The sequence below is a fragment of the Type-E symbiont of Plautia stali genome, from assembly GCF_059731115.1.
Genome location: NZ_AP035906.1, coordinates 57,368 through 172,710, shown reverse-complemented (window position 1 = coordinate 172,710; position 115,343 = coordinate 57,368). Strand labels below are relative to the sequence as shown.

The following is a 115,343-nucleotide window of genomic DNA, read 5'->3' as shown; positions in this document are numbered from 1 at the left end:
TGACCGAGCTGCACCAGTGAGCCCACGCCGTATTTACCAATGGTAAACGCCATGGCACCGAAGGCACCGATCGGCGCAAGGCGCATAATCATATTGATAACGCCGAAGATCACTTTGGAGAAGCTCTCAATGACGTTAAACATCACAGTACCGGCGTTACCCAGACGATGCAGGGCAAAACCAAACAGAATGGCGAACAGCAGCACTTGCAGGATATTACCGCTGGCAAAGGCACCGATTACACTACCCGGAATAATATCAAGCAAGAAGGCAACAACACCCTGTTCTTGCGCCTGTTGGGCGTATACCGCCACGGCTTTGGCATCCAAAGTCGCGGGATCAACGTTCATCCCCGCGCCCGGCTGCACCACATTAACCACGACCAGGCCAATAATCAGCGCTATGGTACTGACAATTTCAAAGTAGAGCAGCGCAACTGCGCCAGTCCGTCCAACTGCTTTCATGCTCTCCATGCCGGCAATACCGGTCACCACCGTACAGAAAATCACGGGGGCGATGATCATCTTGATCAGCTTAACGAAACCATCGCCAAGCGGCTTCATTTGCGCGCCTAACTCAGGATAGTAGTGGCCTAACAGGACGCCGATGCCGATGGCAACCAGCACCTGGAAGTAGAGGCTTTTGAACAGTTTCATAACAGGTGTCCAGGTATAGACGGAATTCACCGCCGTTATTATGGAGAACGCATGCGGCAAGCCGCCTGGAAGCGAAAAACCTTACCGATTGCGGGAAAATAACACTCCGATAACAGGATTAATATACCCTTACATTCCTTACAAAAGTTACAAAACTCTAACTATGAACTGAAACGCTTCAGCAAACTATCTGACTGCAATTTCGTTAGGAAAATCAATAAACAATGTGATTATTCAGGATGTGACGAGCTGTCAAGCCAGCGTTGGTTGAAGACGTTAAGAGGGAGCGCTTCAGCGTATAAGTAGCCTTGCCCTATAGTAATTCCGCGTGCCAGCAGCCAGTCTCGCTGCTCATCGGTTTCCACGCCTTCAGCAATAACATCAAGATGAATGATGTCCGCAATCGCCGCGACAATACGCACCATGGTGTCATCATCCGGTAGCGCCGCGACAAAACTACGGTCCATCTTCAGCTTGTTCACCGGCAGCGCTTTAAACTGATGCAGGTAATTGAGATTGGAGTAACCCATGCCAAAATCATCCAGCGCCACGGCCACGCCGGTTTGCTGCAGTGAACGCAGCAGCGAAATCGCTTGCTCGGCATCGCCAATCTGCGCGGTTTCGGTAATTTCCAGCACGAAATTGCCGGGTGCAATACGATGGCGCTCCAGCAAGCCTTGCAAATGGCTCACCATGCTGGGGTCACGCAACTGAACTGCCGATATATTGACGCTCAGCGGAATATTGATGCCCAGCTTCTGCCACGCGGCAAGGATGCGGCAGGCTTCTTCAAACACCCAGCGCCCAATCGCGGAAATCACCCCAATCTCTTCCGCGCTGGCGATAAACTCTTCTGACAAACCATAGCTGCCATCCGGCATACGCATACGCAATAGCGCTTCCGCGCCCGCCAGCTCACCGGTTTGCATATTGATTTGCGGCTGCAGATAAAGTGCAAATTGACCATCCTGCAACCCCTGCAGGATATCGTGCTCCTGCGTCAGGCGTTTTTGCGCCCGCTCAGTCAGCGCCGGATCAAAGAACAGAATCTGGTTTTTGCCTTGATGACGCGCCGACATCATTGCCGAGGTCGCGCGGTCGAGTTGCTCGCTGGCACTGACGACGCTGTCATCATGCAGCGCCAGGCCAATACTGGCGTTTGGACGCAGCTGAAGCTGATGCAGGTTCACCGGCTGGTTAATGCGAATCATCAGGTTGCGCGCCAGACGCATGGCGCGGAACGGGTTGTGCGCGCGCTTCATCAGTAGCGCGAAATCACTGGGTCCGGTTTGCGCCAGCAGGGTGTGGTCGTCAACGGTGCTTCGAATCTTCTCCACCAGCGTCAGCATCAGGGTGTCGCGCTGTTCATCACTGAGAACGCCATTGGCTTCCTGCAGTGTTTCGATACGAATCACCATCAATCCCCACGGCTGACGGCTATGGCGATGACTGGCGTGCTGATCCAGTAACGCCAGGAACAGGGCACGGTTGGGCAGGTCGGTCACGGCAAAATGGGTGGTCATGCGACTCATCTCATCATGAATCGACTCCAGCACCTGTTGATTGCGGTTGTAGCTGCGGATCAGCATGCCGATTTCATCGTCGCGATGATTATGCGGCAGGTCGAGCTTGTGCGTGAGAATGGCCTGCGGTGGCAACTCCTGCAAATCACGCGACAAACTTCTCAAAGGATGGACGATCAGGCGATTGATACACCAGCTAATCGACACCGAAAGTATCAGCGCCAGCAGCAAATAGGTGGTAATCATGGTGGAGAGCGTGCTGAGCAGGAACTGGTATACCCGTGAGGAGTCGGCCTGCAGCACCAGATAGGCGATAGGCTTCGGCAGTCCAGTACGCTCTACCGAATAAAGCGGCAGCGTGATTTGCACCGGCAGTTCAAACAGACGTGCCACGAAGCGCGGCACCGGTTTTTCCGGCACAAAATCGGCATGCAGCGCCTGAAACGCATTCGGCAATACCACATCGGCACGCGACAGGATGCCCGCCGGTTTCAACGTATTCAGGATGCGTTCAGCTTGCGGAATATCGCCTTTCAGAACGGCTTCCGACAGCGGCTGGCGCACCGTGTGCGCGATATTTTCCATCTGCTGGGCGTAGTCAATCCTGCGCTGCTGCACAAAGTGGAATAACTGGATGACGATAAAAATGCTGATGGTCACCATTGCCACGGCGGACACCGTTGCCATCTGTTTTATCGTTAACGAGCGACTGACGCGCAACAAAACCCTCTCCCGACCACTTAAATCGACTATGTATACCCTAAATTATTCAAGGTGCAGGCAGGCGGCAAGGGAATGAATCCCCAGGAGCTTACTCAGGTAAGTGACTGGGGTAAATGAGCACAGCCAACGCACCTGCAACTTGAAGAATGACGGGTATAGATGAAATGCGCAGCGAGTATATCGCAGGTCAGCATTTTTATGCGCCGGGATAAAGTCGAAAAAAGGCAGGAAGGGCAAGATAAAGTGGTGATTAGGAATTGTGCACGTTAAAGTCGCGGCGCAAAGTTTGCGCCGCGCCCCCTGCTATTGCGGATAAGGCACCCAATCGCCGCCGTTCAGACGAATCCAGGGTTTACCCTGATACATCATCACCACCGCATTATCATTCTCGGACACCACCGGTGATTGCGGCAAATTATCCGCTAACACCGACATATTGACGTTCGGCGCGTTAAACACCTGACCATCCACCACACGGGAAATGATTTCGGAAATCGCCAGCAGACTGGTCGGCGTATCAATGCTCAACGGCTGTCCCTGGTGTGGCGCTTTCATCCCGACAAACTTAATGCCCACCGGCACATGCGTAATGCTCGGACTGGGAATATCACGCAGACCAGACATCTGCATTTTATCGCCCTGCAGCGCAGCACCGTGCTCCGGTACCACCAGCACCATCACGCGGCGTCCTGATTTCTCCAGATTGGTCAGGAATGTATCCAGCTGATCAAACAGCATTTTAGCGCGCGGCTGCCAGTCAGCGGTGCGCGTGCTGCCGAGTTCGCGCGTGCCGTCATGCAACGGAATCAGGTTATAGAAGGTGGCACTGCGCGCATCGCTGCTTTTAGTCCGATCGTCGAGCCAGCGCTGCATCAATTGCCCGTCATTGAACACTGGCGAACCATCAAAGGAGGTCAATTCTGGCGCAATTCCCGCTTGTGACATCAGCGGTGCCTGCAAATTGCCCTCTTCACGCAGCTCTTTGAGATAGTTACCAAACACGCCGGTATGATCCATCATCAGTTCCTGCTTAAAGCCCAGTTTCGCCAGGTTATCAAACAGGTAGCAGCGCTGGTCGGTGGCCTTATACAGATTGGAGTGTGAGGTCTGGCCGCAGCTGGCACGCAGCAAACGAATCCCCGCCGGACCGCTGTAACCGGTGGCAGAATTGTAATTGTTCAGCAGGATATCGAAATGCTTCCACAATGGATGGTCGCGCAACTGTGCTACATCCATGTCCGACCATGACAGCGAACAGATGTTGATCACTAAAATATCAAACGGCTGCGAATCCGCGGGCAGCGCATCCGGGAAATGGGTGGCGCGCTGGCGCTCACTGTCGTAGAAACGATTGAGCCAGGAGGTCAGATTGGCACTGGTCGGGGGTGCAGATTGATCCAGTCCCTCCGGTGCTTTGGTCGCGGCTGGAGGGTTATTCAATGCCACTTCCGGTGTCGCCGCTTTGGTTGGCAGCAGATTCATCGCCGGTCCGGCAATGGTCAGCACGTTAAGCCAGATCAGCATCAGTGAAACCAGCACCGTGATGCGGATCCACTGCGCCACGAACATATAGATCACCAGCAGCACAAAGCCTGCGCCAATCATTTGCCAGTTGATAAAGCGCTCCAGCAGATCGAGCAGATAAGCTGAGGAGAAGCCCGCGACCTGGCTACCCTGGCTCATGATCGATTCCAGCCCCGGCAGCCAGGTGTCATGCCAGAACAGCGCAAAGCCAATCGGCAAGGATACCCAGTGACGCACACGATGCACACGAAGTGACGGCAGCGGGAACAGCAGCCACGCCAGGAACACCAGATTGCTCAGCGCATGAAAATTAAGGTAGCCGTACCACAACAGACCAAATTTGATCAGGAAGTAGAAATTCCAGCCGCCGAGACCGCGCCACCACGAACCGTGCAGCGTCGAAGGTTTGTTATCACTCATTACGGTTTAGTATCCGTTTTATTCGGTTTGCGTTGCCACTGCCCTTCCGACTTCAGCGCACGCGGTGGCAGCAGACGCATCAGCAGGCTGGTGCTACTGCGCGGTAACCAGCGCACAAACAACGATTTCAGGAACAGTAAAATTAATAACAGCAGGATCGCCACCTGCACCCAATCCATCAGTGTCATCAGCGGCGATCTCCATCAAGGTTGAGAACAATAGGTTGCGGGGTTTGCGCCCCACGCAGGTCAGAAGCGGACACCTTGTTTGCCCGCGGGGCCTCAATCGGTGCCATCGGCACTTCACGCTGCGCCACCGGCGTCAGCTGGCGAATCTTGTGCACTTCCGACAAAATCTGGTTGTCCTCGAACCACACCACGCGGTTACTAAACAACTCATCGTGCGGCAGCGAGAAAATCGATTTCAACGCAATATCCAAATCGTTGAAGCGGCAGGATGACAGAAACAGATAGATGCGATCGTTAATCAGCGTCACCAAATCACCAAAACGACGCGGTTTACACAGCGTCAGAATCTGCTCGGGTTTCAGCTGCGGCACCGGGCGCAATGCCACCATCAGCCCCTTGTCGTTTTCCGGCAGCAGCGTATTACTCATCAGCTGCTGTACCGCCGAGCAGAACGGCTCCAGCTGCAAATAGCCTTTTTGCTGCAGCGGCTGTAATGCCTGCATCAGCGCGGGCAAGTTGGCCGGAACATGACGCGTAAACTGCTGGCCCTGAATCCCTTCCAGCGTGGTGAGAAAGCGTGACAGCGTTTGTGCACCGGGCACGATGGCATTGACACCACACGCCAGCAATAACCGCTCATCGCTATACCTAAGACTGGTACTGATTTCGCGTACCACAATCTTTAATGCGTTACCGCGTGAGCGGCGCAAACTGTGGACCATTTTTGCCAGGGCATTGATATCCTGGTTATGGGCCAGACTAAAAATGACCGTGGCGGCGTTGGCCTGTTGCGCACGCGAAAATACGCTTTCATTATCACTAAACAGCTGCCACTGGCTGGAAAGCGGCGGTGCGCCTTCCAGCACCCCTTCTTGTGCCAGAAACTGATTTTCATCATTAAGGCTAAGGGGGATGGTTTGCTCAACGTCATTAATGGCAATGAATTGATTATTATTACAACTCAGGCGAATCGCACGGTCAGCCAGTAATTTGTCTGCGGAGTACCACCAGTTAATTCGATATTGCCAGCTATCCTGTTGAAATTCTAAATGTGCGACACCATCAAGTTGGCGAAAATAACGCTGTAGATGGTTACGCAGATGAATAATCGACGCCCCCGAGGTGATCAGTAACAGCGTGATTTGTTTTTTGATCAACAACCGCCGCATGCGTTTCACCCAAAGCGTGAGTTCATCCTCGGATAATTTACTCCACTGCGCAGCGTTGCTGTAAAACAGCACTAAACCACTGCGGCTATTCAGTACACGCGCGAAATCATTCTCCAGATGCTGCAGGCCGGTTTTATTGGCCGGCAGCGAAAATAAGGGAATGCGCGCTGGGCCCGTCAGCGGGTCCGGCGTAAGTAAAGACTGAGGCTTCTCATCAGAACTGACCAGGGTTGCCGCCTGTTGATGGCTCACTACCTGACGCAGCAGTACCCGCGCATCTTCCTGACGCTGACTGGTAATCCAATAAAACCCCGGATTTTGCAGGGTGACTAATTCCTGCTGAACTTGTTGTAGGCCAAGCGCATAGCGATTTTTCATATTTGTTTCGCGATCAGAACAATCCAGGCTAGTTTAATATAGACGGCGACGATTGGAACTGCTGAAATAAATAAAACCTGCGCTATCTCAAATGATATTGATTTTTACATAGTCTGCGCATTTTTCCGGGTTTAAACTTTACAAAAAATAGAACCACAATTCATCCATTGCTGTTTTTTGGTGGCAAAAAGTAATGAAAACAGAGAATGCCTTTTCGCTGATCGCGTCTACCACTGAAGATCAGGATGACATTAATACCCTGAGCGAAGCCTTTTCCCTTAAGGCATTTCGTTACATTGATATTGCCCGCGAAGAGCGACTGAATAGTCTGCTGACGCGCTGGCCGCTGCTGCGTGAATTATCCGCCGACCAGGAGCCTGAACGCTAATGCCGGTCATTGCCTTACAAGGTTTGCGCGGCGGTTGTGGCGCAACATCACTCAGTGCGGCACTTGGCTGGGCGCTCAATGCTTTACAGGAGTCGGTGCTGGTCATCGACTTTTCTGATTCGAATCAACTGGCTGCCCATTTTAACTTGCCGCTCAATCACACCCAGGGCTGGGTTCCTGCGCTGCTGGAACAGCAGCCGTGGCAGCAGTGCGCGCAGCGCTATCAAACCGGTTTGGATTTCCTGCCGTTTGGCGCATTAACCTCTCAGCAGTGCTTAAGTCTGCAAAACGCCGACACCTCGTTCGCCACGCCGTTACTGAAGGCGTTGCCGGCCCTGAAATCACACTATCGCTGGGTGATCCTCGACCTTCCAGCGGATCTGCTGCCGTGGCAACGATCCTTCGCCCTCCACGCCGATCGCCTGCTGCAGGTGCTATCGCTGGATGCTAACTGCCAGTTGCGGTTGCACCATCCGCGTTTTTTGCCGCACACGCTGTTTCTGATCAATCAATTCAATGCCAACAGCCAGCTGCAACAGGATCTGCATCAGCTGTGGCTGCGCACGCTGAAGAATCTGATTCCGCAGGTGATTCACCGCGATGAAGCACTGGCAGAAGCCTTAATGATGAAACAACCGGTGGGTGAATATCGTCCTCATGCGCTGGCGAGCGAAGAAATCAATACGCTGGCGAACTGGCTATTGCTGAACGTTGCGGGCGGTGCGGCGTGAATCCGTTGCGCTGGCTGCTGGTACCTCAGGCCTGGCAGGCGCTGCAAAGCCGTGCCCGCGTGGCGCGCCAGCACGGCGCGGGCCGCTTAACCGTGATGTTGCATCTGCTATGGTGCGTGCTCGCCTGGTCGCTGCTGCGGCTGGAAATGCCCGGCTGGCAGCGCTTGCTGCAACAGCGTCAGCGATACTATCCGCAAATCTCGCCGCTACGTCCACGCCCGTTAGACGTTGTGCGTTACGCCATGCAGAGCTTGTGGCTGATGCTGGTGTTACCGCTCGACAACAGCGCGCGCAGCGAGCGTAAACGGTTTAACGCGTTTGGCCCCCTGTTCCGCTGGCGTCAGCAGTTTTATCAGTGGCTGGGAGCGCTTCCCGCGCACATAGCGAAAACGGGCATTCATCTGCGTACCGAACAGCAGTTGCAGAAACTACCACCGCGTGTACGCCAGCTGCTGTTTATTGTCGCGGCGATTGTCGCCAGCCTGCTGGCGCTGTTGTGTATTTCACAGCCATTTGGCATCACCACGCAATTTGTCTTTGTACTGCTGCTGTGGGGCCTGGCGATGATGGTGCGCCGGGTGCCGGGCCGCCTCTCTACTATCATGCTGATTGTGCTGTCACTCACCATTTCCTGTCGTTATTTGTGGTGGCGCTACACTGAAACCCTGAACTGGGACGATCCGCTGAGTCTGACATTCGGTCTGCTGCTGATTGGCGCTGAAACCTACTCATGGACGGTGCTGGTACTGGGCTATTTCCAGACGCTGTGGCCACTCAATCGCCAGCCGGTCTCCATGCCACCCGAGATCACTTCCTGGCCCAGCGTCGATATCCTGGTGCCCACCTACAACGAACCGCTGAGCGTGGTGAAACCAACCATTTATGCCGCGATGGGCATCGACTGGCCGCAGGACAAGCTCAACATCTATATCCTTGATGACGGTACGCGCGAGGAGTTTCGCGAGTTTGCCGCCAGCGTTGGGGTGAATTACGTGGTGCGCCCCAGCCACGAGCACGCCAAAGCGGGCAACATCAACCATGCCTTGAAAGTGGCCTGCCGCAGCGATTACGTGGCGATTTTTGACTGTGACCACGTACCGACGCGCTCATTCCTGCAGATGACCATGGGCTGGTTCCTGAAGGATCACCGCCTTGCGATGCTGCAAACGCCGCACCACTTCTTCTCGCCCGATCCGTTCGAGCGTAACCTTGGTCGCTTCCGCCAGACACCCAATGAAGGCTCGCTGTTTTACGGCCTGGTGCAGGACGGTAACGATACCTGGGATGCGGCGTTCTTCTGCGGCTCTTGCGCCGTATTGCGCCGCGCCGCGCTGGATGAGATTGGCGGCATAGCGGTGGAAACCGTAACCGAAGATGCGCACACCTCGCTGCGTCTGCATCGTCAGGGTTACACTTCCGCCTATATCCGTATTCCACAGGCGGCGGGCCTCGCCACCGAGAGTTTGTCCGCACACATCGGCCAGCGTATTCGCTGGGCGCGCGGCATGGTGCAGATTTTCCGCCTCGACAATCCGCTGATGGGCAAGGGCCTAAAGCTGGTACAGCGGCTGTGCTACGCCAACGCCATGTTGCACTTCCTCGCCGGGATTCCACGTCTGATCTTCCTGCTGGCACCGCTGGCGTTTCTGCTATGCCACGCCTACATCATCTACGCGCCGGCGCTGGCGATTGCAATCTATGTACTGCCACACATGGTGCACACCAGCCTGACCAACTCCCGTATTCAGGGACGCTGGCGTCACTCGTTCTGGAGTGAAGTGTATGAAACCGTGCTGGCGTGGTACATCGCGCGTCCCACCACCGTCGCGCTGTTCAACCCGCACAAAGGCAAGTTCAACGTCACCGCAAAAGGTGGCCTGGTCGAAGAGCGCCACCTCGATTGGGTGATCACCAAGCCCTACATGATGCTGGTGCTGCTGAATATCGCGGGCATCGGCATGGCGTTCTGGCGCATGGCGTATGGCCCGGCTAACGAGTTACTCACCATCTGGGTCAGCCTGGTGTGGGTGGTGTACAACATGATTATTCTCGGCGGTGCCGTAGCCGTTTCGGTGGAAGCGCGCCAGATTCGTGAAGCACATCGCGTGGAGATCGCCATGCCCGCCGCCATTGCACGTGAAGATGGCCATATGGTGCCGTGCACCCTGCGCGACTATTCAGATGGTGGTGTCGGTGTTGAACTGCGTGAGGCGGATGCACTGAAAGAGGATGAGCCGGTGTGGCTGCTGCTACGCCGTGGCCAGCAGGAGTTCAGCTTCCCGTGCCAGGTTCAGCGTGTATTTGGCCGTCGCGCGGGGATTCGCCTGCATCAGCTCACCACCCGCCAGCATATTGAATTTATCCAGTGTACCTTCGCCCGCGCCGACACCTGGGCGCTGTGGCAGGACGGCTTCCCGGAAGATAAACCGGTGCAGAGTCTGGCCGATATTATGGTGCTGGGTTTCAAAGGTTACCTGCGTCTGGCGGAGTATGGCCCTGCCCCGCTGCGCCGTCTTTTCCGTGCACTGACTTCCCTGGTGAGCTGGCTGGCAACACTGCTGCCGCAGGGCATTAGCCGCGCACCTGCGGCAATCAAAACCGATTTTTCATAAGTTGATGATATGACCATGACGAGAAAACTGAGCTGGTTTACTGCCCTGCTGCTGGGCACTGCAACGCTGGCACAGGCCGCACCGCAGCCTTCTGCCCCTGAAGCACCGCGCGCCAGCGCACAGATACCGCTGCCGGTCGTCAGCCAGCCGCTGGATGCCAATGCCCCGCTGCGCGACAGCCAACTGCTGTTTAATCAGGTCGCGCCGCCGCCGGGCAGCATGACGCTGCGCGGCACCGAGCCTACCAGCCAGATCGAGTTCGGCGTGCGCAGTGATGAAGTGGTGACACGCGCCATGCTGACGCTCAGCTATCGCCCTTCACCGGCGCTGATTCCGACGCTGTCGCAGCTCAAGGTCTATCTCAACGATGAGCTGGTGGGACTGGTCACCGTGACCGCCGATCAGCTGGGCAAAGAAAATCAAACTCAGTTGCCGATCGATCCGCGCTTTATCGGTGACTTTAACCGCGTGCGCCTCGAACTGGTGGGCCATTACGCCAACGTGTGTGAAAACCCGGCCAACAGCACCATCTGGATGGATATCGGTAAAGAGAGCAAACTCGACCTGACGCTGCAAAAGCTGCCGTTGAAGAACGACCTGTCGCACTTCCCGGAACCGTTCTTTGATGCCCGCGACAGCCGCCCACTGCAATTGCCGATGGTGTTCAGCAATCAGCCTAACCTGCTGCAGCAGCGTGCCGCAGGGATTCTGGCTTCGTGGTTCGGCAGCAAAGCACAGTGGCGTGGTCAATCCTTCCCGGTCCTGTATAACCAGTTACCAAAAGAACAGCATGCGGTGGTGTTCGCCACCAACGACCATCGCCCGGACTTCCTGAAAGATCTGCCACCGGTGGAGAAACCGACCGTTGAAATGGTCAGCCAGCCGGACAATCCGTACGAGAAAATGCTACTGATTTTGGGTCGTGATGACAAAGACCTGCTCACCGCCGTCGAAGGTATTGCGCAAGGCGAACTGCTGCTGCGCGGGGATACCTCAACCATCGACAGCGTGAAAATGCTGGCACCGCGTCAGGCCTATGATGCGCCAAACTGGGTGCGCACCGATCGCCGCACCACGTTTGCTGAGCTAACGCAGTATCAGAACCAGCTGCAGGCCGATGGCTTGCAGCCGAACCCGATCAGTCTGACGCTGAACCTGCCGCCGGACCTGTTCCTGGTGCGCGCGCGCGGCATCGACATGGATCTGATTTACCGCTATACCTCGCCGATCCAGCAAGATGGCTCGCGCCTGGCGGTGCATCTGAACAATCAGTTCATGCAGGATTACCCGCTGACGCCGAAAGACACGGCAGGTCAGCAGATCATGCGCATTCCGCTGATGCAAGGTCTGCAGGACAGCAACCGCCAGTTGACCATCCCGGCGCTGCGCCTCGGCGTGGTCAACCAACTGCGCTTCAGCTTTGATTACGCCAACACCTTTATCGGTGGCACCGCCGACGGCCGTTGCGAAACCGTCACCGCCGTCGGTCATCACGTGGTGATCGATGACAACTCCAGCATCGACTTCTCCGGCTATCGCCACTACATCGAGATGCCGTCGCTGGGTGCGTACGCCAACGCCGGTTTCCCTTACAGCCGCCACGCCGATCTGGCGCAGACGCTGGTATTAGTGCAGCCAAAACCTGCTAACGGTGAAGTCAGCACCATGCTGAACGCGCTGGGCGCCATCGGTGCCCAGACCGGCTATCCGGCGCTGCGCGTGCAGATGAGCGATGACTGGAACCAGGCGAAAGATAAAGACGCTGACCTGCTGATGATCGGCGGTATTCCGCAGGATCTGCAGGATGACAAGAAGATCAACCTGCTGGCCGATGCGGCGCGTAGCTGGATCAACATGCCATCACGCCCGATCACCGCGCAGAACGTACCGGTGTCCGCCAGCGACCGTGCGGTAGAGAGCCAGACCGGTATCAGTTCACGCGGCCCGATGGGCGCCATCGTCGGCTTCCAGTCACCGTTTAACGATCAGCGCAGCGTGGTTGCGCTGCTGGCCGACAGCCCGCGCGGTTGGGATCTGCTGAATAACGCCCTGCTCGATAGCGGCAAGCGCGCTGCCGTGTTCGGTTCTGCCACCGTTGTGCGAGAATCGGGCGTCACCAGCGTGCGCGTCGGCGATACCTACTTCGTCGGCCATCTTCCATGGTGGGAGCGCCTGTGGAATCTGCTGGCAACGCATCCGGTGTGGCTGGCGATTTGTGCCGTGGTGGTGGTGATACTGTTTGCTCTGATGGCATGGCGCTTGATGCGCATGGTGAGCCGTCGCCGCCTGGCCGAGCTGGAAGACGATGAATAAACTGCCACTCGGGCTGCTGATTGCCACTATCCTGGCGGGCTCCGGCATCGCTGCCGAGGGCCCGCAGGTGTCACCGGTGGCCTGGCTGCTGATGCAGATTCGCACCGGTGAATCCACCAACAAGTATGATCTGGTGCAGCAGTCGCTTTATCGCCTGGAAAAAATCGACCCTGATAATCCGCAGGTGCTGGCAGCGCAAATTCGCATGGCACTGCGTCAGGGCGATCAGGCAAAAGCGCAGACGCTGCTGGATGAACTGAAGAAAGTCGCGCCCAATGACGTGGCGACGCGTGAATCCGAAACCGGCCTGCGTCTGATGAGCGCTGAAGGGCGCCAGCAACTGCAGCAGGCACGTTTGCTGGCCACCGCAGGTCGCGTTGAAGAAGCGAAAACGGCCTGGGATGCCTTGTTCCACAGCGTGTTCCCGGATGTGAATACTGAACTGGAATACTGGCGACTGGTGGCACGTTTACCCGGTCAGCAGCCCAGCGCTTATCGCCAGTTGCAGGCGCTGGAAGCGCGTTATCCCGGCAATATCGGGGTTGAACTGCAGCTGGCGCGCATGGCATTTGATAACAATCAACCGGGCGAGGCGCTGGTGCAGCTGCGTCGTCTGGCCAATCGTGACGGCGGGCGTGATGCCGCCTCCGAACTCTGGCTGCAACAGATTCAAAATCAGCCGGTGTCAGACAGCACGGTTGCCAGTCTGAAGCAGTATCTGCAGGTATTCACTTCCGGTGATGCGCAACAGCGCGGCGAGGAAGAACTGGCCCGACAGCAGAAGCTGCTGGCCGATCCCGCTTATCGTCAACGCATGCGCGGGCTGGCGCTGGTCGATGCTGGTGGAGGCGCAGGTGCCATCGCGTCACTCAGCGCCGCGCTGAAAGCCAACCCGAATGATGCCGAACTGATGGGCGCGATGGGCCAGGCGCAGGCGCGTGCCAACAACCGCGCAGCAGCAATAAGCTGGCTGCAGAAAGCGATTCAGGCCGGACAGGCCAGCACCCAGATTGGCAAGTGGCAATCACTGTTGCAAACCAACCGCTACTGGCTGGCAATTAACAACGGTGACGACGCGCTAAAAAAAGGCGATGTGGCCGGTGCGGAACGCCAGTATCGCAGTGCGCAGGCCATTGATAACCGTGACAGCTGGGCATTGATTGGCCTCGGTGATGTCGCGCAGGCACGAAAAAACGACGCGCAGGCAGAACAGTATTGGCAACAGGCGCTGCGTCTCGATCGCAGCAATACCACCGCCGTGCGCCGACTGGCCGCGCTGTATCAGCAGCAGTCACCTGCTCGCGCGATGGCGTTTATCAATGCCCTGCCCGCCGCGCAACAGCGGTCGCTGGCGGAGACGTTGCGTTCACTGCGCAGTGACAGCCTGCGGGCAGAAGCCGATGCGCTGGCGCAGCAAGGTCAATGGCATCAGGCGGTGGTGAAATATCGCCAGGCCGCGCAGGACAATCCCAACGATATCTGGCTCTCATACCGTTTAGCCGGTGCGCTACGTAGCAGCGGCGAAGAAGCACAAGGCGCTCAGGTGATGGACGCCATGGTGCGCCAGCACGCGCAGGAACCCGCCGCGCTCTACGCCTGGGCGCTGTGGCTCTCGTCCGGCGATCAGGATGATGCGGCGCTGGCGGCACTGCATCGCCTGCCGGAAACCCGCTGGGACAGCAATATGCACGAGCTGGCGGATCGCTTAACGCAGGATAAAGTGTACGCCCGTGCCAGTGAGCTGCGCGCCAACGGCAATGAATCTGCCGCACTGGCGCTGTTGCAACAGCAGCCGGCCTCGACGCGACGCGATATCACCCTGGCGGACTGGGCACTGGAACGTGGCGACGCGAAATCCGCGTTGGCGAGTTACCAACGTGTCCTGCAGCAGGATGCCACCAATAATGACGCTGCCTTGGGCCGCATCGAAGCCCTTATCGCCCTGAAACGCAAAGACGAAGCACGCATAGCGCTGCAGGCTTTACCTGCCAGCGTGGCGCAGCAAAATATCAACAGCGGTCGCCGCGTGGCGCTGGCATGGCAAAACAGCGGCGATACGGCGCATGCGCAGCAGCTGTTCAATGATTTAAAAATGCGCGCCGCCAAAGAAGCCCCGTCGCAAAGCAAAGCATTGGTCTATCGCGATGCGGCACGTCTGGAAACTCTGCAGCAACAGCCGGATGCGGCGCAGCAGGACTATCGTCTGGCAATGACGGCCAGCGGCATCAGCGCCGACGCACCGCAGGATAATGACAGCTACACCCGTTTGACGCGTAACGATGCCAGTGATGACTGGCTGAAGCGCGGTATTCGCAGCGATGCCGCCGATCTCTATCGTCAGCAGGACACCACCTTCACGCTTGAACAGGATTATTCGCGCGATAAAGGCACCGGCGGCATCTCTGATTTCACCGCGCACACCACCATGATGCAGGCGGAGACCCCGCTGGCCGACGGTCGTAGCTTTGTGCGCGTCGATCATGTGCTGGTATCGGCGGGCACCTTCGCCACCAGCAATGGCAGCCACAGCGAACGTTTCGGCAGCTGTAATGATGACATCTCCGGTGGCTGTAGCCGCGACTTTACCCAACGTGATGAAGGCACGGCGATAGGCGTTGGCTGGCATAACGATCGCTGGTCTGGCGATATCGGCACCACGCCGCTCGGCTTTGAAGTCACTAACTGGGTGGGCGGACTGAGCTGGAAAACCGATGTGGATGATATCGGCGTGACGTTCACCGCTTCACGCCGCCCGATCTCCAGTTCGCTGCTGGCCTATGCCGGTGCGCGCGATCCAGCGGCTAATGGCGGCAAAACCTGGGGCGGCGTAGTGGCGACCGGTGGTTCGGTGGGGCTGAGTTACGATCAGGGCGGTGCGAATGGCGTATGGGCCGATATCAGCGCCCACCAAATTACCGGGGAAAATGTCGCAGACAACAGCCGTGAACGCCTGATGGCAGGCTATTACTACAAGTTGATCAACGAAGATAATCGCCGTGCCACCGTCGGACTGAACAGCATGCTGTGGCATTACCAAAAAGACCTTAGCGACTACACCTTCGGCCAGGGGGGCTATTACAGTCCGCAGCAGTATTTCTCGCTGGCGGTGCCGGTCACTTATCGCCAGCGCACCGAGAACTGGTCGTTTGATCTGGGCGGCTCGGTCTCCTGGTCACAATCGCAAACCGACGGTCAGCAGCGTTATCCGGTCAATCCTGGCTTTACGCTGGCTTCCAACCCGACCTCCGACAGCAGCTCCGGCAACGGTTTTGGTTACACCCTGCAAGCAGTGGTAGAACGACGCATCACGCCGCACTGGTCAGTCGGTCTCGCGATGGATATTCAGCAAGCCAAGGATTACACCCCGAGTCACGGCTTGATCTACATGCGTTATTCAATGGGCGGCTGGAATGGCGATATGGATATGCCACCACAACCGCTTGAGCCGTATGCGGACTTCAAATAAAAAAGCCGCACTTCGCTGATGAAGTGCGGCCCTTTCAATTGCGTAGTACGTAGCACTGCTACAAAAATCGCGCTATGAGCTGACAACGCGATGTATCGCGAAATATTTAACGCTTTTCCTGATACGCCAGCCAGGTCAGTAACTGCAAGCTGGCGGAGAAGTAGTTCTGATCCGGCGCTAAACGATCGCTGAGATAACCGGTTTGATTCAGGGTCAGATCGCGAATCGCCAGCAAGCCGCCGTCCAGATTGTATGGAGCAGGGGTGTTGGCGAGCACATCAAACCAGGCCGGTGTCGTCTGGCGACCATAGCCCTGCCAGACGCGCTGGAACGGCACCAGACGCAGGCTTTGCGGGTCATACCACCAGATATTGAGCGGAATACGAATCGCATCGTAGCTGAAGCGATTGGAGTAACCCACTGCCGGTGCCACTGAACCATCGGCATTCAGCGCCACCCAATCGAGCGGCAGACCGGTTTTGCCAAAGTGCATATCACCCAGCAGCTCCATGCCGTCATCGATCAGGTTATTCCACACGCGCAGGTGACTGCGGTCGGCAAACTCCTGCCAGGCGGCAAACAGGAAATACGAGGGATTCAGCACCACATAGCTGTTTTTGTTGAAGCCCTGCGCGCCCGGCAACATCACCGTGTGACCGCCAAAAGTGATCACGTTCTGTTTGACGATGGCGCGCTGAATACGATCAGAGGTTGACTGATAATCACCGCCCCACTTTTGGCCTGCGCGTTGCAAGGCCCACGCAATCAGCACATCGCCATCGGAAGCGTTGTTTTTATCCGCAATCGGATTAGCCGCGCCCGGCGTATAGCGCCAGTAGAACAGATCGTTTTGCGGATTACGCAGATGGGTGCGCGTCCATTTCCACAGCAGATCAAACGTGGTGCGGTCGTCATTCGCGACGGCCAGCAGCATGCCATAGCCCTGACCTTCGGTATGACTCACATTATTGTTGGCCGTATCACTGATACGTCCATCGCCGCTCATAAAGCGGCCTTTGAAGGTGCTCCAGCCATCTGCAGCAGCCTGGGCGCTGAAAAACATCACCATGAAACACAGCATCCATTGACGCCAGAAGCGCATGACTCTCATCAAACAATCCTATTGATATCGGTAATGCAGCGTGTTGCCGTCATTCTTTTCGAAGGTAACCGGCACCGCAGCGCTGCCGCCCTGTGCCTGCAGCCACTGTGAATAAACACCGGCCAGCACGGCGCTCATCGCCAGCTGCCAGCGCTCTGCACCCACCTTGCTGTCGCCCTGCGGCAGCGCATGATGCTGAATCAGAATGGCATTTTCCAGCGGCTGAAGCTGGGTGAAACCCCAACTAAAGCGCGCCAGTTGCAGATTCATCTCGCGTTCCAGATCCTGCACGGTGCGCGCTTCCGCTAAAGGATAGCGCGCTGCCAGCGATGCGCCCACATTGTTGAGGAAGCCTTCGGCTTCCTCGCCCGCGTTGTCCAGCATCCCTTCAATCATCACGCTGACCAGATCAAACCAACCCGGCTGATGCGGATGGCTGACGCGCGCGGTTGCCTGCTCACTCATTTAGTTGTCTCCGAACAGATAACGGAAGTACAGATTCGCTGTGCTCTCGTTGTAATCGCCAAAGGTGTCGTAGCCTAATTGCCCACCCACAGTGACATCTTTGTTGATCTTGTAATCCGCACCGGCGTGCAAGTTGTAGCCAATACCGTTCTTGCTCTCGCCGCTGTAGTAAGCGCTTTTCACGTAACCCTGATCGGCCAGACTCTGCATTTGTGCCTGGTAAGTCGGATCGTTCGGGAAGTAAGCGCTCTTATCCTGGCTGTAGGATTGATAACCCACCGAACCGCCCACGTTCACTTTCAGATCGTCGAACTTGCGGGAGAACTCAATCGGGAACGAGACCGATGCATAGTTCTGCGGGCTGAAGTAACCGCCCTGACCGTAGCTGAAGTAACTCAGGTTTTTCGAGTAATCCATCCACGACAGGCTCATGCCCACCTTCAGCTCGCGATCGTCGTAGTGGAACGGACGCACATACGCACCGGCAGTCGCCTGCACACTGTTGTTACTCGCCACGTTTTCACCGATGTAGCTGTAAGCGCCGCCGCCGAGATAGAAACCGGCATCGCCGTTATCGTAGCTCAGCAACGCATTACCGCCGTTTTTGGTCACGCGACCCCAGCGCTTACCGCTGGTTTTATCTTCCACGCCCACATAGGAGAGCAGGCTGTCGGTCATCGCACGACGTTCACCGGTGAGGATCAGCGTCAGGAAGTCAGTGAGTTTCGGTGACCACTGCACGCCCCCCACCAGGGTACTCAAATCCTGTCCCAGTGGCGTACTGCCGAGGTCGATCTTGTAGCTATCGCCTTTCAATGCCAGGTTCAGCTCAACACCGGTGGCTTTCTGCGAATCAGTGGATGAAGACGGGACATCGTCAATTTTGGCATCGCCAGACGCCACCACATTACCCTGCACCAGGGCATTGGTGCCGAAACGACGCCACGCGTCGCCCGCCGCACTGCCCGCCGTGAGCGAGACAGGTGTCATAGTAAAGTCAAAGCGCGATTCGCCAAACGGGACGGTGGAGAAAGTCAGTGGCGCTTTGGCTTCGGTCAGTTTGCTCAGACCCGATTCGCCGTCACGACCACGTACCTGCATGCCACCCTGAATCCAGGTGCCGGTTTTCTCTTGCAGATCGTCCATCATACTGTCGATCTGGCGCAGCGTCTGGCTCTGCTGGATTGCCGGTGTATTGCTGGCCAGCGTGGTCCCCGTTGCGCTGCTGGTGACATCCGGTGCCGATTGCCATGGCATCACCGCGCCATAAGCAGACGGAGAACGCCCCACCGGCGAAGTACCACGGTTGATGAACGGGTTATCCGCCAATGCCAGACCACCCACGCTTGGCGTATCACCGTTGGTGGCACCCTGCAGACCAATCAACTGCCCGCGCGCGCTGCGCAGATAGCTCATGGCCTGGCTGTGATTGCCGTTGGCTTCAGCCACGCGCGCCAGTAACAGCTGGCGATCCGGTGACTGCTCATTGTTCAGGCCGCGTGTCAGGGTATTGGCTTTATTGACGTCATTATTCGCCAGTGCCACGTTGATGGCACCGGTACGCGCATCTTGCGTTGGCGTATCCTGGGTCATCAGGTAGTCATACACCACACCCGCTTCTTTGTTCATCTTGCCGGACTGATACAGTCGCGCCATGGCGAACATCAGATCGCGGTTCTGTGGATCGTGCTGCAGTGCGCCCACCAGCTTGTCGTAAGCCGCGGCGTACTGCTTCTGCTCACGCAGACGATCCACTTCGTTGATCACGTAACCGTTGCGAATACCCGCCAGCTGCGTTGGTGTACTGCGCGCCTGCAACTCCGGGCTGCTGAGGAAGCTCTGCGCTTCGGTATTCAGACCCGCCTGGTTGAGCACCGCAACCTGTGCAGCGTAATCACCGGCATTCCCCTGAATGCCGCGCTGCATATTGCTGCGCACCACAGAGACAGCGGTGGTGAGATCGCCCGCTTTCGCCAGCTTCTGTGCCAGGTTACCGGCATCCACCGGGTTGGACGGAGGTGACGAGGCCAGCGCACGCAGGGTATTCGCCGCTGCAGCATTCGAGCCCTGCGCCAGATACTGATCGGCGGTGGTCATCTGCAGGTTGAAGTTCACACGCTGCGCCAGCTCGCGCATATCGCTGCTCTTGCTGCCGTTCGGTATGCGTGACAGCAGTAAACTCGCCTGCTGCCAGGCACCGCTCTCGCTGGCGTTCAATGCGCCAGCATACAGCTCTGCCGTGCTGGCGCCGCTGCGCATCGACGGCTGCATGATATTGGCGGCCATCATATTATCGCCCTGTGCGCGATAAATACGCGCCAGGTCGAGGCGTAACCAGCCATCATTCGGGAAGCGCTGAATACCGCTGTTCAAGGTGGCTATCGCGGCGCTGTTGTTGCCCGCCGCCAGCTCACGCTTAGCCTGCGCACGAATCGGATCGGTGCTGCTGCCGCGCGGGGCCACGCTCTGGCGCACGCTATCCGGCAGAGAAGCCAGCAGCGTGTTGGCTTCGGCACTGCGGTTCTGCTGACGCAGCACGTAGAACAAGCCTTCTTTGGCGTTACGGTTGTTCGGGTCGCCTTGCAGGATAGAACGATAGGTTTGTTCTGCCTGGTCGAGTTGATTGCTGCGACGCTGCACGTCCGCGCGGAACAGCTTAGCTGAAACGCCTTTCTCGCCATCGGCCTGCGCCAGGGGTTCACTCAAGGCTAATGCCTGCGCGCTGTCACCGTTTTTCAGCGCCTGCTGCGCGGTCGCCAGTTGAGCATAGAAGCGCGCATCGGCTGCCTGCTTTTGGCGCGTCTCGCTCTGATCGCCGCCCATCTGCGCGGCGCGCGTCAGATAATCAGCCGCTTCGGCATAGCGCCCGGCACGCTGAGCCACATAGCCCATACCCGCCAGTGCATCGGCATCCTGCGGGTTCGCCTGCAGCACTTTCTCAAAGTTGTTCTGCGCGTTGCTGACGTCACCACTGTTCAGTGCGGTAAAGCCAGCACCCTTCTCAGCGCCGCCAACATTTTTACGGTAGTAATCCATCACCGCATTGTCTTGCGGATGACGCTGCTGCCAGGTTTGGTACAGCGAGGCATCGGACGCCTGCGGGCCGAGCCACAGCAGCGCCTGACGCAGTGAACGGTCGGCGTCTTTATTGCCATCCGCCAGCGTGCCCAGCAGATCAATACCCTGACGACGGGTCGATTCCTGATAGGTCAGTGCCTTGCCCAGCGCCAGCTTCGCGCCGGTATCCTGTGGATGATCGGCCGCGAATTGACGCAGCGCTTCGACTGCCTGCGGCAGCAGGGCGCGGTCACCGGCCATGGTCAGGTAATATTCGGCCGCCACGCTCGGTGGTGGCTCATTACCGTTAAAAGTATTGCGCCAGGTCTGCAACGAAGCCGCGATATTGCCGCTGCGCGCTTGCTGGCGCGCTAACGACAGCTGCGCCTGTGGGATGGTTTGCAGCTGACGCGCATTATCCAGCTCGGTGAGGTGCGGATCGTTTGGCGATGCGGCACTCAGTCGCGCGCGCCACTGCGCCGCTTCCGCGCTGCTGCCGCTTTGCTGGGAATAGAGCGCCAGCAAATAAAGCGCCTGAGTGTTGTTGGGTTCCACCATCAACACTTTTTGCAGCGAAGATTTGGCCAAATCGTCATGCGCTTTCTGATGCCAGTAAGCCGCCTGATCAAACAACGCTTGTAACGCAGGATTGGTGCTCTCCGCCGCCAGCAGCGGCTGAGAGAACGCCAGTGCCCCACCCAGAATCAGGGCATGACGAATACCGGCACTCAACAGATTTTTTTTCATTGTTTTTATCCTTACTTCTTGCCGGACTTGCTATCAGCTTTCGGGTTGAGGCGTCGCCATGCATGACGCTTCAGCATCGCCCATGCGCTACCGCCGACCAGCGTTGCCAGCAACAGAGCGGCCAGCGCCATCAGCACCGAGTGCTGGTTGGCATACCACACCACCATCATGTACCACGGCATTTCGCCACTCGGGAACTGTGGGCCGACGCGGAAACTGCGAATACCGTTTTCATCAGTGATGATGGCGGTATCGCCACGAATGCCCGCGTTAATGCGCGCCGAGTTGAGATCTTCATGCAAACGCAGCAGCTGTTGATCGCTGGTTGCCACCGTCATCACCACCAGGCGATCGGCATTCCACGGCGAGCGGTAGCTGACAAAGCCACGCCACGCTTCGTTGGAGGAGAAGTAACGATCGGCATCCAGCTGCTGAAGGTTCCAGTCGCCGGTCAGCCAGCCACGCAGCTTGTCCCAGGTCGTCGGATCTTTCACGCCCAACGTATTACCGCTGGTCTGATAAGGCGTGTTAGCCAGCATCTGCTGATTGAATTCACTGTTCTGTGTGGTGCTCACCGCCAGCAGATCACTGTCCTGCAGGCGTGTCAGGTTAGTGCCACCATTTGGCAAACCAAACAGCACCTGGTTCTGCACCAGCGGTACACCGGTCGCGTTACCCGCACGTGAAGACATATCCAGCAGCGTGGAGATCTCTGCATCGGTCGGTTTTTCTGGCAGCAGCAAGGTGGTCTGCGAGAAGTCCGCCAGACGCGAGAACGGGAATGATGCGCCAACGAAGTACGACAGGTTCGGCAGCATGGTGAAGTGACGCGTGTGGCTCAGATCGATCCACGAATCATCTTCGATGCGGCTCTTGATGTTGTTGTTGAGCAACACACCACATGGCGCGTCCGCTTTCGGTTTGATGTTGAAGTACAACGCCAGCTGGTTATCACCGTAAATCAGATACGGCTCCAGCTTCAGGGTGTAGTGCTCCTGACGGGCGTCGCCGCCCAGACGATGCCAGGCGCTCTCCAGCAAGCCGACTTTGTTTACGGTCAGGTTGCGCAGGAAGGTGCCGTTAAGCATCACGTTGAGAAACGATTTGTTCTCATCAATCCAGCTTTCCGACGGGAAGCGGTAGTGCAGCTCGACCGGAATAGTGTCGCCATCCCACATGAACAAATCAGGTGCCGCGCGGAAGTTCACGCTCAGCGCATCATGCCAGATGCCGGTGGTGGTCAGACTCTGATCTTTACGCAGCAGCTCGCTCAACCGCACCGGACGAGTGGTATTGATCCAGCGCGGCGCGTCATACGGCTTACGCAGGCCAATCGGCTGCGGCTGCACGTTCAGGCTGCTGGCATCGGTCGCCAGCGGTTGCGTGGTCAAACGGTTTGCCGCCTGACGCAGCTGAGCATCATCCGCACCGACAACTAACAGCAGTTTGTAAACCGGGTTGTTCGGGTTATCAATCACCTGCAACAGCGGACCGTTGGTGGCGGGTAAAGTCACAGAACCGATCTTCTCACCGGGATGGCCAATCAAAATGCCGTTGTGCTCAGGCAGATCGCCACGCACCACCGGGAAACGAATGCCGCGATAGTCCGATTGAATACCCATCCATGATGCCACTAACGCCGCCGCGCTGATGCTGTCCGGCGTGGCGTTGGCGGCAAAGCCAAAGGTCACGCTGGCTGGCGTCATACGCTGCGCATCCATAAACGGACGCGGGAAGTTGCGCAGGCTGGTGCCGATATTCAACTGCTGGCCTTCGAGGCTCAGCGTGGTTTTAGGCAGAATCGACACCTGATACTGCTGTGCACTCTCTTTTTCGCACAGCAGTTTGTCGGCATCGTTAATTTTGAAGCTGAGGTTGTTGCTTGAGACCACCATTGCCGCTGGGATATCCAGCTGATAGTCGCTGACATCGCTGTCACTCGAACCCAATGGCAAGGTACCCAGCGGCTGACCATTCAGCATCAGCTGCAATGAGGTGTTGCGCGCCGCCAGTGCCGCTGAAACGCGCAGCGACAGATTCAGACGCGCGTTGGTGATCACTTCATCGCTCGGCAGAGTAAACACGATACCGGATTGCAGCTGACCACCGGTCAGGGTGATACCCTGCGGCTGACCCATCTGCGCCACGGAAATGGTGCTGCTGACGGGCTGGTTGAGCATTGCAGAAGCGGAAGCCACGGGCGCGGCCATTGGGGCCGCAGGTGCGGCATCCGGCAGCACCATCTCTGGTGCAGGCGTGGTAGCAGGCAACTGCGTATCGGGTGCTGACGTATACGGGGAGTTGGCTGCAGGCATATCAGCCGCAGCCGGGGCAGTATTTTCAGTTGCTGGTGCATTTTCAGTGGGCGCATAAGGTGTTGCACCCGCCGCCTGCTGCAACTGGGCATCCGCTTCACTCTGGATGCCTTGCGGTGGCGGCACGTTGGACAAGGCCGAACTATCCTGCGTTACCGCAGGGGTTTCTGCCCAGGCCGGGGCGAGCATCAGCGCTGTCGCCAGCGAGCTTGCCAGCAACGTTTGCGTCAAATTCTTCATACTGCGCTGTCCTCTTTCACTGCCGACTGGTTGTCACGCTTATGCTTCTCACGGCGATCTTTCCAGGTCAGCCAGAACAGCTCAAATACGGTACGAATAATGGTGCCCAGCGATACCAGCGGGTTGTCCTGCTTATACTCGGGCTGGATCCACGCATCGGCGCGCGCCAGTACCACACGCACCAGCTCACGACGACGCGATAGCGGCATATCACCAAAGCGCAGACGAATGGTCTCTTCATCGCCGGAGATTTTGCTCACCGGAATAGTGATGGCACCGGATTTCAGCAGCAGATCAATCTCTTCAATTTCATCATGCTCATGACGGTTGTCCGGTGCATCCAGTTGCGCGCCGCCCATCGACAGGTCGCTGGTTTGGGTGCGTGATGAGATACCGCTGGCGTAGTGAATCACCGCCGGAATCTGCACTTCGATACGAATGGTTTTACGCACCTGTTTGGTTTCGCGCGCCACGGCAATCGCCGCCATCAGGATGATCAGGCTGAACACCGCCCAGCCGACGTTGAGGGCGATAACATAGGGATCAACACCGAAGTAATCATGTGCCGTTGCACGCACCACACCCGCGACGATACCAATGGTCAGCAGTACCGCGACAATCACATGGGGGCGGACGATGTGGAAATCGAAGAAGCCCTGGTCCAGCAGGCCCCCCTTATCCGTTACGTTAAATTTACCGCGCTTTGGTGCCAGCATGGTCAGCAACGTCGGGATCACGAGGTGGAAGCACATCACGGTTTCGTAGATTTCACCCCAGAAGGTGTAACGGAACTTGCCGTTCATGCGGGAGTTGACGTACAGCGACATCACCAGATGCGGCAATACGTAGGCGAAGATCAGCGACGCCGACGAGTGAATAATGTTCAGGTTAAACAGCAGGTACGCCAGCGGCGCGGTCAGGAATGCCACGCGCGGCAGACCGAACTGGAAGTGCAGCATGGCGTTGAGGTAGCAGAGACGCTGCTGCCATTTCAGACCGCGGCCAAACAGCGGATTATCCACACGGAAGATCTGCGTCATGCCACGCGCCCAGCGGTTACGCTGAACCACGTGCAGACCGAGACGCTCGGTGGCCAGACCCGCAGCCAGCGGAATCGCCAGGAAGGCAGACCCCCAACCCAGGCGCTGCATTTTTAATGCGGTGTGCGCATCTTCGGTCACGGTTTCCACCGCAAATCCACCAATCTCTTCCAGCGCGCTACGGCGAATCACCGCACAGGAACCGCAGAAGAAGGTGGCGTTCCAGTTGTCGTTACCCTGCTGAACCGGGCCGTAGAACAGCGCGCCTTCGTTCGGAATGGTACGCGCTGCACGCAGATTACGTTCAAACGGGTCCGGCGAGTAGAAGTAGTGTGGCGTCTGTAACAGCGCCAGCTTGGGATCGTTCAGGAACGGACCCACAGTCGCCTGCAGGAAAGTACGGGTGGCCACGTGGTCACAGTCAAAGATGCAGATCAGCTCACCCTTGGTGATTTTCATCGCATGGTTGAGGTTACCGGCTTTCGCATGACTGTTGTCGTCACGGGTGATATAGCCCACCCCTACATCGGCGGCAAAAACCGCAAACTCGCTGCGCTTGCCGTCATCCAGCAGATAGACCTTGAGCTTGTCACGCGGATAATCAATGCACTGCGCCGCCAGCACGGTATCACGCACTACGTCGAGGCTTTCGTTATAGGTCGGGACATAGACGTCAACGGTAGGCCACAGGCTGGTATCGTCCGGCAACGGTTCAATGGTGCGTTTTAATGGCCAGGTGGTCTGCAGGAAGCCGAGAATCAGAATCAGCCAGACATACAGTTCGGCCAGATATAAGCCGATGCCGAGAATCGCTTCAATTTCGGAATTAAACTGCAGCGTCTCCGTGGTGCGCCACCAGATATATCGGGTCGACATCAGCGCAGAAAGGATAACCATGATGACGGTTATTTTGCGGCTTTTGCTGAAGCCCAGTAAAAACATCATCCCGATGCTGATTAAGCCAAAAATATATTGTTTTTGGCTGTCCATAGGCGTGATGACGATTACCGCAGCCACAGGTGCAAGCACCAGCAGCAGCAGGTAAAACCCGAGTTTACTCATGATTCACCCTAAAGAAGCTGTGTTGTTATTATTGCTAATACCGCCAGGCAAATGCCTGGCGATTAATAATGGCTGCGGATAGGTGCCTGAACTTCACCGTTACCCACGGTAATATTCAGGATATTGGCTACGCGCTTCGCCACCAGTTCGACATCAAAGGCTGCGGCTGATGCCGGGCTGAAATCATAAACTGATTGTTGTGAAGCATTGGCTTCCGCGACGCTTTCATCACGGTGCACAACGCCTAATAAATTTTCGCCCAAACGCTGCTGCATAAAGCCGGTGACTTCGCGGCTAATATTGCGGCGATTGTCACTTTGGTTAAGTACGAAATAATGACCACGCTTATTGTTAAGTGGCTGACCAATCATGCGGTCATTTTCAATTTGTGGCAGTAAAGAGACCGAGGCGGTATCTGCCAGCATCACCACTAAATGCATATCGGCTAAAGCCTGCATTGCTTTAAGCGCGGGACCCGGGCCTGGCGGGAAATCGGCAATAATCACCAGCCCCGGATAATTCAGCACCGTATCCAGTCCACGACGCAGGAAATGCGGGTCTTTGATCAGATTCTCTTCAAAACGCTCACGCTGCTGTTCGGTGACATCGCCATAAGGCATGACGAAAATATTACCGCCGGTGGTGAGGATGGATTGGCTCCAGTCCGCCTGCTCTTCTGAGCGCGCGACAAAACCGCGGCCATTGTGCAGTGGCACACCAAAATGCAGGCGCAGTGCGTTCTGGACATCGAAATCGATTGCCAACACCTTGCTGCCAGCGCGAGCCAGACTCCATGCAAGGTTGGCCGCCATAGTGGTTTTCCCTACTCCCCCTTTTGGCGAGCACACACAAACTAACGGCATAGCGCAATCTTCTCCAGTAACGGTTTCAATGGTGTTTCTTTAGAAATATTAGCAGGTTCCGCAGGTCGTGAGCGGAACAGTGAACCAAAGCGGGACGGTGCAGCAGCTGGGCGCGCCGGTTCTGCCGGTGCGGCGAACGTTGGCGCAGGTGCAGGACGCGCTGGCTCAGCCGGTACGGCAAACGTTGGAACCGGTGCAGGACGTGCAGGCTCAGCCTGGTGCGCTGCTTCAACGGGTGCAGCAAAGGCAGCTGCCGCCGCCGGAGCGGGTGCGACTGCGGCCGCCGGTTTAGCGGGTGCCGGTGGGAACAGTGAGGTGGTCGCCTGACGCTCAACATGGGTGACTTTCGGCGCCTGGGTCAATACAGAAGGTGCCGGCTTAGCCGCCGGAGCAGGCGGGAACAGCGATGAAACACTGGTCGGCGACGTCGCTGGCGCAGATTCAACCGGCGCAGTGGCTGCCAGGCTATCAAGAATCGAACCGCGTGGGGTGCTCGCCACAGGCGCAACCACTTCAAGGGCAGCCTGAACTGGCGCGGTAAACTCATCGCCACGAATCGGTTGTGGCTGTGGCAGGTCAATACGCTGACCACTGCCTAATTCAGGCCCATTATCTGTCGCCAATTGGCGAATAATCGCCCACTGACTGTGATCCGCTTCCTGCGATTGCCCAGACATATCCTTAAAAGCGATATCAAGCGTTTTGGTTTTTTCTTTAAAACGCTGCAGATCGTCGTAATTCTTCATGATCAGAGCCTGTAAAAGCGGGAGGGAAATTTTCGCGAATATATCACACACATTAAAATAGAGTGAGAGAATTCTGATTATAAAAGCGCCGCAATCGACAAAACACTTTTATCAATATGATTGAAAATTTGGCAATGCAAAAAGCGTGCAGATATTTAAGACCGGAGACTTATTAATATCGATTAACTGAAATAATAACGGCAAAAACATTCACCTAAGCTACTGATATGATGCGGAAGTGGTTCAAGTTACGGATTTAATAGACGTGTGATTATGCTCACATAATCCTGACGCTATTCAGAATTTGCCTTAACGATTTAAGTCTTTATCAGGACCAATCCATTACTGATGCGCTGCGGTAATACATTTCAAATCTCTTTCTGCAGAAACATTTTTCGCGTTAACAATTCTGAAGTATAACGCAGTAAAAAATAAAGGCTCCCACAGGAGCCTTTACTCATTTCTGGCGTTATTAATTACACGCCCACCGGCTGATTCTCATCTTGATCCACCGCGAAACAGGCAATTTGCTGGTCGCCATATTGCTTCAGTTTGGGCTGCAACTGGACGCAGGTGCCAAAACGACGGCGACAGCGCGCGTTAAATGCACAGCCCGGCGGCGGATTGAGTGGACTTGGCAGCTCGCCGGTCAATTTAATCCGTTCGCGACGCTCATCTGGATTCAGACGCGGCGTGGCTGACAACAAAGCCTGCGTATAAGGATGACGCGGATTGCTGAAAATGGCCTCTTTACTGCCGCGCTCAACGCAACGACCTAAATACATCACCATCACTTCGTCTGCGATATGCTCCACTACCGACAAATCATGAGAAATGAACACATAGGACAAACCCAAATCCTGCTGCAAATCCATCATCAGGTTGAGCACCTGCGCACGCACGGAAACATCGAGCGCAGAAACCGGTTCATCGGCGATCAGTACATCGGGATCGAGCATCAGCCCACGCGCAATGGCGATACGCTGACGCTGGCCACCGGAAAACATATGCGGATAGCGATCGTAATGCTCGGTTTTCAGGCCCACCTTCGCCATCATCTCCAGCGTTTTCTCGCGACGTTCCGCTTTAGTCAGAGAGGTGTTAATCACCAGCGGTTCTTCGAGAATCTGGCTGATTTTTTTGCGCGGATTAAGCGAGCCGTACGGGTTCTGGAACACGATCTGGATTTTCTGACGACGCAGTTTTTGCGCCTGTGGATCGTGTTTCAGCAAATCCTGACCATGCCAGTAAAGCTGGCCTTCGGTCGGTGTTTCAATCATGGTCAGCAAGCGTCCAAGTGTGGATTTTCCACAGCCCGACTCACCGACCACTGCCAGCGTTTTGCCGCGTTCAAGGTTGAACGAGACGCCATCCAGTGCTTTCACCAGGCGCTCCTGGCCAAACAGCCCTTTCTTCACCGGGTAGTGTTTTTTCAGGTCGATCGCCTGCAGCAGGTAATCCTGCTGAGTATTATCAAGACTCATAAGTCGGTCTCCCGGCATCATCCAGTGGGAAATGGCATTTAGACTGGCGACCCGGAATGTCACGCAGTTCAGGTTCTTCACGACGGCAGCGTTCGGTCACATACGGACAGCGCGGATTGAGCAGACAGCCGGTTGGACGATCATATTTGCCCGGCACCACACCCGGCAGCGAAGCCAGACGCGCTTTATCTGCGGCAAACTCCGGCAACGCGCGCAGCAATGCCTGGGTGTAGGGATGACGCGGGGCTTTAAAGATGTCTACCGCTTTACCGCTCTCCACGACCTGGCCGGCGTACATCACGATGATGTGCTGCGCGGCTTCTGCCACCAGCGCCAAATCGTGGGTAATCAGGATCAGCGCCATGTTCTCCTGCTTTTGCAACTCCAGCAGCAGTTCGATGATTTGCGCCTGAATGGTCACATCCAGCGCGGTGGTCGGTTCATCAGCAATCAGCAGCTTAGGTTTGCAGGCGATCGCCATGGCGATCATCACGCGCTGGCTCATGCCGCCTGACAGCTGATGCGGATAAACATCCAGACGAGAGGCCGGATCGGGGATCCCCACCTGTTCCAGTAAATCAATGGCGCGCTGACGACGGGTGCTTTTACTGCCGCCCTGATGCACCTTCAGCGCTTCCATGATCTGGAAGCCTACGGTGTAGCACGGGTTGAGGCTGGTCATTGGGTCCTGGAAGATCATCGCCACTTCGGCGCCCACCAACTGGCGGCGCTCTTTTTCAGAGATCTTCTGCAAGTCGCGCTGGTTGAACTCCAGCTTTTCCGCCATCACACGACCGGGATAATCAATCAGGCCCATAATCGCCAGCGAGCTTACCGACTTACCGGAGCCGGATTCACCCACAATCCCCACCACCTGGCCTTGTTCAACCTGGTAGCTGATACGGTCTACTGCACGGAACGGTGTTTTTTCGTCGCCGAAGTGCACCGACAGTTTTTCTACATTTAATAGTGCCATCTCGGTGCCTCTTTACTGCTTGAGTTTCGGGTCGAGTGCATCACGCAAACCATCGCCCATGAGGTTGAATGCCAGCACGGTGAGCAGAATGACGACACCAGGGAACGTCACCACCCACCAGGCACTTTGCGCATACTGCAATACGTCGGAGAGCATGGTGCCCCACTCCGGCGTTGGCGGTTGCGCCCCCATTCCGAGAAAGCCCAACGCCGCCATATCGAGGATGGCGTTGGAGAAGCCTAATGATGCTTGCACGATTAGCGGTGCCAGGCAGTTAGGCAGAATATTGACAAACATCTGGCGCAGCGTGCCGGCACCCGCCACGCTGGAGGCAGTGACGTAATCGCGGTTTACTTCCACCAGCACCGCTGCGCGCGTCAGACGGATATAGTGCGGCAGCGCGACGAAGGTGATCGCCAGCGAGGCGTTGACAATCGACGGACCAAAAATCGCCACCAGCACCAATGCCAGCAGCAGACTCGGCAGCGCCAGCATGATATCCACCAGACGCATGATCACCGCGTCGACGACGCCGCCGAGGTAACCTGCCATCAGACCAAACACCACGCCAAGGATCAGCGACAGCACCACCACCAGACAGCCGACCAGCAGCGATAAACGTGCGCCGAACATCAGGCGTGACAGCACATCACGGCCCACGTCATCGGTGCCAAAGATAAATTTCCAGCTGCCGCCTTCCTGCCACACCGGCGGATGCAGCAGCGCATCACGGAACTGCTCTGACGGCGCGTGTGGCGCCAGCACATCAGCGAAGATGGCGATCAGCAGCATCAGAATGATGTAAACCAGGCCAATTACTGCGCCTTTATTGCGTTTGAAGTAGTGCCAGAATTCCTGAATCGGGGTCATCGGCTTGGGTGCAGCGCTTACGCTTGCGGGATCAACAGTTGTCATGATGCCCCCCTTATTTCTTATGTCGAATGCGCGGATTCACCACGCCGTACAGCAGATCAACCAGCAGGTTGACCACGATGATCAGAATTGCCACCAGCAATACGCCGCCCTGCACCACCGGATAGTCACGGCGCTGCAATGCTTCGATTAGCCAGCGACCCAGTCCCGGCCACGAGAAGATGGTTTCTGTCAGAATCGCACCGGCCAGCAAGGTGCCGACCTGCAAACCGATAACCGTTACCACCGGCAGCATCGCGTTGCGCAGTGCATGCACCACGATCACGCGCATACGCGTCAGGCCTTTAGCGCGCGCAGTGCGGATATAATCTTCACCCAGCACTTCCAGCATTGAAGAACGCGTCATACGCACGATCACCGCCAGCGGGATAGTGCCGAGCACAATGGCCGGCAAAATCATGTGCATCACCGCATCTTTGAAATCGCCCTCTTCACCCCACAGCAGCGTATCAATCAGCATAAAACCGGTGAGTGGGTGGCTGTCATCAAGGAAAATCGTGTCACTGACACGCCCGGATACCGGTGTCAGGTTGAGCTGCACCGATACCAGCATGATCAGCATGATGCCCCACCAGAAAATCGGCATGGAGTAACCGGTCAGGGAGATACCCACAGCGGTGTGATCAAACACCGAACCGCGTTTTACCGCCGCCAGCACGCCAACCGGAATGCCCACCGCAATCGCGAAGAGCATCGCGCAGATGCCGAGTTCCAGCGTGGCTTTGAAACGAGGGACGAACTCATCCCATACCGGGATGCGGCTTTTTAGCGAGATGCCGAGATCGCCGTGCAGCACACCATTAATGTAGGTGATGTACTGTTTCCACATCGGCTGGTCGAGGCCAAATTGGGCCATCAGCTGGGCGTGACGCTCGGGAGAGATACCGCGTTCACCCGCCATGATCAGCACCGGGTCACCGGGGATCAGATGGACAAACGCAAAGGTCAGTAAGGTAATACCGATGAACGTTGGGATGACAAGGCCCAGACGTCGGAGTATGAATTGCAGCATAAGCCGGATTCTCAGTCATTTCCCGTGGCGTTGCCGCCAGGGACTACATTGCTCACAACACGCAATCGACAAAGCCGATCGCGACGCAAGAAGCGCTTCAATATAAGAAATTAGCCGGAAAAAAAGTGCGGAGACCGGGCGGCAAAGGTGCCGCCCGAGGGCCAGCAGCGCTGGCCCAGACCGCGATAATCCGAAAGGTTATTCCTGGATATCGACGTTTTCGAAGTGATGTTTACCTAATGGATCAACCACATAGCCAGTCACTTTCTTGCTCACCGGCTCATACACGGTAGAGTGAGCAATAATCAGCGCCGGAGCCTGGTCATGCATCACTACCTGAGCCTGTTTGTAGAGCTCAATACGTTTGTTGTGATCGGCTTCAGCACGTGCAGGCTGAATCAGATCTTCAAACGGCTTGTAGCACCAGCGTGAGTAGTTAGAGCCGTCTTTGGCGGCGGCACAGCTAAACAGGGTGGCGAAGAAGTTGTCCGGATCCCCATTGTCACCGGTCCAGCCCATCATGACAGTCTGGTGTTCACCGGCTTTGGCGCGTTTCAGGTACTCGCCCCACTCGAAGGTGACGATCTTGGCTTTCACACCAATTTTCGCCCAGTCAGCCTGAACCATTTCCGCCATACGACGGGCGTTCGGGTTGTAAGGACGCTGTACCGGCATCGCCCACAGGTCGATTGAGAAACCATCCGGCATGCCGGCTTCTTTCAGCAGCTCTTTCGCTTTGGCAGGATCGTAAGCGTAATCTTTCACATCGTCGTTGTAGCCCCACATGGTTGGTGGGATCAGGTTTTTCGCGGCCTGGCCAGCGCCCTGATACACAGCGTCGATGATGGCTTGTTTGTTCACCGCCATGGTCAGTGCCTGACGCACTTTCACGTTATCCAGCGGTTTTTTCTCGGTGTTGAATGACAGGTAACCGACGTTCAGACCAGGCTGCTCCATCAGGTTAATTTTGTCATCTTTCTTCATGCTGGCGATGTCAGCCGGGTTCGGGTACGGCATCACCTGGCACTCACCCTTCTGCAGTTTGGCGTAACGCACAGACGCATCAGGCGTGATAGAGAACACCAGACGATCAATCTTCGGCTTGGTGCCCCAGAAGTCCGGGTTGGCTTTATACAGAATGCGTGAATCTTTCTGATACTGCTGCAACACGAATGGACCGGTGCCCACTGGATTGAGGTCCAGCTTCTCTGGCGTGCCGGCTTTCAGCATGTTGTCCGCATACTCTTTTGACAGGATTGAAGCGAAGTCCATGCCGAGGTCGGCAATGAACGGCGCTTCAGGACGGCTCAGGGTGAAGCGTACGGTGTAGTCGTCAACTTTCTCGATTTTCTCGATCAGCTTCGGCATATCCATACCTTCGAAGTATTCGTAGCTGCCGCCCGATACACCGTGGTACTTGTTGTTTTTGTCGAGCTGGCGCTCGAAGGAGAACACGACGTCGTCAGCGTTGAAGGTACGCGTTGGCTTAAAGTCTTTGGTGGTTTGCCACTTCACGCCTTTACGCAGATGGAAGGTATAGGTTTTACCATCTTCGCTAACGTCCCATTTTTCAGCCAGGCCAGGCTGCAGCTCGGTAGTACCGGTTTTGAACTCAACCAGACGGTTGTAGATAGGCACGGAGCTGGCATCGTAAGTGGTACCCGATGTGAAGAGCTGTGGGTTGAAGCCTTCCGGCGAACCTTCTGAACAATATACGAGGGTTTTCGCCTGGACACCCGCGGCAACAGTCATAGCAATCAGGCTAAGACCGACCTTCAGCATCCTGGATTTAGCCAGGGAGTTGATCATGTTTTGCTCCATTGTGATGTGATGTTGTGTGCGTCGCCCGACCTCTGAATTTTTTTATGCGGTTCGGGCAGCATGCGAGTGGTTTATTTTGTCATCCGATAGCCAATGGCTCCTCAGAATCGCCCTACTCTGCATGTTATTGACGCATCAATTTGTCAACAGTTGCAAAGAACGTCAATACAAGGTGGGGTTATTTACACAGAGTGTGAGTAAGTGCAAGCAACGATAAAAAACAGGGTTATTGCGCTGAGCCAAAATTTAAAAAGGTGATAAAGCGCGCAATGCCGCGTGATTGTCTGGCTACACAGTCAAATGACAGTGATTATCACCGCTAAAAAACACACAAAAGTTATTGGTAAACGTCGAATAACTGAACGATTCGTCGTGCGTTATGACGTTCAGGCAGCGAAATATGCTGGGGTAATGGCATAAGAAATCAGCAAAAAGCAATAATCGGTCATAAGAAGAATGTGTCGCGAATTAAGCGTGCAGGGTTGATTGCGTGAGGGGTCGAGTCGGTAAAGTGGGAATAATGGCGGGTAAATGTGATTTGTCGGATGGGATGGGTGAATTCTAAGGTTAGGTGCAAACAGCATCGCTTTTAAATGGTGCGCTGCTCAGGGAAGGCGGCTCGATCGCAAAGACGGCGTAAATACATCCCTGTAGCCTCGGTCGCCGCATCCCTGCGGCGAACGCTTTGCTGCCCGAGCCGCCTTCCCATCGCTCATCAGCAATGATGCCGCTGTTTTGAAAAACAGCACGCATCTAAGCAACAGCATGTTTTCTTTATGACAGCACGCACAAAGCCGAATGTTCGCTTCCTAAAGCACGCACAGAATCAAACGAAGGAGGGAATGCGGGGCCGCGGAGTAAAGCGTTACACGCCAGGGATGGCGTGTGTCGAGCGATCAGGGACGAGACAGCGACTTTACGCAGCGGCCCCGTATTCACTCCTGGCTGCACCAGCTCCGCTTTTAAAACCCCGCACAAACTTAACAACTCCGCCCCTGGCAACAAACACAAAGCCAAATGTTCACTTCCAAAAGCGCGCACAGAATCAGATGAAGGAGGGAATGCGGGGCCGCGGAGTAAAGCGTTACACGCCAGGGATGGCGTGTGTCGAGCGATCAGGGACGAGACAGCGACTTTACGCAGCGGCCCCGTATTTGCTCCTGACTGCACCGGTTCCGCTTTTAAAAGCGCGTACAAACTTCACAACTCCGCCCCTGGCAACAAACACAAAGCCAAATGTTCACTTCCAAAAGCGCGCACAGAATCAAATGAAGGAGGGAATGCGGGGCCGCGGAGTAAAGCGTTACACGCCATGGATGGCGTGTGTCGAGCGATCAGGGACGAGACAGCGACTTTACGCAGCGGCCCCGTATTCACTCCTGGCTGCACCGACTCCGCGATCGACAGACGAAAAAAAACCTGCTTTTTCAAGCAGGTTTCTTCAAATATGGTCGGCGAGAGAGGATTCGAACCTCCGACCCACTGGTCCCAAACCAGTTGCGCTACCAAGCTGCGCTACTCGCCGATGGGGGCGAATATTACTGCTCCCCCTTGGGAGCGTCAATCCCTTTTCCGTAAAATCCGCCCGATCGCCTGGAAAGCAAACAGCACCGCAAAAAGCCCTGCCGCTCAACACCTTCCATAAAACCCTTACAACGCTTTAGCAGGCGTCGTCGCCGGTGCCTGACACCAGTTATTCGCCGCTTTAATCCCGCCATCCGGCGAACTGTAGCCCAGGCAGCCTAAAATGGTATCGAACAACTCAACATGACGATGGGTTTTCCCCACGCGCTGCTGCGCCTGTAAACGCTCGAAGTTACTGCGGTTGGTGGGATCTTCAAGATATTTATCAGAGGCCCAAACCATCATCGGCACGCGGAACTGCTCCGGCGGCGCCATCTCACGCGGCGTGCCGTGTAAGTGCATATTATCGCTGATCGACTCACCATGATCGGCGGCATAAAACACAATCGCCTTCTTATCACGCAACTGATCGAGCACGCTATCCAGCATGGTATCGACGTAAAGAATCGAGTTGTCATAAGCATTGATCAACTGCGCTTTACTACAGGTCTCATCCACGCCCATACATTCCGGCTGATAACGGGCGAAGCTGCGCGGATAGCGCTGTGAATACAGATAATGCGAACCCTTAGTGTGCAACACCACCAGATGCTTACCTTTCGGGAAACGTTGCAGCGAGGCCTGCAGTTCTGGCACCAGCAGCATGTCATCCACCGCTTTACCCTGATTACGCTTCTCAGAACCAATCTGCTCACGGAACGAGAAATTATTCACATCGGCGTTATCGTAGAACCACACTTCACTCTGCATGGCGAACAGCTCAGAGGTAAAGCCCAGCTCCTTCATCACCGCAAAAACGTTCTGCTCTTTCAGCGTGCGGCCAGGATTATCCATGGTGCCGCCCTCGCGCACGAACATGCAGCGCAGCGACAGCTTAGTGGCGGTATCGCAAGACTCACCGCGGAACGCCACCAGGTTTTTCTCTTTAGAAAGCTTCGGCGTGGTATCGCGGTCATAGCCCAGCAAACCCATGTGGTCCCAGCGCGTGGTCTCGCCAATCACAAACACCACATAGGTATCATCAATGCCCGGCGGTGCCACGTAAGTAAACTTCTTCGCTGGATCGAGCAGTTCCGCCCCATCCATCTCTTCATCGACTTTGGTCCAGGCAAACAGCCCTAGCGCCGCAATCCAGTTAGAAGGCAAATACGAGTGCGCCACCACCCCGCCGTAACTTGGCAGGTCGATATTGGTGATCTCTTCATTCACTTTTTGCAGTTTGTCGAAGTAGCGAATCGGCAACCACACCAGCGCTACGCTCAACAGCATGATCAGCGCAGGCTTCAGACGCTGGCCCGGCGTTTTCAATTGCTCAATCAAGGTCTGGCTAAGGTTATTACGCCAAATCAGCAGCAGCGGCAGCGCGCTGACCAGCACCATCCACAGCACAAAGCGCATGCCGACCACTTCTTTAGAGAGATCGACATCAGTGGTCATCACTGAGGCCACGATGCCGTAGCCGATCACCACATTAAAGAAAGCCATGTAATAGGCGGCAGCCACGGAAATCACCACGGTTAACGTGGCAAGGATGCGATAAACCCACTTACCGCCCAGCGATAGCAGACGCATCAGGAAAAACGTCAGCAGCACCGCAGCGGTCACTTCTGCGACCGCAGAAAGCCAGTTAGAGAGGGTGGATTTCGTTAGGAAGCCGTCAAATCGGCGATAAAAAATTGGCAAATTCAACAAGATGCCGAGATAGAGCGCAAGCAACAGCGACAGCTTTTGCTGCGTTAACGTTTTGATATAATTCATTTACTTATTCATTCCTGACCCGGTGTCAATAAACCAACCTTAAATGTGACTATTTAAAGTCAATAGAGTTCGTCCATGAGCGAGAAAAGCGCAAGCAACGAGCAGGAACGGGACGAATCTGAACCGGAACGGCAATGAAGGCGCATGCAGCGCAGCAGTAGAACATTTAACCAATGGTAAGACCAGACAATAATTGATCTGACCCCATAAAATGATAAAAGGCCCCTGATGGAGCCTCTCTTTGGACTGGCAGCGACCTTAGTTGATGATATTCAGAGTCACATCAATGTTGCCGCGCGTGGCGTTAGAGTACGGGCAAACAATGTGTGCCGCATCCACCAGTTTCTGCGCTTCGGCTGCATCCATCTCTGGCAGGTGGATGTTCAGTTTAGCTTCGATGCCAAAACCGGTTGGAATTGGGCCGATACCGACTTCGCCTTCAATCCACGCATCTTTTGGCATGGTGATTTTGTCGCGACCGGCCACAAATTTCATCGCACCGAGGAAGCACGCTGAGTAACCCGCAGCGAACAGCTGCTCTGGGTTAGTGACTTCGCCGCCTGCGCCGCCCATCTCTTTTGGCACGCCCAGTTTCACATCCAGCACGTTGTCAGACGAAGTCGCACGACCATCACGGCCGCCGGTGGCTTTGGCTTTTGCGGTATAAACAACTTTATCTAAAGACATGATAACCTCACTATTCTCTATATAATCGCGCACTATATATCTATGCGCAGTTTTGACGTTGATATCCAGGATGCCGCGTTGGCGACATCCAAAATGCTTTATTTGGCGCGGTTAAGATTGGTGCGCAAATCGTCCAGCTGATTTTTCAAAGCAATCAAGGTGTCATCGTCACAGGCGGTGGCACAGCGTACCGCCTCGGGAATGCTTTGTGCTCGTTCACGCAGCGCACGACCTTCATCGGTCAGGGTCACCACCACCTGGCGCTCATCGCGACGCGAACGCTGACGGCGTAACAAACCAGCGGCTTCTAAGCGTTTCAGCAGCGGCGTCAGCGTGGCTGAATCAAGGAAAAGCTGCTCGCCAATCTCCGATACGGTCACATCATCCTGATTCCACAGCACCAGCATCACCAGGTATTGCGGATAGGTAATCTCCAGCTCAGCCAGCAGCTGGCGATAGACTTTGTGCATCGCGAGATTCGCCGAATAGAGCGCGAAGCAGAGGTGTTGATCAACCTGGAGTGGCGTCTGCTGCACTTTTTTGTCATCTTGATTACTGTTCATGCGATTCAATATAGATAGCGCGCTAGATAATTGCAAGCAACTTTATTCCGGAGTGTTAAAGATGCGTGATTCACTGGAAGAGCAAGCGCGCCGTTATGCCACGCAGGCACATGCTGCTGCGGGTCAGCGTCGCAAATACACCGATGAGCCTTACATCGTGCACCCGGCTGCGGTGGCCGAACTGGTGCGCAGCGTCACCGATGATGAACAGATGATTGCCGCCGCCTGGCTGCATGACACCGTAGAAGATACCCCGAGCACGTTACAGGACATTGAAAGTCATTTTGGCCCGCGCGTCGCGCAGTTGGTCGACATGCTGACTGACAGCGCGCAACCCGAGGCGAAAAACCGCGCCGCCCGCAAACTGGCGCACTTCCGCCATACCGCCGAAGCCTGTCCCGATGCGCAAACCATCAAGCTGGCCGATATCATCGACAACACCCGCGCCATTGTGCATTTCGATCCCGACTTTGCACGTATCTACCTGATTGAAAAACAGATCCAGATTCAGTTGTTGAATCAGGGCAATCCGCAATTGTGGCAGCAGGCAGAGCAGATCATTCAGCAAGGCATTGATCAGCTGGCGCAGCCACCACACAGCGTGCCAGAGAGTTGGTTTGTGAAACAGGCGGCAAAATACGGCGGATTAAGCTGAAAAAAAACCCGCCGTGCAGGCGGGTCAGAGAACCGATAGTCTTCTTACTCGAGTAACTGCCGTCCCAGGTAGGGATTCGCTTGCAGCAGTTTCATCAGTTTACGTGCCGTAGCGGATGGGCGCGTGCGTTGCGCCTCCCAACTTTTTACAGATGAAACGCTCACCCCCATCACGCGGGCGAATTCATCCACCTGCATGCCGGTCATTTCGCGTAAACGCTGTGGCTCGGGAACGGATACTGCGTTGAGTGTAATTTCTGATACGGAAGGCTGTGCATCACGTGTCAAAACAATCTGCTCAAGGCTACTCAATAACTCGACCATTGGATCTTTTATTTCCATAGAGAACTCCTTAAAAACTCACTATGAAGCACGTGAAAGTAGAGAGGTAAGCGCCACCAGGCGCTGAAACTCGGCCATGTCAGGCTGTATCCCGCAGCGGTCTTTTCAATTTTTTATTAAACCGTTACGGGACACAGCCTGTTGCACACTGCGAAAAGATGTCATAGCAATGCAACAATCAGCCGGGTTACTAATTATGGGTCAGATCCCCGGCTTTGCTGCCTGATTACTGATTATTTTTTATTCTTACTTATGCCGCTGAAGGATCGATCACCATAAGTAACTGACCCGCCTGCACTTGCTGCCCGGCCTGGCGATAGAAGCAATGGATTTTTCCACTGACTGGCGCCACGATCGGGATTTCCATCTTCATAGATTCGAGAATGCCTACCGTGGCACCCGCTTCAATCTCACTGCCTTCGTCAACCAACCATTGCCACACGCTGCCCGCCACCTGGCTCTCTACCGGGCTACACCCTGCAGGCACCGTAATCTCTTCACTACTCTGTGCCTGCAGCTGACTGTCGAAGGTGAATTGCCCTTCTGCTCGCCAGCGCGCCAGTTCACAGTCAAAAGCCTGCTGACGTTGCTGCTGGAAGGCGTCGATTTCCTCCGCCTGCTCCACCAGCATCGCCTGATAGTCTGCGAGGCGGAATTCGCCCTCTTCGCTCCGCAGCGGATAGTCACCCCACGGGAAGCGCTCGCGAATGCTGAGCAATTCCTCGGCGCTGACCGGATAAAAACGGATTTGATCAAAGAAGCGCAGCAGCCACGGCTGTGTGAAGGCCGAGGTTTGTCGATCGCGGTTCCACATCTGCATGGTGCGCCCGACAAACTGATAACCGCCCGGCCCTTCCATGCCATAGACGCACATGTAAGCGCCGCCAATACCTACCGAGTTTTCTGCTGTCCAGGTGCGCGCCGGATTGTACTTCGTGGTCACCAGGCGATGACGCGGGTCGAGCGGCGTCGCCACGGGCGCACCGAGATAGACATCGCCCAGCCCCATCACCAGATAGGCGGCGCTGAACACGATCTCCTTCACCTCATCAATGCTGGCCAGACCATTGATGCGGCGGATAAATTCTATATTGCTAGGGCACCACGGCGCATTGGGGCGTACCGACTGACTGTAGCGGGTTATCGCCTCACGGCAGGCCGCATCGTCCCAGCTGAGCGGTAACCACACAGTACGCGAGGGCACAGCGGCCTCGCTGAGGTCGCCCAGCGCATGATCAATGTGCAAAATTTGCGCCAACAGCTCACTTCTCACACAGTGTTGTGCGTCGTAATGCACCTGTAGCGAACGGATGCCCGGCGTTAATTCCAGCTGACCCGGCAGAGAATGGGCTTCCAGCTGTTGCATCAGCGCGTGCACGCGGAAACGCAGGGCGATATCCAGCATCAAATCGCCATACTCTACCAGCAGAAAACGGTCACCTGCTGCACGCACACTGAGCGATGGGCGGCCATTTTCTGCCGCCTGATGGTGCAATAGTGGATCAATAAGGGGCAGCGCAGCGTTCACTGTAAGCGGTACTGATTGCAGTTTGATGATCGCTTCACGCTCTGCCTGCGCCAGTTGATCCGCACTGCTGAGATCGATCGGCAGGAAGCGCAAGCGATCCCCTGCTTTGAGCTGTCCGAGCTTCCACAGATCGGCTTCGATCACCGTGGCCGGGCAGACAAAGCCACCGAGCGAAGGACCGTCCGGGCCGAGGATCACCGGCATATCACCGGTAAAATCCACCGTGCCAAAGGCATAGGCGTTGTCGTGAATATTGGAAGGATGCATGCCCGCTTCACCGCCGTCGCTGCGCGCCCAGGTCGGTTTCGGTCCGATCAGGCGAATGCCGGTACGGCTGGAGTTATAATGCACCTGCCACTCAGCGGCAAAGAACGCCTCGATGTCATCATCGGTAAAGAAGGTCGGTGCGCCGTGCGGGCCGTAAATCACCCGCAGCTGCCATTCGCCGTTGAGTTCCGGCACCAACTCGCGAGGCAAGTCTGCCGTTGTCAGCACCTGCGGTTCGGCAAGATGCAATACATCGCCCGCCCGCAAAGCCCGCCCGGCGTGACCGCCAAACTTGCCGAGCGTAAAGGTGCTGCGGCTGCCAAGATAGCGCGGCGTATTCAAGCCGCCCGCCAGCAGCAGATAGCTGCGGCACCCTTCTCTCACATCGCCCAGCGTCAGGGTTTGCCCGGCCTGCGCGGTGACAATCTGATGCATCGTTAACGGCTGCAGATCCAGCTGCGCGGCAATCGGTGCGCCGGTCAGAACAAAACTGCACGCCTGATTAAAACGCAGCGTGGGACCGCGTAAGGTAATCTCCAGCCCCGCCGCCTGCGCGTCGTTATTCAATAAGCGATTACCCAACTGGAACGCGCGGCTGTCAAACGGGCCAGACGGCGGCACACCGACATGCCAGTAACCGACACGGCCAGGCGCATCCTGCACCGTGGTCAAGGTGCCGCCGCTGAGGATATCCAGCGTGGGCGGTTGCCACTGCACGCCGCCCAACGTGGCGGTGATGATGCGGCCCTGCTGCACTTCCGGCAGGGAACAGAGATGGCGCAACCACAGCAGATTGGTTTCGATACCGTACAGCTCGGTGGCGTCCAGCACCTGTGCCAGACTGCGCAATGCCACCTCACGGCTGGCCGCATGCACAATCACTTTCGCCAGCATCGGATCGTAGAACGGCGATACTTCCATGCCGGTTTCCACGCTGCTGTCGATGCGCAGCGTGGCGTCTTCACTTTCCGTCGGGAACTGGACGTGACTGAGCAAACCGGCACTGGGCTGGAACTGTTTGGCCGGATCTTCAGCGTACAGGCGCACCTGAATCGCATGGCCTTGCGCTTCGGTCGATAAGGTGTGCAGCGGCGGCAACGTTTGTTGCGCCAGCTCCACCATCCAGCGAACCAAATCCACGCCATACACCATTTCAGTGACGCCGTGCTCCACCTGCAAACGGGTGTTCACTTCAAGAAACCAGAACTGCTGGCTGGCATCATCGTAGACATACTCCACGGTGCCCGCGCTGCGGTAGTTGACCGCACGCGCCAGTCGCACCGCAGTTGCTTGTAGCTCAGCGCGAACCGCCGCACTCAATCCCGGTGCGGGCGTCTCTTCCAGCACTTTTTGATTGCGGCGCTGAGCAGAACAGTCACGCTCGCCAAGGGCAATCACATTGCCAGCACCATCGCCAAAGATCTGCACCTCAATATGGCGCGCGCGGGCGATAAACTTCTCTAAAAATACGCCATCGTCGGCGAAATTATTGCCTGCCAGTCGTTTAACACGCGTAAACGCCGCATTGAGCTGTTCGGCATCATCACAACGCTGCATGCCAATACCGCCGCCACCGGCGGTGCTTTTCAGCATCACCGGGTAGCCAATCTTCTCCGCCATCACTCGCGCTTCGTCCAGCGAAGTCAGCAAACCACTGCCTGGCAGCAGCGGCACCTGATTCTCCTGTGCTAGCGCACGCGCACGATGTTTTAAACCGAACGCGGCCATCTGCCCGGCACTCGGCCCGAGGAACTGCACGCCGGCCGCTTCACAGCGCGTCACAAACTCGGGATTTTCGCTGAGGAAACCGTAACCGGGATGCACTGCCTGCGCCCCGCTCTGTGCGGCAATTTCCAGTATTTTTTGCTGATTGAGATAAGTGTCTCGCACCTGCCCCTCGCCCAGCGACCAGGCTTCATCGGCCAGTCGCACATGGCGCGCGTGGCGGTCGGCTTCGGCATACACCGCAATCGCGCGGATGTTCATCGCTTGCAAGGTACGGATGATGCGCACAGCAATCGCGCCACGGTTGGCAATCAATACGCGATCAATCATGAGTGAAATCTCATATTACGGCAGGTCGTCCTGCAGGGACAATGACGGCTTAAAAACGGGTCGTCCCGTTGCGTCAAAGATTCACCACACGCTGACTAAGATCGGCGTCGGGTTGTAACCGTTACAGGGGTTGTTGAGCTGCGGGCAGTTGGAGATCAGCACCAGGATATTCATCTCCGCCACCATCTCGACATATTTACCCGGTGCAGAAATGCCATCGGCAAAGGTCAAACCACCGTCGTGCGTCACCGGCACGTTCATAAAGAAGTTGATGTTGTGGGTGATATCGCGACGCGTCAGGCCAAATTCTGGCTTCTCAGCCACCGCCAGCATCCAGCTGTCACGGCAGGAATGCATGTGGCGCTTCTCCAGGTCGTAGCGCACGGTGTTGCTTTCACAGGAGCAGGCGCCGCCCAACGTATCGTGGCGACCACAGGTATCGGCAGTTATCGTCAGCATCGGGCGATCCAAGTTGGAACGCAGCACGCTGCCCGCACTGAGGAACACATTCTTTTGCCCGCGCAGCGTATCGCTCATGCTGTAGCGCTCGGCGGTGTCGTCGGCGTTGAAGAACAGGGTATCGGCAGCCTGATTCCCTTCCAGATCGGTGATGCGCAACGTCTGGCCCGCTTCGATGCGCTGCAACCAGTAATCACCGGCGTTCACCTGCTGCTGGAATTGCGCTTCGGCGGAATTGAGTAAGCTTTCAGTGATCATCAGATTTCTCCTTGCAGCTGATAGAGCGCGTTGTTGCGCAGTCCGCGCTGGTTTTCGGCACGCGCCAGGCAAATGTCCGGCAGCGGCGCGCGCTGGGCGTCCAGTGCGATCTGCACCGGCTGGCGCGGATATTCGCTGCTTACATTCAGCGGATGCGGGCAGGTGTGTAGGATCACCAGCGTGTCCATGGCGAAGCGCAGCCGCACCTGTGCGCCAGGTGCACCCTGCTGCTCCAGTTGCAGCGTGCCGTTATCATCGGCGCGCACCCTGGCAAACAGGTTGAGGCAAGAGGCCATATCACGCTGGCCGAGGCCGTATTTCGCCAGCTCGACGAGGAAACTGTCGTAGCCGTTTTGATGGCGCAGATTGCGCGCCTGCTGATAGTCGCTGGCGCCGAAGCGTGCGGCAGTGTGCTCAGCATTCAAGGTGCCGCAAACGCTCTCATGCCAGCCGAAACTGTCTTCTTCGATGCCGCAAAAAATGCGCCCCATATCGGAATAAAGGCAGTGCCCGGCTGTCAGACGGAAAGTGTGCTGGCACTTCAACGTATCGGGCGCGTTGTAGCGCTCCAGCAGATTTTCCGGGTTGTAGAACAGCATGCCGACGTTGGCACCGCCTTCAATATCGGTCAGTGTCAGCGCGGTGCCGCCGCGCATCACCAGCGACCAGTGCGATCCCGCTGGTAACAGGGTTTGATAAGCCTTCATGTAGTGCTCCTTTAAGCCACCTGCGGCTCAGACGGCAGGTCAGCAGCGGGCTGGTCGCGATCGAGTGGCAGGTCGTAAGTGATAGTCGCGCCCCAGGCTTGCGGCGCGTGCGGGTCATGACGCAGTTTGTCGAACACCAGCAGGCGCGAAGCCAGGCTGAAGCCCTCTTTCAGGTCATGCGTGATCATAAATATGGTCAGGTTGTGTTGCTGCCACAGGCGGGTAATCAGCTGGTGCATTTCACTGCGGATACCGGGATCGAGCGCACCAAACGGCTCATCAAGCAGCAGGATACGCGGCTGTTTCATCAGCGCCTGTGCCAGCGCCAGGCGTTGCTGCATGCCGCCCGAGAGCTGGTGCGGGTATTTGTTTTGCGCATGCTCCAGGCCAACCTGCGCCAGCATTGCCTGCGCACGCTGACGAATCGCCTGGCGCTTTTTGCCCCACACACGTCCCAGCCAGCGGGCGCTGCTGAACTCTTCCGCCAGCATCACGTTGCCGAGCACCGTCAGATGGGGAAATACCGAATAGCGCTGGAATACCACGCCGCGATAGGCATCGGGTTCGTCGGGGATGGGTTCGCCGTCCAGCAGCAGTTGGCCTTTGGTCGGCGATTCGGTGCCAAGTAGCATGTTGAGGAAAGTGGTTTTGCCACAGCCGGACGCCCCGACAATCGCCACAAACTCGCCCTGCTCGACGTTGATGTTGAGACGTTCCAGCACCACCTGATCGCCGTAATGCTTTTCGAGGTTTTTCAGTTGCAGTAATGGCATGGTTCGCTCCTGAATCATTTCGCGTGATACCACGGCCAGCAACGACGGCTGATCAGCCGCAGCAGCAGGTCGAGCACAAAGGCCAGCAGCGCGATCCACGCCACGTACGGCAAAATCACATCCATCGCCAGATAACGGCGCATCAGGAAGATGCGATACCCCAGCCCTTCGGTGGCGGCGATCGCTTCAGCAGCAATCAGGAACAACCACGCTGACGCCAGCGACAGACGCACCGCATCCAGCAGACGCGGCATCATCTGCGGCAGGATCACGCGCCACAAAATCTGCGCGCTGTGCCCACCGAGCGTCTGCGCTTTCACCAGCTGCTCGCGTGGGATTTTCTCCACCTGCAGCTGCAAATCGCGCGCAATCAGCGGAGTAATGCCGATCACGATCAGCACTACTTTCGACACTTCACCGAGGCCAAAGCAGATAAACAGAATCGGCAGAATCGCCAGCGGTGGCACCAGCGCCACCACCGTCACCAGCGGAGCCAGCACCGCACGCACCACCGGTAACGCACCGGTGAACAGGCCAATCGCCAGCGCCAGCAGCGCGCTGATCGCCACCCCGCTCAGTAGGCGCATCAGGCTGGCGGCGGTGTCGGTCCACAGCAGGTATTCCCCGGTGCGCGGGCTGGGCTGAAACGCCATGCGACTGATGGCGTCCCCCATCGCGTTAAACCCTGGCAACAGTTTGTCTGCGGCGTTCAGGCTGAGACGCGCATCCGACGCGAACAGATAGACCAGCAGCAGCGCCAGCAGCGGCAGGATGCCAAGCAGCAGGCGACCGAGCGGCAGCGGTTGGTAGTTGATCAATTTACGCATCGGCATCGTCTCGCTTAAAGCTGACCCGCAGCGGCCAGTTTGGTGAACTCATCGGTGAAGCGCAGTTTCAGGTTGTTGGTATCGCCCCAATTGCCTGCTGGCGTTTCCACGCCCACCACATCAGCACTCGGTGCGCCTTCACCCAGTAAACCGTGCTTGAAGGAGAACTCTGCGACCAGCTGCATGGTGGCTTTCAACTGCGGGCTGTCGACAAAATCGAGGGTGGTTTTGGCATCGCTGAACAAGTGAGTGGCGGCCAGCTGCTGATCGAAGCCCGCCAGATCGGTGCCGGAAGCCTGCGCCATTTGCGTGCGCGCAGCTTTGGCGCTGTCACTCGCGCCGGACATGGTTTTCAGCGTTTCATACCAGGCACCGGTCAGCGCCTTGCCCAACTGCGGATACTTTTTCAGCGTGGCGGTATTCACCACCAGCAGATCAAGGATTTCGCCGGGGATTTGTGCTGAAGAGAAGATTAAATGACTGTCTGGCTGCTTTTCCGCTTCGGCCAGCAGCGGGTTCCACGTGACGATGGAATGCACGTCAGACGTGCCAAACGCCGCCACCAGATCGGCATCGGCGGTGTTGACCACTTTGACATCTTTCTCGCTCATGCCCGATTTCTCCAGCGCACGCGCCAGCAGATAGTGAGAGACCGAGAGTTCGACCAGATTGATCGGCTTGCCTTTGAGCGAGGCAATGTTGCCTTTGCCCTTCAGCAAAATACCGTCATTGCCGTTGGAGTAGTCGCCGACGATCAGCGCCGTGCTGTCCACGCCGCCGGTGGCAGGAATGGTCAGGGCATCCATGTTGGTCATGGTGCAGCCGTCAAAGCCGCCGGCGGTGTATTGGTTCACCGATTCGATGTAGTCGTTGACCTGCACAAACTGAATGTCGATGCCGTATTTATCGGCCCATTTTTTCACGATGCCGCTCTGCTGGGCGAAATCCCATGGCATCCAGCCCGCGTAAATGGACCAACAGATCTTGAAGGAGGGTTTGTCGGCGGCCAGCGTATTGACGCTGAACAGTGCGACGGTGCAAAGCAACAGCAAGCGAAGGCAGGCTTTGATCATGATGGTTCCTCTGGCGTTAACGGGCGAAATAAAAGCAGGAGGCGGCGAGCAACGATCTCGCTTTCCTCCCGGGCTTTTGTCCCGCCGTGTAACCGTCAGAGGACGGTCGGTCACTCTCGGACCAGCATCTTTCGACCGGAACCCTAGTGACCCATTGCAAATTGTTTGGCGACATCGGTTGCCCGCTATCGCTCCTGCATCTGCATAAACACATTCAAAAAAAGTGCCAATATTTCAATTCATTGAAAAACAACATCATTCACGTTATTTCCAGTTCGAACGGTTCGCCTCGTGCACAGCAATGCAGCGTGAGCGCACCAACATGAAGCGCAACTTCCACCATGAATATTGATGCACCTCGCAGTTTTAAACGAAGCCCGAAAAAACTTTTACTTACTGTTCAAAGGGTTATTCCTGTCACGTACCTGTCATCTTTGAACCAATCCAATATTGGTTCGCTTCTTGCCTAAGCTGATAAAGCCGATTGCTCAGCCTTTCATCAGTAAAAGTGCTGGTTAATCCGGGATTACCGATCTTTTTCTGATGTTTAAACAGGCGAACCAATCATGAGTCACACGTCAGATAGCGCCCGCAACTCCAGTTCTGCTCTGGAGCAACTGCGTCAACTGATCCAGCAACAGGAACAGCAGCCCGATCGCGCGCTGCCCACGGAACGTGAACTGGCAGAGCGTTTTGGCGTCGGACGCCGTGAGATCCGCCGTGCTCTAGATGTGCTGGAAGAGGAGGGACGCATCTGGCGCAAACAGGGTAAAGGCACCTTTGTTGGTCCTGCTGCACCGGTGCAGCCGCTGGCGCTGCACGACCTGCCGCAGCAGTCGAATCTGCTGGAAGTGATGGAAGCGCGCTTGCAACTGGAGCCAGGGTTAGTGCGACTGGCCGCCCTGCGCGCCAGTAAAGAGCAGATTGCACTGATGAAGCGCCTGCTGGAACGCATGAATGGCATCACGGCACCGGAGGATGGCGACCAGCACGAACTGTGGGACAGCGCCTTTCATCGCGCTATCGCGGAAGCCGCCGGTAATCGCTTGATGCTGGGCCTGTTCGACGCCGTGGATGCCGTGCGCCGCGATCCAGGTTGGCAGCATCTGCGCGTACAGGCACGCACCCCCGCCCGCCTCAACAACTATGACGACCATCATCAGCGCCTGGTGAATCACATCGCGCAACGCCAGCCGCATGAAGCCGCTGCCGCGATGCGCGAACACTTACTGGCGCTGCAACAGGCGCTGCTTGAAGCGCTTTACAACCATCAGGAGGAGACGCCATGAACGAGCATCCGGTGCTTGCCGTTCGCAATCTGCGTGTGCAGTTTCGCGGTTCGCCCGTTACGGTATTGGACGACATCTCTCTGACGCTGCACGCGGGTGAAACGCTGGCGCTGGTTGGGGAATCGGGCTGCGGCAAAAGTATCACCTCGCTCACCCTGATGGGCCTGCAGCCCGCCAGTGCTGAGATTTTGCAAGGCGAGATGCAGTTCGACGGGCGCAGCCTGCGTGATCTTAGTGCCAGCGATTACGCCAGCCTGCGCGGCAATCAGCTGGCGATGATTTTCCAGGAGCCGATGACCTCGCTCAATCCGGCCTTCACCCTCGGCGACCAGCTCAGTGAAGCGGTGATGCGCCATCGCCACGTCAATCGCCGCACGGCGATGGAAGCCGCGCTGACCATCCTGCAAAAAGTGCAGATTCCCGCCCCGGAGATGCGCCTCAAAGCCTACCCGCATCAGTTGTCTGGTGGTATGCGCCAACGCGTGATGATCGCTATGGCATTGATTAACAATCCAAAGCTGCTGATTGCCGATGAGCCAACCACCGCACTCGATGTCACCATTCAGGCACAGATTCTTGCGCTGCTGAATACCCTGAAGCAGGAAACCGGCACCGCCGTATTGATGATTACTCATGACCTGGGCGTGGTGGCGGAAGTCGCGCAGCGTGTGGCGGTGATGTACGCCGGTCAGGTGGTAGAAACCGGCAGCGTGGAAGCGATTTTTAACGATCCCCAGCATCCGTACACCATTGGCCTGATGGGATCGATTCCCAGCCTGAGCGCACGCAGCGGCACACTGGCCACCATTCCTGGCCAGGTTCCATTACCGGAAAACATGCCCTCAGGGTGTCGTTTTGCCAACCGTTGCCCCTTTGCCGAACTCCGCTGCCAGCATAACCGCCCGACGCTGCGTGCGCTGGCTACCGATCATCAGGTCGCCTGTTTCCGCGCGCCGCTGGAACAGTACGTCTCGTTGGGAGAGATCGCATGAAGCCGATTTTAGAGTGCCGCGATTTAAGCAAAACCTTTGCCGGACCCAACCGCCTGTTCAAACGCAATCGCGGCGTCACCGCGGTTGATCGCGTGTCGTTACAGGTGATGCCGGGTGAGACGCTGGCGATTGTCGGCGAATCGGGGTCGGGTAAATCGACCCTCGGTCGTTTGCTGCTACGTCTGCTGGCGGCCAGTACCGGAGACGTGTTTTATCAGGGCGAAAGTATTACCGATGCCAGCGGCGCACGCCTGAATCAACTGCGCCGCGAACTGCAAATCATCTTTCAGGACCCCTTTGCCTCACTAAATCCGCGTATGACGGTGCAACAGATTGTCGGCGAGCCGCTGTGGCTGCATGAAAAACTGAGCCGAGAGGCGCGCCATGCGCGCGTCGCTGAGTTACTGCGCACCGTGGGTTTACCGGCTGCCTGGGCAGAGCGTTATCCGCACGAATTTTCCGGCGGTCAGCGTCAGCGTATCGGCATCGCCCGTGCCCTCGCCTCCCAACCCAAATTGCTGCTGGGCGATGAGCCGGTTTCCGCCTTAGACGTTTCCGTGCAGGCGCAGGTGGTGAATCTGCTGGAAAGCCTGAAACAGCAGTTTGGCCTGACGATGATCATCGTGGCGCACGGTCTGGCGGTGATTCGCCATATGAGCGATCGCGTGGCGGTGATGTATCTCGGCCAGATTGTTGAAGTCGCCACCGTGGACGAGATTTTTGACGCGCCGCTGCACCCCTATACCCAAGCGCTGATCGCCTCCGCGCCGCAGATGCAACCGGGTGTCAGCCGCCAGATTCCGATGTTGCAGGGCGATCTGCCCAATCCAGCCAATCCGCCCAGTGGCTGTCGTTTTCACACACGCTGCCCATGGGCGACATCGGATTGCCGTCAGTTTGAACCGATTAACCAGGTGCTGAGCGGTGGCCGCCAGATTGCCTGTCATCGCTGGCAGGAGATTAACCGCGATCGCAGCGTCATCGTGATTGCCCCCCCTTCTGCCGCCTTTTTACGTCGCCGCGCGCTGTTTGAGCAGGCGGCCAAGCAACAAGCCTAACCCTCTGGAGATTCGCCTGTGAAGAAAGCTCGTATAACGTTACTCACGGCCTTAAGCGGCCTGCTCTTGCTCGGTGCCAGTGCACACAGCCAGGCGGAAAGTGTGATTCGCATTGGTCTGGGTGCCGACCCAGACATGCTCGATCCGCATCTGGCGCGCACCTATTACGGACGTTTCGTGTTTGCGGCTATGTGCGACCGCTTGGTGGATGTGGATGAGAACCTGAAAGTGGTGCCCGGCCTGGCAACCGATTGGGCGTGGAGTGATGACGGTAAAACCCTGACTATGAACCTGCGCGAGGGCGTGACCTTCCAGGATGGCGAGAAGTTTGATGCCAACGCGGTGAAGTTTAATATTGAGCGTGCGCTGACGCTGCCGGGTTCGCTGCGTAAAAGCGAAATCTCTTCCATCGACAGCGTGGAAGTCAGCGGGCCGATGCAGGTGAAATTCCACCTGAAAACACCGGATGCGGCGCTGCTCAGCCAGCTCACCGACCGCGCTGGCGCGATGCTGGCACCGGAAGCCGCTAAAAAACCGGACTTCGCGACCCATCCAGTCTGCTCCGGCCCGTATCAGTTTGCCAGCCGCGTGCAGCAGGACCGTATCGTGTTGACGCGCTTTGAAAACTACTGGAACAAAAGCGCATACCACTTCGATAAAGTGATTTTCCTGCCGATCCCGGATGCCTCAGTGCGTCTCGCCAACCTGCGCGCAGGCGATCTCGACCTGACAGAAGGCGTGGCGGCCAGCGATGTGAAAACGGTTGAAGGCGACAGCAAGCTGGCGCTGGCTAAAGTCATCGGCCTCGGTTATCAGGGCATTACCTTCAACATCAATAACGGCAAGGTTGACGCCAACAGCCCGCTAAAAGATCCGCGCGTACGTGAGGCCTTCTCGCTGGCGATCGATCGCGATGCGCTGAATCAGGTGGCGTTTGAAGGCTTATATACCCCATCCAACCAAGCCTTCTCGCCGGTCAGTGCCTATCACGTCAACACCCCAATCAGTACACGCGATGTGGAGAAAGCCAAAGCGTTGCTGAAGGCGGCGGGTGTCACCACGCCGCTCAATCTGACGCTGCTGGTCACCAACAATCCAACCGCACAGCAGGTCGGCCAGGTGATTCAGGCGATGGTCGGTGAAGCGGGCATTAACCTCAACTTGCAGATGAGTGAGTTCGCCAGCTTGTTGGATCGTCAGCAGCGCGGCGATTACCAGCTCAGCTTATCTGGCTGGTCCGGCCGTCCCGATCCCGATGGCAGCATCTACTCGTTTATCAACAGCAAAGGCACGCTCAACGACGGCCGCTACAGCAATCCCCAGGTTGATGAGTGGCTGAACGCCGCACGTCTTACCAACGATCAGGCGCAGCGCCAGGCGTTGTACACCAAGGTGGTGAATCAGCTGCAAACCGATATGCCAATCGCCTATCTCTATTTCGAGCCGCGCATCTTCGGCATGACGAAAAAACTGCAGGGCTTTAAAGCCTGGCCTGATGGCTTAGTACGCCTCGCGGGTGTGAGCATGGCGCAGTAAACCGCTGAGGAGCGATGATGCTGGAACTGATAGTTAAACGCTTACTGCTGGCGATCCCCACGCTGCTGCTGGTGAGCATCATGGTGTTTGCGCTGCAAAAGCTGCTGCCGGGCGATCCGGTGCTGGCGATGGCGGGTGAGGAGCGCGATCCTGCGGTCATCGCACAGCTGCGGGCGGAATATCACCTGGATGATCCGATTCCCACGCAGTATTTCTCGTGGATCGGCAATGCGCTGAAGGGTGATCTGGGCATGTCACTGCGCACCAAAGAGCCGGTGACCTCGCTGATCGCCAGTAAGTTGCCGGTAACGCTGGAGCTGTCCCTGCTGGCGATGGTGATTGCGCTGGGGATTGGCATCAGCATGGGCATTATCGCGGCGGTGCGCAAAGACACCTGGGTCGATCACACCACCAATTTTGTCGCGCTCTCCGGCATATCGGTGCCGCATTTCTGGCTGGGGATTCTGCTGATCCTGCTGTTTTCCGTGCATCTGCAATGGCTGCCAGCCTCAGGCTTTGTCCCCATCAGTGAAGATGTGGCGCAGAACCTGAAAACGCTGCTGCTGCCCGCTTTAGTGCTGGGGACTGGCCTCGCCGCCACACTGATGCGCCATACACGAGCATCGATGATCAGCGTGCTAAAGGCCGATTACATCCGCACCGCGCACGCCAAAGGTCTGCTGGCCCCCAAAGTGGTGCTGAAACATGCCTTCCGTAACGCGCTGATGCCGATCGTCACGCTCACCACCTTGCTGTTTGGTGAGCTGTTGGGCGGTGCGGTGTTAACCGAGCAGGTTTTCACCCTACCCGGTTTCGGCAAGATGATTGTCGATGCGGTGTTTAACCGTGATTACGCGGTGGTACAAGGTGTGGTGCTGGTGGTGGCGATCGGCTTTCTGCTGCTGAATCTGCTGGCCGATGTGCTCTATCTGTTAATCAACCCGAAAATGCGAGGCTAACCATGAGCGAGGTGTTAACAGCAGGCGCAGTGCCTGCGGTCACAAAGCCTAACCGCCGGGTGCTGAAGAAATTTCTGCGTAATAAGAGTGCGCTGATCGGCGCAGTGATCGTGCTGCTGTTTGTAGCCGTGGCGTTGCTGGCCCCCTGGCTGGCACCGGCCGATCCGATCAAGGCAAACTTCCTTGCCGTGCGCAAAGCGCCCTCCGCGCTGTTCTGGTTGGGGACCGATGAGCTGGGCCGCGATATTCTGTCGCGTCTGATTTGGGGGGCGCGCACCTCTCTGCTGGCGGGCTGCATCTCCGTGATGATCGCCATTTTGATTGGCGTGCCGCTGGGCTTAATTGCCGGTTACTGGCGGGGGTGGTGCGATGGCATTATCTCGCGCTTTATCGAAGCGCTGCTCGCCTGCCCGTTTCTGATTCTGGCGATTGCGTTGGGCGCTTTCCTCGGACCAAGCTTATCCAATGCAATGATCGCCATTGGGCTTTCCGCCATGCCCATCTTTGCTCGTCTGACGCGCGGCCAGGTGATTGCCATCCGCCATGAAGAGTATATCGACGGCGCGCGCGCCATCGGTTTGCCGGACCGCTGGATCATCCTGCGCTATGTGCTGCCCAACGTGCTGTCGCCGATTCTGGTACAGGCCACGCTGGCGATTGCCTCGGCGATCATCACGGAAGCCAGCTTGTCATTTCTCGGCCTTGGCCAGCAGCCGCCGTCACCTTCCTGGGGTGCGATGCTGAACACCGCAAAAGGCTATCTGGAGCAGGCACCCTGGATGTCGATTTTCCCTGGATTGGCCATTTTTCTCACTGTGCAGGGCTTCAATCTGCTGGGTGACGGACTGCGCGACGCACTTGATCCGCGCAATGACTCACATTAAGGAACCGTTATGAGCGATTTGGATTTCAACGTTAGTTATGTCTCGCACCGCGCCCCAATGATGGGCCGCAATGCGGTTGCCACGTCTCAACCGCTGGCCGCACAGGCGGGGATGCGCATGTTGCAACAGGGTGGTAATGCGGTAGATGCGGCGATTGCTACGGCGATGGCGCTCACCGTGCTGGAACCCACCGGCAACGGCATCGGCAGTGATGCGTTTGCCATTATCTGGGATGGGAAAGCGCTGCATGGCTTAAATGCCTCCGGTCGCTCCCCCGCCAGCTGGAATGCAGAACGCTTTGCCGGACAGAGCACCATGCCGGAAACCGGTTGGGAAGCCGTGACCGTACCGGGCGCGGTTTCTGCCTGGGTCACGCTGGCCGAGCGCTTTGCCACGCTGCCGCTGACCACACTGGCACAACCGGCGATCGAGTACGCCCGCGACGGCTTCCCGGTTTCGCCGCTGATCGCCCATCTGTGGCAGCGCGGCTACAACAAACTGAAGTCTCAGCCGGGTTTTGTTGAGTGTTTTGCGCCAGATGGCCGACCGCCGCGTGCTGGTGAGCTTTTCCGTAACCCGGCGCAGGCCGCCACACTGCAGAAAATCGCCGAAACCAGGGGGGAAGCCTTCTATCGGGGCGATCTGGCGGAAAAAATGGTGGCATTTGCCGGGCAGCACGGCGCGGCACTGAGCATGGCCGATCTCAACAACCATCGCGCCGATTGGGTGGATCTGTTGTCACGCCCGTTTGCCGATGGCTCGGTGCAGGAATTACCGCCCAACGGTCAGGGCATCGCCACTCTAATTGCGCTCGGCATTCTGGAGCAGTGGGACATCGGCAGCTACACGCCTGATTCCCTGCCGTGGCTGCACTTGTCGATTGAAGCGATGAAGCTGGCGCTGGTCGATCTGGATCGTTACGTCACCGATTACGACCATCTGGAATTCCCGGCAGAGTTGCTGCTGAGTGACAGCTACCTCAAGCAGCGCGCTCAGCTCATCAATCCTGACCAGGCCGGGGATTTTACCTTCGGCTCCCCGCAGCAGAGCGGCACCGTGTATCTCTCGACTGCCGATGCTAGCGGCATGATGGTGTCCTTTATTCAGTCCAACTATATGGGCTTTGGTTCAGGCGTGGTGGTGCCGGGCACCGGCATCAGCTTGCAGAATCGCGGTTGCGGCTTCTCGCTCGATCCGCAGCATCCGAACGTAGTGGCCGGTAGCAAACGTCCTTTCCACACTATTATTCCGGCGTTTGCGCTGGATGCGGCGGGACAGCCATTGATGTCGTTTGGCGTGATGGGCGGCCCGATGCAGGCGCAGGGGCACTTACAGCTGGCGTTGCGCATCATGCAGCACAAGCAAAACCCGCAGGCAGCGATTGATGCGCCGCGCTGGCGTGTTGAGCAAGGCCGTGCGGTGGTGGTGGAACCGGGTATCGACCGTAATGTGCTGGCGAAACTGCGCGAGATGGGTCACCAGATTACGGTGGAGGATCCATTACAGAGCTACAACTTTGGCGGTGCGCAGGCGATTGTGCGTGACCCGCAGGGCTTCTACATTGCCGCCACTGAAAGCCGGAAGGATGGGCAGGCGCTGGTGTTTTAAATCACAATCTGGCGGCATCAGTGCGGACTGCCAGATGCCGCCAGGTGATTTCAGCCTTTGGGTTCGGTTTTTGCCTGCTTTCGTTGGTGTCGATGGAGTACAACCTCCAGGGTCGACCACCCGCACATTTCTTTCATGACCTTAATCCGGCGCGCCAGAGTGCGCCTTTTCCCACAGTTTGCCGCGCCTCAACCCGTTGTACACGCCAGGCCATTGCACTATCCTTTAGGACCATTCCCACCGAATCGAAATTAGCCATAACAGGAGTTCAACATGGCGTCAGGATTATCCCGCATCTGGATGCGTACCGGCATGCTTATGATCAGCGCACTGGTTGTGCTGCAACTTACCGCCTGTGGCGATAAAGAAGGCGATCAGCGTAAAGCTTTCACCGATTTCCTGCAGAACACCGCGATGCGTAGCGGCGAACATCTGCCAAGCCTGAGCGAAAACCAGAAGCAAACCTTCGGTAACTACGCCAGCGACTACGCCATTTTGTATGGCTTCTCACAGCAGGCCAATCAGGCGGTTGAGCAAGGCATGCGCCCTGTGGTTGATGAACTGGCTGCGATTCGTGTGCCACAAGATTATCTGACCCGTCGCGATAGTCTGCGTCAGGCGAGCGGCAACCTCAGTGTGCTGTCACAGCAGATTCAGAGCGCCAAAATGCAGGCCGACAGCAGTAAAGCCACGCTGAAGCAGCCTGACGATCTGAAGAAAGTGTATGACAGCGTCTACGCCAAAGTGGTGACGCAGCCAGCGGGTACACTGATTCCGCTACTGCCTCAGCTGCAGGCGTTGAGCCAGGCGGCGGTGCAAACCGGTGATTATCTGCAGTCGCAGGGCACGCGTGTGACCTTCAATGACGGTGGCGTTCAGTTCCCAACGCAGGATCAGGCCACGCAGTACAACACCCTGATGAGCAACCTTTCCAGCAATGCTCAAGCCCTGACTCAGGCACAGAATGCTGTGCAGGGTGGTTTGTAACCTCGCTTTGAATGCGTTCAGGGGCGACTAACAGGTCGCCCTTTTCCTGACATACTTTTCATTGCATCTTTCAGATTTTTCGTCACTTCCTTACACCTTACTTATCTGCATCGCTATTGTGTGATCTGACGCATTTTCAACCAAAAATAGTTTGTGATCTCAATCACACTTATGAAACAAACCTGAGAGCTGCAAAGGTGACTTAAGTCACATTTATCCCGTTGTTTTGCTTAAAATTTCGCCTTCGTACTTTTCTTACACTCTATTTATGTGATCTTCATCACCTTATGACACCCTGACCACCCCAATTTTGAGTGATCTGCATCACACTTATCCCGGATGCTACGCAGCGTAATAAACTAGTGCTAGAGTCCGCGTGCATACAGTGATGCCACGGCCCGCGCCGGAACGGCTCAATAAAAGTCTTAACAAAAACAACCGCGCTCTTATTGCAGCGCGTCTCAATAAGGGGTGGGTTTATGTCCTCATCAGCGAAGGTCAAGGTCCAGAGCTTTGGTCGCTTTCTGAGTAACATGGTGATGCCAAACATCGGTGCGTTTATCGCCTGGGGTATCATCACAGCACTGTTCATCCCAACCGGATGGATTCCAAACGCAACGCTGGCGAAACTCGTCGGCCCAATGATCACTTACCTGCTGCCATTGTTGATCGGTTTCACCGGTGGACGTCTGGTGGGCGGCGATCGCGGTGGCGTGGTCGGTGCCATTACCACCATGGGTGTGATTGTCGGTGCAGATATGCCGATGTTCCTCGGCGCGATGATTGCCGGTCCACTGGGCGGCTGGGCGATCAAAACCTTTGACCGTATGGTTGATGGTAAAATCAAAAGCGGCTTTGAGATGCTGGTTAACAACTTCTCAGCCGGTATCATCGGTATGCTGTTGGCGCTGCTGGCGTTCATCGGCATCGGTCCATTGGTTGAAGGTCTGTCACACATTCTTGCGGCGGGCGTAAACCTGATGGTGCAGAACAACCTGCTGCCACTGACTTCTATCTTTGTTGAACCGGCGAAAATCCTGTTCCTCAATAACGCCATCAACCACGGTATCTTCTCGCCACTGGGTATCCAGCAGGCTAGCGAAGCCGGTAAATCCATCTTCTTCCTGATTGAAGCGAACCCAGGCCCAGGTATGGGTGTACTGGTTGCCTACATGATTTTTGGTCGCGGTAGCGCTAAGCAGTCTGCAGGCGGTGCGGCAATCATCCACTTCCTCGGTGGTATCCATGAAATTTACTTCCCGTACGTGCTGATGGCGCCACGTCTGCTGCTGGCAGTGATCCTCGGTGGTATGACAGGCGTGTTTACCCTGACCGTACTGAACGGCGGTCTGGTGTCTCCAGCGTCTCCGGGTTCTATTCTCGCAGTACTGGCGATGACGCCAAAAGGCGCATACTTCGCCAACATCGCGGCCATCATCGCGGCGTTTGCCGTCTCCTTCGTGGTCTCTTCAATCCTGCTGAAAACCAGCAAAGTAAAAGAAGATGACGACATCGAAGCTGCGACTCAGCGTATGCGTGATATGAAAGCGCAGTCGAAAGGTCAGGCCGTTGCCGGTTCTCCGGTTATCGCCGATGCCAACAGTGTTGATGTGAGCCACGTGCGTAAAATCATCGTGGCCTGTGATGCCGGTATGGGTTCCAGCGCCATGGGTGCAGGTGTGCTGCGTAAGAAAGTGCAGGATGCCGGCCTGAGCAATATCTCGGTCACCAACAGTGCGATTAACTCACTGCCGGGCGATGTGGATCTGGTGATTACCCACCGCGATCTGACGGAACGTGCGATGCGCCAGGCACCGCAGGCGCAGCATATTTCGCTGAACAACTTCCTCGATAGCGCGCTGTATAGCAATCTGACTGAACGTCTGATCGCCGCTAACCGCAGTGAAGCACATCGTGAAACCGTGCAGACCACGCTGGCAGACAGCTACGACGATGGCAGTGCTAACTTGTTTAAATTGGGCGCGGACAACGTGTTCCTGGGCTTGAGCGCCAACAACAAAGAGCAGGCGATTCGCTTTGCTGGTGAGCAGTTGGTGAAAGGCGGTTATGTCCAGCCAGAGTACGTTGAAGCGATGCTGGAACGTGAAAAGCTGACCCCGACCTATCTCGGTGAGTCTATCGCTGTGCCGCACGGCACCGTGGAAGCCAAAGATCGCGTGCTGAAAACTGGCGTGGTGTTCTGCCAGTACCCTGCGGGCGTATTGTTTGGCGAAGAAGCCGATGACGTGGCGCGCCTGGTGATTGGTATTGCGGCTCGCAATAACGAACACATTCAGGTGATTACCAGCCTGACCAACGCGCTGGATGATGACAGCGTAATTGAGAAGCTGGCGAACACCACCAGCGTTCAGGATGTGCTGGATCTGCTGTCAGGTAACACCGCGAAAGCGTAATACCACGTTTTAACTTCCCTGGGGCGGGCAAGCCCGTCCCACATTTCCGGGGCGGATTTGCCCGCCCTTTCGTCATTTGATATGGGTCAAATTTATGAAAGCGTTACATTTTGGAGCAGGTAACATCGGTCGCGGTTTTATCGGTAAGTTGCTGGCTGATGCCGGTATCGAACTGGTCTTCGCGGATGTGAATCAGGTGGTTCTGGATGCCCTTAACGCCCGTCATGAGTATCCGGTTCATGTAGTTGGCGAGCAGGCAAAGGTCGAAATCGTTACCGGCGTTAGCGCAGTGAACAGCACCAGCGACGACATCGTCACGCTGATTGCTGAGGTTGATATCGTTACCACGGCGGTTGGTCCGCAAATTCTGGAGCGCATCGCAGGCGGTGTGGCGAAAGGTCTGGCCAAACGCAGCGACAACGGTAATGTCCGTCCGCTGAATATCATCGCCTGTGAAAACATGGTGCGCGGCACCAGTCAGTTGAAGCAGCACGTTCTGAAAGCGCTGCCAGAACAGTATCACGCGTGGGTTGAAGAGCACGTTGGCTTCGTCGACTCCGCCGTTGACCGCATCGTGCCGCCATCTGAGGCCGGCAGCAACGATCCGCTGGAAGTGACAGTCGAAACCTTCAGCGAATGGATTGTCGATAAAACGCAGTTCAAAGGTGAATTGCCAAACATTCCTGGCATGGAGCTGACTGATAACCTGATGGCATTTGTCGAGCGCAAACTCTTCACGCTGAATACCGGCCATGCCATCACCGCGTATCTTGGCCAGCTAGCAGGCCACGCCACCATCCGCGATGCGATTCTGGATGAGAAAGTGCGTGCCGTGGTGCAGGGTGCGATGCAGGAGAGCGGCGAGGTGCTGATCAAGCGCTATGGCTTTGATGCCGACAAGCACGCCGCTTACATCCAGAAAATCCTCACTCGTTTTGAAAATCCGTACCTGAAAGATGATGTTGAACGTGTTGGCCGCCAGCCGCTGCGTAAACTCAGCGCGGGCGAACGTCTGATCAAACCCACGCTCGGCACCCTTGAGTACCACCTGCCACACGCCAACCTGGTGCAGGGTATTGCTGCCGCGATGCACTACCGCAGCGAAGCCGATCCGCAGGCGCAGGAACTGACTGCCCTGTTGGCTGAAAAAGGCCCGCAAGCAACGCTGGCCGAGATCTCTGGACTGGAAGCCAATAGCGAAGTGGTCACCTCAGTGGTGAGTGCTTACAACGCTATGGCATAATGCGCGCCTTTTAATAGCTCACTCGGGCGCGGTGCCAACCGTGCCCGTCGGCGGTAGCGGAACGATGCAGGCAATAATGGAAGAGAAGCAAGCTTTTGAAAACCGGGTGCTTGAGCGCCTGAACGCCGGTCGATCGGTGAGAAGCTTCCTGATCGCCGCCGTTGAGCTATTGGCTGAAGCGGTCAACCTGCTTGTGTTGCAGGTTTTCCGTAAAGACGATTATGCCGTAAAGTACGCGGTTGAACCGCTGCTGCTCGGTGACGGTCCGCTGGGCGAGCTATCGGTGCGTTTGAAACTGATTTACGGTTTGGGCGTGATTAATCGCCATGAATATGAAGATTGTGAGCTGCTGCTGGCGCTGCGTGAAGAACTCAATCACGACACCAGCGACTACCGCTTTACTGACGATGAGATTTTGGGGCCATTTGGTGAACTGCACTGCGTTGTAGCGTGGCCGCCACAACCTGACTTCACCCGGGATGACGAAGCATTACGCAGTATGCAGCAGCAGCGCTATCTGCAAATGGTGCGATCCACCATGGTGCTGTCGCTCACAGAGCTGATATCGCGCATCTCCCACAAGCAAGCCTTCAAGAAGCCGGCCGTTTAGGGGCTCTGTCGCGGTCGAATCCGCCCCGCTGCAAAATCGCCCCGTTTTGATGTATCCTTTGCCTGTTTTCCTTAACGAGTTTCCCCTGATGAAAGAACAAGAAAAAGCCGAGATCAAACTGCTCAGTGATCAACTGGACGCATTGAATCGCAAAGAACCCCAGCTGCTGGAATCTGGCGATGCCGAAAAACTCGGCGAGCTGCTGCGTGAAAAAGAGAAGCTGGTGCAGGAAATTGAACGTCTGCGCAGTGTTCGCGATGAGAAACTGAGTAAAGAAGCGCAACAGCTGCAGAAGCTGGGTTTCAGCCGTGAGATCACCAGGAAAGAACAAGCCAACATGGGCGCATTTAAGAAGAGCGTGCGCGGCCTGGTGGTGGTGCATCCAATGACCGCGCTGGGACGTGAGATGGGGCTGAAGGTGATGACCGGCTACGCGAAGCAGCCGTTCTGATACCCGATTACGCGGCGTGTGATACGTCGCGTTCCACGCTCTGTTCCTGCACTGCTTCAACCCCTGCCACGGGTTCAACCCCTGCTGCCAGCAATACCTGGGTGTTCAACGCATCCAACAGTGCATAGCGACGACGATACTCCGCACGTTTCTTACTGGCGATCTCTTCCAGTGCTTTCCTTTCCATCTGCAGCGGCAACGTAAACAGGTCGTCGGCACGGGCTTCACCGCCCAGAGACAGCCAGAACTCGCTGTAGCTGGCAAAGAACTTATCACCTTTACTGTGGCGATAACGCATGCTGCGGAACACATGCGTGGTATCTCCTACTGCGCAAATCGCTTGCACGCCACATTGTTGCGCCAGAATAAATACCGCTTCCATTAACAGACGTTTCGGGAATACGCCATGTGCGGCTTTGGTTGCATCGCGAATAACCTCATTTGAGATGTGTTTGCGCGGCCCCTGCAATCCACCAATCAATAATGTGCGCTTGCCCTTTTCCTGAATAATGGAAAAAGAGAGCGAGGCAATATTCATGGTTTGATAATGCAGTGTCAGGGTTATTTCACCTTCACGATCAAAATGTCCAGGGCAGCAATTAATAGCAAACACCTCATCATTTTTTCCGTTAAAAGTGGCAATCACATTTAACACCGGACTCAGCAGTAACTGGCGCAGTTTGGCATTATCCAGTTGATCCATCAGCGTGTAATGGTCAAGCAGCGCCTGTGCACGCTGCGCCACGCTGAAGCCCGCACGCAGGTAGGGACGATGCGGTTTGGCCGGCAGCAAGCCCTGCATTTTCAACAATTGCGGCAGAAACGGCAGTTTCGCTAACTGGTTAAGGTAATTAAACGTCGTAACCGGAAAGATGAAAGACCTTAAAGCAAATTTAAGGCGGAACATTTTGCTATTCCATAACTTATCAGGTCTGACGTTGCCGCGAATTAATGGCAAAAACAGGGATGCCGACGAATCTTTATTCGCCACAGGGGTAGTGATAGTAGACATAATTATTTTACTTTCGTTTGATCAACTGCGGCTACTGTATGCCCCAAATTATCAACGACAGGTTAATAACGGCCGTAACGGTATTGTCAGCAGAGGTAATCTCGAAGTGGTTTAAGAAGTGTTTAGCTTTCGTAAAGAAAAAAACCGGTGAAGCAGCTTCACCGGTTCTGTGCGTTGGCTATCGCCTGAACTTACTTAGCAGCAGCGAAACGCGCAGCCGCTTCATCCCAGTTCACCACGTTCCAGAACGCTTTGATGTAGTCAGGACGTTTGTTCTGATACTTCAGGTAGTAAGCGTGTTCCCACACATCCAGACCAATGATTGGCTCACCGGATGCGCCAGAGATGGCTTCACCCATCAGCGGGCTATCCTGGTTAGCGGTTGAAACCACAGCCAGTTTATCGCCCTTTTTCACCAGCCACGCCCAGCCTGAACCGAAACGGGTGGTAGCGGCTTTCTCGAACTCAGCCTGGAAAGCTTCAACGCTGCCGAAATCTTTTTCGATAGCGGCTTTCAGTTCGCCTTGCAGGCTGGTGCCCAGTTTCAGGCCTTTCCAGAAGAAGCTGTGGTTAGCGTGGCCGCCTGCGTTGTTACGCAGTGGACCTTTTTTATCTGCTGGCAGCTGATCCAGTTTAGCGATCAATTCTTCAACCGGCAGGTTAGCGAATTCGGTACCTTCCAGCGCTGCATTCGCGTTGTTAACGTAAGCCTGGTGGTGTTTAGAGTGATGGATTTCCATCGTCTGCTTGTCGAAGTGTGGTTCCAGTGCGTCGTACGCGTAAGGCAGGGATGGCAGTGAATAACTCATGTTCTTCCTCTCCATTTAGTGTTTTGCAGCATCACCTTAGCAGGGTGCCGCGTAAGCAGTCGGATCATTATAGTTAAAATCATGATCGGTAAAAGGGTTATCAATGCCTTAGTAATGATAAGGATTTGATGAATCTGGGAAAAGCACCGCACGCAGAGTCACATCTCATGCACGCGATGCCGCAGGATTACATCTTGTGCGTGCTGGCGCGCAGCTTGAGCTGTACCGGCAGTTCGTTGATGGCAGGAGGCTCATCGCCTTTCAATGCGGAAAGTAAGCGCTTGCCCGCCATGCGCCCCATCTCTTCATAAGGCAGGACAACGCTGGTGAGCGGCGGTGAGCAGACTGCTGCCAATGGGCCGCCACCGATGCTGGCAATCGCCAGCTGGCTGGGAATGGAGATGCCTGCGGCGTGGCAAGCCATGATGGCACCGCACGCCACTTCATCGCTGGTACAAATCAGCACATCCAGTTCCGGCCAGGTGAGACGGATCTCCGCCAGCAGGCTATGTCCAGCGGCAAAGGTCGGCATTTTCGGCGAGGTCACCACGCGGTGCGGGGCCTGATTTGATGCCAGCATGCCGCTATGCCAGCCATTCAGCAGTTGGCGGAAAATCGTGGTATTGGTTTGCGTACACAGCAAGCCGAGATGACGATAACCGCGCTCCACCAAACTCTGCACCAGCTGGCGAATCGCTTTAGCGTAATCGACACCAATGCTAATACCCGCAGATTCCTGATGCACCCCGCCGATATCCATCACCGGCAGGCCGGAATTACTCAGCAAACGATGAGCTTCAGCGGCATTGTCGAAGTTGAAATGCACCATCGCCGCCGGATTATACGAGAGCAGCATCTCGATCAACTCGCTCTCTTCCGCCGCCGAGTGGTTGGCTTCCGCCAGCATCATGTTGTAGCCCTGCGGACGCAGGATCTCTTGCAGCGCTTCCGACACAATCGCGCTGCCCGGCGTGGCGAACGAAGGCACCACCATGGTGACTAGCTTCGACGATGCCGACGCCAGATTACGCGCCTGGATATTGGGCACGTAAGCCAGTTCGGCGACGGCCGCATCAATTTTGGCGCGGATTTCAGGCGAGACCTTTTCCGGCATGCGTAACGCACGTGATGCCGTCATGGTGCTCACGCCGACCAAACGGGCAACATCGGCCAGTGTGCTTTTGCCGGTACCGCGCCGTTTTTTCTCTGCCATGCCTTCTCCTAGCTGACTTACCACCATTACCCGCACGCAGCTTAAAACCAAATGCGCCAACGTGCCACGTTAATCACCACAGATTCGGGCACGCCTCACCTGCTGAGCATTTTCAGAATCTCCGAGCATGTCAGGTGCTTGCAACGATGACAAACGGGCTGCACAAAAATGTTAGCGATAACACATTTTTTAACAACACCTGTGTTAGCGCTAACTTTTGCGACAATCATCACAGAAAAGCGGTGAGAAAATCACCTAAAGTGCACTCCATCGACGAATAACCAGGAATTACTGATGCTCACTCAATGGCTGACACCGCAACATATTCGCATCGTAGAACAGGTCAGCGACTGGCAGGACGCGGTACGTTTATCCGCTGAGCCGCTGCTGGCCGAAGGGGCGATCACCCCGGCTTACCTCGATGCCATCTTTACTTCGCATGCCGAACTGGGACCTTACTACGTACTGGCACCCGGCCTGGCGATGCCGCATGCCCGTCCGGAACAGGGCGCGCGTAAGAATGGCTTGTCGTTGCTGCATGTGAAGAACGGTGTGAGCTTTGCAGCGGATGAAAACGATCCGGTGCATGTGGTGATTATGCTGTGCGCCGTTTCCGGCGACGATCATATCCAGATGATCACCGCATTAGCCGAAGTATTCAGTGACGAATCTCGCCTGCAGCAATTGCTGACGGCGGCAACCCTACCAGCGATTGAAGCTGTTATTACAAATTAACCACCAGAGAATCCTATTATGAAAAAAGTCCTGATTGTGTGCGGTAATGGTTTAGGCAGCAGCTTTATTGTGGAAATGAACGTGAAGAAAATTGTGGCGGAATTAGGGAAAGAGGCCGAAGTGGGCCATACCGATTTAACCACGGCGAAATCTGAACAGGCCGACCTCATTATCAGCGCCAAAGATATTGCCGATCAGTTATCCGGGCATAGCGCGCAGGTATTTGGTCTGACGAATTTATTAGATAACGCCAAAATTAAAGAAATCCTGGCGGAAAATCTGTAATAGCCCGATTTTACTCACATGGAGTAATTATGCTGCAATTTATCATCAAGGATGTTCTCGGAACACCCGCAATACTTGTCGGCCTTTTTTCCCTGATTGGTTTATTACTGCAAAAGAAACCGGTGTCGGATGTGATTTCCGGCACGCTGAAAACCATCATGGGCTTTGTGATTCTTATCGCAGGGGCCAACCTGATTGCGGCAACACTGACCATTTTCAGCCAGCTGTTTGAGCACTCGTTTAATATTCAGGGTGTCGTGCCAAATACTGATGCAATGGCCGCGCTGGCGCAGAAGAGTTACGGTACTGAAACCGCGATGATCATGGTGTTCGGTATGCTGGTGAACATCCTGCTGGCGCGTATCACCCCGCTGAAGTACATCTTCCTGACCGGTCATCACACGCTGTATATGTCGGCGATGCTGGCGGTGATTCTTTCCGTCGGCGGCGTACATGGCTTCTGGCTGGTGCTAATCGGTTCACTGATTCTCGGCACCATGATGGTGGTGTGCCCGGCGATTCTGCAGCCGTTCACACGTAAAATCACCAATTCGGACGATCTGGCGCTCGGCCACTTCGGCTCAACCGGTTATCTGCTGTCTGCGCTGGTCGGTAAAGCAGTGGGCAAAGGCAGTCCATCCACCGAAGAGTTGAAGGTGCCGAAAACCCTCAACTTCCTGCGTGATTCCTCCGTCGCGATTTCGCTGACCATGATGATTCTGTTTATCGCGCTGGTGTTGGTGGCGGGTAAAGAGTTCACCGAAAGCCAGGTGAGCGGCGGTCAGAACTTCATCGTGTTCGCGATTATTCAGTCCATCACCTTTGCGGCGGGCGTTTATATCATCCTCGCCGGTGTGCGTATGGTGATTGCCGAGATCGTGCCGGCCTTTAAAGGCATCGCAGATAAGTTAGTACCGAACGCCAAACCGGCGCTGGACTGCCCAACCGTGTTCCCGTTCGCGCCGAATGCCGTGATCATCGGCTTCCTGTGCAGTTTCTCCGCCGGTCTGATCAGCATGTTCCTGTGCCCATTGTTTGGTCTGAGCGTGATTGTTCCTGGTCTGGTGCCCCACTTCTTCTGCGGTGCCACCGCGGGTGTATACGGCAACATCACGGGTGGACGTCGTGGCGCGGTGGTCGGCTCCTTTGTACAAGGGCTGCTGATCTCCTTCCTGCCGGCGATTCTGCTGCCGCTGATGGGCGACCTGGGCTTTGCCTCGACCACCTTCGGCGACGCGGACTTCGGTATTGTCGGCATCGTACTCGGCCACATTATTTCGTTCTTCCATTGATGTCATAACACAGCGCCTGCGGGCGCTGTTTATGTAATGAGGAAAAAAACAATGAACGCTCAATTTTCACCGTCATTAATGTGTATGGATCTCACCCGCTTTCGTGAACAGATCGAAGCGATGAATAGTACTGCGGCTTTTTATCATGTCGATATTATGGATGGCAGCTACGTTAAAAATATTACGTTATCGCCGTTCTTTATTGAGAACCTGCGTAAAATCACCGATGTGCCAATTGATGTGCATTTAATGGTCAATCACCCGGAAGATATTATTCCGATGTGCATTGAGGCGGGGGCGGATATTATTAGCTTCCATCCCGAAACCGCGAATAACAAAATATTCCGCCTGCTGAATCAGATTAAGGATGCGGGCCGTCGCTGCGGCGTGGTATTAAACCCGGCGACACCTGCCGAGAGCATTCGTGAGTATGCACATCTGCTGGATAAGGTTACGGTGATGTCGGTGGATCCTGGCTTTGCGGGGCAGAAATTTATTCCGGAAACGCTGAACAAGATTCGCCAGCTGATTGCCCTGCGCGAAGAGCACGGTTATCACTATCTGACCGAGATTGATGGTTCCTGCAATGCACGCACCTTTAAGCAGATCGCGGCTTCTGGTGTGGATGTGTTTATCGTTGGCACGTCAGGTCTATTCAATCTGGATGACGATGTGGCGCAGGCGTGGCAGAAGATGGAAAGCATTTTTGCCGAGGAAACGGCAGCCGCGTAATCCTTTACAGGTGCGCATCCACGTGCACATTGAGTGAAACGTGAAGATTCTCAGCCGGGTCGCCAGGCATGGCGACCCGCTTCATCTTCCTGATACTGCTTTGGGGCAACCTTAGCCTTTTACCGACCCAGCTCGGTCAGTGACTTATCCAGCGCACCCACCAGCCAATCAATATCCGATTCCTGGAACGCCAGTGGTGGACGCAGCTTCAGTACGTTGCCGTACGGACCGGCCACCGACGTCAGCACATGGTGATCGCGCAGCTTCTCGGTGAGATCCAGCGCCAGCGCTTTATCCGGCGTTTTGCTGGTGCGGTCCTGCACCAGTTCGAAGCCGATAAACAGCCCCGCTCCGCGCACATCGCCAATGCTTTCATGGCGATCCATTAACTTCTGCAACTCGGCGAGCAGTTTGGCACCCACCACGCGGCTGTGCTCTTGCAAGCCCTCTTCTTTAATCACCGTCAGGACCGCCTGCGCCGCCGCCATAGCAACCGGGTTACCGCCAAAGGTGTTGAAGTAAGGGATATCGTCACTAAACGCCGCCAGCACATCACTCTTCGCCAGCAGGCCGGAAACCGGAATGCCGTTACCCATCGGCTTACCCGTGGTCACCACATCCGGCACCACGCCGTGACGGGCGAAGCCCCAGAATGCATCGCCAGTACGACCGAAGCCAGGCTGCACTTCATCGGCGATGAAGATACCGCCATTAGCGTGCACCACATCCACCGCTTTCTGCAGGAAACCGCGCGGATTCGGTAACACACCATCGGAAGAGAAGATCGAATCCGCGAGGAAGCCAGCAAATTTAATGCCGTGTGCTTTCATGTCATCGATCTGTTTCTGAATTTCGTTGGCAAACCATTCGCCGAGATCCGGTGCGTTGACGCGGTAAGCATCGGGTGGCGAAACCAAACGCGTAGTGGCCGCCAGTGGCTGACCGCTGCCCAGTGCCGGGGAGACGCCAGACGTGAGATCGCTGGTGCCGTGATAGGCCTCCTGCGACACGATAATGCCCGTGCCGCCGCTGAAAGCACGCGCCACACGGATCGCCAAATCGTTAGCTTCCGACCCGGTGCACATATACATGGCACGGTCGATGGCGTCTGGCGTGGTTGCCAGCAGCTCTTCGGTGTAATCGAGAATGCGTTCGTGCAGATAACGGGTGTGGGTGTTCAGCATCTTCATCTGCTGATTCACCGCTTCGATCACCGCCGGATGGCAGTGGCCAATACTGGCCACATTGTTGTACACATCGAGATATTTGTTACCTGCAGCATCCCACAGATACTGCCCTTCACCGCGTACCAGATGCACCGGCTTACGATAAAACAGGCGATACGACTCGCCCAACACTTTGCTGCGCTTGTCCGTCAGCTGGCGGGTTGCTGCATCCAGACCGTCGGCGTGCTCAGCACGAAAACTGTTGGTGTCCATGATGGTGGAACGTGTAGCCATGGTAACTCCCGTTGCGAAGGTGAAAGGGGTGCATGATGTGTGACCGTTGTCACCATCATGCCTGCTTTAACGAGAAATGCAACCAAATACACAAATACAACCAAATACACATGACGCCGTAATGACACTCAGGTAAGCTTAGGCCCAGATTATTACGCTACAGGGAAAAGTCATGCTGCAGGAAACCCGCTTACACCGCATTCGAGCCCTGCTGACCACGCAGCATCAGGTCAGCACCGAGCGCATTATCAATGAGCTGGGTATTTCACGGGAAACGGCACGGCGAGACATTATTGAGCTGGAAGCGCAGGGTTTAGCACGACGGGTGCACGGCGGTTTAGTCGCGGTAGATAGCCAGCCGGAAGCACCGCTGCAAGTGCGCCGTAGTGCTCAAGCCAAAGAGAAACGTGCGATTGCCGTGGCGGCCGCACAGCACTTGCAGCCGGGCCAGACGCTGTTTCTGGATGCCGGCACCACCACCACCATGCTGGCGGAGCAGCTGCGCAGCATGGCCGGCTTAACCATTATCACTAACAGTTTGCAGGCTGCACTGGCGCTAAGCGCCGCCGAAGAACATGAAACGCTGAATAATCAGGTGATTTTGCTCGGTGGGATGATGATGGCAGGTGCACAGCAGACGCGCGGCGAAATCACGGTCAGCGAGATTTACCGCTATCGCGCCGACGTTGCCCTGCTGTCGCCGGTTGGCATTGATGCTAAAAACGGTGCCAGCAGTTTCCATCCTCATGAAGCGGCGATTGCTCGCGCCATGGTGCAGCAGGCTGCGCGCACCTTCTTACTGGCAGATCACAGCAAGCTGGGGGTGATCAGCCGCACGGTGTACGCGCCGATTGGAGAAGTGGATTTGCTTATTTGCGACAGCGGCCCCGCCAAAGCAGGCGCATTAGCTGCGCTCCAGCAGGCGCTGCCACAGGTACAGGTGGTTTAAACCAGGCGCTGCCACAGGTACAGGTGGTTTAAACCAGGCGCTGCCACAGGTACAGGTGGTTTAAACCAGGCGCTGCGGATGGCTGTACACCGTGGCGCGTCCCGGCTTACTAAACCCTATCAGCGTTAAATGACAACGCTCGGCGACCTCAACGGCGAGCTGGGTCGCAGCGGATACCGCAAATAAAATCTCCACGCCGCACATCGCGGACTTTTGCACCATCTCATAGCTGGCGCGACTGGAGACCAGCACCGCGCCCTGCTGCCACGGCTGCTGGCTACGATGCCCCAGCAGTTTATCCAGCGCCACATGGCGACCCACGTCTTCGCAGCCACCGAGCAATTCCCCCTGCGGCGACATCCATGCCGCCGCGTGCGTGCATCCGGTGAGATTGCCGATGGGTTGGTAATTGCGCAGTTGCGCCAGCCCGCTATCGAGGTTTGCCAGATCGAAGGTTTGGGTAAACGGCAACGGCTGCAGCGGTTTACCAATCTGGTCGAGTTGTTCCACGCCGCACACGCCACAGCCGGTTCTGCCCGCCATGGCACGGCGCTGCTCTTTTAGCGCCATAAAGCGTCGGCTGGAGAGTTCGATCTGCACTTCAATACCGTTGCAGCCGGGCACCACATCCATGCCGAAAATCTCATCAGGCTTCTCAATAATGCCTTCTGAGAGTGAGAAACCGAGCGCAAACGCCTCAAGATCGTTGGGCGTGGCCATCATCACCACATGGGAAATGCCGTTATACACCAGCGCGATCGGCACCTCTTGTGCCAGCCAGTCGGTTTCAGACGTGCTGATATCACGCCGCTGACGTACCGGCGCCTGCACTGCGCCTGAGATCTCAATCACACTCTGATGACTTTCCTGTGCTTTAACTTTCACTTTGCTCGCCTCGGACAACAACCACATTAAAGCAGTGGTATTATTTCGCTGCTATTCTCACACTATTAGTTGGGTCATTGTGAGCCTCGGCCCAACGCATCACAAAAAATTTTGCCCGTCATGCGGATTGTGGCAAGGCAGTAAACCCATTCAAGCCGGGAGCTTACACCAGTAAGCGACGGGAACGAATGGGCGCAGGCCACGCAGCGACAATACGCACGACGCAGGCAAATTGTAGCAATGTCGACTCAAGGATTAACCATGAACGTCAGCCGAAGAAAATTCTTCAAAATCTGTGCTGGCGGTATGGCAGGGACATCGGCAGCACTCCTCGGCTTCACGCCAGAGGTGGCGCTGGCGGAAACGCGACAGTATAAGCTGCTGCGTGCCCGCGAAACCCGTAACACCTGCACCTACTGCTCAGTGGGCTGTGGCTTGTTAATGTACAGCCTCGGTGACGGCGCGAAAAACGCCAAAGAGACCATTTTTCACATTGAAGGCGATCCGGATCATCCGGTGAGTCGTGGTGCATTGTGCCCCAAAGGCGCTGGCCTGCTGGATTTTGTCCACAGTGAAAGCCGCCTGCACTACCCCGAATACCGCGCGCCAGGCTCCGATAAATGGCAGCGCATCAGCTGGGACGATGCCTTTGACCGTATCGCGAAACTGCTGAAAGCCGACCGTGACGCCAACTTTATCGCGCAGAACGCCGCAGGTGTTACCGTCAACCGCTGGCTGTCATCAGGCATGCTGTGTGCTTCTGCCTCCAGCAATGAAACTGGCTACTTAACCCAGAAATTTACCCGATCGCTCGGCATGTTAGCGGTCGACAACCAGGCACGCGTTTGACACGGACCAACGGTAGCAAGTCTTGCTCCAACATTTGGTCGCGGTGCGATGACCAACCACTGGGTCGACATCCGTAATGCCAATCTGATCGTTGTGATGGGTGGCAACGCCGCTGAAGCGCATCCTGTGGGATTCCGCTGGGCGATGGAAGCCAAGATTCACAACAAAGCCAAATTGATTGTTATCGATCCTCGCTTCACGCGTACGGCATCGGTGGCAGACTTTTACACGCCGATCCGTTCCGGCACCGACATTGCTTTCCTGTCGGGCGTGCTGCTGTGGCTGCTGCAAAATGACAAAATCCAGCATGAATATGTGCAGGCGTACACCAACGCCAGCCTGATAGTGCGCGAAGACTATCATTTTGATGACGGCCTGTTCAGCGGCTACGACGAAGCCAATCGCAAGTATGACAAAACCAGCTGGAACTATGAGCTGGGCGATGACGGCTTTGCCAAACGTGATGACAGCCTGCAACATCCACGCTGTGTGTGGAATCTCCTCAAGCAACACGTCAGCCGCTACACGCCAGAAATGGTGTCACGCATCTGTGGCACGCCGAAAGAGGACTTCCTGCACGTCTGCGAGCTGATCGGTGAGACCAGCGCGCGCGATCGCACCACCTCATTCCTGTATGCGCTGGGCTGGACGCAACACTCGGTCGGTGCGCAAAATATCCGCACCATGGCGATGATCCAGCTGTTGCTCGGCAACATGGGCATGGCGGGCGGCGGGGTTAACGCCCTGCGCGGTCACTCCAACATTCAGGGGCTCACCGATCTCGGCCTGCTGTCGCAAAGTTTGCCAGGTTATATGACATTGCCGTCGGAGAAACAGACCGATCTGCAAACCTACCTCGCGGCCAACACGCCGAAACCGACGCTACCCGGCCAGGTGAACTACTGGGGTAACTACCCGAAATTCTTTGTCAGCATGATGAAGGCCTTCTTTGGCGACAAAGCGCAAGCAGAGAACAGCTGGGGATTCGACTGGTTACCGAAGTGGGACAAAGGCTACGACGTTTTGCAGTACTTCGAGATGATGTCGCAGGGCAAAGTGAATGGCTATCTTTGCCAGGGCTTTAACCCGGTGGCCTCATTCCCGAACAAACGCAAAGTGATCGATTCACTGTCGAAGCTGAAGTTCCTGGTGACCATCGACCCGCTCAACACCGAAACCTCGACCTTCTGGCAAAACCACGGTGAGTTTAACGATGTCGATCCGGCGAAGATTCAGACCGAAGTGTTCCGCCTGCCCTCCACCTGCTTCGCGGAAGAGAATGGCTCCATCGTTAACTCCGGTCGCTGGCTGCAGTGGCACTTCAAAGGTCAGGATGCACCCGGCGAAGCGCTGAATGACGGTGAAATCCTCTCCGGTATCTACAGCCGTCTGCGCAAAATGTACGCCAGTGAGGGCGGTGCCTTGCCCGAACAGGTGCTGAACATGACGTGGAACTACCAGACGCCTGATAACCCGGCTTCGGAAGAAGTGGCGATGGAGAGCAACGGCAAAGCGCTGGCGGATGTGTTCGATGACAAAGGCACGTTGCTGGTAAAAAAAGGCCAGCAGCTCAGTAGCTTTGCTCAGTTGAAAGATGACGGCAGCACCAGCAGCGGCTGCTGGATTTTTGCGGGCAGCTGGACGCCAGATGGCAACCAGATGGCGCGGCGTGATAACACCGATCCGAGTGGATTGGGCAATACGCTGAACTGGAGTTGGGCATGGCCGCTCAATCGTCGCATCCTCTACAACCGTGCATCGGCCGATCCACAGGGCAATCCGTGGGATCCGAAACGGCAAATCCTCAAGTGGGATGGCAGTAAATGGGGCGGCATGGATATTCCGGACTACAGCGCCGCCGCACCGGGTAGCAATGTGGGGCCGTTTATCATGCAGCCAGAAGGCATGGGCCGCCTGTTCGCGCTCGACAAAATGGCTGAAGGTCCGTTCCCGGAACACTACGAGCCGTTTGAAACGCCACTCGGCACGAATCCACTGCATCCGAACGTCATTTCGAACCCGGCAGCACGCGTGTTCAAAGACGATCTGGCGGCGATGGGTAAAGCCGAGCACTTCCCGTATGTCGGCACCACGTATCGTCTCACCGAGCATTTCCACTACTGGACCAAACATGCGTTACTCAATGCCATCGCGCAGCCGGAGCAGTTTGTGGAGATTGGTGAGAAGCTGGCCAACAAGCTGGGCATCGTGCAGGGCGATACGGTGAAAGTGAGCTCCAATCGCGGTTACATCAAAGCCAAAGCGGTGGTCACCAAACGCCTGCGCCCACTTGATGTGGATGGCAAAACCGTCGATACCGTCGGCATTCCGATTCACTGGGGCTATCAGGGCATTGCGAAGAAAGGCTTTATCGCCAATACCCTGACGCCGTTTGTCGGTGATGCCAACACGCAAACGCCCGAGTTTAAGGCGTTCCTGGTTAACGTTGAGAAGGTGTAGGAGAACGTAGATGGCTTATCAATCACAAGACATTATCCGCCGCTCCGCCACCAATGGTTTCACGCCTGCCCCGCAGGCGCGTAATCATCAGCAGGAGGTGGCGAAGCTGATCGACGTCACCACCTGCATCGGTTGCAAAGCCTGCCAGGTGGCGTGTTCAGAGTGGAACGACATCCGCGATGAGGTTGGGCATAACGTTGGGGTGTATGACAACCCAGCGGATCTGACCGCCAAATCCTGGACGGTGATGCGCTTCTCAGAAGTGGAGGAGAATGGCAAGTTAGAGTGGCTTATCCGCAAGGATGGGTGCATGCACTGCGCCGATCCTGGCTGCCTGAAAGCCTGTCCGTCCGAAGGTGCGATTATTCAGTACGCCAACGGCATCGTCGATTTTCAGTCCGAGCAGTGCATTGGCTGCGGCTACTGCATTGCCGGCTGTCCGTTCGACGTGCCGCGCCTGAATAAAGACGACAACCGCGTGTATAAATGCACGCTGTGCGTCGATCGTGTCAATGTGGGCCAGGAACCGGCGTGCGTGAAAACCTGCCCGACCGGCGCCATCCATTTTGGTAGCAAAACCGATATGCAGGCGCTGGCGGCAGAACGCGTGGCGGAGCTGAATACGCGCGGCTATGAGAATGCGGGCTTGTACGATCCGGAAGGCGTCGGCGGCACGCATGTCATGTACGTGCTGCATCATGCTGATAAACCACAGCTGTATCACGGTTTGCCAGAAAACCCGAGTATCAGTCCGGCAGTCACCTTCTGGAAAGGGATCTGGAAACCGCTGGCGGCGATCGGATTCGCCGCCACCTTCGCCGCCTCGGTATTCCACTATGTCGGCGTCGGGCCGAACCGGGTGGAAGAGGATGAGGACGAGAACCTGCACGAAAAAGAGGAGCGCGAATGATGAAAAAGCGCGATCGTCTGGTGCGCTACAGCGCACCGGAACGCATCAATCACTGGATTGTGGCGTTCTGTTTTGTTCTGGCAGCCCTGAGCGGGCTGGGTTTCTTCTTTCCCTCCTTTAACTGGCTGATGCACGTTTTGGGCACGCCACAACTGGCGCGCATCCTGCATCCCTTTGTCGGCGTGGTGATGTTTGCTGCTTTTTTGATCATGTTTTTGCGCTACTGGAAACAGAATCTGATCAATCGCGAAGACCTGATCTGGGCGAAAAACATCAATAAAATCGTACGCAATGAAGAGGTGGGTGATACCGGCAAATACAACTTCGGGCAGAAGTGTGTGTTCTGGGCTGCTATCATCAGCTTAGTCTTGCTGCTGGCGAGCGGAGTGGTTATCTGGCGTCCTTACTTTGCAGGTGCCTTTGCGATTCCGCTGATTCGCGCCGCTTTGGTGGTGCATTCGGTCTCAGCTGTGGCATTGATCGTGGTGATTATGGTGCACATTTATGCGGCCCTGTGGGTCAAAGGTACCATTACTGCCATGGTTGAGGGCTGGGTGCCGGCCGCGTGGGCGAAGAAACATCATCCACGCTGGTATCGTGAGCAGCGCCAACGCCAAACACAACAGGAAAAACGTCCCTGATGAGTATTCGCATTATCCCGCAGGACCAGCTGGAGAAAGGCGAAAAAAACACGGCGGAACAGGTTCCGCCGCTGCTTTTCCCTCGGCTGAAAAATCTGTACAGCCGCCGTGCAGCGCGTTTACGTGAGCTGGCAGCAAAGAATCCGCTGGGCGATTATCTGCGCTTTGCTGCAGTGATCGCGCAGGCGCAAGACATCGTGCTGTACGATCATCCGCTGCAACTCGATTTGCGCCAGCGTTTGGCCGAAAGCGCCGAACAGGGCAAGCCGCCGCTCGATATTCACACCTATCCCCGCGATGCCCACTGGCAGCGTCTGCTGCATTCGCTGATTGCCGAGCTGAAGCCCGAGATGAGCGGCCAGGCATTGGCGGTGCTGGAGAACCTGGAAAAAGCCTCCTCTTCCGAGCTGGAAGGCCTGGCCAGTGCGCTACTGGAGGGTGATTTTGCGCAGGTCAGCAGCGATAAAGCCCCGTTTATTTGGGCTGCGCTTTCGATCTATTGGGCGCAGATGGCAGCGCTGATCCCAGGCAAAGCCCGCGCAGAATACGGCGAGCATCGCCAGTTCTGCCCGGTGTGCGCCAGCGTGCCGGTCACCAGCGTGGTGCATATGGATGTGGGCCAGCAGGGGCTGCGTTATCTACACTGTAATCTGTGTGAAAGTGAATGGTATGTGGTGCGCAGTAAGTGCTCCAACTGCGAGCAAACGCGCGACCTGCACTATTGGTCACTCGACAGCGAAAGAGCCGCAGTGAAAGCCGAAAGCTGTGGTGACTGCGGCACCTATCTGAAGATGTTGTATCAGGAGAAGGATCCGGCGGTGGAACCGGTGGCCGATGACCTGGCCTCACTGGTGCTGGATGCGCGTATGGAGCAGGAAGGCTTTGCGCGCAGCAGCCTGAATCCATTTATGTTTCCTGGGGATTGAGCAAATTGCCGCTTTCCTAAGAACTGTCGCGGCACGATTTATCGCGCTGTTTTTGAGCCAGACAACAACGTGCAATAAATCGCGCCGCTACAATTTGTGTACCTATCTCTGTCGCAAAGGAAACACCTGATGAAACTGATTGGCAGCTACACCAGCCCTTTTGTCCGCAAAATTTCAGTGATCCTGTTGGAAAAAGGCCTGGTGTTCGAATTTGTTAACCAGTCGCCTTGGGTGGAAGACAGCCACGTGCCGCACTATAACCCGCTGGGCAAAGTGCCTGCACTGGTAGACGATAACCATCTCACCTGGTTTGATTCTTCGATTATCGCCCAGGTCATTGAGCTACGCGGTGACGCCCCTGCTCTGTTGCCGGATGACGCCCTGCTCGCTCTGCAGGTACGTCAGCTGGAAAAGCTCGCCGATGGCATCAACGATGCCGCCGTGATGATTGTGCGCGAACAGATGCGCCCCGGCGATCAACAATCCGAAGAAGTGCTAATGCGTAATCGCGAGAAAATTTTGCGTGGGTTGGATGCGCTGGAAACGGCGGCGGCCCAGGGTGAACTCTTGAACAGCGGTACGCTCAATCTGGCCGATATCGCCACTGGCTGCATGATTGGTTATCTCAACTTCCGCCGGGTGCTGCCTAACTGGTGCGTGAACCGCCCGGCATTGATCAAGCTGGCCGATACGTTGTTTGCGCGGGAGAGTTTTGCCCGCACCGTTCCGCCTTCCAGCTAAGCTAAGCCACCCGATGAAAACACTGTATTCACAACTGCCTGCTATCGACAGCCTGCTGCGCGATCCCGCGATGCAGCCGCTGCTGCTGCAGACGGGCACCGCGTTTACCACCCGCCAGCTGCGCGCCATGCAGCAAGAAGCACGCACGCATATTCAACATCATCAAACTTTACCCGGCTGGCATCTTAACTGGCCAGAGGAAGCGCAGCGCCGCGCGCAACAGCAGCAACAAAGCGCGCTGCGTCCGGTGTTCAATCTCACCGGCACGGTGCTGCACACCAACCTGGGCCGTGCGCAGTTAAGCGATAGCGCAATTGAGGCGGTCACAGCCTGTTTGCGCCAGCCGGTCACGCTGGAATATGCGCTGGATGATGCGTCACGTGGCCATCGCGATCGTGCGGTAAGTGCGCTGCTGTGTGAACTGACGGGGGCTGAAGCGGCCTGTATCGTGAACAACAATGCCGCCGCCGTGTTGCTGATGCTGGCAGCACTGGCGCCAGGTCGCGAAGTGATTGTCTCACGCGGTGAGCTGGTCGAAATCGGCGGCGCATTCCGCATTCCCGATGTGATGCGCCAGGCGGGCTGCCAGCTGGTTGAAGTCGGCACCACTAATCGTACCCATCTGAAAGATTATCGTGCTGGCATCAGCGACAACACCGGTTTGTTGATGAAGGTGCATACCAGCAACTACCAGATTCAGGGCTTCACCCATGCGGTAGCGGAAGCCGAGCTGGTGGCGTTGGCGGCGCAACATCAGCTGCCGGTGATCACTGATTTAGGCAGCGGTTCGCTTATCGACATGACCGCTTTTAATTTGCCCGCCGAGCCGATGCCGCAACAGCTGATTGCCGCCGGTGTGGATCTGGTGAGTTTTTCCGGCGATAAACTGCTGGGCGGCCCGCAAGCAGGGATTATTGTCGGCAAACAGGCGCTTATCGATCGGCTGCAACAGCATCCGCTCAAGCGAGCTTTGCGCGTGGATAAAATGACGCTGGCTGCGCTGGAAGCCACTTTGCAGCTTTATCGCCAACCGGAAACGTTGCGCGAAGCGCTGCCCACCCTGCGCTTGTTGACGCGATCGTCACACGAGATTTTGCAGCAGGCCGAACGGCTGATGCCTGCGCTGGAACACGCCTATGGCGCTGATTTTTCACTTAATATCGCCGCCTGCTCGTCGCAAATCGGCAGCGGTTCATTACCCGTTGAGCGCTTACCGAGTTTTGCCATCACGTTTAGCCCACGTGAATCTCACGGCAGCTCGCTGGATGCACTGGCACAACGCTGGCGTGCATTATCACAACCGGTGATTGGCCGCATCCAGGAAGGAAGACTGTGGCTGGATTTACGCTGCCTTGAAGATGAAGCGGCGCTGATACGGACCTTAACCACATGATTATCGCCACCGCTGGACACGTCGATCACGGTAAAACCGCACTGCTACAGGCGCTCACTGGTGTCGATGCCGATCGCCTGCCTGAGGAGAAACGGCGCGGCATGACCATCGATCTTGGCTATGCCTACTGGCCGCAACCGGATGGCCGCGTTGTGGGCTTTATCGATGTGCCAGGACACGAGAAATTCCTCGCCAATATGCTGGCGGGCATCGGCGGTATTCATCATGCACTGCTGGTGGTAGCGTGCGACGACGGTGTGATGCCGCAAACGCGTGAGCATCTGCAACTGCTAAGCCTGGTCGGGCAACCCCCGCTTAGCGTGGCGTTGACCAAAGCGGATCGCGTCGACGCCGTACGCATCGCCGAAGTGCAGCATCAGGTGGCGGAGTTGACGCAGCAACTGTGCTGGCTGGCAGTACCGCAATTTGTCACCAGCAGTACCACCCAGCAAGGCATCGACGCGCTGCGCCAGCACTTGAGTGAACTACGCGCACCGAATGTCGATATGGGTCGCCGCTTCCGCCTCGCCATTGACCGCGCGTTTACCCTCAAAGGCAGCGGATTAGTGGTCACCGGCACCGCCCTGGCGGGTGAAGTCAGCGTAGGTGATACGTTGTGGCTCAGCCGCCTCAATTTGCCCGTGCGCGTGCGTTCGCTGCATGCGCAGAATCAGTCGGTGACGCGTGCGCAGGCTGGAGAACGTATCGCGCTGAATATCGTCGGCGATGTGGAGAAAGACCAGATTGCGCGCGGTGACTGGCTGCTGGCACAACCGCAACCTTCGGGCACCCAGCGACTGATCGTGGCGCTGCGTTTGCTACAGCCGTTAAGAAATCCCTCGCAGCCGGTACATCTTCACCATGCCGCCAGTCATGTGACTGGCCGACTTAACCTGATTGCGGGCGAACTGGCGGAGCTGGTGCTCAACGAGCCGCTGTGGCTGGCGGAAAACGATCGGCTGATTATCCGCGACAGCAATGCACAACTCACGCTCGGTGGCGGACGGGTGCTGCTGCTGAACAGCAAGAAACGCGGCAAGCGCCATCCTGATTATCTTGACTGGCTGCAACAGCTGGCGGCGGCGGAAGCCGATGAAGAGAGTCTGCAGTCGCACCTGGCTCAGCAACCCATCGACATGGCCGAGCTGAGTTGGGCACGCCAGCTGAGTGACGATGCACTCAACAACCTGCTGGACAAGGTGGCGCCCGTGCGACTCGGCAGCGCCATCATGGCTGTGGAACAGGCCAATGACTGGCAGCAGCGACTGCTGGAAGCGCTCACCGCGTTTCATCAGCAGCACCCTGAAGTGCCGGGCATTGGTCGCGATCGCTTGCGTCGCGTGGCTCTCCCCCACCAGCCGCCGGAACAGGTTATCGCATTGATCGATCGGCTGCTTTCACAAGGCCAGTTGCAGCACCGGCAAGGCTGGTTGCATTTGCCGGATTTCGAACCGCGCTTCAATCACCAGGAAGAAGCACTGTGGCAGCAGGTTGGTCCGCTGTTTGGTGACCAGCCGCTATGGGTGCGCGATATCGCACTGGCCACCCAGCAAGATGAAGAAACCATTCGCAGCCTGCTGCTCTCCGCCGCGCGTCTCGGTCATATCACGGCGATCGTGCGCGATCGCTATTACCGCAGCGACCAGATCCAGATCTTCGCCGATCTGATTCGCCAGCGTGACGCCAACGGTGGCAGCACCAGCGCCGCCGATTTCCGCAATCAGCTCGGTACCGGGCGTAAAATCGCGGTACAGATTCTGGAATTCTTCGACCGCAGCGGTTTCACCCGCCGTCGTGGCAACGATCACCTGCTGCGCGATGCCCGCCTGTTCGACACCAGCACTTAATCCTTCGCGTTGCTTCGCAGTTGTCGCTGTAACTGCGCTGCAACGCCGATTCCGCATTGCTCAAAAATGTGCCAGGATGTAAGAATATTTCTTACATTGGGGCACGATGATGGCACGTACCATGACAATCGATTTAGGTGATGAACTGCGCGAGTTTGTTGAATCTCTGGTGGCTTCCGGTGATTACCGTACTCAAAGCGAGGTGGTGCGCGACTCGCTGCGTTTACTGCGGGAGAAGCAAGCGGCGTCGAAGCTGGAGGCGCTAAAAGAATTGGTAAGACAAGGATTCGAGAGCGGTCCGGGTAAAGAGTGGGACCATGAAGATTTTCTGAGACGAGCAAAAGCCAGGGTGGGCATTTATGAAAAGGAAGATCACGATAAAACCGGAAGCTGATGCCGATCTGATGAAAATCTGGATTTACGGATACTGGAATTTTGGGGAGCAGCTCGCAGATGCTTACAACCTTAAATTTTCCCAGCTCTTCGATAAAATTGCCCTCTTCGACTTAGGGCGAAAACGGCCTGATTTAGGTTATCAAATCTATTCACTTCCCTTCGGTCAGCACATTGTGATTTACCGTGCTGAGGTTGATGAGATCTTTATTGGGCGCATCTTGCACCACTCCCAGGAAGTCAGCGCCGAATTTTAAAAACAAAAAGGGACGATTTCTCGTCCCTTCGGTTCACTTCAACACATCGCTTACTGCAGCAGTGAAATATCCGCTACCTGCAGGAACAGTGCGCGCAGTTGCGCCAGTAGTGTCAGGCGGTTAATACGCACTTCCGCTTCATCGGCGTTAACCATCACGTTGTCGAAGAAGTTATCGACCGCTTCGCGCAGCTGCGCCAGTTCCACCAGCGCATCCTGATAACGGCCTTCCGCGAAGTACGGCTGCAGCTTGTCACCGAGCGCCGTCACGAAAGTCGCCAGCTGGATCTCGGCGTTCTCTTTCAGCAGCGATGCCTGCACGCTGTCGTTGAGGGTTTCGGTGGCTTTCGCCAGGATGTTGGACACACGCTTGTTGGCCGCAGCCAGCGACGATGCCGCTTCCAGCGTACGGAAGTGGGAAACCGCTTTCATGCGCGCATCGAAGTCCGCCGGGCGGGTTGGACGACGTGCCAGCACGGCCTGAATGGTGTCGACGCTGTGGCCCTCTTCCTGATACCAGGTACGGAAACGACCCAGCATGAAGTCGATCACTTCATCCACCACTTTGCCGTTGCTCAGCTTGCTGCCGTAGAGACGCACCGCTTCTTCGGTCAGCGTTTGCAGATCGAGTGGCAGGTTCTTCTCAACGATAATACGCAGCACGCCCAGCGCAGCACGGCGCAGTGCGAACGGGTCTTTATCGCCTTTTGGATGCTGACCAATGCCGAAGATGCCCGCAAGGGTATCCATCTTGTCGGCAATCGCGACAGCACAAGCCACGAGGTTCGATGGCAGTGCATCACCGGCAAAGCGCGGCTGATACTGCTCGTTCAGCGCCACCGCGACATCTTCGGCTTCGCCATCATGACGTGCATAGTGCATGCCCATCACGCCCTGCGTATCGGTGAACTCGAAGACCATGTTGGTCATCAGGTCACACTTCGACAGCAGGCCCGCGCGGGTGGCGTGGTTCACATCGGCACCAATCTGAGCGGCAATCCAGCCCGCCAGCGCCTGAATGCGGTCCGTTTTATCACGTAGCGTACCCAGCTCTTTCTGGAACAGTACGGTCTCGAGACGCGGCAGGTTATCTTCAAGACGCTTTTTACGGTCAGTGTTGAAGAAGAACTCGGCATCGGCCAGACGCGGGCGCACGACCTTTTCGTTACCGGAGATGATTTGCTGCGGGTCTTTGGATTCGATGTTGGTGACGAAGATAAAGTTTGGCAGCAATTTACCGTCAGCGGAGTACACCGGGAAGTACTTCTGGTCACCCTTCATGGTGTAAACCAGCGCTTCAGCAGGCACCGCGAGGAACTTCTCTTCGAATTTCGCGGTGAGCACCACTGGCCACTCCACCAGCGAGGCCACTTCTTCCAGCAAGCTGTCGCTCAGATCGGCGATACCGCCCAACTGCTGCGCCGCCGCTTCCGCATCCGCTTTGATTTTGGCTTTACGGGTCGCAAAATCAGCCACCACTTTGCCGCGCTCCAGCAGCAATTGCGGATACTGATCGGCGTTGTCGAGTGTGAACTCTGACTCGCCCATAAAGCGGTGGCCGCGAATCACGCGATCGGACTGAATACCGAGAATCGTCGCCGGGATCAGCTCATCGCCCAACAGCAGCGTCACAGTATGTACCGGACGGACAAACTGCACGTCGCTTGCGCCCCAGCGCATCAGTTTTGGAATCGGCAGCTTGCTTAGTGCGGTTGCCACCATCGCGGGCAGCAGTGCCTGAGCACTCTCGCCTTTCACTGAAGCGCGATGCACCAGCCATTCGCCTTTATCCGTGCTCAGACGCTCAGCCTGATCCACGGTGATGCCGTTACCGCGCGCCCAACCTTCGGCTGCTTTGGTGGCATTGCCATCGGCATCAAACGCAGCAGCAATCGCTGGGCCACGTTTTTCCACTTCACGATCGGTCTGCGCTGTGGCCAATTGGGCCACTTTCAGCGCCAGACGGCGTGGAGAGGCAAACCAGCTCACCTCGCCATGTGCTAAACCGGCGCTGTCCAGTTCTGCGGTAAAGTGCGCAGCAAAGGCTTCTGCCAGGCTACGCAGGGCTTTCGGAGGCAACTCTTCGGTGCCAATTTCCACCAGGAAAGTTTTATCGGTCATGGCTGCCTCTTACTTGTTTTTATTGCACATGGGGAAACCGAGCGCCTCACGAGACGCGTAATAGGCTTCCGCCACGGCTTTCGTCAGGGTGCGGATACGCAGGATATAGCGCTGACGCTCGGTTACCGAGATCGCCTTGCGTGCATCCAGCAGGTTAAAGCTGTGTGCCGCTTTCAGGATGCGCTCATAAGCTGGCAACGGCAGGGGTTTTTCCAGCGCCAGCAGCTGCTGCGCTTCTTTCTCGTACTGCTCGAAGCAGGAGAACAGGAAGTCCACATCCGCGTATTCAAAGTTGTAGGTCGACTGTTCGACTTCGTTCTGATGGAACACTTCACCGTAGGTGGTTTGGCCAAATGGGCCGTCGCTCCACACCAGATCGTAAACACTGTCGACGCCCTGGATATACATCGCCAGGCGCTCAAGTCCGTAAGTGATCTCACCCGTCACTGGCTTACACTCCATGCCGCCCACCTGCTGGAAGTAAGTGAACTGCGTCACTTCCATGCCGTTGAGCCACACTTCCCAACCCAGCCCCCAGGCACCCAGCGTAGGGTTTTCCCAGTTATCTTCCACGAAGCGAATATCGTGTACGGTCGGATCCAGGCCCAGCTCTTGCAGTGAACCCAGGTACAGCTCCTGCAGATTGTCCGGGTTAGGTTTGATCATCACCTGGAACTGATAGTAGTGCTGTAAACGGTTCGGGTTTTCACCGTAGCGACCATCGGTAGGACGGCGTGAAGGCTGCACATAGGCGGTAGCCATCGGCTCTGGGCCAATGGCGCGCAGGCAGGTCATTGGGTGTGAAGTGCCAGCGCCCACTTCCATGTCCAGCGGCTGGACGATGGTGCAGCCCTGACGCGCCCAGTAATCCTGCAAGGTCAGGATCAGGCCCTGAAAGGTCTTGGTATCAAACTTTTGCATGTTGAGTACGCGATAAGGGTCGATTAAAAAAGAGTGCGACAGTATACCCTTTGACCGCGGATTGTGCAGCCGGAAATCCTGGCGCGCCGGGGAGTGGTTTTGCCACGGTTTAACCGGCTGTAACCTTGCGATAAGAAAATCGTATACGATTCAATTCAACACCCCCTTGCGCGCGTCACACCCTCATTTAAACCTTAATTTTCATAAAATTAACCACGCTATAATCAAATCCTATTACGTGACAGACATCACCTTTTCGACCCGATGGTCAAAAATCGCGCATTGACACCTGTATAATCGTATACGAAATTGCGGTGAAACAGTTTTGCTTGGAATTTCACCATGAAGACCGCAATTGCTTATCCAGGAATGAACGCCAGTGACCGTCCAATGGGACCGGCTCCGCTTTCCGCCGCCGTACTGCACGAACCGATGCTGTTTATCTCCGGCCAGGTGGCGATTGACCCCTACAGCGGTGAAATCAAGGGCAATGACATCGCCAGCCAGACGCGCCAGGTGCTGAAAAACGTCGGCGATCTGTTGAGCGAAGCGCAGATGACCTTCGATAACGTGGTGCGCGTGACGATCTATCTCACCGACCTCAGCACCTTCAGTGAGATGAACGCGGCGTACAGCGAGTTCTTCCAGTTCCCGTTCCCGGCACGCGCCACCGTCGGCATTCAACTCAACCATCCTGACCTGCTGGTCGAGATGGAAGTCACGGCGATGCGCTGATGCATATTCATATCGAAAACGACGCCAGCGCCCCGCAGGCATTACATCTGACCATGCAGCATCTGCAACAGCAGTTGGATGCTCACCCGCAGCTGCGCGGTCACTTTACCCTGAGCGAAAACAGCCAGGCCGCGCATACCGCAGATTTCCTCGCCACCAGCGACATTTTGTGGAGCGGACGCAAGCTGGCGCTCGATACCTTCAGCGCACCACGTCTCGGCTGGGTGCAGGTGATGTCCGCCGGCGTCGAGCAGTGGCTGGCACATCTGCCGGAGGGCGTGACGCTGACCAATGCGTCCGGCGTGCACGGCGATAAAGGCGCCGAGTTCATTCTGATGGCGGCGTTGATGTTCAACTTTGGCATTCCGGGTTTTCTGCAGGATCAGGCTCAGCGCCTGTGGCGCCCCACCTTCGGCGGCTGCGCGCGTGGCAAAACGGTCTTGCTGCTCGGCGTCGGCGGTATCGGTGCCGCGGCGGCGAAACTGCTGACCGCGCAGGGCTACCGCGTGATTGGTGTGACGCGCAGCGGCCAGTGTGATGCCGACGTAGCGCGTTGTATTCGCATTGATGCGATGGACGATGCCCTGCCGCAGGTGGATGTCCTGGTCTCAACGCTGCCGCTCACGCCCCAGACAGACAAGTTGTTTGACCGTCGCCGTCTCGATCTGCTGCCTGCCCGCGCCGGCATCGTGATTGTCGGCCGTGCCGCCGTGTTCGACTACACCGCGATGCGCGAAAAACTGTGCGCCGGTGAACTGGCCGGTGCGGTTCTGGATGTTTATCCGCAAGAGCCGCTGCCAGTAGACGATGCGCTGTGGAGCACGCCGGGCGTGGTGATGACACCGCACTGCAGTCTGGACGATCACAGTGCCTACCTTGAGGGCTGCCTTGAGGTGTTTATCGATAACCTGGTGTGTTTCCGTAGCGGCCATCCGCTGCGCAACCAGGTTGATGTCGCAAGAGGTTATTGAAGTCGCAGTACCTATAAAAGCCGTAAAGACGTTCATAAAACACAAGGTCATCGCTTACACATTCACCAGCACCAGGGGAACCTTATTATGAAATTTGCACGCATCGCATTACTTATCTCTGGCATTACCGGCACGCTGTTAGCGGGCCTTTCCAGCGCCCATGCCGCCAGCACCGACCCGATTACGCCAACCGCCAGCGACTTCGCGGCGATGGCGCAGTGCAAGGCGCTGCAGACCAAATACCCGTCACTCAAAGGCAAAGATCTGGTGGTAGGCCTGGGTGGCTACACCAAAGGCTTCGAAGCCCCTTCCGAAAAAGACCCAAGTATCATTGAAGGTCTCGATCCATCGCTATTCGAACGTATCAGCAGCTGCCTTGGGGCGAAACACAGTTATCAGACCGGTTCGTTCAACGTGCTGCTGACCTCCATTTCCAGCGGTCGTGCCGATATCGGCCCAATGCTGTACGTCACCGATGAGCGCCTGAAGCAGATCGCTTTTGTCGCTTCCATGCAGGTGCAGGATGGCTCGATTCTGGCGAAGGGCAATCCAAAGAAAATCACCACCGTGGATGACCTGTGCGGCAAAACCGTGGCCGCCGCTGCCGGTTCTTACGAAGCCAACAAGCTGGTGCCTGAGCAGAGTGCCAAATGCACCGCCGCCGGTAAGCCAGAAGTCAGCATGTTGATGGTACAGAACACCGACAACAGCATCCAGGCAGTGAAAAGCGGTCGCGCCGACATCTATCTGACCGAAGCCGGTTCCGCCATCGCTATTGCCAAAGCTGACAAAACGCTGGAAAGCGGTTTCACCGTTGACCTGCCGATCATGGTCGGCTTCCCCATCGCCAAAGACAACACCACGCTGCGCAGTGCAGTGATGGATGCCATGAAGGTGATTCAGGAGAGCGGTGCGCAGAAGAAATTGCTGGATTACTGGGGTCAGGGCAGCGCCGCTGAACGCCCGGTTGTTGCACGTGGTTAATGCATAAACTCAGTCGGATCAATTGGGTTGCTGCATCACGGGCAACCCAGGCGATCGCATTGAGGGAGATAACGCCTTGGATGATTTTCTTAAGTACCTGACCTTCCCTTACCTGTGGGAAGGGGCCGTCATCGCTGTTCAGCTGCTGGTAGGCGCATTAGCGGGCGGCATCCTGATTGGCTTTTTCCTGGCGTTGGCCAGCACCTCAAAGCACTGGTTTATCCGCGTGCCGGTGAAAACCTATATCTATCTGCTGCGCGGCACGCCGGTGCTGCTGCAGCTGATTTTGCTCTACAACGTGCTGCCAGAATTCGGCCTGCGTTTTAGCCCGTTCACCAGCGCCCTGCTGGCGTTGATGATCAACGAAACCGCCTTCTGCGCCGAGATCATTCGCGGCGGCATTATGGCCACCGATCGCGATCAGAGTATGGCAGCGCAGGCCTTTGGCTATTCGCGCACCAAAGAGATGATCCACGTGGTGATCCCGCAAGCGCTGCGCGCCATTCTGCCGACCATGGGCAATGAAACCGTCGGCCTGCTGAAATCTACCTCGCTGGCATCGGTCGTAGGCGTGAATGAGCTAACAATGCGCGGCCAGGCCATCGTGTCGCAGAACTTCCTGTTCATTCCGGTACTGGTGGCTTCGGGCGGTATTTACCTGATTCTCTCTACGCTGCTGGCGGGTGGTCAGTGGTGGCTGGAGAAGTTCTATAACCTCGACGAACGTGCCCGCCGTGCCCGTGCGCGCCTGGCAAAACTGCCGCCAGAAGCGGACGTGATGTCGATGCAGTTGCCGAAACGTCGCTGGGATACGCAAACCGCCGCGCCGGTGCTGGAAGTGGACAACCTGTGCGTCGAATACGCCGGTAAAGCGGTACTGAAATCCCTGTCGCTGACTGTACGCCGTGGCGAAGTCGTGGTGCTGCTCGGTCGTTCCGGCTCCGGTAAAAGTACCCTACTGAAATCGATTCTGGCGCTGACGCCACGCAGTAGCGGCACCATTCAGACCGAAGGCCACTTTATGGGCAGCGATGAAAACGGCCGCCCACTGGCTGCCCGCCATCTGCCGGCTAACCGCGCCAAATCCGGCATCGGTATCGTGTTCCAGCACTTCGCGCTGTTCGATCACCTCACCGCGCTGGAAAACGTGATGAGTATTCTGCTACGGGTGCAGGGTGCCCAACCCGAAATCGCCCGCGCTAAAGCAATGCGTGCCCTGAAGATGGTGGGATTGCAGGATTTCGCCGCCTCGCTGCCGCATGAGCTATCAGGCGGGCAGAAACAGCGTGTCGGCATCGCCCGTGCGCTGGCAGCAGAACCGCAAATCCTGCTGTTCGATGAGCCGACCTCGGCGCTCGACCCTGAGCTGGTGCGTGAAGTGAACCAGACCATGCGCAGCCTGGCGCAAACCGGCATCACCATGATTATCAGTACCCATGACATTGCCTTCGCGGCGGGCGTGGCCGATCGCGTGGTGTTCCTGCAGAACGGGGCGCTGATTGAAGAAGGGCCACCGGCGATTTTGCAGAATCCGAAAACGCCGGCTTTTGCCACCTTCCTCGAACATGAAAATGCCACGGAGGCCCAGCATGCCAATGCATGATCTTGCGGCGCGTGAACGTCTTGGCGATGCGCTGTTCCGCTATATGCAAGGCCAGCCAGCCGATGCGCTCGCTGACGAACCGGATGCTAACCAGCAGGCGCTGCGCCGTTTTCGCTTGCTGCCGCGTGTACTGCAGGGCAATGAGGCGATCAGCACCCAGATCACCATCCTCAATCAAAGCTGGTCTGCTCCGCTCGGCGTCGGTGCCTTTGCGGGTGATCGCATCTTCCATGAAGAGGGATTGCTGCCGATTGCCCGCGCCTGCAAACGTCTGCAACTGCCGCTGGTGATCTCCGAAGAGACGGTCACGCCGCTGGAACAGATTGGCGCGGAGTACGATCGCTGCTGGTTTCAGCTACGCGCGGCAGGTGATGTTGGGCGTATCAAAGATTTGATCGATCAGGCTGCAGAAGCCGGATTCAAAAATATCGTTCTCACCGTGCTGGCACCGGTGCATCCGGTGCCGGGATTACAGCCAGGCGGCTTCTCAATTGGTGAAGCGCTCAAACAGCGCGGCTGGCACACCGTCGGCGGCACGCAACCGGGCGTTGAGCCCTTGCCGGCCTTTCCGGTGTGGCGCTGGCAGGAAATTGTCGAGGTGGCCGCACACTGCGCTGCGCGTCAACTGCCGCTGTGGCTAAAAGGCATTTTGCATCATGACGATGCGGCACCGGCGGCACAGCACGGTGTGAGCGGCATCATCGCCTCGAATATTGGCCTGCGCCAAAGCGCGCGCTGGGCTACACCGGTCGATCAGCTCGCCGATTTACAGGCGGTCACTCGTCTGCCGCTGCTGCTGGATGGCGGCGTGCGCTGCGGCAGCGATACTGTGGTGGCACGTTGCCTCGGCGCCTCGCTGTCACTCAGCGTGCGACCGATCATCAGCGCCCTGGTAGCAGGTGGCGAAAGCGCGGTGTTCGATCTGCTCTCCGGCTGGATCAATGAAATCACCGCCATTAGCCACTGGTGCGGCGTCAGCGACATGGCTGCGCTCAACGGCAGTTTTGTTACGGAGGTGCGTGGCTGATGCAGACGTTAATCTTCAATCAGGGCGATGCCAGCGAATCCCGCATCTATTACTGCGCCCACTATCTGGCCGACAGCCTCGGCTTGTTCGCCGCCGAGCAGTTGCAAGTCACCTTCACCACCAGCGCATCGGGCGGGCACACCGTGCAGGGCGGACAAGTGCCTGCGGTGCTCAACCGCGAAGCGGACCTCACGTTGGGCGGACCGATGGTGGTGATGAAGCATTACCAGCAGCACGGCGCTGAATTGCAGTGCTTTTGCGCCTCGGTCGCCGCTAATCCGTGGTTTCTGGCGGCAGCAAAGACTCAGCCCGATTTTCAGCTGAATGATTTGCGCGGCAGGCGCGTGCTGGATGTCGGTAATGTCGGCACCGCCACACTGACCTTCCGCTGGCTACTGTCCCAGAATGGTTTGCTGGATAAGGTGGAGCTGATTGCCGGTAGCGGCGATCAGGCCAGCGATTTCGCGGCTGTGGCTAGCGGTGAAGCTGATTACGCGCTGCACGCCATGCATATGCTGGCACCAGCGATTGCCGCCGGGCAATTAAGCAGCATCAGCAGCCTCGCCTCACTGTGTGGCAATGTGCCGTGGAGCGCCTATATCGCACGCGCCGATGTCCTCACTGAGAAAGCCGCTGCCTTTGCTGCCTTCTCACGCGCCATCAAACAGGCACTGGCGTGGATCGCCACCCATGACGCCGAAACACTGGCGGCGAGCGTGCAACGCTATTACCCCGATTATCCACTTGATGCGCTGGTCACCGGTTTAGCCGCTTATCAGCAAGCCCATGTCTTCGCACCCAACGGCCTGATTCCGGCAGATGAATTTAACCTCTTCAGCCAACTGCTGGGCGACATCGGCTGGCTGGATCCTTCTCAACCCGTGCCCTATCACGCACTGGTGACGCAAGCAGGAGCAGAGTGATGAAACAATTAATTATCAACGGCCTGGTGGTGACAGAAACCCGCGCCGCGCCCGCCGATGTGCTGATTGAGAATGGCAAAATCAGCGGCCTGCTGATGCCGGGTGCCCTCACTGACGGCGTCGATGAGATCATTGATGCGCAGGGTTTAATCATTGTACCCGGCGCGATTGATGTGCACACCCATTTCACCGGTTCGCACGATTTCCCTGAACAGGAGCTGCGCGAAGGCACGCGCGGTGCCGCTGCGCATGGCGTCACCACCATTGTTGAGATGCCGCACTCGCTACCTCCCGCCACCAGCCTCGCTAACTTCACCGCCAAGCAGCGCTGGCTGGCGGACAACTGCTCGGTGGATTACGCCATGTGGGCCGGACTGGATGGCCGCAACGTGCACGAGTTAGCGGCGCTGGATCAGGCGGGCGCACTGGCGTTCAAAGCGTTCCTGTGTAGCGGCGCGCCCAATGGTGAAGCCACCAACGAGAAAGGCTTACCGCGCCTCGACGATGATGGCTTGCTGCGTGCGATGCGTGAACTGGCCACCTTTGACGGTTTGATTGGCGTCCACGCTGAGAATCACGACATTCTGATCGGTGCCGGCAGCGAACTGCGCCGCGCTGGACGCAAAGATACTCGCGCGCATGCGCTGGCCGGGCCAGAAATCGCCGAAATCGAAGCCGTGGGTCGCGTTTTGGCGGTGGCGGAAGAGACCGGCGCACGCTGCCACATCGTGCACGTCAGCTCCGCGCGCGCTGCCGAAACCATCGTCGCCGCCAAAAGTAAGGTGCGCGCCAGCTTCGAAACCTGTCCGCACTATCTGATTCTGGATGAAGACGATCTGGTACGCATCGGTCCGAATGCGCGCTGTGGCCCGCCGATTCGCCCACGTCCGGTGGTGGATGCGCTGTGGCAGGTGCTACTGCGCGGCGATGTCGACATGATTGCCTCTGACCACTGCCCCTATACCCCGTCACAGAAACAAGCCGGTGAAGCCAGCATCTGGGACGCCGGTATGGGGCTAACCGGTGTTGAGACATTAAGTCCGATGTTCTTCAGCGCAGCGCATATCGATCGTGGTCTGGCCCTTACGGAATTTGCCCGCATGACCGCCAGCGGCCCGGCTAAAGCCTTCCAGCTGTGGGGCAAAAAAGGCGCTATTGCACCCGGCTTCGATGCCGATTTGGTGTTTATCGATGCGCAGCAGAGCTGGATCGTGGAGGGGGAAAAATTCCAGGGACTCGGCAAGTGGAGCGCATTTGAAGGGATGCGCTGTCAGGGTAAAGTGGTGCGCACACTTATTCGTGGTGTCACGGTATTCCAGGATGACCAGATGCAGGTTGAACCCGGCTTTGGTCAGTTCGTGACCCGGCAGGTATAAACAGGACAATCACCATGGCAGGAAAATCATCCACCCCAAGCCGTAAAAGCAGCGCACCGCTGGCGCAGGAAGCCGCTTCAGACGGCAACTGGCAAGCTGCGCGTCCGCGCACGCTGGTCGATCACGCCGTCGATGCGATTCTCAGCGCCGCCTCGCGCGGATTGATTTTACCCGGCGACCGTATTGCCGAACCGGATCTGGTGGCAAAACTCGGCATGAGCCGCGTGCCGATCCGTGAAGCGCTGCGCATTCTTGAAAGCCAGGGCATCGTCACCAGCGAGCCGTATAAAGGCATCCGTTTGATGGAGATTTCCCATCAGCGGCTGGAGCAGATTATTGATGTGCGCATCCCACTGGAAACATTGGCCTGTCGCCGTGCGATTGAAGCCGGACGCAACGGCGCTGAACAGCTCACTCTGCTGTATCAGGGCGTGGCACAGATGCAAACCATGATGCAAAACGATGATGTGTATGGCTTTGCCTCGGCGGACACCGATTTCCATCGCACGCTGTGCAGCTTCGCCCACAACCCGGTATTGAGCAATTTGTGGGAGTCAATTGCGCGCCAGCTGACGGTGATTTTTGGCCTCTCCACCATGGGCAAATCGATGAGCGACATCATTGAAGAGCACCAGCGACTGATCAACGTGTTCGCCGAGGGCGATATCGCGCAGATGACCGATGAAATTGAAAACCACATCCGCATTCAGGCACTGGATGTGGATTACGAGACCTTGATTACGCAGCGCCGGCAGCAGCGTTCCGCTGTGGGCTGATGCTTTATTGATTGCCTTTACACCAGGAAAACCACGATGAAGATCACCAACGTTGAAGCGTTTTATCTGCGTCTGCCGGTTATTGAGCAGCGCACCGATAGCTCGCAGGATGCACTGCTTATCAAAATCACCACCGATGCGGGCATCACCGGTTGGGGTGAAGTGGATGGCAGCCCGTATGTCACCAAAGCCATTATCGAAGCACCCTATTCGCACACTATGGTCACCGGACTGAAATCGCTGCTAATCGGCGAGAACCCGCTGGAGACCGGCCGCCTGTGGAAGAAGATGCACAAAGCCACCATCTATTACGGACGCAGCGGTGCCGTGCTGCAGGCGATGGCGGGCATTGATATCGCCCTGTGGGACATCAAAGGCAAAGCGCTGGGCAAACCGATTGTTGAACTGCTGGGCGGTGCGATGCGCGACAAGATGCGCGTTTACTCCTCCAACATGTTCCAGTACAGCGTCGAAGAGACGGTGGCGCGCGCGCAGCACGCCATCGACACCGGCCACACTGGCGTGAAGTTTGGCTGGGAGCCGTTTGGCACCGATGAAGCGCTGGATCTGCGCTATCTGGAAGCGTTGCGCACCGCGATGGGCGACAGCGTGGATCTGATGCTGGATGTCGGCCACGTCTGGGATGCGAAGACCACTGTGCGCCGCAGCCAGCGCTATGAACATCTCAACCTGTTCTGGATCGAAGAGCCGCTGCACCCGGATAACTACGCCGGTTACGGCCAGGTGTCTGCCGCCTGCCAGCAGCACATCGCCGCCGGTGAGCAAGAGTGTTCGGTGGTTGGCTTCCAGCGCCTGATTGATGAAGGCGGTATCGATATCGTGCAGATCGATCTGACACGCACCGGCTTTACCCAGGCGATGGAGATCGCCAGCTACGCGCACAGCCGTGGCCGTAAAGTGTGTAACCATAACTTCACCACCGATATCAACACCGCCGCCTCGCTGCATTTCCTGTGTGCGATTGAGAACGCGCTGGTGATGGAATATTGCGTGGAGCCAGGTGAGATCAGTCGCTCGCTGGCGAAAAATCCGGTGCGCATCGCCGACGGTTACGCCTGGTTGCCGAGTGAGCCAGGTCTGGGCGTAGAGCCGAACGAAGCGGTAATCGAGAAGTTCCTCGTCCGCGATTAAGCCACCGCCAGGCAAACACCGGATGCGTGATTAATCCATTGTTCAGCACACACTCGGTTGCGGCGCGATTTATCGCCTGAGGCTCATCCGTTTTATTCGCCAAAGCGGCCACGGTTAAACGTGGTCGCTTTATTCGTTTGGGTGAGAATGCCTGCGTGCAGGCCAGAGCACCACGGCTATTGCCGGGCTGTTCTCACGCTGCGACCAGGCAGTGTCACACGTAACAGAGTGATCCGAATTTTAGTCCCAAAGGTTGTTGACGCATCACGCTGTGACTACCCTTCTTCGCACGGACGTATTGCCGACGAGGAAGCCATGTCGCAAAAAATACACTGGATCGACAACTTACGTGCGGTTGCCTGCCTGATGGTGATCGTCATTCACACCACCACCTGGTATATCACCGGCCCGATGGCCGTCACGGGTATTAGCTGGGATGTGGCGAATCTGCTCAACTCCGCATCACGCGTCTGTGTGCCGTTGTTCTTTATGATTTCGGGCTATCTATTCTTTGGCGAACGCAGCGCGCAAGGGCGACATCTGCTGCGCATCGTGCTGTGTTTACTGTTCTACAGCGCGGTGGCGCTGGCCTACATCACCTGGCTGACGCCGATCAGCGAAGGCCGTTCGCTGCTGAAGCTGCTGCAAAAACCGGTGTTCTATCACCTGTGGTTTTTCTTCGCCATTATCGGCATCTACCTGCTGTCGCCATTGATTCAGGTGAAAAGCGTGCAGCCGCGCTACGTCGCATTGCTGGTCGTGGTGCTGGCGGTGCTGGCCAATCCCAACACCGTGAGCCAGTCGCTGGGGCCGTTTCATTGGTTGCCGGTGAATCTTTACGTCAGCGGCGACAGCATTTACTACCTGTTGTACGCGCTGCTGGGGCGGGCGATTGGCTGCATGGAGACCGATAAGCGTGGCATCAGCTGGCTGGCGGGATTGGGCTTTATCGCCTGCTGGATTGGCATTACGCTCGGCACCAAACAGATGCTAAAAATCAACGGCGCATTCAACGACACTTGGTATCTTTACTGCGGTCCGCTGGTGTTTATCGCCGCTATCAGCTTGCTGGTGCTGTTCAAGAATGTGCTGAACAACCGCACACTGCCGATGCTGGCGACGATTTCGCGCTATTCACTACCGATATATGGCTTTCACGCGCTGTTTATCCACTATCTGCGCACCAACCATTACGACGATATGTCACGTCCGTGGCTGGATCTGCCGTGGGTATTTGGCATTACGCTGGTTGGCAGTCTACTGCTGGCGATGTTGTTAAAACGCGTAGATAAACATCATCTGGTGAGCTGATCGTCCCAGCGCTGATGCGCCCGACGCAGCTGGCGTGCCGAGGAAAATCCGGCCGCCAGCGCAGCTTTTTCTGCCGCCTCGCCCTGTTGCTGGCGCTGACGCGCAATTACCAAACGCAGCTGTTCATGGTATTCGCGCACGCTGATGCCGAGATGCTGGCGGAACAGGCGCGTGAGATGACGCTCGCTGACATGCGCGCGCTCGGCCAGCGCGGTCAGTGACCAGTCATGCTCGGGATGGGCGATCATCACGTCCTGCGCCCGGTGAATCGCCGGATGCAGGTGATTGCGATAGCGCAGCCACGGCGAGAGCTGGGGATCGTCACCCGAACGCCGGAACCACACCACCATTTCCCGCGCCACCTTCAGCGCCTGCGGTGCGCCGCAAAGCCGGTTGATCAGATGCAGCGCCAGATCGATGCCCGCCGTGATACCCGCGCTGGTCCAGATGCCATGATCTTCCACGAACACGCGGTTATCCTTCACTAACGCAGCCGGTGCGGCGGCTTTAAGACGCGGTAAAACATCGTGATGGGTAGTGCACTGCACGCCATTCAACAATCCAGCCTGCGCCGAGAGCAGTGCACCGGAACAGATGCAGACTAATGTGATGCGTTTAGACTGGATAGCGGACTGCTGCGAGCGGAGCCAGTCGCGCGCGGCGGCGGCAGGTGCCGTATCGAACCAGACTTTGGAGTCATACACGCCGGGCACCACCAGCAGGCTGTTATCGGGTAGCTGCTCAGGAAGTGGCGCAATATCCGCGATCGTCATGCCGGTGGAGCAGCGCACGCTGGCTTGCGGGCCAATGTAGTGCAGAGCAAAAAAGCCATCCGCCAGTTGCAGCGTTTCCGCCGGACCAGTGAGATCGAGCGCCATCACGCCAGGAAGAACCAGAAAATAGACGGGCTGCGGCATTAAAGGCTCCAGGGTAGGTGATGTGTTTTTACCTCAGCCTCTGCGTGGCAGAGAACTGTTCGAGGGTTAACGTAACATTGCTGCTGCCTCAGCCTCTCTGGATGTCTTTCCCTCCGGTGAAGGGAGCGTGCTAAGGACAATTCAGGCCATAAGGAACTAACCTGATTTGCCCATCATAGCGGAATAAATATAAAAACCACGACCCAATCCGGCCATCACTTAACCGAATCAGGACATCAGCGGTTTGAGATGCTGATACAACTGCGCAAACTTTTCACGCTGCGGCTGATAAGCCTGATGATGAGCCGCATCGGGCTGATGCCGCTGCACCAACTCTGGCGCGGGCCACTCGCTCTGCGGATCAATCGCCCATTGCGCCAGACGTGCAGCACCAAGAGCTGGCCCTACCTCACCGCCGTGGCAATAATCCAGCGTTAATCCACTGATATCCGCCAGCATTTGCCGCCAGTACGCACTGCGCGCGCCACCGCCGATCAGCATCACGGTTTGCGGCTGCACGCCGCATTCATGCACCGCGTCCATGCCTTCTGCCAGCGCAAAGCCCACGCCTTCCAGCACCGCGCGCGCCAGTTCAGGACGTCCATGCTGATGGGTTAAACCAAAAAATACGCCCTGCGCCTGCGGATTGTTGTGCGGGGTGCGCTCACCGGACAGATATGGCAAAAATAAAATCGGTGCGGCTTCACCGCTGGCTTTTTCCGCTTCCGCCAGCAGCTCAGGCACGTCTTTACAGCCAGTTAAGGTGGCTGCCCAGTCAAGGCAGGATGCGGCACTCAGCATCACCGACATCAAATGCCAGCGATTGGGCAGCGCATGGCAAAAACTGTGCACCGCTTGCTGCGGATTGCTGAGATAGCCGTCGCTCACCAGGAAGTAGACGCCAGAAGTGCCGAGCGACAGCATGCCCTGACCCGGCGCCACCATGCCGACACCCACCGCGCCCGCGGCGTTATCGCCGCCGCCCGCCACGATCGGCACCGCGTTCATCTTCCAGCGTGCGGCAACGTCAGGCGATAAGGTTCCGGTGATCTGGTTGCCTTCATAAAGCGCAGGCATCTGGCTGCGGTTGAGATCGCAGGCGCTGAGCAGGGCATCACTCCAGTCACGCTGTGCCACATCCAGCCACATCGTGCCGGCTGCATCGGACATGTCGCTGGCGAAATCACCGCTCATCCGCCAGCGCAGGTAATCTTTGGGCAGCAGGACTTTCGCCACTCGTTTAAACACACCGGGTTCATGCTGCTGCACCCATAACAATTTGGGTGCAGTGAAACCGGGCATCATCAGGTTGCCGGTGATCTGGCGCGAATCGGGCACGCGCTGCTCCAGTTCCCGACACTGCTCACTGCTGCGCCCGTCGTTCCACAGAATCGCCGGACGCAGTATCTGGTGCTCAGCGTCCAATAGCGTGGCGCCGTGCATCTGACCGCTCAGACCAATGGCCTTCACGCCGCTGAGATCGTGCTGCTGCGCCAGCGCCTGCATCGCCTTGTCCGTGGCACTCCACCAGCTTTCGGGATCCTGCTCACTCCACAACGGCTGTGGACGCGATACCTGCAATGGCGCGCTCTCCACCGCGACAACCAGCCCTTGCGCATCCAGCAACACCACTTTGACGCCAGAGGTGCCTAAATCGATCCCGATAAACATGTTCAGCTCCTGATGCAGTGAGAAATCATAACTGTAGCCTTAGGTGGAGAATTTAATCACCTATGCGCGGCGACGCTTCATATCAGAGCGTGAGAACGTGCTGTAGCGCACGGCTAAGATCAAGATTTCGCGCTGGGTTGTCGCTATAATTGCGCGGCATCTTCAAAGGAAGATCGTCGTCTCCGGTGAGGCGGCCGGATTTCAAATCCGGTTGGGGCCGCCAGCGGTCCCGGGCAGGTTCGACTCCTGTGATCTTCCGCCACCTTCATTTTACTGTCACTTATTTTTAAATGATTGGCTTAGGCAACCTGTAAGTCATGATTACAAGTTAGAAAATTTCAGCCTGAGGATGTAGAGCAAGGTTGGCACTTTACTTCTGCACTATTCTCCACCACTTGTTCCAATCTCTTTACCTCGCCTGCACAATGCAGTTATTCGGTAAAACCGAACAACTGAGCTCTGTTTAAAAATCAGCTTGTTCATGATTCTATACTGTCTTTCACGCTGGCTATTGCGGAATCACCCATGCTCATCCATCCCACCGACAACCTCACCTTCTCTGGCGATCCGCGTGCGGATGAGCTGCGCAAAAAACTGCTGCAACCCAATGCACCCAAAGTGATTGCGGCGTCATTATCGAAACAGCTTGATCGAGAAAGCCGCACCCACAGACATGCCGCCGGACAGCTTTACTGTCTGAAGCAAGGGATGATGACGGTCAACACGCCCTCGGGTATCTTCGCCAATCCGCCGCGCCTGGTGGGGTGGATTCCGCCACACTTCGAACACGCGATTATCGGGCCAGGTCGCGTGCTCGGCTGGACGGTGTTGGTGGATGAAGCGCTGACGGCACCGCTGCCAAAACATCCGGTGCTGCTCTCCTGCCCTTCGGTGCTGGAACCGCTGGCTGAGCGGCTGGCAAGTTTGTCGCCGGATAGCTGGGGCAGCGATCGTTACAACCGGTTATGCGATGTGTTTCTCGATGAGCTGTATGAGTCCACCGAGCATGCGCTGACGCTGCCGCTCCCCGAAGAGCCACGCCTGCGGCAGATCGCGCGCCTGTTGATGGACAACCCGGCGGACACCCGCACCGGCCCCGAACTGGCACTGTGGGCGGGGTTGAGTCCACGTAGCCTGAGCCGTCACTGGGCCAGTGCGGTGGGCATGAGCCTCTCGCGCTATCGCCAGGTGTCGCGGCTATTGAAATCACTGGAAGGGTTGGCCGACGGCAAAAGTGTGCAGCAGGTAGCGTGGCAGGTCGGCTTTGATAGCGTGAGCAGTTACATCAGCGCCTTCCGCAGCGCCTTTGGTTCCACGCCCGGCAAATACTTTACGCCGCCTGACGCGTCTGCGGTTGCAGTATCAGAAGACTCGTAGGCCCATCGATCACTGGCAGGCTGTGATGATATTTGCGACGAAACGCGCCGGGCGGCAGATCGTACATGCGGCGGAAAGTGCGGCACCATGTCTGCTGCGACTCAAAGCCATACTTAATCGCAATCTCCATCAGCGGCATGTGACCGTTCATCAGCGCAATCGCCGATGCCGTGAGCTTACGCTCGCGAATATAGCTGCCCAGCGCGATACCAGTATGGTGGCGGAACATGCGTTGCAGATGCCACTGCGAATAGCCCGCACGATGCGCCACCGTCTCCAGCGTCAGTCGCTGTTCAATATTGTCTTCGATCCAGAGCATCAGCTGATGCATACAAGCTGCCTGAATATCCATCTTTCCTCCTGATGGCGGATTAAAAAGTCAGCAGTATTATAAAAAAGCCTCAGCTGGCTATGTTTAGCGTTAAAGCCAATAAATAACGATATCTCGCCAAACTTTAATGGCTGTCGTTCTGACCCGACGCTTGCAGCTCACACCATCATGTAATATTGTAAGTTACATGACAAATGCCTGACAGGAGAATGTATGAATACTTGGATGACTTCAGACGTGGGAACTTGTGTCGCGATAGCTCTGGCAGCGGCCAGTATCGCGATGACCCTCACGCAAACCGAGTTGTTTGCTGGCTTACGCGCGTGGACCGCCAAAAAGCACGCGCTGCTCGGCCATCTGTTCCACTGCTTTTACTGCATGAGCCACTGGACGGTGCTCTTGGGCATGGTGATTTATCGCCCTGCGCTATTGCACAGCGATATGGCACTCGTTGATTGGGTGATGACAGCGTTCATTACCTTAACCCTGACCACCTTTATCAACGGGTTGATGTTCAAAGTGTTCCAGGCAGCGGTCACCACGCATGTGATGAAGCACAATGCGCAGATCACTTTGCAGAAGCAGGATTGAGGTTATTCACTGCACAGCGGATGGGGCTCAGATTCCAGCCCCAGTTTTGCCATTTTCTTGAGGTAATCATCGGCAATATCAGCCACGGTGATGTGGCTAAAGCGTTGAAGCAGCAGCACTTCCGCTTCATGGAACGCCTGATCCAGACGCTCATCGACGGCATGTTCCACCAGGCAAGGTGACGGATCGGCGGCGGGCCCGATACTGAACAGAGCAGGCGATTCAATCGCCTGATACACATCCAGCAGCGTAATCGCGCTGAGTTCCACCCGCAGCTCCCAACCGCCGCCGTGCCCCTTCTCCGAGACCACATAGCCTTTTTCGCGCAGGCCAGACATCATGCGGCGTACCACCACCGGATTGGTGCCCAACATCTTCGCCATCGCTTCCGAGGTGGCGCGTTTAACGTGCCGATCAAGATGAATTAAGGCGTGCAGTGAGCGGGACATACGGTTGTCGCGGGGCATGGATCATTCCTCTAAAGTTCACGACACTGTAGCAAAGCCGCCCGGTAGCAACAATTTATCCGGTCGTCTAGATAGTCGCTCCCATCGAGAGTCGATAATGCAGATTGACCTGTTCAATAGTCGGCTGCTGGTTAATCTTCTTCAGCACAATCTCGGTGGCGACTTTACCCATCTCAAAACGTGGCGTGATCACGCTGGCTAAACGCGGCGTGGTGGCCTGGCCAATCTCCAGCCCGTGAAAACCGGCAATCGCCATCGTCTGCGGCACGGCAATCCCGGCTGCCTGACACTCCTGCAATACGCCGACAGCTAAATCATCATTGGTGCAAAGAATCGCGTCCATCTCCGGATAGAGCTGGCGTGCCAGCGTCATCATGCCCGTACCAATCGATACTGAAGAGACCTTGTTCGGCACAATTCTTCCCGCCGGGAAGCCCGCCGCTTCCACCGCATCACGATAACCCGCATAGCGCTGCTCATCGCGGCGATCGGACATCGAACCAAAATAGATGACGCGCTGTTTGCCACTGGCCAGCAGCATCGAGGTCATATCGTAACCGGCGCGATAGTTATCAAAACCGACGTTGATCCGCCCGCTGGCTTCCGTCAGCCCCATCACTTCCGCCACCGGAATATTGGCGGCATTGAGGTATTTCTCGGCGCGCACCGTGTGCACGGATTCGGTGAGGATCAGCCCTTTGATGTTAAACGCCAGCACGGTGGCGATCTGCTCTTCTTCACGCTGGGCGTTGTAGTCGTAATTGACTACCAGCGTCTGATAGCCGTGCGCACTGGTGACCGACTCAATGCCCGCCAGCAGATCGGCAAAGATTTGGTTGTTAAACGAAGGAACCAGCACGCCAATACGCGGCTGACTCTGTTTGGTTGCGGTGGTGTTGTCGCTATCGGGGACGTAGCCGATTTCAGCCATGACGCTGGCGATTTTTTCCGCCGTTTCCGTTTTAACCTTTTCCGGGGTACGTAAATAACGGCTTACCGTCATTTTGGTGACGCCCGCCAGGGTAGCAATATCGTCCAGAGTGATGCGCTGCGTTTTCATTGCGACGTCCGCAAAGATGGCCTGTCAATCAACGTATTATGCCCGTTGCCCGGCAAAAAATGAAACCTACGCTTAACCTCCCTCAAGGAGAGAAATCAGCGTCACATTACAGAATAAAAATTTCACACCGTTGCAAGAAAAAACAAGAATAGTCATATCAAGCCTCTCGCCTCTGATAAAAAACCTATCATTTCAGCCAAATATGGCCCTGCCGTGAATATTGCCATCAGCAATTTTCGCAACGTCGTTCACACTTTCTGGAAAAAATGATCCAAAAACCATCATTTAGAACATATATTCCAACGTGATGACCTTGAGTGAAAAACGCTGAACATCGATAACCTACACCACTCCTCTTTCTGAACACGTAACGTTCAGGCCGTAGAGACAAGGGGCTATAACAATGGATACCAGGCAAAAACGCTACAACATGAAGTACGTCATACTCTGCTGTACCGTCGCGGCATTTGGCGGACTGCTAATGGGCTATGACTCTTCAATTATCTCCGGTGCAATCGAACCTTTAAGTGAATATTTCCAGTTAACCCCCGCAGAAACCGGCTGGGCCGTTTCCAACATTCTGCTGGGTAGCTTAGTGGGCTGCTTTATTGCCCCGCGACTGAGCGACAAACTCGGACGCAAAAAATCGCTCGCCATTACCGCACTGCTGTTCACCGTTTCGGTGATCGGCACCGCCATCGCCCACAACTTCACGGTGTTTGTGCTGTTCCGCATCATTGGTGGGCTGGCGATTGGCCTCGCCTCGGTGATTTCGCCGATTTACCTCGCGGAACTGTCGCCGTCGAAGTTTCGCGGTCGCACCACTGCGCTGTATGCAGTGTGCTGTGTCGGCGGACAATCGGTGGTGTTGCTGACCAACTACTTCATCAGCAAATCGACGCTGCCCGAGGTGATGATCAACATGGGCTGGCGTTATATTCTGGCCACTGCGCTGGTGCCTTGTGCGCTGTTCATCTTCTTCATCGCCTTTATCCCGGAATCTCCGCGCTGGAATGTGCTCAAGGGCAAATACGATGAAGCGCTGGATACGCTGACCAAAATTTCCAACCGCGAGCATGCCGAGAGCGTGTTCAATGAAATCAAACACTCGTTCTCAGACAAAACCGCACACCAACATAAATCGCGCCTGCGCCTGGATAAAACCACCATTCCGCTGTTGATCATCGGTATCGGTCTGGCGGTCGGTAACCAGATCAGCGGCATTAACGTCATTCAGTACTTCGGTCCGACATTGCTGAAGAACGTGGCGGGCAGCACCGATTCGGCGTTGCTGCAGACCTTCTGGCTGTCGATTTGTCAGTTTATTGGCGTGCTGGCGGGCATGATGGTGATAGATAAAATTGGCCGCCGTAAGCTGCTGCTGCTGGGGGCCATCACCTCCTGCATCTGCCTCGCTTACTCGTTCATCGCGTTCTATTATCACCTGCCGGGTATGCTGGCGGTGGTGGGTCTGTTTGCCTATATGATTTTCTTTGGCATGACCTGGGGCCAGATTGTCTGGACCGTGCTGGGCGAAATCTTCCCTACCGAAATTCGTTCGATCTGCGTCGGGATTTCCATCTGTGCCATGTCGCTGGCGAACTTTGTGATCAGCAGTACTTTCCCGATCATGAACAGCAGCCCGATGCTGCTGGATCTGTTCCACGGTGGTTTCCCTCTGCTGCTGTTCGCGATTTTCTCTCTGGGAATGTACTTCTTTACCTTCCGCTACCTGCCAGAGACCGCGGGCGTGTCGCTGGAGAAAATTCATGGGCTGGTGCTGGAGAAGTTTAACGTTGAGGCTGATTTGCCACAGAGCACCTCAACGACCAAATCCAGCGAGTCATTTGATATTCCATGGCATTAATGTGATGAAGCGCGCCTAAGAGATGGCGCGCTCATATTGCTCAATCACCGCCAGCGCCAAACCGTTGGCAGGATCAATACGCTGCGGCAGGAAATGCAGCTGCGTGTGGGAGAAGGTAAAGGCCAGCGTGCTGGCCTGCGCCGTTTCTTCAACCGCCTGGATAAAGGCAGGATGCGTATTCCACGGCCCATCAATAATGATGCTCGCCGGGTTCACCAGCTGCATCACATGGCTCAGGGCGTGTCCCAAATGTTGACCGGTTAACGCCATCACTTCACTCACGATTTGCGGTTCACTGGCGGCGTTCTGCCAGCGCAGTCCTGTTTTACGCTGCCCCAACTGCTGTTGAATCGCGGGCTGACTGATCAGCGTTTCCAGGCAGCCTGAACGTCCACAGCTACAACGCAACCCTTTCGGTTGCACCTGCAAATGACCAATCTCCCCGGCGGTCCAGCTGCTGCCGACAAACACTTCGCCCTGTTCCACCAGCGCACCGCCAACCCCTTCACCGATACGCAGATAAAAATGGCTTTGTGCTCTATCCAGATCGAGTTGCTCCACCGAGAGCAGCGCAGCGGCTTTGACGTTATGCATAATGCGCAGCGGCAAACGGCAGGCGCTGACCAGCGGCGTCAAAACATCGACATCCTGCCAGCCAAGATGGGCGGAAAAGTGCACCCGGCCGCGCTGTGGATCGATGATGCCGGGAAAGCCTACGGCGATGCCCAGCAGTTCAGGATGCGCGGCGTGCAAGGTCTGGCACACTTCCTCCAGCTCACGCAGCAGCTGCTCAGGATCGGCGGTCGCCGTTTGCCAGGTCTGTTCCGCAATCACCTGCGAGAAATAATCACAGACGCGCCAGTGAATGGCGTTGCGCTCCACCATGATGCCGGCGCTTTTTAGCTTTTCCGCGCGTAGCGAAATTTCGATTTTTGGGCGTCCAGCCGCTGCCACGCTCACCGGGCCGAGTTCGTGAATCAGGCCCTGCGCCAGCAAATCATCCACAATCAGGGATACGGTGTTTTTACTCAGCTGCAGCGCCAGCGCGATATCCTGGCGGGAAGTAATACGTGTGCTACGCAGTTGCGTCATCACGCGCTTAAGGTTGTTTAATCGAAGTAATGCGGGGCCTTTACCGGCTGCTTTCATCGCGCGCCCACCTGACTCAATACTCATCACCGCGTACACGGCTGCGATAGCTTTCCCAATCGAAACGCACCCACAAACTGGTGCCGAGACGCATACGATCCATCACGCGCTCACCTAATAAGCCGTTCATTCCCGCCGGGTCCAGATTCGACAACATGCCGGTTGGGCGTTTTGACGATGAGCGACGATCGACAATCTGATTGATGATCACTTTTTCGTAGCGGGATTCGCTCTGCATGCCGATCTCATCGATCACCAGCAGATCCACATGGCTAAGATCCTGCAGCAAGCGCTCTTCGGTGATGTCGCTGCCACCGCTGAAGGTGCCTTTCATGCTCGACATCAAATCGGCCACGGTGACAATCAATACGCTTTTGCCACGCAGAATGAGGTCGTTACCAATGGCGGCGGCCAGATGGTTTTTTCCGGTGCCAGGGCGGCCAGAAAACACGAAGCTGGCGATGCTGTTGTCGAACCCGGCGGCATATTCCCGTGCCAGCGCCAGCGCTTTGCGCTGACCATCATTCTCGACACGATAGTTATCAAATGAGCAGTTCATGTGCAGCTCACGGATACCGGAACGGCCCATGATACGCTGCATTTTCATGGCGCGGTTTTCGCGCACGATGGCTTCGGAGCGCAGACGGCCCTGCTCCTGATTCCACGCCAGCAGCTCTTCACCGTTTTTAAATTTCGGCTGCACATCCGCAGGCATAAATTTTTTCAGGCGACTGAAAAGATCGTTCGGCGTTTTCATCACTCACCTCGGAATCCATCGGGAATATCATATTGAGTATTGCTGATCTGGGTGATATCGCGCTTGGGCTGACCGCCATTAGCAGCGCGGTTCATTTGTACGCTGCGCGCCAGTTTCTGCTGCCACTGCACATGATGGAACAGTCGGCCTTCGGCCTGCCAGTAAGCCACAAAGGTGGCCAGTTCGGCTGCGGTGACCGGTTCACTCAGCGCCACACCCCAGATGGCGGCCTGCCGCTGAAAATCGTGATCCGGCTGCCAGCCCGCATACATGGCAAACTTGCCCACCGGTGTGGCAATCGGTGCCGCATCGGTATGGAACAGGCTGTCATCCAGCGTGACATCATTTGGCTGCTGCGCTGCGGCTTCCAGCGCCAGCAACTGTGCCAGACGCTGCGGTGTCAGCGCATAAAAAGCGGGCGCATTGTTGTGCAGCACCGCCAGCACGCCGTTATCGGCCTGCTGCAACACGGCAAGCGGATCCTGGCAAAAGCCATCCAGCCCCACCAGCGTTGAAGATAAGATTTTAACTGACATGAAGAAACCTGACGTTGACCAACCCGGAGCGCCGATAGGTTTAGCGCTAAGTGGTCAGTGTACCTGTTTTAACGCGATGGATCGCGCAGGATTTAGAAGCTGGCACTGACGCCAAGGCTGTAAATAAACTGCTCACCGCTGACCACCGCCCCGGTTTGCGAGAAGGAGGCGAAAGCCGCCATATTTTGCCCAAACGGCACATTGGCCCCCACGCTGACATCCACCCAGTTGCTTTCATGGCCGATCTCCTCGGGGCGATCGCGCAGCGATGACATATTTTCATCACTCAATTGATGGCTGTAGCTAACCTGTGCCCAGGGTGAAATCCAGTCAAGGGTGGAATCTACGCGCCAGCCCAGTGAGGCAATATGTCCGGCGTGATTGCCATCGACAAATTCACACTTCGGGCAACTCACTCGCGAATCATCCACCGCGAATTGCGCCACCGGACCGGTGCGCAGCGTCGCACTCATCGGCATCTGCCAGCCTGCCGAATAGCGGTTAGCAAAGGGGGCATTTCCCACGCTGGCTTTTTCACTGTGCAGCACCATCGCGCTCTCATCCGGTGAATTAAGCGCGGCATCCATCAGGCTGATGTCACGATCTTCTGTCAACATCAGGTGATTACTGGAAATCTTTTCAGCAAGTATCGCATTGTAATCCGGCACATAATCCGCGCCCGATTCATCCCAGGCGTAAGCCGGCAGCGCCGCAAATAACAGCCACACACTGCCAAAAGCCAGCATGAGATTGTGCTGGCCTGTCCACTCACTTTTCTGCAACATGAAAGACTCCTGACGAGCCAGAAAGGAAACGGGCGTTAAGATTCAGGTTTATTGATTATCGGCACCCATTGATTAACTATTAATCGATTCTGTAATACGTCAAGGGATTAACTGTATTTTCCTCATGCTTAGGGAGAGTAATATGCAACGTTGTGGCTGGGTAACACAGGATCCACTCTATCTGGCGTACCACGATAATGAGTGGGGTGTGCCGCAAACTGATAAGCGGGCCTTATTTGAAATGATCTGCCTTGAGGGACAACAGGCGGGTTTGTCGTGGATCACCGTGCTCAAGAAACGTGAGAACTATCGTCGCGCGTTCCACGAATTTGATCCTCAGGCCGTGGCGTTGATGGATGAGGCAGACATGCTGCGCTTGCTGCAAGAAAGCGGATTAATTCGTCATCGCGGCAAGCTGGAGGCGATCATCAATAACGCCAAAGCCATGCTGGCGCTGGAAGCGGAAGGCGAAGACTTTTCACGCTTTATCTGGTCATTCGTCGATAATCAGCCGATTTTGCACCGTTTCGCCGATTACAAGCTGGCACCCACCACCTCCGAGCCTGCGATTGCGCTCTCTAAAGCGTTAAAGAAGCGTGGTTTTAAATTCGTCGGTCCCACAACCTGCCATTCATTTTTACAGGCGTGTGGGCTGATTAACGATCATCAAACCAGCTGCTTCTGCCATCCCGATAATCTTTAACGCAAAACTTTACACTTTAAGACTGACCCTCACGCATTTCCCCATTATTGAACGGCATAATAGTGCCGTTTTGGGGCATTTTCCCCGTGTGACTTTGTGAGGGATTTTCAATGAAAAAGCGTAGTTTGACGCTGGCCTTGTTACTCAGCGGCAGCATTGTGCTGTCAGGTTGTACCACCAATCCTTATACCGGCGAATCTCAGGCCGGGAAATCCGGTATCGGCGCGGGCTTAGGCGCCGTGCTGGGTGCGGGCGTTGGCGTGTTGTCATCATCCAAGAAAGATCGCGGCAAAGGCGCGCTGATTGGCGCCGCATCCGGTGCTGCGCTGGGCGGTGGCGTCGGGTATTACATGGATGTGCAGGAAGCGAAGCTGCGCGACAAAATGCGCGGTACTGGCGTCAGCGTGACGCGTCAGGGCGATAACATCGTGCTGAATATGCCGAATAATGTCACCTTTGACTCTAACAGCAGCAACCTGAAACCCGCAGGTGCTAACACCTTAACAGGTGTCGCGATGGTGCTGAAAGAGTATCCTAAAACCGCCGTCAATGTGGTGGGCTTCACCGACAGCACCGGTACGCGCGCGCTGAATATGCGCCTGTCGCAACAGCGTGCGGAGAGTGTGGCCAGCGGCCTGATACTGCAAGGCGTAGCCCAGAACCGTCTGCGCACGCAGGGCATGGGCCCGGATAATCCGGTGGCCAGCAACAGCACCGAAGCGGGTAAAGCACAAAACCGCCGCGTCGAGATCACGCTGAGTCCACTGGGTTAATCCCGCTCGCCGATCTGTTTCTGCAGATCGGCTTTTCCGCACGTTTTTACACCGCAATTGACGCTTTTTGTATCAGATAACGCTCTATAATCGTCAACCAATAGAGCCGTGAAATACTTTATGCTAGCGTGATCAAAATTTGATCAGTGGAAAACGTCATCATGTCGCTCAAAGCCATTGCCGCTGCCCTCGGCCTCTCTGTTACCACCGTGAGTCGTGCGCTAAATGGCTATGACGATGTTGCGGCCGCCACGCGTAAACGTATTGAAGAAGAAGCCACTTCCCGCGGCTATCGTCCGAATGATGCCGCGCGCCGTCTGAAGACCGGGCGCGCCAATGCCGTCGGGCTGGTTTTCCCGGTCAGCACCGCCTCTTTGAATGACAGCTATTACAGTGAAATGCTGTTGACGCTGGATCAACGCCTTGCTCAGCATGACATTGATCTGATGATCCTGCCGGATAAACCGCATGATAAGCACCGCACGCTGATGCGCTTGCTGCGCAGTGGCGCGCTGGATGCGTTGATTCTCACCCATACCCAACCGCATGATATCCGTCTGCAGCGTTTGCAGCAGAAAGGCTATCGCTTTCTCACGCTGGGCCGCAGCCAGCTGCCGCAACCTTATGCCTGGTTTGATTACGATAATCATGCAGGCACCTTGCTGGCCGCTGAACACTGCCTGCAACAAGGGCTGACAAGGCTTGCCTATCTTGGCGGCAACGAGCCCTGCACGTATATCCTCGATCGTCGCCACGGCTTTATCGATGCCCTCACACAGCATCAACCACCTATCGCGCCAACGATGCTGGCCGCGCTGCCGGTAACACGTCGTGCCGGTTACCAGCAAACACAGCGCTGGCTGGCGCAGGATATCGCGCCTCAAGCCATCATCACGGATTGTGCGCCGCTGGGTGAAGGCGCGGCCATCGCGTTGCAGCAGGCCGACCGTTTAAGCGGCGCGCGGGCGATCCCACTTTATGTCTATGATGGCTTGCCGCATGACTCCATTATCGATCATCCGGTGAACGCGATTCTGCAACTGTCGCAGCAGCGCATCGGCGAACGCGTGGCCGAAATGGTGCTGCAACTGCTGGAAGGTGCACCGCCTGAGGAGCTCCAGACGCTGTGGCAACCGATGTTGCGCCTCACTTCTGATGCACAATGATTGCGTGCGCGCCGCGCTGTGATAGTCTTCGCCTGATTTTATTATTCAGGTGTACGCGATGAAGACCAGGCCGCCACGAGCCACAATCAGTGACGTTGCCCGCACGGCAAAAACCGGTAAAACCAGCGTTTCCCGCTATCTCAATGGCGAAGTGAATCTGCTCTCGCCCGATCTCAAAGCCCGTATTGAACAGGCGATTGCCGACCTCGATTATCGTCCCAGCCAGATGGCACGCGGCCTGAAGCGTGGCCGCACGCGGCTGATTGGCCTGATTATCGCGGATATTACCAATCCCTATTCCGTGGATGTGCTGAGCGGTATCGAAGCGGCCTGCCGCGCGCAGGGTTTTACGCTGCTGATGTGTAACACCAACAACGAAGTCGATCGCGAGCAGTATTATCTGCAACTGCTGAGCAGTTATCAGGTTGAGGGCATCGTGGTGAACGCGGTCGGGATGCACGAAGAGGTACTGAAGCGCCTGCAGCAGTCGATGCTGCCGATGGTGCTGATCGACCGCAAAATCCCTGACTTCGCCTGTGATGTGGTTGGCCTGAATAACCCCGAAGCCGCGCAAATTGCCACCCAGCATCTGCTGGACAACGGTTACGATGCCCTGCTGTTCCTCAGCGAACCCTTAGGTAGCGTCAACACCCGCCGTGAACGCCTTGGCGCATTCTATGACACCAGCAAAGCCCACGCCGGCGTGATGGCGGAAAACGCCGAAGTCCCCCTGCATCAGCCTGAACAGCTGGAGCAGGTGCTGCGGACATTCCAGCAACGCCACAGTGACAAACGCTGCGCGGTGATGGCCGCCAACGGTGCCCTGACCTTACAGGTGGCGCGCGCCTTGCAGCGGCTCGAACAGCGCTGGGGTGAAACCATCGGACTGCTCGGTTTTGATGAGCTGGAGTGGGCCGCACTGGCGGGCGTGGGTATCACCACCCTGAAACAGCCCACCTGGCAAATTGGCTATGCGGCGCTGGAACAGGTGATCTCACGCATTGACGGTAATGAGCAGCCGATCAATGAGCAGGTTTTCCCCGGTGAGCTCATTGTGCGCGGCTCCAGCCAGCCGCTGCGCTAATCCCCTTTTCTCTGGCTCACTTCGTGAGCAGGATCATAATTCCACACTCTCTTCCTTTCATTTGGAACCGGTTCCATTTAGGTTTTTTTTAAGACATCGATTTAAAACAATGGGCGGCTCAGACCGCATCCTTCCGAGTTCAATGGAGAGACAACATGGCACATCCGGAAATCATTGTGGTCACCGCCGCCTACGGCACGCACAAAGTCGCTGAGTTAGGTGGTCAAACCGCCCTGCTGCCACTGATCAAAGCCGCTGGCGCGGATGGCGTAGAAATCCGTCGTGAGCTATTCAGCGAGGACGATCTGCTGAGACTGCACTCGCTCAACGAGGCAATTGCTCAACAGCAGCTGAGTGCCAGCTACTCGGTGCCGGAAGCGTTGTGGCTGGAAGATGGCTCGCTCAACCCTCGTCTGGGGCAGTTCCTGCTTGAAGCCGAACAGATTGGCGCTAAGCGTTTGAAAATCGCCCTCGGCCATTTTGTCGATCTCTCCGACGCTGCGCTGGTTGAGGTACTGGCAGCATCGCCAGTAACCGTGGTGGTGGAAAACGATCAAACGCCAGACAGCAAACTGGCCCCGATGCAGACCTTCTTCCATCGTGCCTGCGATGCCGCCCTGCCGCTGGATATGACCTTCGACATGGGCAACTGGCAGTGGACCGGCGAAGACGCCTTGCAGGCAGCGGCGCAACTCAGCCGTTACGTCAGCTACATTCACGTGAAAGCCTCGATGCCACATGGCGAGAGCTTCCGTGCGGTAGCGCTGGACGAAACCGACGGCAGCTGGCGCACATTGCTTAACGCACTGCCTGCTGATGCGCCGCGCGGCATCGAGTTCCCACTCGAAGGCGAAGATCTGCTGGCCGTGACACGCCATTACGTTGAATTGCTGCGTGCGCTGTAAGGAGTCGATGATGAAGCAACTGGATGTGGTCACGATTGGCGAAGCGATGGCGATGTTTATCGCTCAGCAAAGCGGGGATCTCGCCGCCGCAGAAGGCTTCGTCAAACGTATTGCCGGTGCCGAACTGAATGTGGCCATCGGCCTGGCGCGCCTCGGTTTACAGGTCGGTTGGGTCAGCCGCGTCGGCGATGACAGTTTCGGCCGCTTCACGCTGCAACAACTGGCAAAAGAGAAGGTCGATCATCACTGTGTGACCACCGATACCCGCTATCGCACCGGTTTTCAGCTCAAGTCGCGCGTCGATGACGGTTCCGATCCTGAAGTGGAATATTTCCGCGCCGGCTCCGCCGCCAGCCATCTGTCACCTGACGATTTTAATGCGGATTATTTTGGTGGCGCGCGTCACCTGCACCTGAGCGGTGTGGCGGCGGCGATCTCCGACAGCTCGCTTGAGTTGACCAAACATGCGGCCAAAGAGATGCGTTCGCGCGGCAAAACCATCTCCTTCGATCCGAATTTGCGCCCGGTGTTATGGCGCAGCGAGGAGGAAATGCGTAAGCAGCTGAATCTGCTGGCAGAGTATGCAGACTGGGTGCTGCCGGGTGAGAAAGAAGGGTTCATTCTGACCGGCTATCGTCAGCCTGAAGCCATCGCCGATTTCTATCTGGATAAAGGTGTACGGGCTGTGGTGATCAAAACCGGCTGCGACGGCGCCTGGTATAAAACCGCCGATGGTGAAAAGGGCAATGTCGCACCGATTCTCGTCGATAACGTGGTGGATACCGTAGGCGCGGGCGATGGTTTTGCCGTGGGCTTGATCAGCGCACTGCTGGAAGGCAAATCGCTGCCACAGGCGATTCTGCGCGGTAACAAGATTGGTTCGCTGGCGATTCAGGTCGCCGGCGACAGTGAAGGCCTGCCGACGCGCGCGGCACTGGGCGATTTTTAATCAAGCGGTTGCCTTAATTGGCAACCCTGCAGGTCGGGTACGCATTAACGCGTACCAGGTGAAACAGTCTGTCTCTACACAACCCGATTATTTCGAGGCGCATCCATTGAATGTGCCCGCCTCAAAACAGAGGAGTCACCCATGAAAACGCAGACAATCGCGCCAAAACGCTGGTGGTTTATCATGCCCATCGTGTTTATCACCTACAGTCTGGCGTATCTGGACCGGGCGAACTTTAGCTTCGCCTCTGCCGCAGGGATTAATGACGATCTCGGCATCACCAAAGGCATGTCATCGCTGTTGGGTGCCCTGTTCTTCCTTGGCTATTTCTTCTTCCAGATCCCCGGCGCGGTGTATGCCGAACGCCGCAGCGTGAAGAAGCTGATTTTCTGGTGCCTGATTCTGTGGGGCGGCTGTGCCTCATTAACCGGCGTGGTAAGCAACATTCCGATGCTGGCAGCGATTCGTTTCGTGCTCGGCGTGGTGGAAGCGGCGGTGATGCCGGCGATGCTGATTTACATCAGTAACTGGTTCACTAAGTCGGAACGTTCGCGCGCCAATACTTTCCTGATCCTCGGCAATCCGGTCACGGTGCTGTGGATGTCGGTGGTGTCCGGCTATCTGATTAATGCTTTCGGCTGGCGTGAAATGTTTATCTTCGAAGGCATCCCGGCGGTGATCTGGGCCGTGGCCTGGTGGTTCCTGGTGCAGGACAAGCCAGCACAAGCCAAATGGATGAGCGATGAAGAGAAATCAGCGCTGCAGGCGCAGTTGCAGAAAGAGCAGGAAGGCATCAAAGCGGTGCGTAACTATGGCGAAGCCTTCCGAAATCGCAATGTGATCATTCTGTGCATGCAATATTTTGCCTGGAGCATTGGCGTGTACGGTTTCGTACTGTGGCTGCCTTCGATTCTGCGTAACGGCACACAGATGGGTATGGTCGAGGCGGGTTGGCTTTCAGCAGTGCCTTATCTGGTGGCGACCATTGCGATGGTCGTGGTGTCATGGGCGTCTGACAAAAAGCAAAACCGTAAGCTGTTTGTCTGGCCGCTGCTGCTGATTGGGGCACTGGCGTTCCTTGGCTCCTATCTGGTCGGTTCCAGCCACTTCTGGCTGTCGTATGCGCTGCTGGTAATTGCCGGTGGCGCGATGTATGCCCCTTACGGCCCGTTCTTTGCCCTGATTACTGAGATGCTGCCACGCAACGTTGCTGGCGGTGCCATGGCGCTGATTAACAGCATGGGCGCACTCGGTTCCTTCATCGGATCGTGGATTGTAGGCTATCTTAATGGCGCAACCGGCAGTCCTGCTGCCTCTTATATCTTTATGGGTGCCGCGCTGCTGGTCTCGGTGTGGCTGACGTTAATCGTCAAGCCCGCGGAGAACAAGACAGCACCGATTCATGGGGCGAAGCACGCCTGAAAGCGTAAGAAATGACTTTTCCGGGCGGCTCAGGTCGCCCGTCACACGTTCTACAGGGAGCAAATGATGAAACCTGCTGTGATTCTTTATAAGAGCCTGCCAGACGATCTGCGCGCTAAACTGGATGCCCATTTTACCGTCACCGAAGTGCATGACGTCTCCCCCGAAACCGTGCAACAGCATGCCGCACAGTTTGCGGAAGCACAGGGTTTGCTGGGTTCTGGTGGTAAGGTAAATGGCGATCTGCTGGCGAAGATGCCCGCACTGCGCGCTTGTTCTACCGTGTCTGTGGGTTACGACAACTTTGATGTCGAAGCCTTAAATCAGCGCAATGTACTGCTGATGCACACGCCAACCGTTTTGACCGAAACCGTGGCCGATACCATGATGGCGCTGGTGCTGAGCACCGCCCGTCGCGTCACCGAGTTGGATCAATGGGTTAAGGCCGGTGAATGGAAGAAAAGCATCGGACCAGAACATTTCGGCATCGACGTGCATCACAAAACCCTGGGGATTCTTGGCATGGGCCGTATCGGCCTGGCGCTGGCGCAGCGTGCGCACTTCGGCTTTGGCATGAATATTCTCTATAATGCACGCCGTCAGCATGAAGAGGCGGAAACCCGCTTCGGTGCGCGTGCTTGTGACCTTGAAACGCTGCTGAAAGAGAGTGATTTTGTCTGTATCAGCCTGCCATTGACTGAGCAGACACATCATATGATTGGCGCTGCACAGCTCAAGATGATGAAACCCAGCGCGATCCTGATTAACGCAGGTCGTGGCCCGGTGGTCGATGAGCAGGCGCTGACCGCGGCATTGAAGGACGGCACGATTCACGCAGCCGGTCTGGATGTGTTTGAAGTGGAGCCGGTGCCCGCTGATGCGGAGATCCTCAAGCTGCCAAACGTGGTAGCGCTGCCGCACATCGGTTCAGCCACCCATGAAACGCGTTACGGCATGGCACGTGATGCGGTGGACAATCTGATTGCTGCGCTAAGCGGCAAAGTCGAGAAAAACTGCGTTAACCCGCAAATCCAGGCCTAAGCTTGCTGCTTTAGCCATTGCGCCTGCCCGTGGCGGGCGCTATGGTGGTTGCCCATTCCCGATTACAATGTTTTAACTTCCTATGTCCTTTTCTCAGTTCGGCGACAAATTTACTCAACATTCCGGCATCTCACGTCTGATGGAAGACATGGGTGAAGGCCTGCGCACGCCCGGCACCATTATGCTTGGCGGCGGCAACCCGGCGCAGATCCCGGCCATTAATGACTACTTCAACCAGCTGCTGCTGCAGATGCATCAGGACGGCAAACTGAGCGAAGCGCTGTGCAATTACGACGGTCCGCGTGGCAAAACGCTGCTGCTGGATGCGCTGGCGAACATGCTGCGCGACGAGCTGGGCTGGCCGATTACCGCGCAAAATATTGCGCTGACCAACGGCAGCCAGAGCGCGTTCTTCTATCTGTTTAACCTGTTCGCGGGTCGTCGCGCCGACGGCAGTAAAAAACGCGTGCTGTTCCCGCTGGCACCGGAGTATCTCGGTTACGCCGATGCCGGGCTGGAAGAAGATCTGTTTGTTTCCGCCAGGCCGAACATTGAGCTGCTGCCAGAGGGGCAGTTCAAATATC

Annotated in this window: 97 protein-coding genes, 2 tRNA genes and 1 riboswitch (2 of these 100 running past the window's edge); of the genes, 55 read left to right on the top strand and 44 right to left on the bottom strand. The window is 56.5% G+C overall.

Annotation, left to right across the window (positions count from 1 at the left end; all coding sequences use genetic code 11):
- The 5 genes from AC6I8L_RS00765 to bcsE all read right to left on the bottom strand — a co-directional run.
- A protein-coding gene (locus tag AC6I8L_RS00765) for a dicarboxylate/amino acid:cation symporter (protein WP_034827821.1) crosses the window boundary here: on the bottom strand, nucleotides 1-656 show its 5' portion. The gene continues 625 nt to the left of window position 1, outside the view; only the first 656 of its 1,281 coding nucleotides appear in the window; it begins with the start codon at nucleotides 654-656; the stop codon falls past the left edge of the window.
- Nucleotides 657-886: 230 nt separating this feature from the next.
- The gene (gene hmsP, locus AC6I8L_RS00760; protein WP_182057602.1) at nucleotides 887-2,899 is read right to left on the bottom strand and encodes a biofilm formation regulator HmsP; all 2,013 of its coding nucleotides are present in this window, start codon (nucleotides 2,897-2,899) and stop codon (nucleotides 887-889) included.
- A 306-nt stretch (nucleotides 2,900-3,205) separates the two neighbouring features.
- The gene (gene bcsG, locus AC6I8L_RS00755; RefSeq protein ID WP_058960385.1) at nucleotides 3,206-4,846 is read right to left on the bottom strand and encodes a cellulose biosynthesis protein BcsG; all 1,641 of its coding nucleotides are present in this window, start codon (nucleotides 4,844-4,846) and stop codon (nucleotides 3,206-3,208) included.
- Nucleotides 4,846-5,034 carry a cellulose biosynthesis protein BcsF gene (bcsF, locus tag AC6I8L_RS00750; protein ID WP_034827815.1) on the bottom strand — a complete coding sequence of 63 codons (189 nt, stop codon included), beginning with the start codon at nucleotides 5,032-5,034 and terminating at the stop codon, nucleotides 4,846-4,848. Before bcsF ends, bcsG begins: the two co-directional genes overlap by 1 nt.
- Nucleotides 5,034-6,581, bottom strand: a complete 1,548-nt coding sequence (gene bcsE, locus AC6I8L_RS00745) for a cellulose biosynthesis protein BcsE (protein ID WP_058960386.1) — start codon at nucleotides 6,579-6,581, stop codon at nucleotides 5,034-5,036. The genes bcsF and bcsE overlap by 1 nt, the downstream gene beginning before the upstream one ends.
- A 193-nt stretch (nucleotides 6,582-6,774) precedes the next feature.
- Between bcsE and bcsR the strand changes: the two genes are divergently transcribed.
- The 5 genes from bcsR to bcsC are packed head-to-tail and all read left to right on the top strand — an operon-like array spanning nucleotide 6,775 to nucleotide 16,091.
- Nucleotides 6,775-6,969 carry a cellulose biosynthesis protein BcsR gene (gene bcsR / locus AC6I8L_RS00740; RefSeq protein WP_034827811.1) on the top strand — a complete coding sequence of 65 codons (195 nt, stop codon included), beginning with the start codon at nucleotides 6,775-6,777 and terminating at the stop codon, nucleotides 6,967-6,969.
- Nucleotides 6,969-7,700, top strand: a complete 732-nt coding sequence (gene bcsQ / locus AC6I8L_RS00735) for a cellulose biosynthesis protein BcsQ (protein WP_058960387.1) — start codon at nucleotides 6,969-6,971, stop codon at nucleotides 7,698-7,700. The genes bcsR and bcsQ (AC6I8L_RS00735) overlap by 1 nt, the downstream gene beginning before the upstream one ends.
- Nucleotides 7,697-10,312 carry a UDP-forming cellulose synthase catalytic subunit gene (bcsA, locus tag AC6I8L_RS00730; protein ID WP_058960388.1) on the top strand — a complete coding sequence of 872 codons (2,616 nt, stop codon included), beginning with the start codon at nucleotides 7,697-7,699 and terminating at the stop codon, nucleotides 10,310-10,312. The genes bcsQ (AC6I8L_RS00735) and bcsA (AC6I8L_RS00730) overlap by 4 nt, the downstream gene beginning before the upstream one ends.
- Before the next feature lie 9 nt (nucleotides 10,313-10,321).
- On the top strand, nucleotides 10,322-12,625 hold the full coding sequence (bcsB, locus tag AC6I8L_RS00725) for a cellulose biosynthesis cyclic di-GMP-binding regulatory protein BcsB (protein WP_082678111.1): 2,304 nt from the start codon (nucleotides 10,322-10,324) through the stop codon (nucleotides 12,623-12,625).
- Nucleotides 12,618-16,091 (top strand): cellulose synthase complex outer membrane protein BcsC, encoded by a 3,474-nt coding sequence (gene bcsC, locus AC6I8L_RS00720; RefSeq protein WP_058960390.1) that lies wholly within the window; start codon nucleotides 12,618-12,620, stop codon nucleotides 16,089-16,091. Before bcsB (AC6I8L_RS00725) ends, bcsC begins: the two co-directional genes overlap by 8 nt.
- Before the next feature lie 106 nt (nucleotides 16,092-16,197).
- On the opposite strand, the gene AC6I8L_RS00715 is transcribed toward bcsC, so the two are convergent.
- From AC6I8L_RS00715 to AC6I8L_RS00640, 16 genes are all read right to left on the bottom strand, one after another.
- Nucleotides 16,198-17,202: a family 8 glycosyl hydrolase gene (locus AC6I8L_RS00715; RefSeq protein ID WP_058960391.1), complete on the bottom strand. Its 1,005-nt coding sequence runs from the start codon at nucleotides 17,200-17,202 to the stop codon at nucleotides 16,198-16,200.
- Between the two features lie 9 nt (nucleotides 17,203-17,211).
- Nucleotides 17,212-17,658 carry a cellulose biosynthesis protein BcsD gene (bcsD, locus tag AC6I8L_RS00710; protein WP_034827794.1) on the bottom strand — a complete coding sequence of 149 codons (447 nt, stop codon included), beginning with the start codon at nucleotides 17,656-17,658 and terminating at the stop codon, nucleotides 17,212-17,214.
- Complete coding sequence (locus tag AC6I8L_RS00705) at nucleotides 17,659-21,462, bottom strand: cellulose biosynthesis protein BcsC (RefSeq protein ID WP_058960392.1); 3,804 nt, start codon at nucleotides 21,460-21,462, stop codon at nucleotides 17,659-17,661.
- Nucleotides 21,463-21,473: 11 nt separating this feature from the next.
- Nucleotides 21,474-24,017, bottom strand: coding sequence for a cellulose biosynthesis cyclic di-GMP-binding regulatory protein BcsB (gene bcsB / locus AC6I8L_RS00700; RefSeq protein WP_058960393.1), 2,544 nt, complete (start codon nucleotides 24,015-24,017; stop codon nucleotides 21,474-21,476).
- The gene (gene bcsA, locus AC6I8L_RS00695) at nucleotides 24,014-26,119 is read right to left on the bottom strand and encodes a UDP-forming cellulose synthase catalytic subunit (RefSeq protein ID WP_058960394.1); all 2,106 of its coding nucleotides are present in this window, start codon (nucleotides 26,117-26,119) and stop codon (nucleotides 24,014-24,016) included. The genes bcsB (AC6I8L_RS00700) and bcsA (AC6I8L_RS00695) overlap by 4 nt, the downstream gene beginning before the upstream one ends.
- 62 nt (nucleotides 26,120-26,181) lie before the next feature.
- Nucleotides 26,182-26,982, bottom strand: coding sequence for a cellulose biosynthesis protein BcsQ (gene bcsQ / locus AC6I8L_RS00690; RefSeq protein WP_058960395.1), 801 nt, complete (start codon nucleotides 26,980-26,982; stop codon nucleotides 26,182-26,184).
- On the bottom strand, nucleotides 26,973-27,728 hold the full coding sequence (bcsO, locus tag AC6I8L_RS00685) for a cellulose biosynthesis protein BcsO (RefSeq protein ID WP_479402917.1): 756 nt from the start codon (nucleotides 27,726-27,728) through the stop codon (nucleotides 26,973-26,975). The genes bcsQ (AC6I8L_RS00690) and bcsO overlap by 10 nt, the downstream gene beginning before the upstream one ends.
- 476 nt (nucleotides 27,729-28,204) lie before the next feature.
- Nucleotides 28,205-29,212, bottom strand: coding sequence for a dipeptide ABC transporter ATP-binding subunit DppF (gene dppF / locus AC6I8L_RS00680; protein WP_058960396.1), 1,008 nt, complete (start codon nucleotides 29,210-29,212; stop codon nucleotides 28,205-28,207).
- A complete protein-coding gene (dppD, locus tag AC6I8L_RS00675) occupies nucleotides 29,202-30,188 on the bottom strand; it encodes a dipeptide ABC transporter ATP-binding protein (RefSeq protein ID WP_034827781.1) in 987 nt (328 codons plus the stop codon). Before dppD ends, dppF begins: the two co-directional genes overlap by 11 nt.
- 12 nt (nucleotides 30,189-30,200) lie before the next feature.
- Complete coding sequence (gene dppC / locus AC6I8L_RS00670; RefSeq protein ID WP_034827779.1) at nucleotides 30,201-31,103, bottom strand: dipeptide ABC transporter permease DppC; 903 nt, start codon at nucleotides 31,101-31,103, stop codon at nucleotides 30,201-30,203.
- 10 nt (nucleotides 31,104-31,113) lie between these two features.
- The gene (dppB, locus tag AC6I8L_RS00665) at nucleotides 31,114-32,133 is read right to left on the bottom strand and encodes a dipeptide ABC transporter permease DppB (RefSeq protein WP_034827777.1); all 1,020 of its coding nucleotides are present in this window, start codon (nucleotides 32,131-32,133) and stop codon (nucleotides 31,114-31,116) included.
- Between the two features lie 198 nt (nucleotides 32,134-32,331).
- On the bottom strand, nucleotides 32,332-33,942 hold the full coding sequence (gene dppA / locus AC6I8L_RS00660) for a dipeptide ABC transporter periplasmic-binding protein DppA (RefSeq protein ID WP_034827775.1): 1,611 nt from the start codon (nucleotides 33,940-33,942) through the stop codon (nucleotides 32,332-32,334).
- A 1,460-nt stretch (nucleotides 33,943-35,402) separates the two neighbouring features.
- Nucleotides 35,403-35,479, bottom strand: a tRNA-Pro gene (locus tag AC6I8L_RS00655).
- A 125-nt stretch (nucleotides 35,480-35,604) separates the two neighbouring features.
- Nucleotides 35,605-37,296 carry a kdo(2)-lipid A phosphoethanolamine 7''-transferase gene (gene eptB / locus AC6I8L_RS00650; protein WP_058961087.1) on the bottom strand — a complete coding sequence of 564 codons (1,692 nt, stop codon included), beginning with the start codon at nucleotides 37,294-37,296 and terminating at the stop codon, nucleotides 35,605-35,607.
- 258 nt (nucleotides 37,297-37,554) lie between these two features.
- Nucleotides 37,555-37,983 (bottom strand): organic hydroperoxide resistance protein, encoded by a 429-nt coding sequence (locus tag AC6I8L_RS00645; RefSeq protein ID WP_034827959.1) that lies wholly within the window; start codon nucleotides 37,981-37,983, stop codon nucleotides 37,555-37,557.
- A 98-nt stretch (nucleotides 37,984-38,081) separates the two neighbouring features.
- Nucleotides 38,082-38,546: a MarR family winged helix-turn-helix transcriptional regulator gene (locus tag AC6I8L_RS00640; RefSeq protein WP_034827771.1), complete on the bottom strand. Its 465-nt coding sequence runs from the start codon at nucleotides 38,544-38,546 to the stop codon at nucleotides 38,082-38,084.
- Between the two features lie 61 nt (nucleotides 38,547-38,607).
- Between AC6I8L_RS00640 and AC6I8L_RS00635 the strand changes: the two genes are divergently transcribed.
- Nucleotides 38,608-39,201, top strand: a complete 594-nt coding sequence (locus AC6I8L_RS00635; RefSeq protein WP_058961089.1) for an HD domain-containing protein — start codon at nucleotides 38,608-38,610, stop codon at nucleotides 39,199-39,201.
- A 44-nt stretch (nucleotides 39,202-39,245) separates the two neighbouring features.
- On the opposite strand, the gene AC6I8L_RS00630 is transcribed toward AC6I8L_RS00635, so the two are convergent.
- The 7 genes from AC6I8L_RS00630 to AC6I8L_RS00600 all read right to left on the bottom strand — a co-directional run bounded on the left by AC6I8L_RS00630 (nucleotide 39,246) and on the right by AC6I8L_RS00600 (nucleotide 47,489).
- Nucleotides 39,246-39,542, bottom strand: coding sequence for an HTH-type transcriptional regulator (locus AC6I8L_RS00630; RefSeq protein ID WP_034827767.1), 297 nt, complete (start codon nucleotides 39,540-39,542; stop codon nucleotides 39,246-39,248).
- Between the two features lie 250 nt (nucleotides 39,543-39,792).
- On the bottom strand, nucleotides 39,793-43,392 hold the full coding sequence (gene uca, locus AC6I8L_RS00625; protein ID WP_058961091.1) for an urea carboxylase: 3,600 nt from the start codon (nucleotides 43,390-43,392) through the stop codon (nucleotides 39,793-39,795).
- An 81-nt stretch (nucleotides 43,393-43,473) separates the two neighbouring features.
- The gene (locus tag AC6I8L_RS00620; protein WP_058961093.1) at nucleotides 43,474-44,109 is read right to left on the bottom strand and encodes an urea amidolyase associated protein UAAP2; all 636 of its coding nucleotides are present in this window, start codon (nucleotides 44,107-44,109) and stop codon (nucleotides 43,474-43,476) included.
- Nucleotides 44,109-44,816 (bottom strand): urea amidolyase associated protein UAAP1, encoded by a 708-nt coding sequence (locus AC6I8L_RS00615; protein ID WP_058961095.1) that lies wholly within the window; start codon nucleotides 44,814-44,816, stop codon nucleotides 44,109-44,111. The genes AC6I8L_RS00620 and AC6I8L_RS00615 overlap by 1 nt, the downstream gene beginning before the upstream one ends.
- Before the next feature lie 11 nt (nucleotides 44,817-44,827).
- The gene (locus AC6I8L_RS00610) at nucleotides 44,828-45,589 is read right to left on the bottom strand and encodes an ABC transporter ATP-binding protein (RefSeq protein WP_058961097.1); all 762 of its coding nucleotides are present in this window, start codon (nucleotides 45,587-45,589) and stop codon (nucleotides 44,828-44,830) included.
- A 14-nt stretch (nucleotides 45,590-45,603) separates the two neighbouring features.
- A complete protein-coding gene (locus tag AC6I8L_RS00605) occupies nucleotides 45,604-46,416 on the bottom strand; it encodes an ABC transporter permease (RefSeq protein ID WP_058961099.1) in 813 nt (270 codons plus the stop codon).
- Between the two features lie 14 nt (nucleotides 46,417-46,430).
- Nucleotides 46,431-47,489 (bottom strand): putative urea ABC transporter substrate-binding protein, encoded by a 1,059-nt coding sequence (locus AC6I8L_RS00600; RefSeq protein ID WP_058961101.1) that lies wholly within the window; start codon nucleotides 47,487-47,489, stop codon nucleotides 46,431-46,433.
- 63 nt (nucleotides 47,490-47,552) lie between these two features.
- Nucleotides 47,553-47,647: riboswitch (guanidine-I (ykkC/yxkD leader) on the bottom strand.
- Between the two features lie 408 nt (nucleotides 47,648-48,055).
- Between AC6I8L_RS00600 and AC6I8L_RS00595 the strand changes: the two genes are divergently transcribed.
- From AC6I8L_RS00595 to AC6I8L_RS00540, 12 genes are all read left to right on the top strand, one after another.
- On the top strand, nucleotides 48,056-48,778 hold the full coding sequence (locus AC6I8L_RS00595; protein WP_058961103.1) for a FadR/GntR family transcriptional regulator: 723 nt from the start codon (nucleotides 48,056-48,058) through the stop codon (nucleotides 48,776-48,778).
- Nucleotides 48,775-49,770 (top strand): ABC transporter ATP-binding protein, encoded by a 996-nt coding sequence (locus tag AC6I8L_RS00590; RefSeq protein WP_058961105.1) that lies wholly within the window; start codon nucleotides 48,775-48,777, stop codon nucleotides 49,768-49,770. The genes AC6I8L_RS00595 and AC6I8L_RS00590 overlap by 4 nt, the downstream gene beginning before the upstream one ends.
- On the top strand, nucleotides 49,767-50,828 hold the full coding sequence (locus tag AC6I8L_RS00585; RefSeq protein WP_058961107.1) for an ABC transporter ATP-binding protein: 1,062 nt from the start codon (nucleotides 49,767-49,769) through the stop codon (nucleotides 50,826-50,828). Before AC6I8L_RS00590 ends, AC6I8L_RS00585 begins: the two co-directional genes overlap by 4 nt.
- An 18-nt stretch (nucleotides 50,829-50,846) precedes the next feature.
- Nucleotides 50,847-52,364, top strand: a complete 1,518-nt coding sequence (locus AC6I8L_RS00580) for an ABC transporter substrate-binding protein (protein ID WP_058961109.1) — start codon at nucleotides 50,847-50,849, stop codon at nucleotides 52,362-52,364.
- Between the two features lie 17 nt (nucleotides 52,365-52,381).
- Nucleotides 52,382-53,323, top strand: a complete 942-nt coding sequence (locus tag AC6I8L_RS00575) for an ABC transporter permease (protein WP_058961110.1) — start codon at nucleotides 52,382-52,384, stop codon at nucleotides 53,321-53,323.
- Nucleotides 53,324-53,325: 2 nt separating this feature from the next.
- Nucleotides 53,326-54,207 (top strand): ABC transporter permease, encoded by an 882-nt coding sequence (locus tag AC6I8L_RS00570; protein ID WP_058961112.1) that lies wholly within the window; start codon nucleotides 53,326-53,328, stop codon nucleotides 54,205-54,207.
- Between the two features lie 9 nt (nucleotides 54,208-54,216).
- On the top strand, nucleotides 54,217-55,815 hold the full coding sequence (locus AC6I8L_RS00565; protein WP_058961113.1) for a gamma-glutamyltransferase family protein: 1,599 nt from the start codon (nucleotides 54,217-54,219) through the stop codon (nucleotides 55,813-55,815).
- Between the two features lie 273 nt (nucleotides 55,816-56,088).
- On the top strand, nucleotides 56,089-56,802 hold the full coding sequence (locus AC6I8L_RS00560; RefSeq protein WP_034827740.1) for a DUF3053 domain-containing protein: 714 nt from the start codon (nucleotides 56,089-56,091) through the stop codon (nucleotides 56,800-56,802).
- A 479-nt stretch (nucleotides 56,803-57,281) separates the two neighbouring features.
- Nucleotides 57,282-59,216, top strand: coding sequence for a PTS mannitol transporter subunit IICBA (locus AC6I8L_RS00555; RefSeq protein ID WP_058961114.1), 1,935 nt, complete (start codon nucleotides 57,282-57,284; stop codon nucleotides 59,214-59,216).
- Nucleotides 59,217-59,310: 94 nt separating this feature from the next.
- On the top strand, nucleotides 59,311-60,459 hold the full coding sequence (gene mtlD / locus AC6I8L_RS00550; protein ID WP_058961116.1) for a mannitol-1-phosphate 5-dehydrogenase: 1,149 nt from the start codon (nucleotides 59,311-59,313) through the stop codon (nucleotides 60,457-60,459).
- Nucleotides 60,460-60,535: 76 nt separating this feature from the next.
- A complete protein-coding gene (locus AC6I8L_RS00545; protein WP_034827734.1) occupies nucleotides 60,536-61,069 on the top strand; it encodes an MltR family transcriptional regulator in 534 nt (177 codons plus the stop codon).
- A gap of 88 nt (nucleotides 61,070-61,157) precedes the next feature.
- Nucleotides 61,158-61,520 (top strand): YibL family ribosome-associated protein, encoded by a 363-nt coding sequence (locus AC6I8L_RS00540; RefSeq protein ID WP_058961117.1) that lies wholly within the window; start codon nucleotides 61,158-61,160, stop codon nucleotides 61,518-61,520.
- Nucleotides 61,521-61,527: 7 nt separating this feature from the next.
- Here the strand turns inward: AC6I8L_RS00540 and AC6I8L_RS00535 are convergent, their stop codons facing one another.
- The 3 genes from AC6I8L_RS00535 to AC6I8L_RS00525 all read right to left on the bottom strand — a co-directional run bounded on the left by AC6I8L_RS00535 (nucleotide 61,528) and on the right by AC6I8L_RS00525 (nucleotide 64,554).
- On the bottom strand, nucleotides 61,528-62,532 hold the full coding sequence (locus AC6I8L_RS00535) for a VirK/YbjX family protein (protein ID WP_058961119.1): 1,005 nt from the start codon (nucleotides 62,530-62,532) through the stop codon (nucleotides 61,528-61,530).
- A 191-nt stretch (nucleotides 62,533-62,723) separates the two neighbouring features.
- A complete protein-coding gene (gene sodA, locus AC6I8L_RS00530) occupies nucleotides 62,724-63,341 on the bottom strand; it encodes a superoxide dismutase [Mn] (RefSeq protein ID WP_034827730.1) in 618 nt (205 codons plus the stop codon).
- Nucleotides 63,342-63,528: 187 nt separating this feature from the next.
- Nucleotides 63,529-64,554, bottom strand: a complete 1,026-nt coding sequence (locus AC6I8L_RS00525; protein ID WP_058961120.1) for a LacI family DNA-binding transcriptional regulator — start codon at nucleotides 64,552-64,554, stop codon at nucleotides 63,529-63,531.
- Between the two features lie 294 nt (nucleotides 64,555-64,848).
- On the opposite strand from AC6I8L_RS00525, the gene AC6I8L_RS00520 reads away from it, so the two are divergent.
- Genes AC6I8L_RS00520 through alsE form a run of 4 tightly spaced genes read left to right on the top strand, consistent with a single transcriptional unit; the run spans nucleotide 64,849 to nucleotide 67,598 of the window.
- Complete coding sequence (locus AC6I8L_RS00520) at nucleotides 64,849-65,289, top strand: PTS sugar transporter subunit IIA (protein WP_034827726.1); 441 nt, start codon at nucleotides 64,849-64,851, stop codon at nucleotides 65,287-65,289.
- Nucleotides 65,290-65,307: 18 nt separating this feature from the next.
- On the top strand, nucleotides 65,308-65,574 hold the full coding sequence (locus AC6I8L_RS00515) for a PTS sugar transporter subunit IIB (protein WP_034827725.1): 267 nt from the start codon (nucleotides 65,308-65,310) through the stop codon (nucleotides 65,572-65,574).
- A 29-nt stretch (nucleotides 65,575-65,603) separates the two neighbouring features.
- On the top strand, nucleotides 65,604-66,866 hold the full coding sequence (gene ulaA, locus AC6I8L_RS00510; protein ID WP_034827723.1) for a PTS ascorbate transporter subunit IIC: 1,263 nt from the start codon (nucleotides 65,604-65,606) through the stop codon (nucleotides 66,864-66,866).
- Nucleotides 66,867-66,917: 51 nt separating this feature from the next.
- Nucleotides 66,918-67,598, top strand: coding sequence for a D-allulose 6-phosphate 3-epimerase (gene alsE, locus AC6I8L_RS00505; protein WP_034827720.1), 681 nt, complete (start codon nucleotides 66,918-66,920; stop codon nucleotides 67,596-67,598).
- A 119-nt stretch (nucleotides 67,599-67,717) separates the two neighbouring features.
- Here the strand turns inward: alsE and AC6I8L_RS00500 are convergent, their stop codons facing one another.
- Nucleotides 67,718-69,058 carry an aspartate aminotransferase family protein gene (locus tag AC6I8L_RS00500; protein WP_034827718.1) on the bottom strand — a complete coding sequence of 447 codons (1,341 nt, stop codon included), beginning with the start codon at nucleotides 69,056-69,058 and terminating at the stop codon, nucleotides 67,718-67,720.
- A 172-nt stretch (nucleotides 69,059-69,230) separates the two neighbouring features.
- Here AC6I8L_RS00500 and AC6I8L_RS00495 point away from each other — a divergent pair, with 172 nt between their 5' ends.
- Nucleotides 69,231-70,007, top strand: coding sequence for a DeoR/GlpR family DNA-binding transcription regulator (locus tag AC6I8L_RS00495; protein ID WP_058961122.1), 777 nt, complete (start codon nucleotides 69,231-69,233; stop codon nucleotides 70,005-70,007).
- A gap of 60 nt (nucleotides 70,008-70,067) precedes the next feature.
- Here AC6I8L_RS00495 and fdhD read toward each other — a convergent pair whose 3' ends face one another.
- A complete protein-coding gene (gene fdhD, locus AC6I8L_RS00490) occupies nucleotides 70,068-70,850 on the bottom strand; it encodes a formate dehydrogenase accessory sulfurtransferase FdhD (protein WP_255253273.1) in 783 nt (260 codons plus the stop codon).
- A gap of 303 nt (nucleotides 70,851-71,153) precedes the next feature.
- Between fdhD and fdnG the strand changes: the two genes are divergently transcribed.
- The 9 genes from fdnG (at nucleotide 71,154) to AC6I8L_RS00445 (ending at nucleotide 81,309) form a co-directional block, all read left to right on the top strand.
- Nucleotides 71,154-74,201: a formate dehydrogenase-N subunit alpha gene (gene fdnG, locus AC6I8L_RS00485; RefSeq protein ID WP_479401301.1), complete on the top strand. Its 3,048-nt coding sequence runs from the start codon at nucleotides 71,154-71,156 to the stop codon at nucleotides 74,199-74,201.
- Between the two features lie 10 nt (nucleotides 74,202-74,211).
- Complete coding sequence (gene fdxH / locus AC6I8L_RS00480; protein WP_058961125.1) at nucleotides 74,212-75,111, top strand: formate dehydrogenase subunit beta; 900 nt, start codon at nucleotides 74,212-74,214, stop codon at nucleotides 75,109-75,111.
- Entirely contained in the window at nucleotides 75,111-75,752 is a 642-nt protein-coding gene (fdoI, locus tag AC6I8L_RS00475) for a formate dehydrogenase cytochrome b556 subunit (protein WP_034827952.1), read from the top strand. Before fdxH ends, fdoI begins: the two co-directional genes overlap by 1 nt.
- Nucleotides 75,752-76,678 carry a formate dehydrogenase accessory protein FdhE gene (fdhE, locus tag AC6I8L_RS00470; RefSeq protein WP_034827709.1) on the top strand — a complete coding sequence of 309 codons (927 nt, stop codon included), beginning with the start codon at nucleotides 75,752-75,754 and terminating at the stop codon, nucleotides 76,676-76,678. The genes fdoI and fdhE overlap by 1 nt, the downstream gene beginning before the upstream one ends.
- 129 nt (nucleotides 76,679-76,807) lie before the next feature.
- A complete protein-coding gene (locus tag AC6I8L_RS00465; RefSeq protein ID WP_034827706.1) occupies nucleotides 76,808-77,419 on the top strand; it encodes a glutathione S-transferase in 612 nt (203 codons plus the stop codon).
- Between the two features lie 13 nt (nucleotides 77,420-77,432).
- On the top strand, nucleotides 77,433-78,812 hold the full coding sequence (gene selA, locus AC6I8L_RS00460) for an L-seryl-tRNA(Sec) selenium transferase (protein WP_058961127.1): 1,380 nt from the start codon (nucleotides 77,433-77,435) through the stop codon (nucleotides 78,810-78,812).
- Nucleotides 78,809-80,659 (top strand): selenocysteine-specific translation elongation factor, encoded by a 1,851-nt coding sequence (gene selB / locus AC6I8L_RS00455; protein ID WP_058961128.1) that lies wholly within the window; start codon nucleotides 78,809-78,811, stop codon nucleotides 80,657-80,659. The genes selA and selB overlap by 4 nt, the downstream gene beginning before the upstream one ends.
- 109 nt (nucleotides 80,660-80,768) lie before the next feature.
- The gene (locus AC6I8L_RS00450) at nucleotides 80,769-81,053 is read left to right on the top strand and encodes a type II toxin-antitoxin system ParD family antitoxin (RefSeq protein WP_058961180.1); all 285 of its coding nucleotides are present in this window, start codon (nucleotides 80,769-80,771) and stop codon (nucleotides 81,051-81,053) included.
- The gene (locus AC6I8L_RS00445; protein ID WP_058961130.1) at nucleotides 81,019-81,309 is read left to right on the top strand and encodes a type II toxin-antitoxin system RelE/ParE family toxin; all 291 of its coding nucleotides are present in this window, start codon (nucleotides 81,019-81,021) and stop codon (nucleotides 81,307-81,309) included. The genes AC6I8L_RS00450 and AC6I8L_RS00445 overlap by 35 nt, the downstream gene beginning before the upstream one ends.
- A gap of 50 nt (nucleotides 81,310-81,359) precedes the next feature.
- On the opposite strand, the gene glyS is transcribed toward AC6I8L_RS00445, so the two are convergent.
- Together glyS and glyQ are read right to left on the bottom strand one after the other, a co-directional pair.
- Nucleotides 81,360-83,429 carry a glycine--tRNA ligase subunit beta gene (gene glyS / locus AC6I8L_RS00440; protein WP_058961131.1) on the bottom strand — a complete coding sequence of 690 codons (2,070 nt, stop codon included), beginning with the start codon at nucleotides 83,427-83,429 and terminating at the stop codon, nucleotides 81,360-81,362.
- A 9-nt stretch (nucleotides 83,430-83,438) separates the two neighbouring features.
- Nucleotides 83,439-84,350, bottom strand: coding sequence for a glycine--tRNA ligase subunit alpha (gene glyQ, locus AC6I8L_RS00435; protein ID WP_034827699.1), 912 nt, complete (start codon nucleotides 84,348-84,350; stop codon nucleotides 83,439-83,441).
- A 342-nt stretch (nucleotides 84,351-84,692) separates the two neighbouring features.
- On the opposite strand from glyQ, the gene AC6I8L_RS00430 reads away from it, so the two are divergent.
- The 10 genes from AC6I8L_RS00430 to AC6I8L_RS00385 all read left to right on the top strand — a co-directional run bounded on the left by AC6I8L_RS00430 (nucleotide 84,693) and on the right by AC6I8L_RS00385 (nucleotide 95,208).
- Nucleotides 84,693-85,085 carry a RidA family protein gene (locus tag AC6I8L_RS00430; protein ID WP_038643895.1) on the top strand — a complete coding sequence of 131 codons (393 nt, stop codon included), beginning with the start codon at nucleotides 84,693-84,695 and terminating at the stop codon, nucleotides 85,083-85,085.
- The gene (locus AC6I8L_RS00425; protein WP_058961133.1) at nucleotides 85,085-86,056 is read left to right on the top strand and encodes a D-2-hydroxyacid dehydrogenase; all 972 of its coding nucleotides are present in this window, start codon (nucleotides 85,085-85,087) and stop codon (nucleotides 86,054-86,056) included. Before AC6I8L_RS00430 ends, AC6I8L_RS00425 begins: the two co-directional genes overlap by 1 nt.
- Nucleotides 86,057-86,143: 87 nt before the next feature.
- Nucleotides 86,144-87,040 (top strand): transporter substrate-binding domain-containing protein, encoded by an 897-nt coding sequence (locus AC6I8L_RS00420; protein WP_034827693.1) that lies wholly within the window; start codon nucleotides 86,144-86,146, stop codon nucleotides 87,038-87,040.
- Nucleotides 87,041-87,116: 76 nt separating this feature from the next.
- Nucleotides 87,117-88,643 (top strand): amino acid ABC transporter permease/ATP-binding protein, encoded by a 1,527-nt coding sequence (locus AC6I8L_RS00415; protein WP_058961135.1) that lies wholly within the window; start codon nucleotides 87,117-87,119, stop codon nucleotides 88,641-88,643.
- The gene (locus AC6I8L_RS00410) at nucleotides 88,630-89,670 is read left to right on the top strand and encodes an alpha-hydroxy acid oxidase (protein WP_082678131.1); all 1,041 of its coding nucleotides are present in this window, start codon (nucleotides 88,630-88,632) and stop codon (nucleotides 89,668-89,670) included. The genes AC6I8L_RS00415 and AC6I8L_RS00410 overlap by 14 nt, the downstream gene beginning before the upstream one ends.
- Nucleotides 89,670-90,593 carry an ABC transporter substrate-binding protein gene (locus tag AC6I8L_RS00405; RefSeq protein ID WP_058961138.1) on the top strand — a complete coding sequence of 308 codons (924 nt, stop codon included), beginning with the start codon at nucleotides 89,670-89,672 and terminating at the stop codon, nucleotides 90,591-90,593. The genes AC6I8L_RS00410 and AC6I8L_RS00405 overlap by 1 nt, the downstream gene beginning before the upstream one ends.
- Nucleotides 90,593-91,969, top strand: coding sequence for a dihydroorotase (locus tag AC6I8L_RS00400; RefSeq protein WP_058961140.1), 1,377 nt, complete (start codon nucleotides 90,593-90,595; stop codon nucleotides 91,967-91,969). The genes AC6I8L_RS00405 and AC6I8L_RS00400 overlap by 1 nt, the downstream gene beginning before the upstream one ends.
- A gap of 14 nt (nucleotides 91,970-91,983) precedes the next feature.
- Nucleotides 91,984-92,745 (top strand): GntR family transcriptional regulator, encoded by a 762-nt coding sequence (locus tag AC6I8L_RS00395; RefSeq protein ID WP_034829940.1) that lies wholly within the window; start codon nucleotides 91,984-91,986, stop codon nucleotides 92,743-92,745.
- A 36-nt stretch (nucleotides 92,746-92,781) separates the two neighbouring features.
- The gene (locus AC6I8L_RS00390) at nucleotides 92,782-93,897 is read left to right on the top strand and encodes a mandelate racemase/muconate lactonizing enzyme family protein (protein ID WP_058961141.1); all 1,116 of its coding nucleotides are present in this window, start codon (nucleotides 92,782-92,784) and stop codon (nucleotides 93,895-93,897) included.
- A 315-nt stretch (nucleotides 93,898-94,212) separates the two neighbouring features.
- Nucleotides 94,213-95,208, top strand: a complete 996-nt coding sequence (locus tag AC6I8L_RS00385) for an acyltransferase (RefSeq protein ID WP_058961143.1) — start codon at nucleotides 94,213-94,215, stop codon at nucleotides 95,206-95,208.
- Here the strand turns inward: AC6I8L_RS00385 and AC6I8L_RS00380 are convergent.
- Together AC6I8L_RS00380 and xylB are read right to left on the bottom strand one after the other, a co-directional pair.
- Nucleotides 95,193-96,125: a GlxA family transcriptional regulator gene (locus tag AC6I8L_RS00380; RefSeq protein WP_058961145.1), complete on the bottom strand. Its 933-nt coding sequence runs from the start codon at nucleotides 96,123-96,125 to the stop codon at nucleotides 95,193-95,195. The genes AC6I8L_RS00385 and AC6I8L_RS00380 overlap by 16 nt on opposite strands.
- Nucleotides 96,126-96,353: 228 nt before the next feature.
- A complete protein-coding gene (xylB, locus tag AC6I8L_RS00375) occupies nucleotides 96,354-97,796 on the bottom strand; it encodes a xylulokinase (RefSeq protein WP_479397896.1) in 1,443 nt (480 codons plus the stop codon).
- 167 nt (nucleotides 97,797-97,963) lie between these two features.
- Here xylB and AC6I8L_RS00370 point away from each other — a divergent pair.
- Both AC6I8L_RS00370 and AC6I8L_RS00365 read left to right on the top strand, forming a co-directional pair.
- Nucleotides 97,964-98,058 (top strand) — tRNA-Sec (locus tag AC6I8L_RS00370).
- A 263-nt stretch (nucleotides 98,059-98,321) separates the two neighbouring features.
- Nucleotides 98,322-99,173, top strand: a complete 852-nt coding sequence (locus tag AC6I8L_RS00365; RefSeq protein WP_058961146.1) for a helix-turn-helix transcriptional regulator — start codon at nucleotides 98,322-98,324, stop codon at nucleotides 99,171-99,173.
- Here AC6I8L_RS00365 and AC6I8L_RS00360 read toward each other — a convergent pair.
- Nucleotides 99,127-99,525 (bottom strand): helix-turn-helix domain-containing protein, encoded by a 399-nt coding sequence (locus tag AC6I8L_RS00360; RefSeq protein WP_058961148.1) that lies wholly within the window; start codon nucleotides 99,523-99,525, stop codon nucleotides 99,127-99,129. The genes AC6I8L_RS00365 and AC6I8L_RS00360 overlap by 47 nt on opposite strands.
- A gap of 192 nt (nucleotides 99,526-99,717) precedes the next feature.
- On the opposite strand from AC6I8L_RS00360, the gene AC6I8L_RS00355 reads away from it, so the two are divergent.
- Nucleotides 99,718-100,095 (top strand): DUF1360 domain-containing protein, encoded by a 378-nt coding sequence (locus tag AC6I8L_RS00355; protein ID WP_201785687.1) that lies wholly within the window; start codon nucleotides 99,718-99,720, stop codon nucleotides 100,093-100,095.
- 2 nt (nucleotides 100,096-100,097) lie between these two features.
- On the opposite strand, the gene AC6I8L_RS00350 is transcribed toward AC6I8L_RS00355, so the two are convergent.
- Together AC6I8L_RS00350 and AC6I8L_RS00345 are read right to left on the bottom strand one after the other, a co-directional pair.
- A complete protein-coding gene (locus AC6I8L_RS00350; RefSeq protein WP_058961150.1) occupies nucleotides 100,098-100,562 on the bottom strand; it encodes an Rrf2 family transcriptional regulator in 465 nt (154 codons plus the stop codon).
- A gap of 67 nt (nucleotides 100,563-100,629) precedes the next feature.
- Nucleotides 100,630-101,622 carry a LacI family DNA-binding transcriptional regulator gene (locus tag AC6I8L_RS00345; protein WP_034829964.1) on the bottom strand — a complete coding sequence of 331 codons (993 nt, stop codon included), beginning with the start codon at nucleotides 101,620-101,622 and terminating at the stop codon, nucleotides 100,630-100,632.
- Nucleotides 101,623-102,025: 403 nt separating this feature from the next.
- Here AC6I8L_RS00345 and AC6I8L_RS00340 point away from each other — a divergent pair, with 403 nt between their 5' ends.
- Nucleotides 102,026-103,489 (top strand): sugar porter family MFS transporter, encoded by a 1,464-nt coding sequence (locus tag AC6I8L_RS00340; protein WP_058961152.1) that lies wholly within the window; start codon nucleotides 102,026-102,028, stop codon nucleotides 103,487-103,489.
- A gap of 15 nt (nucleotides 103,490-103,504) precedes the next feature.
- On the opposite strand, the gene AC6I8L_RS00335 is transcribed toward AC6I8L_RS00340, so the two are convergent.
- The 4 genes from AC6I8L_RS00335 to AC6I8L_RS00320 form a co-directional block, all read right to left on the bottom strand.
- Nucleotides 103,505-104,638, bottom strand: a complete 1,134-nt coding sequence (locus AC6I8L_RS00335) for an ROK family protein (RefSeq protein ID WP_058961153.1) — start codon at nucleotides 104,636-104,638, stop codon at nucleotides 103,505-103,507.
- Between the two features lie 16 nt (nucleotides 104,639-104,654).
- On the bottom strand, nucleotides 104,655-105,395 hold the full coding sequence (gene dnaC, locus AC6I8L_RS00330; RefSeq protein WP_034829969.1) for a replicative helicase loader DnaC: 741 nt from the start codon (nucleotides 105,393-105,395) through the stop codon (nucleotides 104,655-104,657).
- Nucleotides 105,395-105,931 (bottom strand): primosomal protein DnaT, encoded by a 537-nt coding sequence (gene dnaT, locus AC6I8L_RS00325; RefSeq protein WP_034829970.1) that lies wholly within the window; start codon nucleotides 105,929-105,931, stop codon nucleotides 105,395-105,397. Before dnaT ends, dnaC begins: the two co-directional genes overlap by 1 nt.
- Before the next feature lie 92 nt (nucleotides 105,932-106,023).
- Nucleotides 106,024-106,716: an autotransporter domain-containing protein gene (locus AC6I8L_RS00320; protein WP_058961155.1), complete on the bottom strand. Its 693-nt coding sequence runs from the start codon at nucleotides 106,714-106,716 to the stop codon at nucleotides 106,024-106,026.
- Nucleotides 106,717-106,858: 142 nt separating this feature from the next.
- Between AC6I8L_RS00320 and AC6I8L_RS00315 the strand changes: the two genes are divergently transcribed.
- The 9 genes from AC6I8L_RS00315 to AC6I8L_RS00275 all read left to right on the top strand — a co-directional run.
- Nucleotides 106,859-107,419, top strand: a complete 561-nt coding sequence (locus AC6I8L_RS00315) for a DNA-3-methyladenine glycosylase I (RefSeq protein WP_058961157.1) — start codon at nucleotides 106,859-106,861, stop codon at nucleotides 107,417-107,419.
- Nucleotides 107,420-107,529: 110 nt separating this feature from the next.
- Nucleotides 107,530-108,192: an OmpA family lipoprotein gene (locus AC6I8L_RS00310; RefSeq protein ID WP_058961159.1), complete on the top strand. Its 663-nt coding sequence runs from the start codon at nucleotides 107,530-107,532 to the stop codon at nucleotides 108,190-108,192.
- Nucleotides 108,193-108,353: 161 nt separating this feature from the next.
- Entirely contained in the window at nucleotides 108,354-109,358 is a 1,005-nt protein-coding gene (locus tag AC6I8L_RS00305; RefSeq protein WP_058961161.1) for a LacI family DNA-binding transcriptional regulator, read from the top strand.
- A 58-nt stretch (nucleotides 109,359-109,416) separates the two neighbouring features.
- Nucleotides 109,417-110,442, top strand: coding sequence for a LacI family DNA-binding transcriptional regulator (locus AC6I8L_RS00300; protein WP_058961163.1), 1,026 nt, complete (start codon nucleotides 109,417-109,419; stop codon nucleotides 110,440-110,442).
- Between the two features lie 155 nt (nucleotides 110,443-110,597).
- Entirely contained in the window at nucleotides 110,598-111,347 is a 750-nt protein-coding gene (locus AC6I8L_RS00295; RefSeq protein ID WP_058961164.1) for a sugar phosphate isomerase/epimerase family protein, read from the top strand.
- Nucleotides 111,348-111,354: 7 nt separating this feature from the next.
- The gene (locus AC6I8L_RS00290; RefSeq protein WP_034829978.1) at nucleotides 111,355-112,296 is read left to right on the top strand and encodes a sugar kinase; all 942 of its coding nucleotides are present in this window, start codon (nucleotides 111,355-111,357) and stop codon (nucleotides 112,294-112,296) included.
- Between the two features lie 141 nt (nucleotides 112,297-112,437).
- On the top strand, nucleotides 112,438-113,718 hold the full coding sequence (locus AC6I8L_RS00285; protein WP_058961166.1) for an MFS transporter: 1,281 nt from the start codon (nucleotides 112,438-112,440) through the stop codon (nucleotides 113,716-113,718).
- A gap of 66 nt (nucleotides 113,719-113,784) precedes the next feature.
- Complete coding sequence (gene ghrB / locus AC6I8L_RS00280) at nucleotides 113,785-114,759, top strand: glyoxylate/hydroxypyruvate reductase GhrB (protein ID WP_058961168.1); 975 nt, start codon at nucleotides 113,785-113,787, stop codon at nucleotides 114,757-114,759.
- A gap of 82 nt (nucleotides 114,760-114,841) precedes the next feature.
- On the top strand, nucleotides 114,842-115,343 hold the 5' portion of the coding sequence (locus AC6I8L_RS00275; RefSeq protein WP_058961170.1) for a valine--pyruvate transaminase. Its footprint extends 740 nt past the window's final position; the window shows 502 of its 1,242 coding nt (coding positions 1-502); its start codon is at nucleotides 114,842-114,844; its stop codon lies beyond the right edge, outside the window.

What these genes read in the sequence shown, in the direction of transcription:
- AC6I8L_RS00595 (WP_058961103.1), top strand. Translation starts at nt 48,056, where the DNA reads ATGAGTCACACGTCAGATAGCGCCCGCAACTCCAGTTCTGCTCTGGAG.
- AC6I8L_RS00515 (WP_034827725.1), top strand. Translation starts at nt 65,308, where the DNA reads ATGAAAAAAGTCCTGATTGTGTGCGGTAATGGTTTAGGCAGCAGCTTT.
- ghrB (WP_058961168.1), top strand. Translation starts at nt 113,785, where the DNA reads ATGAAACCTGCTGTGATTCTTTATAAGAGCCTGCCAGACGATCTGCGC.
- eptB (WP_058961087.1), bottom strand. Translation starts at nt 37,296, where the DNA reads ATGAATTATATCAAAACGTTAACGCAGCAAAAGCTGTCGCTGTTGCTT.
- dnaT (WP_034829970.1), bottom strand. Translation starts at nt 105,931, where the DNA reads ATGTCAGTTAAAATCTTATCTTCAACGCTGGTGGGGCTGGATGGCTTT.
- bcsE (WP_058960386.1), bottom strand. Translation starts at nt 6,581, where the DNA reads ATGAAAAATCGCTATGCGCTTGGCCTACAACAAGTTCAGCAGGAATTA.
- AC6I8L_RS00300 (WP_058961163.1), top strand. Translation starts at nt 109,417, where the DNA reads ATGAAGACCAGGCCGCCACGAGCCACAATCAGTGACGTTGCCCGCACG.
- dppB (WP_034827777.1), bottom strand. Translation starts at nt 32,133, where the DNA reads ATGCTGCAATTCATACTCCGACGTCTGGGCCTTGTCATCCCAACGTTC.
- bcsB (WP_082678111.1), top strand. Translation starts at nt 10,322, where the DNA reads ATGACCATGACGAGAAAACTGAGCTGGTTTACTGCCCTGCTGCTGGGC.
- AC6I8L_RS00290 (WP_034829978.1), top strand. Translation starts at nt 111,355, where the DNA reads ATGATGAAGCAACTGGATGTGGTCACGATTGGCGAAGCGATGGCGATG.
- AC6I8L_RS00630 (WP_034827767.1), bottom strand. Translation starts at nt 39,542, where the DNA reads ATGGAAATAAAAGATCCAATGGTCGAGTTATTGAGTAGCCTTGAGCAG.
- selB (WP_058961128.1), top strand. Translation starts at nt 78,809, where the DNA reads ATGATTATCGCCACCGCTGGACACGTCGATCACGGTAAAACCGCACTG.
- AC6I8L_RS00715 (WP_058960391.1), bottom strand. Translation starts at nt 17,202, where the DNA reads ATGAGAGTCATGCGCTTCTGGCGTCAATGGATGCTGTGTTTCATGGTG.
- AC6I8L_RS00555 (WP_058961114.1), top strand. Translation starts at nt 57,282, where the DNA reads ATGTCCTCATCAGCGAAGGTCAAGGTCCAGAGCTTTGGTCGCTTTCTG.
- bcsQ (WP_058960395.1), bottom strand. Translation starts at nt 26,982, where the DNA reads ATGCCGTTAGTTTGTGTGTGCTCGCCAAAAGGGGGAGTAGGGAAAACC.
- dppA (WP_034827775.1), bottom strand. Translation starts at nt 33,942, where the DNA reads ATGATCAACTCCCTGGCTAAATCCAGGATGCTGAAGGTCGGTCTTAGC.
- AC6I8L_RS00545 (WP_034827734.1), top strand. Translation starts at nt 60,536, where the DNA reads ATGGAAGAGAAGCAAGCTTTTGAAAACCGGGTGCTTGAGCGCCTGAAC.
- fdxH (WP_058961125.1), top strand. Translation starts at nt 74,212, where the DNA reads ATGGCTTATCAATCACAAGACATTATCCGCCGCTCCGCCACCAATGGT.
- AC6I8L_RS00585 (WP_058961107.1), top strand. Translation starts at nt 49,767, where the DNA reads ATGAAGCCGATTTTAGAGTGCCGCGATTTAAGCAAAACCTTTGCCGGA.
- AC6I8L_RS00525 (WP_058961120.1), bottom strand. Translation starts at nt 64,554, where the DNA reads ATGGCAGAGAAAAAACGGCGCGGTACCGGCAAAAGCACACTGGCCGAT.
- AC6I8L_RS00355 (WP_201785687.1), top strand. Translation starts at nt 99,718, where the DNA reads ATGAATACTTGGATGACTTCAGACGTGGGAACTTGTGTCGCGATAGCT.
- AC6I8L_RS00350 (WP_058961150.1), bottom strand. Translation starts at nt 100,562, where the DNA reads ATGCCCCGCGACAACCGTATGTCCCGCTCACTGCACGCCTTAATTCAT.
- dppF (WP_058960396.1), bottom strand. Translation starts at nt 29,212, where the DNA reads ATGAGTCTTGATAATACTCAGCAGGATTACCTGCTGCAGGCGATCGAC.
- AC6I8L_RS00705 (WP_058960392.1), bottom strand. Translation starts at nt 21,462, where the DNA reads ATGAAAAAAAATCTGTTGAGTGCCGGTATTCGTCATGCCCTGATTCTG.
- AC6I8L_RS00500 (WP_034827718.1), bottom strand. Translation starts at nt 69,058, where the DNA reads ATGGCTACACGTTCCACCATCATGGACACCAACAGTTTTCGTGCTGAG.
- AC6I8L_RS00465 (WP_034827706.1), top strand. Translation starts at nt 76,808, where the DNA reads ATGAAACTGATTGGCAGCTACACCAGCCCTTTTGTCCGCAAAATTTCA.
- dppD (WP_034827781.1), bottom strand. Translation starts at nt 30,188, where the DNA reads ATGGCACTATTAAATGTAGAAAAACTGTCGGTGCACTTCGGCGACGAA.
- bcsG (WP_058960385.1), bottom strand. Translation starts at nt 4,846, where the DNA reads ATGAGTGATAACAAACCTTCGACGCTGCACGGTTCGTGGTGGCGCGGT.
- xylB (WP_479397896.1), bottom strand. Translation starts at nt 97,796, where the DNA reads ATGTTTATCGGGATCGATTTAGGCACCTCTGGCGTCAAAGTGGTGTTG.
- AC6I8L_RS00570 (WP_058961112.1), top strand. Translation starts at nt 53,326, where the DNA reads ATGAGCGAGGTGTTAACAGCAGGCGCAGTGCCTGCGGTCACAAAGCCT.
- selA (WP_058961127.1), top strand. Translation starts at nt 77,433, where the DNA reads ATGAAAACACTGTATTCACAACTGCCTGCTATCGACAGCCTGCTGCGC.
- AC6I8L_RS00540 (WP_058961117.1), top strand. Translation starts at nt 61,158, where the DNA reads ATGAAAGAACAAGAAAAAGCCGAGATCAAACTGCTCAGTGATCAACTG.
- AC6I8L_RS00335 (WP_058961153.1), bottom strand. Translation starts at nt 104,638, where the DNA reads ATGAAAGCAGCCGGTAAAGGCCCCGCATTACTTCGATTAAACAACCTT.
- AC6I8L_RS00295 (WP_058961164.1), top strand. Translation starts at nt 110,598, where the DNA reads ATGGCACATCCGGAAATCATTGTGGTCACCGCCGCCTACGGCACGCAC.
- AC6I8L_RS00410 (WP_082678131.1), top strand. Translation starts at nt 88,630, where the DNA reads ATGCCAATGCATGATCTTGCGGCGCGTGAACGTCTTGGCGATGCGCTG.
- AC6I8L_RS00420 (WP_034827693.1), top strand. Translation starts at nt 86,144, where the DNA reads ATGAAATTTGCACGCATCGCATTACTTATCTCTGGCATTACCGGCACG.
- fdhE (WP_034827709.1), top strand. Translation starts at nt 75,752, where the DNA reads ATGAGTATTCGCATTATCCCGCAGGACCAGCTGGAGAAAGGCGAAAAA.
- glyQ (WP_034827699.1), bottom strand. Translation starts at nt 84,350, where the DNA reads ATGCAAAAGTTTGATACCAAGACCTTTCAGGGCCTGATCCTGACCTTG.
- AC6I8L_RS00315 (WP_058961157.1), top strand. Translation starts at nt 106,859, where the DNA reads ATGCAACGTTGTGGCTGGGTAACACAGGATCCACTCTATCTGGCGTAC.
- AC6I8L_RS00395 (WP_034829940.1), top strand. Translation starts at nt 91,984, where the DNA reads ATGGCAGGAAAATCATCCACCCCAAGCCGTAAAAGCAGCGCACCGCTG.
- AC6I8L_RS00445 (WP_058961130.1), top strand. Translation starts at nt 81,019, where the DNA reads ATGAAAAGGAAGATCACGATAAAACCGGAAGCTGATGCCGATCTGATG.
- fdoI (WP_034827952.1), top strand. Translation starts at nt 75,111, where the DNA reads ATGAAAAAGCGCGATCGTCTGGTGCGCTACAGCGCACCGGAACGCATC.
- sodA (WP_034827730.1), bottom strand. Translation starts at nt 63,341, where the DNA reads ATGAGTTATTCACTGCCATCCCTGCCTTACGCGTACGACGCACTGGAA.
- AC6I8L_RS00340 (WP_058961152.1), top strand. Translation starts at nt 102,026, where the DNA reads ATGGATACCAGGCAAAAACGCTACAACATGAAGTACGTCATACTCTGC.
- AC6I8L_RS00620 (WP_058961093.1), bottom strand. Translation starts at nt 44,109, where the DNA reads ATGATCACTGAAAGCTTACTCAATTCCGCCGAAGCGCAATTCCAGCAG.
- AC6I8L_RS00520 (WP_034827726.1), top strand. Translation starts at nt 64,849, where the DNA reads ATGCTCACTCAATGGCTGACACCGCAACATATTCGCATCGTAGAACAG.
- AC6I8L_RS00605 (WP_058961099.1), bottom strand. Translation starts at nt 46,416, where the DNA reads ATGCGTAAATTGATCAACTACCAACCGCTGCCGCTCGGTCGCCTGCTG.
- bcsQ (WP_058960387.1), top strand. Translation starts at nt 6,969, where the DNA reads ATGCCGGTCATTGCCTTACAAGGTTTGCGCGGCGGTTGTGGCGCAACA.
- dppC (WP_034827779.1), bottom strand. Translation starts at nt 31,103, where the DNA reads ATGACAACTGTTGATCCCGCAAGCGTAAGCGCTGCACCCAAGCCGATG.
- bcsO (WP_479402917.1), bottom strand. Translation starts at nt 27,728, where the DNA reads ATGAAGAATTACGACGATCTGCAGCGTTTTAAAGAAAAAACCAAAACG.
- AC6I8L_RS00430 (WP_038643895.1), top strand. Translation starts at nt 84,693, where the DNA reads ATGAAGACCGCAATTGCTTATCCAGGAATGAACGCCAGTGACCGTCCA.
- mtlD (WP_058961116.1), top strand. Translation starts at nt 59,311, where the DNA reads ATGAAAGCGTTACATTTTGGAGCAGGTAACATCGGTCGCGGTTTTATC.
- AC6I8L_RS00610 (WP_058961097.1), bottom strand. Translation starts at nt 45,589, where the DNA reads ATGCCATTACTGCAACTGAAAAACCTCGAAAAGCATTACGGCGATCAG.
- AC6I8L_RS00320 (WP_058961155.1), bottom strand. Translation starts at nt 106,716, where the DNA reads ATGTTGCAGAAAAGTGAGTGGACAGGCCAGCACAATCTCATGCTGGCT.
- ulaA (WP_034827723.1), top strand. Translation starts at nt 65,604, where the DNA reads ATGCTGCAATTTATCATCAAGGATGTTCTCGGAACACCCGCAATACTT.
- AC6I8L_RS00365 (WP_058961146.1), top strand. Translation starts at nt 98,322, where the DNA reads ATGCTCATCCATCCCACCGACAACCTCACCTTCTCTGGCGATCCGCGT.
- AC6I8L_RS00535 (WP_058961119.1), bottom strand. Translation starts at nt 62,532, where the DNA reads ATGTCTACTATCACTACCCCTGTGGCGAATAAAGATTCGTCGGCATCC.
- bcsB (WP_058960393.1), bottom strand. Translation starts at nt 24,017, where the DNA reads ATGAAGAATTTGACGCAAACGTTGCTGGCAAGCTCGCTGGCGACAGCG.
- bcsD (WP_034827794.1), bottom strand. Translation starts at nt 17,658, where the DNA reads ATGAGTGAGCAGGCAACCGCGCGCGTCAGCCATCCGCATCAGCCGGGT.
- AC6I8L_RS00495 (WP_058961122.1), top strand. Translation starts at nt 69,231, where the DNA reads ATGCTGCAGGAAACCCGCTTACACCGCATTCGAGCCCTGCTGACCACG.
- dnaC (WP_034829969.1), bottom strand. Translation starts at nt 105,395, where the DNA reads ATGAAAACGCCGAACGATCTTTTCAGTCGCCTGAAAAAATTTATGCCT.
- AC6I8L_RS00345 (WP_034829964.1), bottom strand. Translation starts at nt 101,622, where the DNA reads ATGAAAACGCAGCGCATCACTCTGGACGATATTGCTACCCTGGCGGGC.
- AC6I8L_RS00360 (WP_058961148.1), bottom strand. Translation starts at nt 99,525, where the DNA reads ATGGATATTCAGGCAGCTTGTATGCATCAGCTGATGCTCTGGATCGAA.
- AC6I8L_RS00305 (WP_058961161.1), top strand. Translation starts at nt 108,354, where the DNA reads ATGTCGCTCAAAGCCATTGCCGCTGCCCTCGGCCTCTCTGTTACCACC.
- bcsR (WP_034827811.1), top strand. Translation starts at nt 6,775, where the DNA reads ATGAAAACAGAGAATGCCTTTTCGCTGATCGCGTCTACCACTGAAGAT.
- AC6I8L_RS00635 (WP_058961089.1), top strand. Translation starts at nt 38,608, where the DNA reads ATGCGTGATTCACTGGAAGAGCAAGCGCGCCGTTATGCCACGCAGGCA.
- AC6I8L_RS00560 (WP_034827740.1), top strand. Translation starts at nt 56,089, where the DNA reads ATGGCGTCAGGATTATCCCGCATCTGGATGCGTACCGGCATGCTTATG.
- AC6I8L_RS00425 (WP_058961133.1), top strand. Translation starts at nt 85,085, where the DNA reads ATGCATATTCATATCGAAAACGACGCCAGCGCCCCGCAGGCATTACAT.
- alsE (WP_034827720.1), top strand. Translation starts at nt 66,918, where the DNA reads ATGAACGCTCAATTTTCACCGTCATTAATGTGTATGGATCTCACCCGC.
- AC6I8L_RS00450 (WP_058961180.1), top strand. Translation starts at nt 80,769, where the DNA reads ATGGCACGTACCATGACAATCGATTTAGGTGATGAACTGCGCGAGTTT.
- AC6I8L_RS00385 (WP_058961143.1), top strand. Translation starts at nt 94,213, where the DNA reads ATGTCGCAAAAAATACACTGGATCGACAACTTACGTGCGGTTGCCTGC.
- AC6I8L_RS00565 (WP_058961113.1), top strand. Translation starts at nt 54,217, where the DNA reads ATGAGCGATTTGGATTTCAACGTTAGTTATGTCTCGCACCGCGCCCCA.
- bcsA (WP_058960394.1), bottom strand. Translation starts at nt 26,119, where the DNA reads ATGAGTAAACTCGGGTTTTACCTGCTGCTGCTGGTGCTTGCACCTGTG.
- AC6I8L_RS00380 (WP_058961145.1), bottom strand. Translation starts at nt 96,125, where the DNA reads ATGCCGCAGCCCGTCTATTTTCTGGTTCTTCCTGGCGTGATGGCGCTC.
- AC6I8L_RS00575 (WP_058961110.1), top strand. Translation starts at nt 52,382, where the DNA reads ATGCTGGAACTGATAGTTAAACGCTTACTGCTGGCGATCCCCACGCTG.
- AC6I8L_RS00310 (WP_058961159.1), top strand. Translation starts at nt 107,530, where the DNA reads ATGAAAAAGCGTAGTTTGACGCTGGCCTTGTTACTCAGCGGCAGCATT.
- AC6I8L_RS00390 (WP_058961141.1), top strand. Translation starts at nt 92,782, where the DNA reads ATGAAGATCACCAACGTTGAAGCGTTTTATCTGCGTCTGCCGGTTATT.
- AC6I8L_RS00400 (WP_058961140.1), top strand. Translation starts at nt 90,593, where the DNA reads ATGAAACAATTAATTATCAACGGCCTGGTGGTGACAGAAACCCGCGCC.
- AC6I8L_RS00285 (WP_058961166.1), top strand. Translation starts at nt 112,438, where the DNA reads ATGAAAACGCAGACAATCGCGCCAAAACGCTGGTGGTTTATCATGCCC.
- AC6I8L_RS00615 (WP_058961095.1), bottom strand. Translation starts at nt 44,816, where the DNA reads ATGAAGGCTTATCAAACCCTGTTACCAGCGGGATCGCACTGGTCGCTG.
- bcsF (WP_034827815.1), bottom strand. Translation starts at nt 5,034, where the DNA reads ATGACACTGATGGATTGGGTGCAGGTGGCGATCCTGCTGTTATTAATT.
- glyS (WP_058961131.1), bottom strand. Translation starts at nt 83,429, where the DNA reads ATGACCGATAAAACTTTCCTGGTGGAAATTGGCACCGAAGAGTTGCCT.
- AC6I8L_RS00600 (WP_058961101.1), bottom strand. Translation starts at nt 47,489, where the DNA reads ATGATCAAAGCCTGCCTTCGCTTGCTGTTGCTTTGCACCGTCGCACTG.
- uca (WP_058961091.1), bottom strand. Translation starts at nt 43,392, where the DNA reads ATGATTGATCGCGTATTGATTGCCAACCGTGGCGCGATTGCTGTGCGC.
- AC6I8L_RS00645 (WP_034827959.1), bottom strand. Translation starts at nt 37,983, where the DNA reads ATGTCTTTAGATAAAGTTGTTTATACCGCAAAAGCCAAAGCCACCGGC.
- bcsC (WP_058960390.1), top strand. Translation starts at nt 12,618, where the DNA reads ATGAATAAACTGCCACTCGGGCTGCTGATTGCCACTATCCTGGCGGGC.
- AC6I8L_RS00590 (WP_058961105.1), top strand. Translation starts at nt 48,775, where the DNA reads ATGAACGAGCATCCGGTGCTTGCCGTTCGCAATCTGCGTGTGCAGTTT.
- AC6I8L_RS00640 (WP_034827771.1), bottom strand. Translation starts at nt 38,546, where the DNA reads ATGAACAGTAATCAAGATGACAAAAAAGTGCAGCAGACGCCACTCCAG.
- AC6I8L_RS00405 (WP_058961138.1), top strand. Translation starts at nt 89,670, where the DNA reads ATGCAGACGTTAATCTTCAATCAGGGCGATGCCAGCGAATCCCGCATC.